Below are 115343 nucleotides of genomic sequence, written 5' to 3'. Positions count from 1 at the left end.
ACAGACGTCGGTGGCCGAAGACATTTCACGCAACCTCACCGAAATCACCGCGATTGCCACCACCAACCAGGAAAACGTCGTGCGCACGGAAGCGGCGAGCGTGAACTTGAGAGGGTTGTCGGGGCAGTTGAGCGATGTGACGCAGCGGTTGAGCGCCTGATCGTTCGAGGCTAACGCCGCTCGCTCTTGATGGTTGTGGGAGCGGCTTTAGCCGCGATGCTTTTTAACCGTAAAGAGCATCGCGGCTAAAGCCGCTCCTACAGAATCTATGTCGCCCTATCCACCGCAATCATTTGCAAATGCCGGGTTTTGACTTGCCAGCAACAGTGGGTCTAAGGTACGCGCCTTGCCTATTCCACAGGCCCATTTTCCCTGCCAAGGAACCGGAATATGTTGCTCCGCCGCTTTCTCATCACCCTCGTGGTGATGGCACTGGTTATTGCCGCGCTCGGCTATGGCTGGTGGACTCACCTGCAAACCCAAATCGCCCAATTCACCGCGCCCAAACCCGCCATCAGCATCTCCGCCGCTCGCAGCGGTGAGCTGCAATGGCAAAGCCGTCTGCCGGCCATCGGCACCCTCACTGCCCTGCAAGGCGTCGACCTGACAGTCGAGTCCAGCGGCACCGTGCGCGACGTGCTGTTCAAGTCCGGGCAGAAGGTCGAGCTGCACCAGCCCATCGTGCAACTCGACAGTGAGGTGGAAACCGCCACCCTGGCCACATCCGAAGCCGAACGCGGTCTGGCTCAGGTTGAATTCGAACGGGCCCGCAGCCTCGTCAGCCGGCAGGCGCTGTCCAAAAGCGAGTACGACCGCCTGGCGGCCGAACTGCAAAAATCCAACACCCGCGTCGCGCAGCTCAAAGCCATTCTGGCGAAGAAACGCATCGTCGCGCCGTTCGCCGGCACCATCGGTATCCGCCAGGTCGACGTGGGCGACTTTGTGTCCAGCGGCACTATCATCGCCACCCTGCAAGACGTCAGCAGCCTGTACGTCGACTTCTTCCTGCCGGAACAGTCGATACCGCAACTCAAGCTCGGCCAGCGCGTGCGTTTCGTGGTGGCGGCCTATCCGAAAGAAAGCTTCGAAGGCGAGATCAACGCCATCAACCCCAAGGTGGATAACCGCACCCGTAACGTGCAAATCCGCGCGGTACTGAGCAACCCGGACAGCAAGCTGCTGCCCGGCATGTTCGCCAACCTTGAAGTGCTGCTGCCCGACCAGGCCCTGCGCGTGGTGGTGCCGGAGACGGCCATCACCTACACGCTGTACGGCAACTCGGTGTACGTGGTGAATGTGAAGAAGGATGAGCAAGGCCAGGACGTGAAAGACGACAAAGGCCAGCCGTTCCTGCAAGTCGAGCGCCGCTTCGTGGAAACCGGCGAGCGCCGCGATGGCCAGGTGGTGATTCTCAAGGGCCTGCAAAAGGACGAACAAGTGGTGACCGCCGGCCAGCTCAAGCTGGATAACGGCGCCCACGTGACCATCGTCGACGACCAGGCACTCCTGAACAGCTCAGCCAGCCGCTAAAGCGCCGCTGGTTAAAGGAAGCACTTCATGGCTTTTACCGATCCCTTTATCCGTCGCCCGGTGCTGGCCACCGTGGTGAGTCTGCTGATCATCCTGCTTGGCTTCCAGGCATTCAGCAAACTGACCATCCGCCAATACCCGAAGATGGAAAACGCCCTGATCCAGGTGACCACCGCCTACCCCGGCGCCAACGCCGAGACGATTCAGGGCTATATCACCCAGCCGTTGCAGCAAGCCCTGGCCAGCGCCGAGGGCATCGATTACATGACCTCGGTGAGCCGCCAGAACTATTCGGTGATCTCGATTTACGCGCGCATCGGCTCCGACAGCGACCGCCTGTTTACCGAGCTGCTGGCCAAAGCCAACGAGGTGAAAAACCAGCTGCCGCAAAACGCCGAAGACCCGGTGTTGAGCAAGGAAGCGGCTGACGCCTCGGCGCTGATGTACGTGAGTTTCTACAGCGATGAGCTGAGCAACCCGCAGATCACCGACTATTTGTCGCGGGTGATTCAGCCCAAGCTCGCCACCTTGCCGGGTATGGCCGAAGCGGAAATTCTCGGCAACCAGGTATTCGCCATGCGTATCTGGCTGGACCCGGTCAAGCTCGCCGCCTACGGCATCACCACCCAGGAAGTGAACGACGCGGTCCGCAAAAATAACTTCCTCTCCGCCGCCGGTGAAACCAAAGGCGAGTACGTGGTCACCAGCGTCAACGCCACCACCGACCTGAAATCCACCGAAGCCTTCGCGGCCATTCCAGTGAAAATCGTCGGCGATAGCCGGGTGCTGTTGAAAGACATCGCCCGCGTCGAAATGGGCGCGGAGAACTACGACTCCATCAGCTCGTTCGATGGCACGCCATCGGTGTATATCGGCATCAAGGCCACGCCCAGCGCCAACCCGCTGGAAGTGATCAAGCACGTGCGCGCCGCCATGCCGGAGCTGGAAGCGCAGCTGCCGCCCAACCTGAAAGTGTCCATCGCCTACGACGCCACGCTGTTTATTCAGGCATCCATCGACGAGGTGGTGAAGACCTTGTTCGAAGCGGTGCTGATTGTGATCGTGGTGGTGTTCCTGTTCCTCGGTGCATTCCGCTCGGTGCTGATCCCGGTGATCACGATTCCGTTGTCGATGATCGGCGTGATGTTCTTTATGCAACTGATGGGTTACTCGATCAACTTGCTGACCCTGCTGGCAATGGTGCTCGCCATCGGCCTGGTGGTGGACGACGCCATCGTGGTGGTGGAGAACATTCACCGGCACATCGAGGACGGCAAAACACCGTTCAACGCGGCCATCGACGGCGCCCGTGAAATCGCCGTGCCGGTGATTTCCATGACCATCACCTTGGCCGCCGTTTACGCCCCCATCGGTTTCCTCGATGGCCTGACGGGCGCGCTGTTTAAAGAGTTCGCCCTGACGCTGGCCGGTGCGGTGATTATCTCCGGCATCGTTGCTCTCACCCTTTCGCCGATGATGTGCTCCAAGCTGCTGCGCCACGAAGAAAATCCAAGCGGCCTGGCGCACAAACTCGACAGCATTTTCGACGGCCTGAAAGTGCGTTATCAGCGCGTGTTGCACGGCACGTTGAACACCCGCCCGGTGGTGATTTTTGTCGCCATCGTGGTGCTGTGCCTGATTCCGATCATGCTGAAAATGATCAAAAGCGAACTGGCGCCGGACGAGGACCAGGGCATCGTGTTCATGATGGCCACGGCGCCGCAGCCGACCAACCTCAACTACCTCAACGCCTACACCCAGCAGTTCCCGAAAATCTTCAAGGAGTTCCCCGAGTACTACTCCTCGTTCCAGATCAACGGAATCAACGGCGTGCAGAGCGGCATCGGCGGCTTCCTGCTCAAACCCTGGAGCGAGCGCTCGCGCACGCAGATGGAGTTGCTGCAAGACGTGCAAGGCAAGCTCGGGGAAATTCCTGGGTTGCAGATCTTCGGCTTCAACCTGCCCTCGTTGCCGGGCACCGGTGAAGGCTTGCCGTTCCAGTTTGTGGTGAACACGCCCAACGACTACGAGTCGCTGTTGCAGGTGACGGAGAAGATCAAAACGCGCGTGCAGGCATCCGGCAAGTTTGCTTTCCTCGACGTCGACCTGGCTTTCGACAAGCCGGAAATCGTGGTGGATATCGACCGTTCCAAGGCGGCGCTGATGGGGGTCGACATGGAAGACCTGGGCGGCACGCTGTCCACGCTGCTGGGCGAAGGGGAAATCAACCGCTTCACCATCGACGGTCGCAGCTACAAAGTGATCGCCCAAGTGGAACGCGCCTACCGCGACAATCCGGGCTGGCTGAACAACTACTACGTGAAGAACGGCAGCGGCCAAATGGTGCCTTTGTCGACCCTGATCACCGTGCACGACCGCGCCCGCCCTACCCAGCTCAACCAGTTCCAGCAGTTGAACTCAGCGATCATCCAGGGCTTCCCGATCGTCAGCATGGGCGAAGCCATCGACACCGTGCGCCAAATTGCCCAGGAAGAAGCGCCACGCGGGTTTGCCTTCGACTTCGCCGGCGCCTCGCGGCAATACGTGCAAGAAGGCAGCGCGTTGTACGTGACCTTCGCCCTGGCGTTGGCGCTGATTTTCCTGGTGCTCGCCGCGCAGTTTGAAAGCTTCCGCGACCCGCTGGTGATAATGGTGACGGTGCCGCTGTCGATTTGCGGCGCGTTGATCCCGCTGTTCCTCGGCTATTCGAGCATGAACATCTACACCCAAGTGGGCTTGGTGACGTTGATTGGCCTGATCACCAAACACGGCATCCTGATCGTCGAATTCGCCAACCAATTGCGTCGTGAACAGGGCTTGTCCCGCCGAGCCGCCATTGAGGAAGCGGCAGCGATTCGCCTGCGTCCGGTGCTGATGACCACGGCAGCGATGGTGTTCGGCATGGTGCCGCTGATTCTCGCCACCGGCGCCGGGGCCGTCAGCCGCTTCGACATCGGCTTGGTGATTGCAACTGGCATGTCGGTGGGCACGCTGTTCACCCTGTTCGTGTTGCCGTGCGTGTACAGCTTGCTGGCCAAGCCGGATGCCGAGTCGGTGGAAGTCGAAGACAATCGAGCAACCCATCCGGTTATTTCTTAACACCCGAAGCCCCGCACCCGCGGGGCTTTTTTTCGGCCGTGTTTACTGCCGCACACGCGTCGATTTAGCCCACCGTCATTCCCACGAAGGCGGCGTCCGACGACTCCAGAATCCAGGGTTTTTCAAGTTACGGTGTTCGACATGCGAGCCTGGATCCCCGCGTTCGCGAGGATGACGGCGGATTTGGTTTGGCCCACCGTCATTCCCGCGAAGGCGACGGTCCGACGACTCGGAATCCAGAGTTTTCAGGTTACGGTGTCCGACATGCGAGCCTGGATCCCCGCGTTCGCGAGGATGACGGCGGATTTGGTTTAGCCCACCGTCACTCCCACGAAGGCGACGGTCCGACGACTCGGAATCCAGCGTTTTTCGGGCTACGGTGCTCGTCATTCTTCCCTGCGTTCTGCGGTTGGGCCACTATCGCCTTCGCGAGCGCGCTCGCTCCTACAGACCAAGAACAACAAAGGAAGCCCCCATGTCCAAAACCGTTTTGATCACCGGCTGCTCCAGCGGCATTGGCCGCGCCCTGGCAGATGCTTTCAAGGCGGCCGGCTTTCGCGTCTGGGCCACGGCGCGCAAGGCCAGCGATCTGGCGGCGTTGAACGCTGCCGGTTTCGATGCGGTGGAACTGGACGTCAACGACAGCGCCGCCGTTGCGCAATTGGCGGCGCGGCTTAGCGATGAAGTGGGCGGCCTGGATGTGCTGATCAATAATGCCGGCTATGGCGCCATGGGGCCGCTGCTGGATGGCGGCCGCGAGGCGTTGCAGCGCCAGTTCGATACCAATGTCTTTGCCCTCATCGACGTGACCCGTGCGCTGTTTCCGCTGTTGCGCCGCAGCCGTGGCGTGGTGGTGAACATCAGCAGCGTGTCAGGCGTTTTGGTGACGCCGTTCGCGGCAGCGTACTGCGCCTCGAAGGCGGCGGTGCATGCGTTGAGCAAAGGCTTGCGCATGGAGTTGGCGCCCTTTGGTGTGCGGGTGTTGGAAGTGCAGCCGGGGGCCATTGCGTCGAGCTTTGGCGCCAATGCCAGCCGCGAAGCTGAGCAGTTGATTGCCGAAGGATCGCCGTGGTGGCCGATTCGCGAGGGCATTCGCGCCCGGGCGCGCGCGTCACAAGACAACCCGACGCCGGCCAGCCACTTTGCCCGCGACGTATTGAGCGCCGTACAGCGCGCGGAACCGCCGCGTTTGTTGCGCTTGGGCAACGGCAGCCGAGCGCTGCCCTTGCTCGCACTGCTATTGCCGCAAGGACTGATGGAGTGGGTGTTGAAGCGCAAGTTTGGCTTGGCGGGCAAGCTGTAGTCCACCGGTGGCCGGGTGTTGGGCTTCGCTTCGCTCAACACCAACCTACAAAGCGACTGGGGCGGTTGCGCCTTGGTACAACTTCACCTGATTGCGCCCGCTGTCTTTGGCTTCGTACATCGCCGCGTCGGCGTTCTTGGTGAGCTGCACCTCGTCCTCGCCATGCTCGGGAAACAGGGCAATGCCGGTGCTGGATGACAGGCTCAACGGTTGCCCACAGCCCAGGTCGAACGGTTGATTGAGGGCTTCGCGAATTTTTTCGGCGACCACTAACGCATCGTTGTCACCGTCGATCACCGGCAGCAGCACCACAAACTCGTCGCCACCCATGCGTCCGACAATGTCCGACTCGCGCACGCAGTGTTGCAGCCGCTGCGCCACCACTTGCAGCAGGGTATCGCCGACATGGTGGCCAAGGGTGTCGTTGATGGGTTTGAAGCGGTCCAGGTCGATAAACATCAGCGCCAGCCGCGTGCTGTTGCGCCGAGCCTGGGCCAAGGCGTGGGTCAGGTGGTCGCTAAACAGCGCGCGGTTGGGCAGGCCGGTTAACGCATCGTGCTCGGCCAGGTGGCGTAAACGGGTTTCGCTGGCGCGCAGTTCGCGGGTCATTTCCCGCGCCAGGGTCTGCGCGCGGGAATGGCCGGTGGTCAACATCCACGTCAGCACGGTTAGCAGCAGGCTCAGGGCCAGACCGGCGCCGGCGATCAGCCCAGAATTGTCTTTGCTGATGGGCCGGTCGCGTTGTTGCTCGCTGAGCATTTCCAGGGTCCAGGTTCGCCCTGCCACTTCCAGGTACTCGACCGCATCGCTGGGGCCGCTGGGGCTGCGCACACTGCCTTCGCTGGAGTCGAACAACAACGACGTCGGCGTGCGCTTCACGCCTTCGTGAATTTTGATGGCGATGGCGCTGGACTGCGGCCCGTACAAGCTGGCCATCAATTTGTTGATGCGCAGCGGCGCGACCACCCAACCGATCAGTGTCGCGCGGCGTTGTGCCTGATTAACGTGGGGTTGGCCTTTGGCGTACACCGGCAGAAACATCAGAAAGCCGGCTTTGCTTTGCGCATCGGCTTCGCTGGGAATCACCAGCTCGACCTTGCCGGTGATTTTCGCGTCGCCGGAATCGCGCGCCTGCTCCATGGCCATGCGGCGTTCGGGGTCGGCGAAGGGGTCGATCCCCAGCACCAGATGGCTGTTGCCCGACAGCATTTCCATCTGCACCACCGGCGCGTAGAACTCACGTTCTCCTTCTGGGCGCACCTGAAAGTCCGGCACGCCGCTGGCCCGCTGTTGGGCAATCAGCGCCGGCAAGGCCTCGCGGCTGCTCCATTGCACGAAACCGATGCCTTCCAGGCCGGCGTAGTCAACGCCCAGCTGCAGCGAGTCGAGGTAGGTTTTGAATTCTTCGCGACGCACCAGATCCGAAGCGGCGAACAGGCCCTGCACGCCGCGCAACACTTGTTCGTAGGCGGCGATGCGTTGGTCGATGGCGCTGGTGGCTTCACGCAGGTTGTAGTCGGCGGTTTCCAGACGGTCGAGCTGGGCGTTGCGTTGCTCGTGGTGCCAGAGCCAATAGGTAACGCCCAACGACACCAGCAGAATCAGCGGCGCCAGTAATTTATAGCGAAGGCCAAGGCGCGACATGCTCAAAAATTAACCAGCGTGTGGGCCAATTCGGCCGGCAAGTATTTGGCAAAGATGCGCTCCACCGTGCCGTCGGCGCGCATGCCATCGACCAGCGCGCGCCACTGCGCCTGTTCCTCGGGTGACAGCGACTTCTTCGACATGATTAACCCGTGGGGCGTGGGTGCATCGCCGGTTTCCACCACGCGCGTCTGTTGGCGGATGTCATCGTTTTGCACCTGTGGGTAATCGAACGGCTCGATGATCATGCCTTGGATTTGATTGGCCATCAGCACTTCATACAACGGTTCCAGGCGGCTGGCGTGGCGCACGCGGCGCTGCGTGGTGAGCTGGTCCACCAAATTATTGGCCTTGGGGCTGTAGCGAAAACTGCGAATGATGCCAAGCTGCAGCGCCGGGTCGGCAGCGAAATCCGCCAGGGTTTGCACGCCGGCGTCCTGGCGAACCAGCAAGTAAAACTGGTCAGAGAAATACCAGGCGAAACTGGCGAAACGGTTTCGCTCCTCGTTGGCGATGCCCGACAGGCTGAAATCCAGCGCGCCTTGCTCGATCAACTGCCAGATGCGCGCGCGCGGCAACAGCGACACGGTGACGGTGCAGCCGCTGCGTTTTATCAACTCGTCGGCGAAGTCTTTATCGATGCCAGCGTCGGTGTCGGCTGAATACAGCAAGCCATGGTCATGCAACGCCAGCGTCATGGTGCGGGTGCAGGCAATCCCTGGCGCAGCCTGCGCCAGCGTTGGAGCCCCGAGAATGAGTGCACTCAGCACACTAATAAGAAACGGCCGCATCACACCCATAACCCCAAAAAACAGACGACACCATGCGTAAGGTTTTTCCTACTTATACGCCTGCCCGACCAAAAGAATAGGTCAGCCCAGGGCAACGCGTATGGCGCGCCGCTAATGGCTGTCCGAAAACGTCGCGAATACACACGAAAACGCCCCGGAATCGGGGCGTTGAATGGCACGTTGCGCCGTTACTGCTGGGCGGTTTCAAGCTCTTTAGGCGGCTGTTTGGGCTTGATCAGGCTGAAGTCGATCAGCGACTTCTTACTGCCATAGGGGTCGCCAATCATGCGCGGGCGTTCTTTGAACTGCGCGCTGACCAGGCTTTTGCTGGCGTCGAACTCATCAAAACTGAGGCCGGCCAGATCCGCCCAGGTGTGAATCAACTGCGAGCTGCTGTACGGCCGCTTGGTGTCGGCGATAAAGCTCCACTCATGCCCTTCGCGCCATTTCGGCGAGGCCCAGACCATAAAGGGAATGGTGTACATCGGCGCGGTCGGTTTCGCCTCGTTGCGCCCCAGCACGTTGCCGGTGGGCGAGTCGAAGACGTCTTCACCATGGTCGGAGAGGTACAGCAGAAAACCGTTGTCGTTTTTCTTGGCGTATTCACCGATCAGGCTCGACACCACGAAATCGTTGTACAGCACGGCATTGTCGTAACTGTTGTAGGTCGGCAGTTGGTCGTCACGCAGGCTGGCTGGCGCGCCCGAGCGGTCGGTGAATTTCTCGAACTCTGGCGGATAGCGGTACTGGTAACTCATGTGCGTGCCCAACAAGTGCACGACGATGAATTTCTTCGGCGCGTCTTCCTGCAACACCTTGGCGAACGGTGCCAACACATCACCGTCGTACTGGCGCGCGTTCTGGTTGCGGTTGTTGTTCAGGTACACCTGCTCGTCGGCCTGCTCGGAAAACGTGGTGAGCATGGTGTTGCGCTTGGTCATGGTCTGCTGGTTGGTAATCCAATAGGTCTTGAAGCCGGCCTGCTTCATGACGCTGACGATGGACGGCGTTTTCAGGTAAAGGTCCGGGCTCTCTTCATCGGCAAAGGTCAGCACCTGTTGTAACGCTTCGATGGTGTACGGGCGCGGGGTGACGACGTCGTCGAACACCAGCATGTCATTGCGCAGTTTGTCGAGATTGGGCGTGGTGTTGCGCGGGTAGCCGTACAGGCTCATACGCTGGCGGTTGGTCGATTCGCCGATCACCAGCACCAGGGTCGCCGGCTCGTTGCCAAGGCTGCTCTTGAGGTGTTTGAGCGGCGGAATCTTTGCCACGTCATTGAGCATGCCCTGCATGTTGCCCAACTGCTCACGGTATTGCCGATAGCCCAACACCAGTTGCCACGGCACCGCCGGTTCCAACTTGGCTTCGACTTTGAGCAAGGCATCGCCCAGGGTTTTCTCCCGCAGGCTTTGGCTGATCAGCGGATAACCAAGCGAACACAACAACATAAACGCAGCCGCAGCAAACGCTGGCTGGCCGGTCATTTCAATCGGCCGCACCCGGCGCCACAACACGTAGGCCACCACGGTGTGCACGACAAAGGCCGGCACCATCCACCAGGCGAAATATTGCGTCAGGTATTCGCTGCTCTCGGCCAGGTTCGACTCGAACATGATGAAAATCACGCTCTGCGAAAACTCCTGCCCGTAGATGAAAAAGTAACCCAGGCTCACCAACGACGCGGCCCACAGCAGCAGCCCGATCACACCGGCGATAACCCGCGTTTTTGCCGGGAACAGCAACACCGGCACCAGCCACAACGCGCTCATCAAGAACGCCTGGCGGAACCCGGTGAAACCGGAGGTACCGGTAATTTGAATAAGCAACTGCGGAACGCAGGAGAAATACCAAAAAAATAGAAATAACCAGCCTATTCCGGCCCAGTCGATACCCCACCCTTTGCTGCTTCGAACTTGCATATGCCGCTGCTCCGCCAAAAACCCGGACATCCGCTGGAAAGAAACAATGCGTAGCGGAACGTAGGGCGAACACCGTACGGCAGGGGGTGTGAAAAAAATGTCAGACGTGGCGGATGGGCAGGCGAGACGCCGGGCGGGGTTTGCAAGAAATCGCGGCTGAAGCCGCTCCTACAAATTTCGCGTTCTGTAGGAGCGGCTTTAGCCGCGATGCTTTTGACCTGGCCAGGTACCGCCAGCGGAGCTGTTTAAACCAGCCAGCCCAACGCCTTGGCCCTGGCGACGGCTTGCGTGCGGCGCTCGACGCCCAATTTGACGTTGATGCGCCGCGCGTGGGTCTTCACGGTGTGCAGCGAAATGTGCAGCCGATCGGCGATCTGCAGGTTGGAATAGCCTTGGGCAATCTGTTCCAAGACCATTTTTTCGCGCGCGCTCAGCGGCGATGTTTCCGCCGCCGCCTCGGCGCCCGCCCCCGCCTGACTCAGCAACAGCCGCAGTTCCAATGGCTCCGCCAACTGCGGCAGCACGCTTTCCAGCCAGGCGCCAAATTGCGCGTGCAGCGCCTGCAGGTCGGGACTCACGCCCTGCTGCTGCGCCGTTTCCAGGGCCAGCCGCAACATGGCCTCGGCGGGTTTTTCCAGGCCGTTCGCCAACAGCGCCTGCACCAGGCTGAATCGGCAGCGGTTGAGCAAGCTGCGGTAACCGCCGCGCTCGCAGTCGTCACTCAGGGCTTGCAGCGCGTCCAATGCTGAACGCACATCACCCAATTGCAGATCGGCCAAGGCCAATTGATAGCGCAAACGTGGAAGCAGGTCGTAGAAGCCAGACGGCGCCAGCAGGTCGCGTTCGAGGTAGCCGTCGAGCGTGGTTTGCAGCACGGCGCGCGCCCGTTGCGCTTCGCCCTGGCGCAACCACAGCGCGCCTTGGGCCAGTTGCAGCACGCCGCGATAGCGCACTTCCGGCACGTGCTGCCATTGCATCAGCCGCTCGGCCTTGCGCAGCAGTTGGAACGCCAGGGTGAAGTCGTTGGCTTGGGCCGCCAATTCGGCGAGGCCGTGGTAGCCAAAAATAACGTAGGCGTCTTCGCAGGCTTCAGCGGCCTGCAAGCCGGCGTTATACGCCGCGTGAGCGGCCTCGGTTTGACCTTGGCTGGCGAACAGGCTAGCGCGCAGGAGCAACAGGCGCCCCATCACCGGACCCTGGCGCCCCGCCGCTTGCAGGTGTTGCAGGCACAGGTCGGCCAGCTCCAGCGCCGCTTGGGTGTCGCCCATGATGGTCAGTTGGTGCACGCGGTCGACGCTTAGCAGCGCTTCGAACAACACGCTGCCGTTCAAGCGCGCCAGCTTTAATCCTTCCTGAATGTACTCGTAGGCCTCATCGAGCAGGTGCTCGGCGAACGCCTGCTGGGCGAGCGCCTGATAGCACAGCGCGCGTTGCGACCACGCTTCGTCCGCCAACACCTCCAGCGCTTGCAACGAATGCTCGCGGGCGCTGCGCTGGCCGCGCTGGCGTTGCAGCACGCCTTGAATGGCTTGGTAATGGGCGAACAGCTGTTGCTGTTGCCGGGCCGTGGGTTGCGGAAAGAAACGGCCCAGGTCTTTAAGGCAATCGTCCACTTCATCCAGACGCGCGCAAATCAGCAGCGCCCAGGCTTGCAGGGTAATCAGCCGGGGGGTGCTGGAATACAAGCTGGCGGGCAACTCGTGCCGCCATTGCAGAAATTGCGCGACGCTTTGACCGACCAGCAACTGTTCCTGGCCGAAGCGCTGCAAGTAGTTGGCCGCCACGTCGGGCTGATTGGCAAACAGCGCGTGCTCGACGGCCGCGCGCACGTCGCCGTGGCTGGCAAACCATTGGCAGGCGCGCACGTGGGCCTGCGTGGGAGCGGGTGCCGAGCTTTGACGCTTGAGCACTGCCGCCAGCGGGCGCGACAGGCGGAACCATTCGCCGCAGCTGTCCATGCCCAGAAAAAACATCTGCCTAGCATGCAGTTCTTCAAACAGCTGCGCGCCGTTTTCATCCAGTACGTGCTCGCACAGCGCGGCGGAAAACCGCGGCATATGGGCAAGCACCGACAGCGCCCGCAGCAAGGTTGGCGACAAGCCGGAAAGCACTTCGCGCACGATGTATTCGTGCAGCAACGGCGTACCGGACGCCAAGCGTTCGGGCAGATTCTCGGCGGTGCCTTTGATCAGCAGCAGGCAAGCGCCGGCCACCCAGCCTTCGCTGTTGTGTAGCAATTGCGCGCGCAGTTCGGCGGGCAGATCGAGGTGGTGTTGCTCCAGCAAACCGTTTAGTTCGGGTTCTTCCAAGGCCAGCGCCGAGGCGTCCAGTTCCAGCAAGTCACCCTGCAGCATCAGGCGCGGCAGGTTCCAGGCTGGGCGCCGGCGCCCGCCGATCCACCAACGCAAGGTGTGCGGCGCCTGTTCAAGCAGACGGTCGAGGCAGTCATCCAGCTCGGCGCAGGCTTCGCGCGGGTAGTCGTCGAGCACGATCCACAGCGGTTGCTCGATGCGGCTGAGCAGGCTGCACAACTCGTCGTAGGTGTCGCCCTCCTCCACGGCGCGACCCAGCGCTTTGGCCAGGCGGGCAAGCAGTTCGATGGGCGTGAGGGCGCGGCCGAGCAGGTCAAGCCACACCACTTGGGTGCCGACCGGCGCCTGGCGCACGCATTCGTTGAGCAACACGCTTTTACCAAAACCGGCCGGTGCGCAAATCAGCGCCAGGCGGCTGTCGCCGGCCAGCAGCGCCTGCACCAGACGCGGACGGGGAAAATGGGCCGCCGGCAAACGCGGCAGCGGACTGTCGGATAAACGCAGGGGGCGCGGTCCAATCGGGTGGACGTTATGCATGGTCGATGCCTCTGCTTTTTTTGTTTTTATTCAAGGTGAAACAAGGCCCGATCTTAACCACGCTTAGCTCGTAACGGGCGGCCAAATAAGAAAAAGGCGACCCGCGGGCCGCCTTATTCATACACCTGAGCAGTGCTCATTAAGCTGTGTGATGGACGCTCGTTGGGCTTCGCGGCGCTAGGCCTAACCTACGTCCAAATTGTTTCGAAGCTTAACGAACGCCAGCGTTACGCAGGGCTGCCGGGGTGTAGTCGGTGGCCGAGGTTTTGATGCCGTATTCAACCGAGTGTTTCTCTTCGTTCATCATGCCGATGGCCAGGTAACGGCCAGCGATGATGTCGTAGAGCGCTTCGAAGGCATAACCCGGGGCCTGCGCCACGAATTGCTGGTACAGGAACGCTTCGCCTACGCGCCACAGTTGGCCACGGCCGTCATACATTTCCGAAGCGGCGATCTGCCAGGAGTCTTCGTCGACGTAGAACTTACGTTTGCCATAGATGTTGCGCTCGCCGCTTTTCAGGGTCGCTTCCACTTCCCATACGCGGTGCAACTCGTAGCGGGCCAGGTCGGAATTGGTGTGGCCAGCTTTGAGGATGTCGGCGTATTTCACGTCCGGCGATTGCAGCTTGAAGTTGTTGTACGGGATGTACATTTCTTTCTTGCCGATCAACTTCCAGTCATAACGGTCAGGAGCACCGTTGAACATGTCGAAGTTGTCCGAGGTACGCAGACCGTCCGAGGCGGTGCCTGGGCCGTCATACGAAACCTGCGGTGCACGACGCACGCGACGCTGACCGGCGTTGTAGATCCACGCCATGCGCGGCTCGGCAACCTGGTCGAGGGAGTCGTGTACCAGCAGCACGTTACCGGCCAGGCGCGCCGGCTCGGTCACTTGCTGTTTGAAGAACAACAGGGCGTTTTCCGCTTTGGCCGGATCCAGGCCAGGCATACCCGCCGGGAACGACACCTCGTCGGTGAAGTGCACCAGGGTGTAGCTGCCGTTGGTTTGCGGCGTGGCCTGCACGATGTTGCGGCGCAAGTTGCCACCGCGATAACGGGTGATGTGGTTCCAGATCACTTCCAGGCCGTTCTGCGGAATCGGGAAGGCGTAGTAGCGGCTGTCGGTGAAGTTTTTCAGGCCGTTACCGCCTTCGAGCAGCACCGTTTTTTCGGCGCTGATCTTGGCTGCTTTGTTGATTTCTTCCGGCACGGCGGTGGTGCGGTGAGTCGGGTAAACCGGCATTTTGTAAGTGTCGGGATAGCGCTTGAACATCGCCAGTTGGCCAGCCGAGAGTTTGGCTTTGTACTGGTCGAGGTTGGCAGCGGTAATCACGAACAGGGGCTTTTCGCTGGCGAACGGATCGCTGACAAAACCACCGCTGTTTACGGCAGCAGCGTTCTTCGCCAGACCGCCGTTCCACTCCGGAATGCTGCCATCGGCGTTACCCGCTTTCTCACCGCCCAGTGGCGTGAGCGTGGCGCCGAGCTTGGCCACTTCGGCGGCCGGTACGGCAGCCAACACGCTGCTGGCAAGCAGCGAAAGAGCCAGGGCACCCAACAGATTTTTCGTTGTTTTCATTGTTCTTGTAGTCCTCTGTTATTTCCGCAAGCAATTCTTAGAAGTTCACGCCAACGCTGAGGGCCAGGAAGTCACGGTCGGTGAGTACGTTGTAATCGCCGCCGAAGAAGTTGGTGTACGAAATACCCGCGGTGTAGGTGTTGCGGTACTCGGCATCCAGACCAATGCTCGCGGCCTTGGCGCCTTCGTTGAAGTTCGGGCCATAACCATCGACATCGTGCGACCACGACAGGTTCGGTTTGAGGTTCACACCGGCGAACACGTCGCTGTAGTCCCAGATGGCGCGAGCGCGATAGCCCCAGGATGTGTTGGTGTAGTAGCCGTGAGGACCGCCTTGGGCGACGTTACCGAAGGTTGAGTCGCGGCCATAACGCAGCTCACTGCTGTGTTCCAGACCACCGATGGAGTTGGCGCCGATTTCACCCACTACCGTTACCCGATCTGCGCCCATGACTTGGTCGAAGAAGTGGGTGAACGTGGTTTGGATTTGGGTGACTTCTTTGCGGTTATAGCCACGGTGATCCTGGTTTGCCGTACCACGCGCGGCGAGAACGCCCGGCAAGCCACGACCTGCCGCTGCGAAAGCACCGGCTGGCTCAGTCGCAGCCAGCGGAGTCATGTCGTTGGTATTGATTTGCAGCGGCATATTCGGCCGATAGCTGATTTCACCGGACCATGCGGTGCCGGTGGGCAGCGTGGTGGAGAAGCTCAGGCCGTAGAGCTGAATATCTTCCGGATATTCAAAGTAGTACTTGCCTGTGCCTAACAGAATGGGCTGAGCCAAAGCACCACCTAAGGTAGTAAATGCGCTTTGAATCTCGTCCGCGCTGGCGTTCTGGATGCCCAGGAACGGTGTGCGCGCGTGGTAGTTCATGAAGTACGCACCGTACTCGGTGTCCTCGCCCTGCCAGCGCAATGCTGCGCCCCACTGACCCGAATCGCTTGGGTCACGGTCACCGGCACGTCGAACCGCCACGCCCTGCGAATTCAGGTCTACACCCGCGCCGGCCAGTGCGTTTCGAAGCACCGGGTTGTTATTCAGGTTGGCAACCGTCGCGCCATCCAAAACGCGGTAGTTGTTGTCGCAGCCTTCTTGCAACACATCGGTGCTGGAGAAGAAGGTGCCGCAGTTATCAACGACCGTCTGGTCCCACTCAAGCTGGTAGAACGCGTCGGCAGACAAATTCTCTGTAATGCTCTGCGAGACGTAGAACATGTTGACCGGAATCAGACCTTCCTTGACCTCCGCACCTGGACGGCGGAAGGCAGATACGTCGACCGGGTTGATCGAGTTGATGCCGTTCTGGATGAACGTGCTTTCACCCCAGCTGACCACTTGCTTACCCAGACGCACGCTGCCTGGCTGATCGGCAATGGCGTAGTTGTGGTAGACGAACGCATCCAGCAGCTGATAGCCCGACGAGCGCGCGCCCATCTTGGCGTGGTCGTCGTCGATGTCCATCAGCTCACGGCTTTCATCTTTAAGCTCGAAGTCGTACCAGTATTTGCCGCGCAGGAAGACACCGGTGTCGCCGTACTTCAGCTCAAGGTCATGGATGCCTTTGAAAATTTTCGAGAACGTTTTGTCTCTTCTGAAATTTAGTCGGCCATCGTCGTTGGTTTGAGTGAAAGCGTTGCCGCCGTTAGCGCTACCGATGTAGTCCTGGTTTGCTTTGGCAGTAGACCAGCTAGCACCAAGCGACAGCGAAGAGTCGAACTGCCCCTCGATCTCCCCAATATTGAAATTCACCGCGTGAGCCTGGGCGCAGGTGCCCAATGCGATCGCGATTGCCAGAGTCTTTGGCTGGAACAGTCCGGGCCTTTTTGTTGTTGTCATGCGGCTCTCCTAGTTGGTGAAACTGTGGTGCACCGTACTCAGCGGATGACACGCGGATAAGCGCACGAAGGTTTGATTCTTCGTGTCGCCCAAAAGGATGAATGCCCGCACCATGCGGTCATCACAGGGCACCAACACTGGAATGAATGGAGGGGCATTCGGCGAGGCGGGAACTTTTGCAGTTTGTAAGAAAACCGGCGCAAAACTTGCCTTCGCCACAGCCCCCGTAGGAGCGGCTTTAGCCGCGATGCTTTTGGCTCAAGCGCATCGCGGCTGAAGCCGCTCCTACAGGTGTGAAATTTGGGCAAAAAAAAACCGGCCCCTCTTAAAGGGGCCGGTTTTTTTAGCGAGCAGTGATTACTTGCCGGCGTGTTTCTGCAGATTCGCCATCATCGCTTGCAAGGCTTGCAGGCTGTCTTCGGGATGGCTGGCGCCTTCGAAGTCGCCGATTTCTTGCCAGTGGGCGGCAACGTCGTCAGCGGTAAAGCCGACTTTCGGATCAAAGCCCGCGCCGTTGCTGCGCTCCCAACGCACTTTACCGATCCAGCCGCCACCTACTTCGTAGAGGCCGGCAGTGTCTTGGCAGTTTTCGCTGCCCAGGTACACCACCAATGGGCTCACCAGTTCAGGCTTCAGTTGTTCGAACACTTGCTGGGGAATCAGCCCTTCGGTCATGCGCGTGCCGCCAGTTGGGGCAATGGCGTTGACGAAAATGTTGTTCTTGCGGCCTTCAATGGCCAGCGTGCGGGTCAGGCCGTACAGGCCGAGCTTGGCCATGCCGTAATTGGACTGGCCGAAGTTGCCGTAAATGCCCGAGGTGGACGAGGTGAAAATCACCCGGCCATAGTTCTGTTCACGCATGTGCGGCCACGCCGCGCGGGTGACCTTATAGGCGCCGGCCACGTGCACTTGGTAAACCAGGTCCCAGTCGGCGTCTTCCATTTTGTGGAAGGTTTTGTCACGCAGGATGCCGGCGTTGTTGACCACAACGTCGATGCGGCCGAAGGCGTCGAGGGCGTTCTGCACAATCTTCTCGCCGTCGGTTACCGAGTCGTGGTTGGCCACGGCGGTGCCGCCGGCTTCAACAATTTCAGCCACTACGCGGTCTGCCGCCGAAGCGTTGGCGCCTTCACCGTGGGTGCTGCCGCCCAGGTCGTTGACCACCACTTTGGCGCCGGCTTTGGCGAATGCCAGGGCGTGCGCGCGGCCAATACCACCGCCAGCGCCGGTGACGATCACAACCTTGTCTTCAAAACGAACGGACTCGCTCATATCAAACTCCTGTGGCAGATAGCAGAACATGCGATGGCGCCGAGTGTCGCGGAGCGCGGCGGCGGCCACAAGAAAAGCGGCCGGGGCTGAATGGCGCGCAATAACGGTAGGGCATGATTCGCGCCGCTCACTGCCGCCCCGGCGCCGGTGCCGGACACGTCGGCGAGACGACGGCGGGCGTCTCCACGCGGGTGTAGCGATAGGTGACATCGCGGTCTGGCGCGCCGCCGGCAATGATCAGGAACATGCCGAAACTGCTGGTGTGCACCGTAGCGGCCAGTTGCTCGGGGGCGCTCAGTGCGAGCGTTACGTCACGGGCGTTATGGCCCCAGGCGATAACCGGAATGCCGTTGAAGTCGCTGTCTGAAAATTGGTACTGAGTGCCGTCAAGGTGCCCGGCAATGCTGAGCTGCCCAACGCAGCGCCCTTCCCGATGCAGGCGCACGGTGAGCTGTTGGTCGGCGTCGATGTGCAATTGAACGAGGCCGGCGGTGGCCGGCGCATCGTTTACCGGAAAATTAGCGCGACTGGCCAACAGCGGCCAAAGCCCCGGCGCGAACTGTGGATTACCCAGCGGCTGCTGGGCATACCAGCCTTCAAACAGCGGCGCCTGCTCAGTGGGCGCGCTGCCTGCGCAGCCGCCCAATAGAAGTGTCGCCGTGAACATCGCTGCCGTGCGCATATCGCCTCCCGCTAAAAGTCAGCGGCTAGGCTACCGCAGCTCCAGCGAGGGCGGCGCGAAATGCTTGGTAATGCTGCAACACTTCCGCAGGCGCCTCGGTTTGCGGGTAATGGCCGATGCCTTCCAGCAGCACGGTGTCCGGTTGCGGGATCAGCTCCCGGTAGCGCGCCACCATGTGGGCGCCTGAGATCGGGTCCACGGCGCCATCGATTACCCGCAGCGGCAAACCGCCTTTTTGCATCGCCGCCACCCAACGGTCGCGCTGTTGCCGGCGCTCGGGAATGTAATGAATCAAACGATGCATCACCGCCGGCCCGTTGTTATGGGCGATCAGGCTGTAGAAGTCGTCCAGTTCCTGCTCGCTGGGCTGGGTGTTTGGCCCGAAAACCTTGGCGAAACTTTCCGCCAACTTTTGCCGACCGAACATCCGGCCGATCAGCGGCCCGAGCGGGCTCAACAGCAGCTTTTGCACCAGCACCGGGCGATGGGTTTCCGGGAACAAGCCGCCGTTTAGGAACACGCACGAGGCCAGGCGAATTCGCCCTTCGTGGTGCCGCGCCACCAGCTCCTGCGCCACGCTGTCGCCGTAATCGTGAGCCAGCACGTGCACTGGCGCGTCGATGTTCAACTGGCGCAGCAGCGCCTGTTGGATATCGGCCTGTTGCACCAATCGGTAATCGTGACCACGAGGTTTGGCCGAATCGCCGAAGCCGAGCATGTCGCAGGCGATCACCTGATAGCGCTGCGCCAAGGTGTTCCACAGGTAATGCCAGTCCCAGCTGGCAGTGGGGAAACCGTGGATCAACAGCAACGGCTCGCCGCGCCCTGCCGTCCAATAGGCAATTCTGTGTCCCTCAAAGGTCAGGCTCTTCGCCTGCGCGCGCCAGTCGCGCAGGGGAATGCCGGCGAGGGCCGGCGTCATCACGCGCTGTAGCCCGGATTTTGTTGATCCAGTTTGCGCAACAGCGCCGGCCACGCCAGCGAACCGCCCATGCCTTGGGAGGTTTTCATCACGCCCTGCACCATGGCTTTGGCGCCGTCGAGAATTTGCTGCGGAATGTGGATCAGCTCGGCGCCGCCGCTTTGCGCCATCACCTGCACTTCGCAAGCGCGCTGCAGGGTGAACATCATCAGGAACGAGTCGGCAATACTGGATGAGCAGGTCATCAGGCCGTGGTTTGGCAGAATCATGAAATTGCTGTCGCCCAGATCGGCTTGCAGACGCGCCTTTTCTTCATGGTTCAGCGCTACGCCTTCGTAGCCGTGATACGACAGGCTCGACAGCACGAACAGCGACTGCTGTGACAGCGGCAGCAACCCTTGTTTCTGCGCCGACACGGCAATGCCGGCGGCGGTATGGGTGTGGATCACGCAGCCGACGTCGTGACGTACTTCGTGCACGGCGCTGTGGATGGTGTAGCCGGCCGGGTTGATTTCGTACGGGCTGTCCATTTTCTTCACGCCGTCGAGATCAACCTTTACCAGGCTGGAGGCGGTGATTTCATGGAACATGAGGCCGAACGGGTTGATGAGGAATTCTTCGGTGCCCGGCACCTTGGCCGAGATGTGGGTGAAGATCAGGTCATCCCAACCGTGCAGGGCGATTAGGCGGTAGCAGGCCGCGAGGTCGACACGGGCCTGCCACTCGGCGGCGGACACCTGGTCTTTGACGTTCGGTACGGATTTGATTTGCGCAGCGGTCACGGCGGTCACCTCGGTTGTTTTTGTTTTCAGTGCCGGTGAGTCTAGCGAGGGATGGCGGGGGCGGTAGTCGCTCTGGCAGCCAGCTTAGTGGCCTTGTGGGTCAGCGCGCGGAGCATGGGATTAAAACCCTCACCCCAACCCTCTCCCGCAAGCGGGCAGAGGGAGCCGACCGTGTATCGCGCGGCAAGCTGCGATTGGCTCCCCTCTCCCGCCTGCGGGAGAGGGGCTGGGGGTGAGGGAGTCTTGCGGGCTCAGGCCTTTAGCGCTTTCACAAACCCGGCCAACCACGGCTCGGCATCCGTCTCCGGCGTCACGCTCTCGCTGGCATCCAGGCGCAGCATGTCTTGCACTTCGCGAAGGCCCAACTCGGCGAACAGCTCACGCACTTGCTCACCGCCGCCACAGAAGGTGTCGCCATAGCTGGCGTCGCCCAAGGCAATCACGGCGCCCGGCAGGCCGCGCCAGTTCGGCAGTTCGTCGCGGATGGCGTAGTACAGCGGTTGCAGGTTGTCGGGCAGCTCGCCCATGCCGGTGGTGGACGTCACGCCCAGAAAGGCGTCGGGGGCAAAGGCTTTGAGGTCATCCAGCGAGGCGCGCGGGTTGTGCCAGGTTTCGAAGCCAGCGGCCTTGAGCAACGTTTCAGCGTGGCGGGCCACTTCTTCAGCGGTGCCAAACACCGAGCCGGACAAGATCGCAACTTTCATTTATTCGCTCCGTTAGCAGGCTAAAAAAAACGCCGGACATTATGCCTGAGCCGTGTCGCGATCGGTCTCGAACGTCGGTAAAAGACTGCGTAACAGACGCCTGCGCGCCGCTTGTCGGAAAGCCTGACGCTTTCACTAATAAAGCCTATACGGCGTTGTCCCACCACCGACGCATCTGGCCCATCTGATTGCCCTTCGTGTAGTACTGGAGCATCTGCCATGCAAGACCCCCGAATTCTTACGCGCGAGGAACTGGAGTTTCTACAGGACCTGCAAGGCGCTGCTCGCCCGAACGGCCCGATGCAAACCCCAAGTTTGCGCGTAGATGGCGGCACGCAGACCAAAGACCTGCTCACCCGCCTGGCGGCCAGCGACCAGTTGACCATCGAAGCCCATTTCAACGGCGAGCGCGTGACCTTTCCGCTGCAACTGGTGGAGGACGAATTCCACAGCATGAGCCTGGAAATTGGCGCACCGCAGGTGATCGAGCAGGGTCCATCCGAGCGGCCGTGGCGCCTGAATATCGAACCTGCTGTCGAGCTGGTCGATGAACAGGGCAACCCAAGCGGCATGTGGCTGCACAGCCTTTCCACCACCGGTTTGCTGATGGAAGTTCGTCATCAAACGGTGCCGAACAGCTTTACGTTGTGGCTGCCGCAAGCCGGCGCTGAACCGCTTCGTTTGCAGGGCATTCTGGCGCGGCGCAGCAATCAGCGCCTGGTGGCGTACCGCCTGAGCGGGCGCAAAACCGAGCACAGCGAGCGGCTGCGTCAGTACATCTATCAACAGCATCGCCTGCTCAACCCGGTCGCCAAGGCGTCTGCCACCTGACGAGCTGCCCGCTCTAGTCCGCATCTTTGCTGGCAAATCACCCGGCAAACCCACTATTCTTCGCGCCATAACGCCCCGCCACCCTGGGGCGCTTTTTTGCCAAGGCTTTACCCAAGCGGCGGCACGGTTTTGAGGAGATACATAATGTCTGCTTCCCCCGTCACATTGATGGTGGCCCGCCGCGTGCCGCGCGAGCGCTACCAAGACTTCATGCTGTGGCTGCGTGAAGGCGAACAACTGGCCACCGACTTCCCCGGTTATCTGGGCTCTGGCGTGCTTGCGCCGCCGCCCGACGATGACGAATTCCAAATCGTATTTCGCTTCGCCGACGCCGAGCTGCTCGCCAGCTGGGAACACTCCGTTTCGCGCCGCGCCTGGCTGCAACGCGGTCAGGGACTGTTCGCACAGCCGCTGGAACACCGAGTACAGGGCATCGACGCCTGGTTCGGCAGCGCCAGTCGAAACGTCCCACGGTGGAAGCAAAGCGTGGCGATCTGGCTGGCGTTTTTTCCGGTGTCGCTGGCGTTCAATCTGATTTTTGGCGGGCTTCTGAGCGAGCTGCCGTTGGCCGTGCGCATTCTGCTCAGCACGCTGGCACTCACGCCGCTGATGACCTACTGGTTCATTCCCCTTTCCACTCGCCTGCTGGCGCCGTGGTTGCACAAGCGCAAGGCGCTGCCGGCGGTGACCTCGCAGGGTTTGGCCAGCGGCGCGAAGTGAGCACCGCGCCGCGTTTTGTGCCGGGAGGCAGACTGGGTTAACGTTGCCGGGCCTGTCTGTCAACGAGTTGCCCATGTCTGTTTCTGCCCCCATTCTGCTGACCGGTGCCGGCCAACGCGTCGGCCTGCATTGCGCCGAACGCCTTCTGGATGACGGCCACCCACTGATCATCACTTACCGCCAGGAACGCCCCAGCGTGCAGCGCTTGCGCGAGCGTGGCGCGGTGGCCATCCAGGCGGATTTCTCTAGCGAAGCTGGCATTCTGGCGTTTGTTGCCGCGCTGAAAAAACACACCACAAGCCTGCGCGCTATCGTGCATAACGCTTCGCAATGGCTGGCGGAAACGCCGGGCGATGAGGCGGCCATTTTTCAGCAGATGTTCAGCGTGCATATGCTCGCGCCGTATCTGATCAACCTGCATTGTGCCGACTTGCTGCGCCAGTCGACCCCGGCCGACATCGTGCACGTCAGCGATGACGTGACGCACAAAGGCAGCGCCAAACACCTGGCCTACTGCGCCAGCAAGGCGGGACTGGAAAGCCTGACGTTGTCGTTCGCCGCTAAGTACGCGCCGGCGATCAAGGTCAACGGCATCGCCCCGGCATTGATTCTGTTCAACGAGGGCGACGACGCCGAGTACCGCGCCAAAACCCTGGCCAAATCGGCGCTGGGTATCGAACCCGGCGCTCAGGTCATCTATCAAAGCCTGCGTTATCTGCTCGACAACCCCTACGTCACCGGCACCACCCTGAGCGTCAACGGCGGCCGGCATTTGAAGTAAGCAACCGATTCGATGGAGTACACCGCTATGCCGCGACTGGAGCCTGGAATGGCGCGCATCAAGGTCAAAGACCTGCGCCTGCGCACCTACATTGGAATCAAGCAGGAAGAAATCGATAACAAGCAGGACGTGTTGATCAACCTGACCATTCTTTACCCCGCAGTGGACGCGGTGCAGGTGAACGACATCGAGCACGCGCTGAACTACCGCACCATCACCAAAGCGATCATCGCCCACGTCGAAAACAACCGCTTCGCCCTGCTCGAGCGCCTGACGCAGGAACTGCTCGACCTGGTGATGGCCCACCCGGCCGTGCGCTACGCCGAAGTGGAAGTCGACAAGCTGCATGCCCTGCGCTTTGCCGAGTCGGTGTCGATCACCCTCGCCGGCCACCGTTAACCCGCGCGCTGTTTATCCGGATGGCCTCGCGCCCGCATTGAAGTGCGGGCGTGGCGCTTCTATCATCGCGCCGTTCCACCCTTCACTCTTTCGCACGTTCTCGGAGTACGTTGCCATGACCGAGCAAGAACAGATCGAACTCGAAGCCGCCGCCTTTCGCCAATTGGTTCAGCACCTGCGCGACCGCACCGATGTGCAAAACATCGAGTTGATGAACCTGGCCGGTTTCTGCCGCAACTGCCTGTCGAAGTGGTACAAGGCCGCCGCCGACGACGTGGGGTTGCCGGTGACCATCGATCAGGCGCGCGAAGAGGTGTACGGCATGCCGTACAGCGAGTGGAAAAGCAAATACCAGAAAGAAGCCAGCGGCGATCAGCAAGCGGCGTTCAACAAGGGTCACAAGTAATGTCACTGTCTGATTTTCGTGCCGCCTTGCGCAGCGACCAGCACCTGTTCGCCAGCACCCTGGCGTTCATCGCCGAGCATTACGACTACCAGCCCAGCGCCTTTGTGAACGGCAACCAGAACAACGCCAGCGGCCAGAACGAAGGCTCGTGCAAAACCCTCGGCCTGGCCTTGCTGGAGGGGTTGAATCTGGAAGAAACCCTGCGCGCTTTCGGTGAGCATTACCGCAGCGTGTTGGCCACGCCTACCGGCAGTGACCACGGCAACATTCGCGCGTTGATGGACACGGGCCTCGGCGGCGTGAATTTCGAGCAGCAACCGCTCAAGCGCAAGGCCTAGCGCGTCGCAAAAAATTCAATTGATGTAGCAAAACTCTTACATACATCACAGAAACATCCGTCTATTCTGCTCGCCGGTTCACCATGGACGGTGCCCTGCGGCAGCACGCCAGCGCCCCACCGTTCATTTCTGGATATGCACGGATGCAGCCTACCTCGATGCAACAAACCCTCGTGTGGAAACCCTGGCTCAACCCCGGCGTGGAAAACCTGCGCCTGCGTCAGGACGAGAACGGCATTCATGCCAGCAGCCACTTGATCCAGAGCGTGCGCGGCAACAGCATCGCTGCCACGTATGTGCTGGCCTTCGACCCAGATTGGCGCTTTCGCCGGCTATGGCTGAAGGTCGACAACCTCGGACAGCGCAGCCTGACCCTTGAGCGCGACGTTCACGGCGGCTGGACGCTCAGCGGCGAACCCCGCGACGACCTCAGCGACTGCCAGCACGTGATGCTCTCCACCACGCCGTTCACCCACACACCGATCTTGCAGCGCTGCGCGTTGGCGGTGGGGCAAAGCGAAGAGGTGCTAGTGGCCTTTGTCGACATGCTCACCTTCACCGTCCAACCGCGCCTGCAGCGCTATCAGTGCTTGCGCCAACAGGACGAGCAAACGCTCTACCGCTACGAAACAGCCGGCAAACAGAGCCGTGAATTGACCATGGACGGCCAGGTGTTTCTTAACAAAGCCAGCGAGCAATACCTGCGGCTGACGTCGAAGCTGGCGCTGGAATTGAATACCTGGGTTTGACGCGCAAAAAGCATCGCGGCTAAAGCCGCTCCTACAGGATTTGTGCGATCTGTAGGAGCGGCCGCGCGGCGATCCGCTTTAGCCGCGATGGGTCCAGCAAGCAATCAAGCCTTGGCCGCAACCCCAACCACGTCGACCGACGACTCTGCCGACCAGCCTTTCAGCCGCTCAACACTCGCCCGATACGGCTTCAAGCCTTTGGCCAACAACGCCACTGAGAACAGCACCGCCACGGTGGTGACGATCAGCAGCGAGTACTTGAGGTCGTTGTCGTTGGCAAATACGTAGTCCGTCACCAGCGCCACCGCCGTTGGCCCCACGCCCAGGCCAATCAAGGTGATCACGAACAGGTAAATGGCTGAAGCCTGGCCGCGCATGGAGTTGGGCATGATGTCTTGAATCGCAGCCGGGGCGACGCCGAAGGGCATGCTGAGGAAGAACACCGCGGGCGCCATCATGATCGAGGCGATGTTGCCGGTGCTGGCCAGCGGGAACGCCAGCACGCAGGGCAATGCGCCGAGTGCGGCAATAAGGCCCACGCGCATGTTGCTGTCGGTACGCCCGCGCTTGCTCATCCAGTCCGCCAGGCGCCCGCCGAAGACGATGCCCAGGCAGCCGAACACCGCCACGATGCTGCCGTACACCACGCCCACATGGCCGGCGTCCCAGCCGTAGGTGCGAATGTAGAACGTTGGAATCCACGCGGCGCTGCCGTAACCGGCAAACGCCAGACCGGCGAAACCGAAGTTGTGGCAAATCACGGTGGTGCGGTTGGCACGGATGTAGCGCCCCACTTCGGCCAGCGGCACGGCCACCCCGGCGCCGACGCCACGACGAGCCGGCTCACGCACGGCGAGCATCAACAAGGTGAACACCACACCGGCTGCGCCCAACAGCAGGAAGATCAGCTGCCACGGCCGTACTTCGCCGATCACCGGCAACACCACATCGCCTTGCGCCGAAGCGAACTTGATAACCAGGCCGCCGAGCAGAAACGCCAGGCCAGAGCCCAGGTAAACGCCCATCGAGTACACGCTGATGGCGGTGGCGCGACGGTCGCTGGGGAAGCTGTCGGCAATCAGCGAATACGCCGCCGGCGACAACGCTGCCTCGCCCACGCCCACGCCGATGCGGCACAGCAGAAACTGCCAATACATACGCGCCATGCCGCAGGCGGCGGTCATTGCGCTCCAGAACAACACGCCAATGGCGATCAGGCCGCGACGACTTTTGGTGTCGGCCAAGCGTCCCAGCGGAATGCCGCAGATGGTGTAGAACAGCGCAAACGACAAGCCCATCAGCAGGCTCATTTGCGTGTCATTGATTTCCAGATCGCGACGGATCGGGCCCACCAGCAGGTTGAGAATCTGCCGGTCGATAAACGACAGAACGTACGCCACCATCAGAATCGTGACGGTGCCCCAAGCGCGGAGGCTGGAGGGATAGCCGGCATTATTGTTGTTATGCACCATGGTCTCCTTCGGCGCTGCCAGTGCAACGCGCGGCCGTTGAAAGTGCTCGCAGAGTAGCCGCAACAGAGGGTGGTTTTGGTCGTTATCAGCCTAGCGAATGGAGCGTAAAGGCGTTGGCGAATGACCTGCCAGTCAGGGCCTTTGGCATTGGTACTTTGGGGTGATTGACCGGGCAAAACGGCCGCTGAAACTCATACTTTTGGGTGCTTTGGAAACGGCTTCCGTGGCAGATATTTGACCTCGCCGCCGACGCCCTCGTCGCAGTGATTCCGAACGACCCACCGCCCGAGCGCCGAGTTTTTCGCATCGGCATAAAAAAGCCCCGCACAAGCGGGGCTTTGAGCAAAACGGCAAAGCGCTGTTACGATTTCAGCGGGTTTCCCAGGCCTGCCGGCGCGTTTTCACACAAGGTGTTCAGCGCTTCAACCCATTGCGGGTGATCGTTGACGCACGGCACCAGCACCAATTCTTCGCCGCCGGCTTCTTTGAATTGCTCTTCGCCACGAATGCCGATTTCTTCGAGGGTTTCGATGCAGTCGGAAACAAAGGCCGGGCACATCACCAGCAGTTTTTTCACGCCCTGCTTGCCCAGTTCGTCGAGGCGCGCTTCGGTGTACGGTTCGATCCATTTGTTGGCGCCCAGGCGCGACTGAAACGACACCGACCACTGCCCCGGTTTCAAGCCCATACGCTCGGCAAACGCTTCGGCGCTGCGCTGGCATTGGCTGCGATAACAGAACGCCATGATCTCGTCGCTCACGCCTTTGCTGTCAGGCGCACGCAAGTCGTGTTTTGGGTTGCGCACCAGTTTGCGGATATGGCTTTCCGGCAAGCCGTGGAAGCTCAGCAGCAGGTGGTCGAACCCTTGCTCCAGATAGGGCTTGGCGCTGGCCACCAGGGCGTCGATGTAAATCGGTTCGGCGTAGAAAGGTCGCAACGTGGCGAATTCCAATGCCAGCTTGTGCTCACTGACTACGCGCTTGGCTTCTTCGATCACGGTGGTCACGGTGCTGTCGGCGAACTGCGGGTACAGCGGCGACAAGGTAACTTTCTTGATGCCCTGCTTGGCCAGGCGCGTCAGCACGTTTTCCAGTGAGGGCTCGCCGTAGCGCATGGCCAGTTCGACCGGGCCGTGTTTCCAGGTATTTTTCATTGCTGCTTGCAGACGTTGGCTCAGCACAATGAGCGGCGAGCCGCCTTCCCACCAGATCGAGCCGTAGGCTTCAGCGGAAGCTTCAGGACGCTTGATCAGAATGAGCGACACCAGCAGTCGACGAATCGGCCATGGCAGGTCGATTACGTACGGGTCCATCAGAAATTGATTGAGGTAGCTGCGTACATCGGCCACCTGCGGCGAGGCCGGTGAGCCAAGGTTGACCAGAAGCAAGGCGTGATCGGTCATGCATATTCCTTAGCAAAGCGGAGCGGTTGTGAAGAAACGGCGCACAGCATCGCGCAAACACATGAAATTGCAAAATCGGTCATGGCTATTGCGCTGATTAATGGCGAATCTGTCGTTTGCCAGGCGACGAACAAAGCAGGCGTCCGCTGTTCAAGCGTTCTATACCTAACACAAGCACACAGGCCGTTCGAACCTGTGGCCAATCCGCGAATCAGAGCGAGGGAAGGAACTCGCAAAAGCAGGCACGATGATTCCAAGCGGGGTCGTCGGCAGCTGCTTTTCCACGCCCATGGCCAAACCAGGAGAGCGTCAGCCCAGTTTGCGAATTTAGAGGTCAGACATGAGTTTCCCCATCGCCATTATTGGCACCGGCATCGCCGGTCTTTCTGCCGCACAAACCCTGCACGAGGCAGGTCTTAGCGTTCAACTGTTCGACAAAAGCCGTGGCAGCGGTGGCCGCATGGCCAGCAAGCGCAGCGACGCCGGCGCACTGGATATGGGCGCGCAGTACTTCACCGCCCGCGACCGCCGCTTCATCGACGCCGTACACCAATGGCAGGCCCGAGGCTGGGTCGCCGAGTGGACGCCCAGCTTGTACACCTTCAGCAACGGCGTGCTGGGCGCCTCGCCCGACGAGCAAGTTCGCTGGGTCGGCACACCGCGCATGAGCGCCATTACCCGAGCAATGCTTGGCGCCCTGCCGGTGAAGTTTTCCTGCCGCATTACCGAAGTATTCCGCGGCCCCGAGCACTGGAGCCTGCAAGATGCCGAAGGCCAGGTACACGGCCCGTTCAGCCAGGTGATCATCGCCACCCCCGCCTCCCAAGCCAGCGGTCTGCTCGCCGCCGCGCCGAAACTGGCCGGCGCTGCTGCCAGCGTGGCCATGGACCCCACCTGGGCGGTCTCCCTCGCCTTCTCCGAACCGCTGGATACCCCGGTCGAAGGCTGCTTCGTGCGCGAAGGCCCGCTCGACTGGCTGGCCCGCAACCGCAGCAAACCCGGCCGCGAGACCGTGATGGATACCTGGGTGCTGCACGCCAGCAGCACCTGGAGCCGACAGCACCTGGATCTCACCAAGGAAGAAGCCATCGAACACCTGCACGGCGCATTTGCCGAGTTGATCGGCTGCGCCGTACCAGCACCGGCATTCACCCTCGCCCACCGCTGGCTGTACGCACGGCCGGCCAGCAGCCATGAATGGGGCTCGCTGATGGATGCGGACCTGGGCTTGTACGTGTGCGGCGACTGGTGCTTGTCCGGCCGCGTAGAAGGCGCCTGGCTGAGTGGCCAACAGGCGGCGCTGCGGTTATTGGATCATTTGCAGTAAGGCGCAGCCGACGCCGCCCAGGACGATTCAACGCCCACAAAAAAGGAGCCTTTCGGCTCCTTTTTCTGACCCATCCCCTACTAGTGCAGGATCTGGCTCAGGAACAGCTTGGTACGGTCGCTTTGCGGGTTGTCGAAGAAGTCGTTTGGCGCGGCTTGTTCAACGATCTCGCCTTTGTCCATGAAGATCACGCGGTTGGCCACGGTGCGGGCGAAGCCCATTTCGTGGGTTACGCAGAGCATGGTCATGCCGTCTTCAGCCAAGCCGATCATGGTGTCGAGCACCTCTTTCACCATCTCGGGGTCGAGGGCGGAAGTGGGTTCGTCGAACAACATGATTTTCGGCTTCATGCACAGGGCACGGGCGATGGCGACGCGCTGTTGCTGACCACCCGAGAGCTGGCCCGGATACTTGTGCGCCTGCTCTGGAATGCGTACGCGCTCCAGGTAATGCATGGCAATTTCTTCAGCCTGACGCTTGGGCATTTTGCGCACCCACATCGGCGCCAACGTGCAGTTCTGCAGAATGGTGAGGTGCGGGAACAGGTTGAAGTGTTGGAACACCATGCCTACTTCACGACGGATCGCTTCGATCTGCTTGAGGTCATTGGTCAGTTCCACGCCGTCAACGACGATGCGGCCCTGTTGGTGTTCTTCCAGACGGTTGAGGCAACGAATGGTGGTCGATTTGCCCGAGCCGGAAGGCCCGCACAGCACGATGCGCTCGCCCTGTTGCACGTTCAGGTTGATGTCTTTGAGTACGTGAAACTGGCCGTACCATTTGTTCACGCCCTGCATTTGGATAATGCCTTCAGGGCTCACAGGCTGTTTGATCGCTTCGCTCATTTAATCGACTCCTAACGCTTGTGGCCTGTGTCCAGCTTGCGCTCCAGGTGCATGGAGTAGCGGGACATACCGAAACAGAAAATCCAGAAGACCAGGGCTGCGAACACGTAGCCCTCGGTGGCCATGCCCAACCACGTGGGGTCGGCGGCCGCTTGTTTGACGCTGTTGAGCAGGTCGAACAGGCCGATGATGATCACCAGGCTGGTGTCTTTGAACAGCGCGATGAAGGTGTTCACGATGCCGGGAATCACCATCTTCAGGGCTTGCGGCAGAATCACCAGGCCCATGCTGCGCCAGTAGCCAAGGCCCATGGCGGCAGCCGCCTCGTACTGACCTTTGGGAATGGCCTGCAAACCACCGCGTACCACTTCGGCCACATAAGCAGACTGAAACAGGATCACGCCGATCAGCGCCCGCAGCAGTTTGTCGAAGCTCATGCCTTCGGGCAGGAACAACGGCAGCATCACCGAAGACATGAACAGCACCGTGATCAGCGGCACGCCGCGCCAGAATTCGATGAAGGTCACGCAGACCACTCGAATTGCCGGCATGTTCGAGCGCCGTCCCAGCGCCAGCACAATACCCAGCGGCAACGCACCGGCAATACCGACGGTGGCGATAACCAGGGTCAGCATCAGGCCGCCCCAGCGGCTGGTGGGCACGTTTTCCAGACCGAAGTAACCGCCGTGCAGCAGCCAGAAGGCCACCAGCGGATACACGATCAGAAAGCCAATGCCGTAGGCAGCTTTGCGCGGAAACTTGTTGATGAACAACGGCGCGACGCCAATGATTGCCAGCCATACGGTGGCGTCTACACGCCAGCGCAATTCGGTGGGGTAGAAGCCGTACATGAACTGACCGAAACGCTGTTGGATAAACACCCAGCACGCGCCTTCCTTGGTGCAGTCAGCGCGGGTGGTGCCAATCCAGTTGGCGTCGAAAATCGTCCAGCTCAGCAGCGGCGGCACGATCAACCAGACCAGGTACACGGCGAACAACGTCAGCAGTGTGTTGAGCCAGTTGGAGAACAGATTGCTCCGCATCCACGCCACTACGCCGACGCTTTTGCGCGGCGGTGGCATGTCGGGTTTGAAAGTATGAGTCGTCATGCGCCTTTCCTCACCGCTCGATCAACGCAATGCGCTTGTTGTACCAGTTCATCAGCAGGGAAATGCTGATGCTGATGGCCAAGTACACGCTCATGGTGATGGCAATTACTTCGATGGCCTGCCCGGTCTGGTTGAGCACGGTGCCGGCAAACAGCGAAACCATGTCGGGGTAGCCGATACCGGCGGCCAACGAGGAGTTCTTCGCCAGGTTCAGGTATTGGCTGGTCAGCGGCGGAATGATCACGCGCATGGCTTGCGGGATGATCACCTTGCGCAGCGTCGGACCGTTGCGCAGGCCCAGGGAATGAGCCGCCTCGGTCTGACCGTGGCTTACCGACTTGATGCCCGAACGCACAATTTCCGCGATAAACGCGGCGGTATAGGCGGTCAGGGCGATGGTCAGCGCCAGCAGCTCGGGGATCATTACCCAGCCACCCACGAAGTTGAAGCCTTTCAGCGCCGGTGCCACCCAGTGCACAGGAGCGCCGAAAATCACCACGCTCAAGGCCGGAATCACCAGCATGATCGCCAGGCCAGCCCAGAACTTGTGAAACGGCACGCCTGTGGCTTCGAAGCGTTTGTTGGCCCAACGCACCATCAGCGCGGTGCCGACGATGGCCAGTAACAGCGCCACGGCAAAGGCCCAGAAGCCATCGGCCATGGTGCCCTCGGGCATGTACAAGCCACGGTTACTGAGGAAGAAACTGTCGGCGATATTCAGGCTGTTGCGCGGCCCCGGCAGAGGCAGCAACACCGCGAAGTACCAGAACAGAATCTGCAGCAGCGGCGGAATATTACGGAAGGTCTCGATATAAACAGTGGCCAGCTTGCTGACCATCCAGTTCGACGACAGCCGCGCCACACCGAGGATAAAGCCCAGAATCGTGGCAAACACGATACCGATAGCCGACACCAGCAAGGTGTTGAGCAGACCGATGACAAACACCCGTGCGTAGGTGTCCGACTCGGTGTAGCTGATCAGGTGCTGGGCGATACCGAAACCGGCACTGTTTTCCAGGAAGCCAAAACCCGAGGTAATGCCCCGGTGTTGCAGGTTGGTTTGCGTGTTATCGAACAGAAACCAGCCCATTGAGACCACCGCCACAATGGTGATGATCTGAAATAGCCAGGCACGAATACGCGGATCGCTTAGCGAAAAGCCCCGCGAGGTGCCGATTTGTTTTTGCATGGAGTGAGTGCCCCAGGAACGTTGAAACGGAAAAGCCCAGTGACCGCAAAGCAATCACTGGGCCGTCCACCTGACCGAGCGCACCCGGTCAGACGGCTGACAGCCTGTTAACGAACCGGAGGTGCGTAATGCAGGCCGCCTTTGTTCCACAACGCGTTCAGGCCGCGTTCGATTTTCAGCTCACTGCCCGCACCGACGTTGCGGTCGAACACTTCGCCGTAGTTACCCACTTGCTTGATGATCTGCACTGCCCAGTCTTTCGGCAGTTTCAGGTCTTTGCCGTATTCGCCGTCAGCACCCAGAAGACGCAGAACGTCCGGGTTCTTCGAGGACTTGGCTTCAGCTTCAACGTTTTTCGACGTCACGCCCGCTTCTTCAGCATTGAGCATGGCGAACAGGGTCCACTTAACGATGCTGAACCACTCTTCGTCGCCTTTACGCACGACTGGGCCCAAAGGCTCTTTGGAAATTACTTCCGGCAGAACCACGTAGTCGTTCGGCTGAGCCAGTTTGATGCGCTGAGCGTAGAGCTGCGATTGGTCGGAGGTCAGCACGTCGCAACGGCTGGCTTCCAGCGACTTGGCGCTTTCGTCAGAGGTGTCGAAGGTGATGGGGGTGTATTTCAGGCCGTTCGAGCGGAAGTAGTCGGACACGTTCAGTTCGGTAGTGGTACCGGCCTGGATGCAGATGGTCGCGCCGTCGAGTTCCTTGGCGCTGGAAACGCCGAGCTTCTTGTTAACCAGGAAGCCGATACCGTCGTAGTAAGTTACGCCGGTGAATACCAGGCCCATGCCCGCGTCGCGGGAGCTGGTCCAGGTGGTGTTACGCGACAGCATGTCGACTTCGCCGGACTGGATTGCGGTGAAGCGTTCCTTGGCGGTCAGCGGGCTGTATTTAACTTTCGATGCATCGCCCAACACGGCAGCAGCAACACCGCGGCAGATATCAACGTCGATACCCTGATAGTTACCCTTGGCATCTGGAACCGAGAAGCCCGGCAGACCGTCACTTACACCGCACTGAACGAAGCCTTGTTTCTTGACCTTATCCAGAGTCGCGCCCGCTTGAGCGAAGCCGCTGGCGCCAAGAATGGTCGCTGCGGTCAGGATAGCCAGGGTGGATTTCACCATCTTCATTAAAACCTCCAGTTGCTGTTGTTGTGTTTGGAGTCTTGGCCCCACCGCCGTACCCTTTTGAGGCACGCTCGTCCATCGGATGACGGTTGAAACGGGGTGCAGACCTGGGAGCGAGTCTAGTTGGCGATGCCCCCATCGGCCAAAACTCACCCCCCGCTTATTCTTCGCATGGGTTTGCTGAAATAAACGGGTTGGGGATTTTCCCGTTCGCTTAGTCACCTTTCCGAAGTGACCCGCGGCGAATCTATTGAGAATTTCCCGTGGCTTTTTTTTAGTGTGTTCCTGCGTAACGCGATTGCCCGTTTACCGTGCCGCTCTACTTTGCATGAGCTGGCCCACGCAAACGGTGGAGTGTTACCCAAATTGGGGCATGCAACCGGTTAATCCGTCTATAGCAAAGCCCGTACCACACGCCCTTGAAAAGACCGAATTAGGCAGGTCAAGAGCAAAACTTGTAGCCTTGCGACATGTTCGTAACGGATACACCAACCCCTCATTCAAGCGACGCCCCGAAGCGGGGCATGCGCACCGAACTGGAGCCTAGCATGCACGAAAATCTGATACTCGAACCCACACTTTCTGCAGACGCGTGCGTTATTTGGCTGCACGGCCTGGGCGCTGATCGCTTCGACTTCCTGCCGGTGGCCGAAGCCTTGCAGCAACAACTGACCAGCACGCGCTTTGTGTTGCCGCAAGCGCCTACCCAGGCGGTGACTATTAATGGTGGCTACGCCATGCCGAGCTGGTACGACATTCTGGCCATGAGCCCGGCGCGGGCAATCAACAACGAACAGCTCGAAGCCTCGGCACAACGGGTGGTCGAGCTGATCGAAGCGCAGCGCGACGGTGGTATCGACCCTTCGCGCATTTTTCTCGCCGGCTTTTCCCAAGGCGGCGCGGTGGTCTATCACGCAGCATTCCTGCGCTGGCAAGGTCCGCTCGGTGGCGTGCTGGCGTTGTCCACCTACTCGCCAACCTTGAGCCCCGACGTGGTGCTGGCGGATACAAAAAAACAACTGCCGGTTTACTGTTTGCATGGCACGTTTGACGACATCGTGCAGCGGGCCATGGGCCGCGCTGCGCATGACTGCCTCGAGGCGCAGGGCGTGCCCGTGACCTGGCAGGAATACCCCATGAGCCATGAAGTGTTGCCGCAGGAAGTGCGCGATATCGGCACTTGGCTGGCAGCGCAGTTGGGCTGAAACCCGCACAGCAGAAAAGGTCCGCACATGAACCAAGCCGTTGTTCATCAACCCGCGCAAGTTCCCGCTATCGCTTCGTTGCGCGACACCCTGGCGATCGAGCAAATAGCCCTGCAAGACCGCGACATGGCGCCCAGCACCTACGCCGTGTTGCAACGCAGTGCAGCGCGCAACCCGAACGCCACGGCACTGACCTTTTTGTTGCAGGGCAACAGTGAAGAACAGCCGTATCGGCTCAGCTACGGCGAGCTGTTCGCCAAGGTCACGCAAACCGCCAACGCCTTGCACCGCTTGGGCGTGCGCGCCGGCAAGGCGGTGTCGTTCTTGCTGCCGAATCTGCCGCATACGCATTTCACCTTGTGGGGCGGTGAAGCAGCGGGCGTGGTCAACGCGATCAACCCGCTGCTCGACAGCGAGCACATCGCTGAGCTGATCCGCGCGTCGGACTCCGAAGTGCTGGTGACCCTGGCGCCCTTCCCCGGCACCGACCTGTGGGACAAAGTCGCCGGCCTGCGTGAGCAGTTGCCGGAGCTCAAGCACATTGTCACCGTGGACATGGCCAACTACCTTCCCGAACCACAGCGCAGCGGCATCAAGGCCCAGCGCGGCGGCTTGCCGGCGGGCGTGCTCGACTTCGACGAACTGATCGCCGACTGCCCCGACGATCACCTGGAAAGCGGCCGCATCATTAGCCCGGACGACATCGCCTCGTACTTCCACACCGGCGGCACCACCGGCACGCCGAAGCTGGCGCCGCACACGCACCGCAACGAAGTGGCCATGGCGATGATTCTTGCCTTCGCCATCGACCTGCATGCCAGTGACGTCACCCTGTGCGGTTTGCCGCTGTTCCATGTGAACGGCGTGATGGTCACCGGACTGGCGCCGTTCTATGTCGGCGCCGAAGTGCTGCTGGCCACGCCGCAGGGCTATCGCAACCCGAGCCTGATTCAGAACTTCTGGAAAATTATCGAGCGCTACCGCGTCAGTTTCTTCAGCGGCGTGCCGACTATTTACGCCGGCCTGTTGCAAGTGCCGAGCGCCGGGCACGACTTGTCTAGCCTGCGCTATGCCTTGTGCGGGGCCGCGCCGATGCCGGTGGAATTGATTCGCCAGTTCGAAAGCAAAACCGGCTTGAAGCTGATCGAGGGTTACGGCCTCACCGAAGGCACCTGCGGCACCTGCGGCAACCCGCCAGCGGGCGAAAGCCGCCCCGGCTCCATCGGCATTCGCATGCCGTATTGCGAGGTGAAAATTGCTGTGCTCGACGAGCAAGGCAACTACCTGCGCGACGCCGCCGAGAATGAAATCGGCAATCTGGTGCTGCGCGGCATCACCGTCTTCAAGGGCTACCTGCAGGCCGACAAGAATTCGGGCATTTGGGTGGATGGCGACTGGTTCAACACAGGCGACCTGGGTCGCATCGATGCGGACGGGTACATCTGGCTCACCGGGCGCAGCAAGGATTTGATCATCCGCGGCGGCCACAACATCGACCCGCAAATGATCGAAGAAGCCTTGCACAAACACCCTGCCGTGGCGCTGGCCGCGGCCGTCGGCAAGCCGTGCGCGAAAGCGGGTGAACTGCCGGTTGTGTACGTGCAGTTAGTTCCAGGCGCGACGGTCAGCGCTGAAGAACTGATGACCCACGCCGCCGCGCACATCCCGGAACGAGCCGCCGTGCCCAAAGATGTGTGGATCATCGACGCCATTCCGCTCACTGCCGTGGGCAAAACCTTTAAACCAACGCTGCGTTACGACGCCATCCGTCGGGTATTTGAAGCCGACCTACGGCATATCGATCCGCAGGTGAAGGTAGAGGTGACGGCTCACGACAGCTACGGCCAGTTGGCACGTGTGTACCTACAAGAGCTAGACGCGACGCGCCGTGCAGCGGTGGACGACTGCCTGGCCGGCTACTCGGTGCGCTACGAGGTAGTGGCCGGCGCCTGAGGCTACCCAAATAAACAGTGAACGGAAAAATCGGTAGCAGACTCAGAATTATTGTCGGGCTGTGAACCGCTGAGCAGCACAGCGCCGCCATGCCAGCTATGGTTCACCTGGGTCTTCACCAACCCGTTGAAACGGCGAAACGCCAGCCGCTGGCGCAGCGAACATGATGATCGCCTGCGCCAACCGGGGCCTCGTCGGGCAGTTCAGCAAATCGGGTTTTCGCACTTACGAAAGGACGCGTCGCGATGCCATTCCCTATTGTTCACACACACGGAACGCTTCAATTGCGATGAAAAACGCGCAGTGGCAGGCCGACCTGCACTCCATCCATGACATGCGTCTGTTCCAGAACGTCGCGGCCCATAACTTGGGGCGCCTGCTGGAAAAGTTTCATGCCTTCGAACTGGACGCTGAGGAAGTGCTCCTCTCTCCGTTCGACCGCAACCAGCACCTTTACGTGTTGCTGGAAGGCGAACTCAAGGTGTTCCTCGGCTCGTTGGACAACCCTGCCGTGACCACCCTTCAGCCCGGCGAGTGCGTGGGGGAAATCAGTTTTATCGACAACGATCACCCGTCTGCCTATGTGGTCGCGGCCGGCCGTTGCCTGGTGCTGCGTCTGCACCGCGAGTCGTTGTTCAGCCTGTTCGCGCAATCGCCGGAGCTGATGCAAAACCTTCTGCAACTGCTCTGCGAGCGTGTGCGTCAGGGTAACCAGATCATTATCGACAGCGAGCAGAACGCCAACGTCGACACCCTGACCGGCGCCTTTAATCGGCGTTGGCTGGAACATATCTTCGAACGGGAGAACACCCGCTGCGCCTTTAACGGTCAGCCGATGTGCCTGTTGATGCTCGATGTCGATCACTTCAAGTCCTACAACGACAACCACGGCCACCTGGCCGGTGACTACGCGTTGTGTCTGGTGGCGCATACCCTGCGTAATCAGTTGCGCCCCAAAGACAGCCTGACGCGCTACGGCGGCGAAGAGTTCGTGATTCTGCTGCCCGAAATGGATGCCAACGAAGCCCGTGCCATTGGCGAACGGCTGCGCGCGGCGCTGGAACAAGTGACTTCGTTTTACTCGCCTGTGGGTGTGCTGCCGGGGGTGACGATGTCGATTGGCTTAGCGGAGATGCGCGCCAATGACACCTTGCAAAGTCTGATCGCGCGAGCGGATAGCGCGCTGTATCAGGCCAAGCAACAGGGGCGAAATTGTTTGTGTGGGTGAGGTGAGGTCGCGATAACGCTTCAAGAGCATCGCGGCTAAAGCCGCTCCCACAGAAGAGCGCGCTGCGCGCACAAAAAAGCCCGGCTAATCAGCCGGGCTTTTTCATTTCAACGCCACGCTTACTGAGACAGTACCTGGCCGATGGTCGGATCTTTGAACGAGCGAGTCAGGGCGTCGCTCAACACGTCGCTGACCAGCTTGGTGTTGGTGTCCTGGTTCGGCGCCATACCGAATTTCTGGTCCAGGGTGGCGCCGTAGCGACCGCTGTAACGGCGAGTGGCATTCTGTACATCGACACGGAACGTGGCGCCAATGTTGGCCTCGGTGACATACATGCCTTCTTTTGGCGATTGGTATTTCAGCTCGGCCAAGGTGAGGGTAATTTGCGGCGCGTTCATTGCACCCGGCGACGGGGTGAAACCGAGCAGGCGAACGGCGGCTTCGGCTTGCTGTTGCAGCTTGGGCACGATATCGGCGCCGGCAACGCTGATGGCGCTGGTCTCCGGGTACAGACCGCCACGGGTGCCGAGAATGGGCGAAGGACGACCGTCAACCACACGCACAATAACCGGCTGGCCTTGGCCAACCGGCGTCAGGTTGCCGTTGAGTTTGGGGGTGGGGCTCAGTTGTTGCGGGCTGTGGGCACAGCCAACCAGCGCCAGGCTGGCTACAGCGATCAGACCTAACAGCAGACGGTGCAGCATGCTCATCTCTCCACAAGGGTTGGAACGCCCGGTTGGGCCGCTTGAAGTGGCCGCAGTATACCCAGCGCAGCGGCGGCCTGACAGCGCTGAAGGTTGAGACAAAAGCGGCTTTGCGAGGTTCCGGAAATGCAGGGTTTCAGGCAGCTCAGCGGCCAATTGCTACCGGTCGGCCCGCGTGCAAACGGCACGCAAGTGTTGGTGGGCTGACCGATGGGTGAATAAAAGTCACGCTAAAAAACCAACTTTTGTCATTTCACCGTTATAATCGCGCCCCGATTATAAGGACGTCTCCTGCTCGGGCCTCGCAGCTACCCTGATGTACTCAGCATCAGCAAGCACCGCCCCAGAGAGTCGCCCACTTCGCGTGACCTTTGCACTATCTCTGCCTTGCTCCAGCACCTTGTCTTCATGGGTGTAAAAGCGCGCAGATCGTAGCCATAAGGCACCTGAACTTTTGAGGTTCACGTTTCCAAAAGAACGTGAAAAAACGGTTTCACAACTTCACAAGAGTGTGGCGAGCAAATGGCGCAAAACGATTACGAGGCTGTCGATGTGCTGCTGGTAGGTGCCGGCATCATGAGCGCGACATTGGCCGTGCTGTTGAAAGAGCTCGACCCCGGCATCAAGCTGGAAGTCGCTGAAATGCAGGCGTCGGGGGCCATCGAAAGCTCTAACCCCTGGAACAACGCCGGTACCGGTCACGCCGGTCTGTGTGAACTGAACTACACCCCCGAAGCCGCCGACGGTTCGGTGGACATCAAAAAAGCCGTGAACATCAATACCCAATTCGAGGTGTCGAAACAGTTCTGGGCTCACCTGATGCAGCAAGGCAACTTCGGTTCGCCAAAAGCCTTCATCAACCCGATTCCGCACCTGAGTTTCGTACAGGGCGACAAGGGCATCCAATTCCTCAAAACCCGCCACGCTGCCATGGTTAAACACCATGCCTTCGATGACATGCAGTACACCGAAGACAAAGGCGTAATGGCCGAGTGGATGCCGCTGATGATGCCCGGCCGTGCTGCCGACGAAGCCGTCGCCGCGACCCGCGTGGAGTCTGGCACCGACGTCAACTTCGGCGCTCTGACCACACAACTACTGAAGTTTCTCGGCGAGCAAAGCGATTGCCGCGTGAGCTACAACCAGAAGGTTGTCGGCCTCAAGCGCACCGATAAAGGCTGGCGCGTCAGCATCAAGAACACCCAGTCTGGCGCCACGCGTGAAGTGGACACCCGCTTCGTATTCCTCGGCGCCGGCGGCGCTGCCCTGCCCTTGCTGCAGATGTCCGGCATTCCGGAAGGCAAAGGTTTCGGCGGCTTCCCGGTCAGCGGCCAGTGGCTGCGTTGCGATGACCCGGAAATCGTTAAACAGCACGAAGCCAAGGTGTACAGCCAGGCAGCGGTCGGTTCGCCGCCCATGTCGGTTCCGCACCTGGACACCCGCGTCGTCGACGGCAAGAAATCTCTGCTGTTCGGGCCATATGCCGGTTTCAGCACCAAGTTCCTCAAGCACGGCTCGTTCCTCGACCTGCCGCTGTCGGTTCGCCCGAGCAACCTCGGCCCGATGCTGGCCGTGGCACGCGACAACTTCGACCTGACCAAGTACCTGATCAGCGAAGTGCTGCAATCGAGCGAGCAACGCATGGAATCGCTCAAGCGTTTCTTCCCGCTGGCCAAGGCCTCGGATTGGCGTTTGGAGATTGCCGGTCAGCGCGTGCAGATCATCAAGAAAGACCCGAAAAAAGGCGGCATCCTGCAGTTCGGTACCGAACTTGTCGCGGCCAAAGACGGCACCATCGCCGCACTGCTGGGCGCCTCGCCTGGTGCTTCGGTCACGGTGTCGATCATGCTGGAACTGATCGAGCGCTGCTTCCCTGAGCAAGTGAACGCGGCCTGGGCTGAGAAGCTGAAAGCGATTTTCCCGGCTCGGGAAAAGGCGCTGGAAACCGACGCCACGCTGTATCGCGAAGTGAACGCCCGCAGCAACGAGCTGCTGGGGTTGACGCCGCGTAAGGTGGAGTCTGCGGCGACAGTTTGATCACTGTCCCGAACGAAAAAACGGCGCCTGATGTGGCGCCGTTTTTTTATCCCCGCAGATAATTGCCTGCGTCCAAAACTTCATCTTTGCAGGCCAGGCCAATCGAGGCTAAAGCCTCTCCCACAGGTGAACGCAATCCAATGTGGGAGAGGCTTCAGCCTCGATGCTGTTGATCTTTTCCATAAAAAAAGCCCCGCCAAAGCGGGGCCTGAAGTGCGGCGCCGCAAGGGCACCGCAAAGGGAAACATCACACCAGGCTGGTCAACGCATCACGGCTGAACGGAAGAATTTCGTCTTCACGGCCGTCGCGTACTTTTACCGCCCAATCCGGGTCAACCAACAGCGCACGGCCGACCGCTACCAGGTCGAACTCCTGCTTGTTCAAACGCTCCAGCAACGCGTCGAGTTTCTCAGGTTGGGCGACCTTGTCGGTCTTGACCATGAACTGCATAAACTCGCCATCCAGGCCCACGCTGCCGACGGTGATGGTTGGCTTGCCCGTGAGTTTGCGGGTCCAGCCGGCCAGGTTGAGGTCGGAACCTTCGAACTCCGGCTCCCAGAAGCGGCGGGTGGAGCAGTGGAAAATATCCACGCCGGCATCCGACAGCGGCTGCAGAAATTCGCCGAGCGCTTCGGGCGTAGTGACCAGGCGTGCGGTGTAGTCCTGCTGCTTCCATTGCGAGAAACGGAAGATGATCGGGAACGTCGGGCTGGTGGCGGCGCGTACGGCCTTGATCAGCTCGATGGCGAAACGCGAACGGTTGGCCAGGCTGCCGCCGTATTCGTCGTCGCGCTGGTTGGAACCTTCCCAGAAGAACTGATCGATCAGGTAGCCGTGGGCGCCGTGGATTTCCACGCCGTCCATGCCGATGGCCTGAGCGTCTTTGGCGGCCTGGGCGAAGGCGGCGATGACGTCGGCGATGTCCTGCTTGGTCATGTCGTGCACAACCTCAACGCCATCTTTGATTTTGCCGGTTGGGCCATAGCCCGGAACGCTGGCGTCCGGCTCGGTGCCGATGCGGCGAACGCTACCTACGTGCCAGAGCTGCGGAACAATTTTGCCGCCTTCAGCGTGTACGGCATCGACCACTTTTTTCCAGCCAGCCAGGGCGTCTTCACCGAAAAAACGCGGCACGTGCGGGTAACCGTTCGAGGCTTGGTGGCCGACGGTGGTGCCCTCGGTCACGATCAGCCCCACACCGCCGGCAGCGCGGCGACGGTAGTACTCAATGACGCCCTCGTTAGGCACGCCGCCCGGCGAAAACGAACGGGTCATTGGCGCCATGACCACACGAGTCGGCAACTCCAGTTCGCCGAGGCGGAACGGTTCGAACAGGGCTTTCACAAGAGCGGTCATGCGGTTCTCCTAACGGGCATCTGGGTTGCGCAGCGTGGCAGCGCAGTGGTTTTTTGAAGAATCAAACGGGCGTCAGCAGACGCTCCAGTTGGTGCAGAAAAACGGACAGCGGCGCGGCATTGGCCCCGGCTTTCATGCGCATCAGCGTGCCTTCCCAGGCATTGGCGATAAATTCAGCCAGCTCCACGCAATCCGTACTGGCGCTCAGTTCACCGGCCTCGCGCGCTTCCAGTAAGCACCCGGCGAGGATGTCCACCGAGCGCTGCAGAATGCTCTCGACCTGCAAGCCAATGGGCTGCGACGGCTCGGCCATTTCAAAACTGAGGCTGCCGATAAAACAGTGGTACTGCGGTTTTTCCTGGCGGCGAAAGTGGTTCAGCAGCTCGCCGTAAAAGCTCAGAATTCGTGCGCGCGGGCTCAGCGCCGCGTTGCTCAGCGCCGTGGCGTAGCGCTGCAAGCGCGGCGCATACAAATGCTCCAGCGCGTGCACGGCGAAGTCTTCTTTGCTGGCGAAGTAGTGATAGAACGAGCCCTTGGGAATACCGGCGGCCTGCACAATTTCTTGTACGCCGGTGCCGTGGTAGCCGCGACGCAGCATCACTTCCGAGCCCTTGGTGAGGATCAGATCGCGCTTGTCGAGACGGATAGTCGAGGTGGCGTTGTTCATGGCGGCGATCATATGACCGGTCGTCTCGTCCCGCCCAGCATCATTGATGTGGGTGATAAAGCCCTACAAATGCTTCGGAAAATCCCGATATATATCGTTGCTCGTAACGGGGCGGTTTCGTCGATACCAGCTATTGAACGGGTCGATTTCAACAAAAGCGGAGTGAGTAATAGTCTGAGCCCACTCTCACTCACCGGGCCGATAGGAGGCTCCAATGAACCGCTTAATGACTATCGCCCTGCTGTTAACCGCCATCGTACTCACCGGCTGTGCTGGCCAAGGTCACTCCATGCTGGAGCTGAAACCTTACACCGCACTGGAACTGCACCAGAAAGCGCTGGAAGACTTGAGTCGTCAGGGTTTGTCGTTCGACGAATACCAGCTCAAACGCGCCCAATTGCAGGGCCAGCCAGTACGTGATTTCGACTTTGATGGAATGGAGGAACTGAACGCCGCCCGTGGCAATGGCAACCGCGAAGCGCATCAGGGGTGAGAGGCCTTCACCAGTCCCTGTAGGAGAGGCTTTAGCCTCGATGCTTTTAAAGCTCAAAAAGCATCGAGGCTAAAGCCTCTCCCACAGACGGCGTGAAATGTTAAGCCAGGGCTTTTTCGATGGCTTGAACGATCGCCGGATCATCCGGCGGCGTACGCGGCGAGAAACGCGCCAGCACGCGGCCATCCTGACCTACCAGAAACTTCTCGAAATTCCAGGTGATGTCGCCAGGAAACTCTGCGCCCTCGCCCGCCAACAAGCGATACAGCGGATGACGGCCAGGGCCGTTCACCTCGAGCTTGCCGCTCAGCGGGAAGCTGACGCCGTAGTTGAGGCTGCAGAATTCTTTGATTTCGTCTTCGCTGCCAGGCTCCTGGCCGGCGAACTGATTGCAAGGCAGACCGAGCACGCTGAAGCCTTGGTCTTTGTATTGCTGATACAAGCTCTCCAGCCCTGCGTACTGAGGGGTTAGCCCGCATTTCGAGGCGACATTGACCACCAGCACAACCTTGCCCTTCAAGGGCGCGAGCGGCAATTCCTGGCCATCCAAGGCGCGTAAATTGATGTCGTGAAAAGCACTCATGACGAACTCCAAATTGTCATCAAACAATGTCCTTACGGACAAAAAAAGGCGCCCTACGAGCGCCTTTTTGGTCATCCAGTTAGCCGCTCAAGCAGCTTAGCTGAATCAATGGTGGTGACCACCTTCGCCATGGATATGACCATGGGCAATTTCTTCTTCGCTGGCTGCACGTACGGCAACCACTTTGATCTGGAAGTTCAACCGTTGGCCGGCCAGCGGGTGGTTGCCGTCGACGGTAACGTCGTCGCCGTCCAGATCGCGGATGGTGACGATCTGCATGCTGCCATCCGGCGCCGAAGCGTGGAACTGCATGCCCACTTCGAGCTCATCAACGCCTTCGAACATGCTGCGGCTCAAGGTGCTAACCAGTTCAGCGCTGTATTCGCCGTAGGCTTCTTCAGGCTCAACGGCCACGTTCAGTTCATCGCCAGCCTGCTTGCCAACCAGGGCTTTTTCCAGACCGACGATAATGTTGCCTGCGCCTTGCAGGTACACCAGCGGAGCGCCGCCGGCAGAGCTGTCGATCACCTCACCAGCATCGTTGGTCAGGGTATAGTCGATGGAGACAGCCGTATTGGCAGCGATCAGCATGGGGCAGAACCTTTGCGAAAGAGTGGAGAACGGGCAAGTTTAACCAAGGGTTCGGCCGAAAGCGAACCGAGCGCAGACGGACGGCCCCACGCCCCGGCGCGCAGCGCAGCGCGTATTACAGGCTTTCGCCAGGACGAAGAAGGGCACTGGGTGGCGATACTTTCCTGCGGCCATACGCAACACCTGCGCCACCAGCCGCCCTGGCAAAACCGCGACTGGGTGCAAGACCCCACGCAACGCGCAGAAAAAATCGGTCAGCCCTTCCCCTGCGGTTGGTGCGCGCAAGGGGTGGAACCGAATGGAGTTGGACAGCAAGGCGAGGAGCAGTGATGCAAGCACGGCATATTCTGGTAATCAATTGCGGCAGTTCATCCATCAAATTCGCCTTGATTCACGAGGCTCACTCACAAACATTTTTGAGCGGTGAAGCGCAAAACCTCGGCACCTACGATGCCGAATTACATTGGCGCCGGGGCGCCGAGTTCGACAGCCTGATGATTCCCAACGCCGACCACCGCGCCGCGCTCTCGCAGCTGCTGCCGGTGGTGCAAAGCGCGTGTGGCGGCAAACTGCATGGCATCGGTCACCGCGTGGTGCATGGTGGCGAACGCTTCAGCGAAGCGCGCCGTATCGACGCCCGCGTGCTGGCCGAAATCAACGCCACGGCCCACCTCGCGCCGCTACACAACCCGGCCAACCTGCTGGGCATCGAAGCCACCCTCAAACTGTTTCCCAACCTGCCGCAAGTGGCGGTGTTCGACACCGCGTTCCACCACAGCCTGCCGGACTACGCGTACCGCTACGCGCTGCCGGAAAACCTCTACCGCGACCACGGCATTCGCCGTTACGGCTTCCATGGCAGCAGCCACCGCTACGTCACCGGCCGCGCCGCCGAAATGACCCACCTGCCGGTAGAAGACAGTTGCTGGCTCTCGGCCCACCTGGGTAACGGCTGCTCAACCTGCGCGGTGGTTAATGGCCAAAGCCGCGACACCAGCATGGGCCTGACGCCGCTCGAAGGCGTGGTGATGGGCACCCGCAGCGGCGACGTCGACCCCAACCTCCACAGCCATCTCGCGCTGAGCCTGGGCTGGGACATCGAGAAAATCGACTACATGCTCAACCACGACGCCGGCCTGCTCGGCTTGTCCGGTTTGTCCAACGACATGCGCACCCTGGAGCAAGCGCACCGAGACGGCCATGAAGGCGCGACGCTGGCCATCGAGGTGTTTTGCTATCGCCTGGCGAAATCGCTGGCGGCCATGAGCTGCGCCTTGCCGCGTCTGGACGGGCTGATTTTCACCGGCGGCATCGGCGAGAATTCCCCGCTCATTCGCAGCAAAACCGTGAGCCATTTGCGCTTGCTGAACGTGCAGCTCGACGACGAAGCGAACGAGCGTTATATCCGTGGCCTTTCCGGTACGATCCACGCCTACGGCCACCCACGCGTCCTGGTGATTGCAACCAACGAAGAACGGCAGATCGCCCTCGATACCTTGCAGCTACTGCACTAACAGCGCTGTCGGACAATGGGCCTTGCCGAGGCGAGGCTTTATAAAAAAGCGCGAACCACGCGCGGTTCAGGAACTTGCATGCAGACTTATTTTCTTGCCCCCAGCGGTTTCGGCGTCGGCCTGACCTCCATCAGCCTTGGCATGGTCGGCGCTCTCGAGCGCGTCGGTTTGCGCGTGGGTTTTTTCAAGCCGGTGGCGCAGCCGCAGCCTGGCGACCAGGGCCCGGAACGCTCCAGCGAATTGGTGGCCCGCACCCACGGTTTGCAGTCGCCGCCGCCGGTTAGCCTCGCCCATGTGGAGCGCATGCTCGGCGAAGGCCAACTCAACGACCTGCTGGAAGAATTCATTCGCCTGTACCAGGACGCCGCCCGCGATAAAGACGTGGTGATCGTCGAAGGCATGGTGCCCACCGCCCATACCAGCTATGCCGCGCGCATTAACCTGCACCTGGCCAAGAGCCTGGACGCCGAGGTCATTCTGGTCACCGCTCCGGATGGCGACAGCGTCAGCGAGCTGTCCGACCGCCTGGAAATCCAGACGCAAATGTTTGGTGGGCCACAAGACAGCTCGGTGCTCGGCGTCATCCTTAATAAAGTGCGCGACGAAGAAAACGCCACCGCCTTTGCTGCCCGCTTGCAAGATCATTCGCCGCTGCTGCGCCGTCACGATTTCCGCTTGCTCGGCTGCATTCCCTGGCTCGACCAATTGAACGCCCCGCGCACCCGCGACATCGCCGACATGCTCGGCGCCCGCGTGATCAACGCCGGTGAATACGAGCAGCGGCGCATGCAGCGCATCGTTTTGTGCGCCCGCGCCGTGGCCAACACCGTGCAGTTGCTCAAGCCAGGCGTGCTGGTTGTGACCCCAGGCGATCGCGACGACATCATTCTCGCCACCTGCCTGGCCGCCACCAATGGCATGCCGCTGGCGGGCTTGCTGCTGTGCAGCGATTTCCCGCCGGACCCACGCATCATGGAACTGTGCCGAGGCGCGCTGCAAAGCGGCTTGCCGGTGCTGTCGGTGACCACCAGTTCCTACGACACCGCCAACAACCTCAATCAGCTCAACAAAGAAATCCCCATCGACGACCGCGAGCGCGCCGAGCGGGTCACCGAATTCGTCGCCAGCCATATCGACCACCACTTTCTCAGCCAGCGCTGCGGCGAGCCGCACGAACACCGCATGTCGCCGCCGGCCTTTCGCTTCCAGCTGGTGCAACGCGCGCAGGCGGCGAACAAACGTATTGTGCTGCCCGAAGGCAGCGAGCCGCGCACCGTACAAGCGGCCGCCATTTGCCAGGCGCGCGGCATTGCCCATTGCGTGCTGCTGGCCAAGCCTGAAGAAGTGCAATTGGTGGCCCAGGCCCATGGCATCGAACTGCCGCCCGGCCTGGAAATACTCGACCCGGATTTGATTCGCAGCCGTTACGTGGCGCCCATGGTCGAGCTGCGCAAAGGCAAAGGCCTGAACGCGCCGATGGCCACCCAGCAGCTCGAAGATCCGGTGATGCTTGGCACCATGATGTTGGCGCTGGACGAAGTGGACGGCCTGGTTTCCGGCGCGATTCACACCACCGCCAACACCATTCGCCCAGCCTTGCAGCTGATCAAAACGGCGCCGGGCTACAAGCTGGTGTCGTCGGTGTTTTTCATGCTGCTGCCCGATCAGGTGGTGGTGTACGGCGACTGCGCAGTAAATCCCGACCCCTCGGCCACGGAGCTGGCAGAAATTGCCGTGCAGAGCGCCGAGTCGGCCGTCGCGTTTGGTATCGAGCCACGGGTGGCGATGATCAGTTACTCCACCGGCGAGTCCGGCACCGGCGTGGATGTCGACAAAGTGCGCGAAGCTACGCGCCTGGCCAAACAGGCGCGGCCTGACCTGCTGCTCGACGGCCCGCTGCAATACGACGCCGCCGCCATCGAAAGCGTAGCCCTGCAAAAAGCGCCGAACAGCGCCGTGGCCGGGCATGCCACCGTGTTTGTATTCCCCGACCTCAACACCGGCAACACCACCTACAAAGCGGTGCAACGCAGCGCCAATTGCGTGAGCGTGGGCCCGATGCTTCAGGGCTTGCGCAAACCGGTGAACGACCTGTCGCGCGGCGCGCTGGTGGACGACATCATCTACACCATCGCCCTCACCGCCATTCAGGCAGCGAATCTTCCGTAACGCCCCGCCGCTTCTTTGTGGGAGCGGCTTCGCTTGAGGCTGCTCGCGAAGAAGCAGAGACGCTTGCAGTTCCCCCGGCAATGGTTAATCTCTGCGCCTAACAACCGCCATCTTCTGCAAAAGAGCGGGAACCACAATTTCTTCACGAGGCATCTGCCCCATGCTGTCTTTCCTGCCTGCGCCGCTTCGCGGTGTGCTCGCCACAATTCTGCTGTTCGCCAACACCCTGATCTGGTGCTGGTTTCTGTTTATTGCCGCGTTGGTGAAGTTGCTGCTGCCGTTCAAGCCGGTGCGCACCGTGTGCAACTGGGTGCTGAACTGGGCGGCCGAAGCCTGGATTGCCTGCAACAGCGGCTGGATGTGGCTGGTGCAAAAAACCGAGTGGAACCTTGGAGGCCGCGAGCAGTTCAAGTACGACGGCTGGTACCTGGTGACGAGTAACCACCAGAGCTGGGTGGACATTCTGGTGCTGCAACACACCCTCAACCGTCGCCTGCCGTTTTTCAAATTCTTCCTCAAGCAGGAGCTGATCTGGGTGCCGGTGATTGGCTTGTGCTGGTGGGCGTTGGATTTCCCGTTTATGAAGCGCTACACCAAGGCCTACCTGGAAAAGCACCCGGAAAAGAAAGGCCAGGACACTGCCGCCACCCGCCGCGCCTGCGAAAAATTCCAGCATGTGCCGGTCGCTGTTTTCAACTTCCTGGAAGGCACGCGCTTTACCCAAGCCAAGCACGACCAGCAAGCCTCACCGTTCCGCTACCTGCTCAAACCCAAAGCCGGCGGCATCGCGTTTGTGCTTGATGCCATGGGCAAGCAGCTGAAATCGATGGTCAACATCACCATCCACTACCCCGAAGGCAACCCGAGCTTCTGGTCATTCCTGTGCGGCGAAGTGCCAAAGGTGGTGGTGCGTTATCACACGCTGGAAATCCCTAAAGAGTTCCTCGGCAAGGATTACAACAGCGACGAAACCTACCGCCTCGGGTTTCAGCAGTGGGTGAATAAGTTGTGGGAAGAGAAGGATGCGGAGTTGGGGCGGCTGCATGAAGAGTTTCCGCCGAAGGGTTAGTGAGCGTGTCTCCCCTTCGCACTCCCAACAGTCAGTCCCCTCTCCCGCTCGCGGGAGAGGGTTAGGGTGAGGGGCCTTTTAAAAACCGAGTAAAACCACGCCCTCACCCCCAACCCCTCTCCCGCATGCGGGAGAGGGGAGCAAAGCGTCACTTCTTGCGATAAACATCCCAATCAATCTGCGCCGGGAAGTGCTCGGTCTCCGAGACCGGCAACCCCTTGGCAACCAGAAAGCCCTGCATGATGTGGCAGCGGTGTTCCAGCAGCCAGTCGCGCTGTTCGATGGTTTCCACCCCTTCGGCGATCACTTCCAAGCCCAGGTGATGCCCCAAGTCGATGATGGTGCTGACCACCGCCGCGTCTTTGGGCGAGCTGAGCATGTTGGAAATAAACAGCCGATCGATCTTCAGCGTATCCAGCTCGAAGTGGCGCAAATAGGCGAGCGATGAGTAACCGGTGCCAAAGTCGTCGATGGCGATTTTCACGCCCAGCGCCCGCAGTTGGCTGAGCTGTTCGCGAGTGGTGTCGAGGTCTTGCATCAGCGCGCTTTCGGTCACTTCCACTTCCAGCTGCGCCGGGCACAAGCCCAACTCCGCCAGCACTCGCCGCAAATCGTCCACCAGTTGCGGCATACCGAACTGCACCGGGCTGACGTTGAGGCTGACCACTACCTGCTCGCCAAACATTGGCCGCCACTCGCAACACTGCTGCACGCCGCGTCGGAAGATCCAGTCGCCGAGGCGGTTGATTAAGCGGGTTTCTTCGAGCAGCGGAATAAACACATTCGGCGCAATCGTGCCCGACACAGGGTGCTCCCAGCGCAGCAGCGCTTCGAAGCCGCGTAGCTTGCCCGTCTCCAGATAGATTTGTGGCTGATACACCAACACAAAATCGTTCTGTTCAATGGCGTTGCGCAGGCTCTCTTCGAGCATCAAGCGTGAACGTGCGCGGCCGTTCATTTCCGGGGAGAAGAAGCGGTATTGCTGACGGCCGGCGCGCTTGGCTTCGTACATCGCCATGTCGGCGGCGCGCATCAGACCATCCACGCTGCGCCCGCATTCAGGGAAACTGGCGATGCCGATGCTGGCGCCGAGTGTTACGTCCATGCCGTCGACACGGTGGCGCACCGACACCAGCTCGATCAGTTTTTCGGCAATACGCGCGGCATCTTCCGGGTGTTCCAAACCGTCGAGCAAGGCGGTGAATTCGTCGCCGCCCATGCGTGCCAGCACGTCATATGGCCGCAGGCTGGAGCGCAGCAAATCGCCGACCTGGCGCAGCACTTGGTCGCCGGCCGCGTGGCCGAGCGAGTCGTTAATGCGTTTGAAGCCGTCGAGGTCCAGATACAAAATCGCCATGCGTTTGCCGCTGCGATCCAGGCGCGCCAGGCTCGATTCCAGCGCCTGGTGAAAACCGCGACGGTTGAGCAAACCGGTCAGCGCATCGGTCGCTGCTTGCGACTCCAACTGCGCGTACAGATTGCGCACCACGGACATATCCAACGCCAGAATCACCATCGAGCGCTGCAAGCGCGGCAGCGGTGAACTGGACAGCGCCACCGGCAGCAACTGCCCGCTGACGGCGCGCAGGCTGGCGTCGTGCAGGCGATAGGCCTCGCCGCGCAACCAATGTTTGTAGAACTCCGAATCTTTCCAGGCGGTGGGCAGGCCGGACGTCACTAGGTAATCGAGCAGCGGCGTGCCCTCGATGCCCGCGACCGTGCCGTTGAGCATGCGCGCCATGGCCGGGTTAACGAAGTTGATATTGCCCTCTTCGTTAACCACAACAATGCCTTCGGCAGCATTCTCCAGCACCGAGGCATTAAAGGCGCGGGCGCTGTCGAGCTGCTTGGACAGCACCTGCAATTCGTGGCGGTTGCGCTCGTGCTCCAGCAGCACATTAATTTTGTGCCGCAGTACTTGCGGGTCGAAGGGTTTGAGAATGAAGTCCACCGCGCCGGTGGCATAGCCACGCAGCACCGAGTCTTCAGTGTGGGCAATGGCCGATAGAAAAATGATGGGGGTGTAGCGGGTGCTGGGGTTGCCGCGCATCAAGCGCGCCACTTCAAAGCCGTCCATGTGCGGCATCTGCACGTCCAGCAGCACCAGCCCCACATCGTTGTCGAGCAGGCATTGCAACGCTGCCTCGCCCGAATTGACCGTGCGGACTTCCCACGGGCTGTCGCCCAGCAAGGCTTCCATGGCCACCAGGTTTTCCTCGCGGTCATCGACCACCAGCAAGATCTGCTCGCTGGACTGCGGTTTAAGCTGCGCCTGAGCCATTACGTCCCTCCGAATTCGCCAACCAGCGTTGCAGCAGGGCCATCAGGTCCTGGCGCGCCACTGGTTTGGCTAGGTAGTCATCCGTGCCCGCGGCTAAACATTTTTCGCGGTCGCCCTTCATCGCATGGGCCGTCAGAGCAATGATCGGCACCGTGCAGCCTTTCTCCTGCTTCAGCAGACGAGTGGCGGTATAGCCATCCATGTTGGGCATCGCCATGTCCATCAGAATCAGGTCAAACGCTTGTTCCGCAAATGCGGCCAGCGCCTCGAAGCCATCTCGGGCCGTACTGACTTCCAACCCCAGCTCATCCAGCAAGGCGCTCATCGCATAAATGTTGCGCACATCATCGTCTACCAACAGCACCCGCTGGCCTTGCAGCGGGTTGATTTCCGGCACCACAACCTCAGGCTGTGGCTCACGCACACTGGACAAAAATCCTTGCACCGCCAGGCTCAGCGCTTGCAGGTCCTGACCGTTTTTTTGCACCACCACCGCCGAATAACGACGCAGGCGTTGCAGGCTTTGCTGGGTCACATCCACGCCGGTGTTCACGACCACCCGTGTATTGCTGAGAGGACGCTGGCGCGACATGAGTTCAATCAAATCAAAACCGTCCTGGTCGGGTAGATCCAGGTCAACCACCACCGCCGCAAACTCGTCTTCCTGATAGGCATCACGCGCCTGCGCCGCGGTCTCCACCGCCGTTACCGAAAAGCCAAGGTGGCTGAGGTGCTCGCGGTAGTACTCGCGTTCCGGCGCGACGTCCTCTACCAACAATAGGCGGTTATGTTCGTCGTGCTCGTGGCGAGCCAAATCTGTGAAGACTTTCTCGAGATCGGCGCGGGCGATCGGCTTGACCAGGTAGCGCGTGCCGGTGTCGTGCCAGTCGTCCGGCTGCGGCACGCAGGAAATAATGTGCACCGGCAAACCACGATGCTGTGGGCTCGCACGCAAGCTGCGGTAAATCTGCCAGCCGCTGATGTCGGGCAACAGGATGTCGAGAATCACAGCGGCAAATTGCTCGCGCTCCAACAGGCCGAGCGCTTGAGCACCGCTGCGGCAATGCACGCAGGCAAATCCATGGGCCTGCGCCTCGTCGGCGATCAGATTGGCGAAATCCTGGTCATCCTCGACCACCAGCAACGTCGGACCTTGCCCCACCCGTGTGGGCGCCACGGCGCTAACTTGCGTTAGCCCGACCGTGCCTTGCACCACAGTGACGGGCAGCTGCACAGTGAACACGGAGCCTTGGCCCGGCGCGCTGTCCAACTGCACGGTGCCTTCCAGCACCTCAACCAGTTGCCGGGTAATCGCCAGGCCCAAACCGGTGCCGCCAAACGCCCGGCTGGTGGAGCCGTCTATTTGCTGGAAGGCTTGGAACACGCGCTGATGCTGGTCGGCCGCAATGCCGATACCGGTGTCGCGCACCACGATCTTGAGCATTTCGCGGCCGTCATCCGCAGGGGCGCAACCGACGCTCACTTGCACCTCGCCGCGCTCGGTAAATTTCAACGCGTTGGAAAGCAGGTTGCGCAAAATTTGTTGCAGGCGACCACGGTCGCTGTACACCACCCGTGGAACCTGGGGGTCGACGCGCGTGATCAGGCGCAAGCCCTTGAGTTCCGCCATGGGGCGCAAGCTGGCGTCTAGCTCCTGCATCAGGTCGTGAACATTCATGTTCTCCATCTTCAACTGCACGCGCCCGGCTTCGATGCGAGCCAGGTCGAGCACGTCGTTAATCAACTGCAACAAGTCGCGGCCGGCGCGGTGAATGATGTCCGAGTGTTTGACCTGCTTGTCGTTGAGGTTACCTCCGCCGTTCTGCTTGAGCTGTTCGCTGAGGATCAGGATGCTGTTGAGCGGCGTACGCAGCTCATGGGACATGTTGGCCAGGAACTCGGACTTATAGCGGTTGGCCAAGGCCAATTGTTCGGCCTGCTCACGCAAGCGCGCCTCGGCGGCTTTGCGTTCGCTGATGTCGATGATTACTGCCTGCACCAGCACGTCTTCGCCGCTGCGCAACGGCGACAGGCCAACTTCCAGCGGAATCAACTCGCCATCCCGATGCCGGCCGAACAGCTCGCGGTTGTTGCCCATTTGCCGAGGCTCGGGTGAACGCAGGTAGCTCTGACGCAAGTTAACGTGCAATTCCTGCAACGACTCGGGCAGCAGCTTTTCCACCGGCTGGCCCAGCAGGTCTGTGCGTGGGTAGCCGAACAGCTGCTCGGTCTGCCGATTGGCCATGGCGATACGCCCTTGGCTGTCGACCAGCACAATGGCGTTGGGCGACGCCTCGACCACCAAACGGAAGCGCTCCTCGGCGGCCTTGCGCGCGCTGATGTCGATGATCACCGCCTGCACCAGCACATCAGCCCCGCTGCGCAGCGGCGAAAGGCCGACCTCTACTGGAATCGAGTGTCCATCTTTGTGCTGGCCAAACAGATCGCGGTTGCCACCCATTTGCCGGGGTTCCGGGGCTTTCTGAAATTCACGGCGCTTTCCAACGTGGGCGTGGCGTAATGATTCGGGCAGCAGCTTTTCTACCGCTGCGCCAACCAGTTCATCGCGCGGATAGCCAAACATCAGCTCGGCCTGCTGGTTGACCATGGCAATGCGGCCGTTGCTGTCGACCAACACAATGGCGTTGGGCGACGCCTCAACCACCAGGCGAAACCGCTCTTCGCGCTCGCGCAACCCGGCGCTCATGACTTCGCTGTTGGCCAGCGCTCGCTCGCGCAGCAACAGGTAGCCGCCCACCATCAGCCCCAGCAGCACCGACGACAACAGCCCAACCCACAGGTTGAATTGCAACCGTGGGTTTTCCATCCGTCGCTCGTACTCAGCGGTGCTACTGACCGTAACCTGCCATTCCCGCCCAAACACCGAGAGGCGTCGGGTCAACTGAAAGGCCGCACTGCCTAGGTAACCGCCCTGAAGCAGCGCGCCGCCGTCATCGGCGTTGTCGGCCAGCTCAATCTGAAAAAGCTCAGCACGACTGCCCAAAATACCCTCAAGCAAGTCATGCATCCGAAACGAGCCCGTGACTGCCCCCAGGAAGGCTTTCTGGCGTTCTTCCGGGCTAGTGACCGGCGCGGTGTTGGCGTACACGGGCATGTACAACACAGCACCGATTTGTGGATCTTGATCGGTTTCGGATTTGAGCCGGAGCGGCGCCGACAGCACCGCTTCGCCCGTGCGACGCGCCTGAAAAACCGCCTTGCGACGCACTTCCTCGGACAATACGTCGAACCCCAGGCCGCGGCGGTTCCGCCAGTCGAGCGGGCTGATGTAGTCAGCAATCAGGTATTCATCACGCTCGCCGGGAGGAAAAATACGGAAGTCTTTTCGTCCATCGTCCCGCTCCCCTTCGATAAACGCCGACAGTTCGGCAGCGGGCACGTAGCGGGCCCAGGCAACGGCTTGAATACCGGGATAACGGTCTTGGAGTTGCAACTGGTCGGTGGCGCGCATCCATTCTTCGGCGCTAACCGCATCGCTGCCAGCCAGTAACCCGGCCATGCCGCGCAGCACCATTTCGTATGCATGCATGCGTTCAAGAATGCTTTGCTGCACATCGTCCACAGCAATGCTGAAGCGCTGTTCCTGCTCGCGTCGGTTGTTGGTCTGCAGCTCTTGCCACTGCCACACAACCAGCGCGCCCAGCCCCGCCATGAGTCCAAGCGCTACCAAAAAAGGCAGCCAGGGGTGGCGCGAATGTAACCCGGGGTTTTCGTCCATGTAAGCTCCTGATCCTTCGCCAGCGTCCCTACCCCTTGGTAAAGCGACCCGGCTACCAATGGCCCAATCGGGCCATTGGGCTGAAGTCTAGTCAGGAATTTCGAGCGCGGCGCTTTGCCACTAAAAGATCAGCGAGCGGATACGAGGCAATCGCAAAGGTAGGTTCGACTACATCTGTATCGGCCATGAAGCTCGGCGCTTTTTGCCTTCGCGTGGACAGCTCAAGCGCGCACAAAAAAAGGCCTCCACGTGGGAGGCCTCGGCTCAGCGCCTAGCGCTTATTGCGGATATTGCTGGTACTGCTGAGGTTGTTGATACGGCTGCTGCTGGTACTGCTGAGGTTGCTGTTGGTATTGCTGAGGCTGCTGCACCGCTTGCGGCAGCGGCTTCAGGTTGACCTCCACGCGGCGGTTCTGGGCGCGGCCATCGGCCGTGTCGTTGGTGGCAATCGGCTGGTCTGGGCCGTTACCGCGAGTGGACAACCGCGAGCCGTCAACACCTTGCGAGGTCAGGTAATTGGCCACGCTGGCCGCCCGACGCTGGGACAAATCCATGTTGTGCTGCCGGCTGCCGGTGCTGTCGGTGTAGCCCACGATTTCAATGGTGTTCTGGTTGTATTGCTTGAAGGAACTGGCGAGGTTGTTCAGCGGCGTATAGAAGTTGCTGGCGATGTCTGACGAGTCGGTGGCGAAGGTGATGTTGCCAGGCATGATCAGCTTGATCTGGTCGCCCTCACGCTGCACCTGCACGCCGGTGCCTTGCATGCTGCGGCGTAGCTCGGCTTCCTGCTTGTCGGCGTAATAGCCATAACCCGCGCCCGCTGCGCCGGCCACGGCGGCGCCGATCAGCGCGCCTTTGCCACGGTTGTCGTGATTGATCAACGCACCAGCAGCGGCACCCGCCAGCGCTCCGATACCGCCATATTTCGCGGTGTTGTTGGAGCTTGGGGGTTGATTGTCATACGGATTTTGCGAGGCACAGCCAGCCAACAGCGCGACGGCAGTAGCGGCAATGATCAGGCGACTGAAGGTAAACATGGGGGGCGTACTCCTAAAACGCGGTCCACCCTGCTGGGCGGACCACCGTTGGAGCATAAAGTTAGCTGAAAATTCCGTGGTGCCGAGGGCCTAAGCGAAGCGGCGTCAGGCGCGAATGTACGGGTTCTCGCGCATCTCATCGCCCAGGCGCGTATCAGGCCCGTGACCGGTCACCACCGTGGCGTCTTCATCCAGCGTATACAGCCGCTGCTTGATCGAGCGCTCAATCGTCGGGTAGTCACCGCCCCACAAATCGGTGCGGCCAATGCCCCGGCGAAACAGCGTGTCGCCGGCAATCAGCAATTTGGCCTGCGGGAACCAGAAACTCATCGAGCCCGGCGTATGGCCTGGCGTATGCAGCGCCACCCCGCAACCGCACGCCAGCTCCTCATCGTCACGCAGCCACTGATCCGGCGCCGGCACCGGCGTATACGGCACGCCAAACATGCGGCACTGCATCTCCAGGTTGCCCCACAGGAAAGCGTCTTCCTCGTGCAAATGCAGCGTGGCGCCGGTTTTCTCCTTCATCTGGCCCGAAGCCAGAAAATGATCGAGATGGGCGTGGGTATGGATGATGCTCACCACCTTCAGCCCATGGGCCTCCAGCCGCGCCATGATCAGATCCGGATTGCCACCCGGGTCGACGACGATGGCTTTCTTGGTCACCGGGTCGCCGATGATCGTGCAGTTGCACTGCAACGGGCCGACGGGGAAGGTTTCGCGGATCAGGGTGGGGTTCATGAAGGCTCCTTCGAATATGGGGTGCCATTCTCGGTTTCGGTTCCGCGCGCTTCAAGAGCTAGTTGAACAACCGACACCCATCGCTCGCGCAGGGCCACGAAGCGCCCAATGAAGGATGAATGCACCAATACCTGCCGTTAGCTCCCGGTTTAGAGCGCTCGCGAAATTTCCTTCAAACAATGCGGCTCCTTCTCGATTCCCCTTTTCGTGGCTTCACGCGTTACTGGCCCGCGGCTTTAAAGGCCTCGGCGACACAGAAACGAGTAGGCGACGGATTATTAACCTACTTGCCAAATAACACCAAGAAGGTTAATTTGAAATGGAGAAACGGACTCCCCATTCTTCGCTCGCTCAGGTGAAGTTGTTGGTTTCGCAAGGCAAGGTTCGCACGACTCAGGCGGCTCGAATTGGCGCCAGCGAATTAGGTTTGGAATTGAGTGATGTGTTGGCGGTGGTGATGGCACTAAAGGCCAATGAATTTCGAAAAAGCATGACGACGCACGCGGACCACCGCATTTGGCAAGACGTTTACTGCCCGAGCACCTGCATGGGTGCTGTGTATTTGAAGCTGACGATTTCCGACGATCTGCTGATCGTCTCGTTCAAGGAGTTATGAACATGAAATGTCCCGTTTGCGGTGCTGCGCAGTTGGTTCACGACACCCGTGACCTGCCGTATACCTACAAAGGCGAAACCACTGTTATTACCGGCGTCACTGGCGACTTTTGTCCGGCGTGCAACGAGTCGGTGCTCGACCTCAACGAGTCGGATCGCGTGATGAGCGCGATGCGTACGTTCTCCAGACAGATCAACGCGACGATCGTCGACCCAACGTTCATCGCCCAAGTCCGGAAAAAACTCGCCCTGGACCAACGCGAAGCCGCAGAGATTTTCGGCGGCGGTGTAAATGCATTCTCCCGCTACGAAACCGGCAAAACCAAACCGCCGCTGGCGCTGGTGAAATTGTTCCGGCTGCTGGACTCGCACCCCGAACTGCTCAACGAAATTCGAACGGCTTAGCCTTCCCCCCGATAATCACTCGGCAATTTCCCCGTCCACTTCTTAAACGCGCGACGAAAATTCGACGCATCGCTAAACCCCAGCAGGTACGCAATTTCATACAGCGGCAACTGCGTGGTGCTGAGGTATTGCAGGGCCAGGCGTTTGCGTACGTCGTCGAGCACTTGCTGATAACTCGTGCCCATCGCCGACAAATGCCGGCGCAAGCTGCGGCCACTGGTGTGCAGGGCTTTGGCGGCGCTGCCGAGGTCGGGAAAGTCGCCCGGACGTGCCAGCAGGAGGCGGCGAACGCGGGTGAGCAAGGCGTCTTGAACATCGAGTGTGGCGAGCAGCGCTTCGCACTGTTGCTCACACATGTGCACAGTCGCCGGGTTGGCCAGGGCCATGGGACGTTGCAGGTAATGTTGCGGGATGCTGATGCGGTGATAGGCCTGGTCGAACTGCACGCGCACGCCAAACACTTCTGAGTAACGCGCGGCATGCTGCGGCGCCGGGTAGGCGAAACCCACCTCGATACCGTGCATTTTTTCCCCAAGCAAAAACTGCGCAATGCTGTGCAAGCTGCATAGCAAACCTTCGGCGGCGAAGCGACTGAGTGCGCCAAGCGGCATTGCCTCGCTGGCGCGCAGTTCCACACGTTCAAACGCTTCTACCCGTTCCAGCTCATAGGCCAGGCCCAGTACGCGGTAGTACTTGAGCGCGAATTGAATGGCTTTATCCAACGTGGCGCTAGACAGCACGGCGTAGCCGAGAATCCCGTGGGTCGACACGTTCAGGCGCTGCCCCAGCAGTAAGCCCAACGCCGGTTCTTTGCATAGCGTGAGCGCAGCGCTGGCGAGCAGGTTGAAGTCGATAAACGATAGGCGCCCGTTAGGCGATTCGAGCAATTGCGGCTTTATTCGGGCGGCGCGCAGCAGGTCATGACCCGGCACGCCCAGCTCGGCACACAGGTCAATCAAAGCGCTGGCGTAGGCGATGGGCACCAGCTCGGCAGCAAAATTCATGGACTGCTTCATCGTGGCTAAACTTCTTCCTTATTGTTCTTTTTTAGCGTCGGGCCGGTGGCCAGAAATGACGCGCAACGCAGGAATACTCAGGCGTACCTAGGTGTCACACCACTCCTAAAGGATTGGAAATCGGCGCCAGCGAGCAAATGCCTAAGCGCGTTTGCTGTTACCCCAGGTACGCCAGGGTGACACACCAACCGGCCATATATGACCGCCACATTGGCAGCTATCAACCTTTGCGAGGTTGTAAGCCGCGGCCATAGTGCCAACCATGGTTAAGCAACGACTCAGGGAGTCAGCAATGGTCAGCACCACGCCCGAAGGCTTGCAAATTCGCCCCCGCCACCTGGATTTCGACCTGCCGAATCCACTGCCTCGGCACTGGCACAGCGGCGATGCATTCAAGACCCACTTGTTCGACGCCATGTCGGTGTTGTTCCCCGACGGCGAGCGCTTCTTTATTGACTCGGTGCGCCAGTTCCGCGACCAAATCACCGACCCGGTATTGAAGGAACAGATTCGAGGCTTTATCGGCCAGGAAGGTCACCACAGCCGCGAGCACTTGGAATACAGCAACCGCCTTCGCGACCTCGGCTACAACATCACGCGAATCGAGAAACGCGCCCAGGCCCGAATCCGCTATACGCAAAAGAAATTCTCACCGCAGCGCCAGCTGGCTGCGACCGCCGCGCTGGAGCACATCACCGCGATCATGGCCGACGGTTTGCTGCGAGAGCCGCGCCATTTGCAAGGCGCGCACCCGGAGCTGATTCGTCTTTGGCGCTGGCACGCGCTGGAAGAAACCGAGCACAAAGCAGTCGCCTTCGATGTCTACAACCAAGTGTGCGGCAGCCGCAAATTGCTGCGGCGGGCGATGATGATGGGCACGTTCTTTTTCGTGTTCGACACGTTCCGAGGCATGACCCACATGCTCAAGCAAGACGGCTTGCTGTGGAACTGGCGTGTGTGGCGCGACGGCATCCAGTGGATGTGGGGCAAAAACGGCGTGTTCCGGCCGTTGATCAAAACCTACCTCGATTTCTTTAAAGATGGCTTCCATCCGTGGCAGCACAACAACATTGATCTGCTGCACAGCACGCGCGATGAGTTTGATGTGCCGGTGGCGCAGACGGCTTGAGTAGTTTGAAGTTGATACCCGAAGGGGCCCTTGCTGGGCCCCTTTATTTTTGGCGGCTTCATGAGCTTGGCGTCGCCTGCTGCCCTCACCCCAACCCTCTCCCGTAAACGGGAGAGGGAGCTTGATCGGTGTTTGTCACCGCAACGAAGTTTGGCTCCCCTCGCCCGTTTACGGGAGAGGGGCTGGGGGTGAGGGCAACCTGCAAACGACGATAGCCCCGCTCACCCCTGCAAAAACCGCAACGCATCCGCCGCGCTCTGCTCCGGAATTTCTTCCATCGGAATATGCCCTACGCCGGGATAGGTTTTCACCTGAATACCCGGCAAATCGCGCTGCCACAGCGGCACGTGTTTCGGCGAAATCCAGCGGTCACGGTCGCCCCACATCAGCAGCGTTGGCGTGGTGATCTGTGCCACGCGCGCCGGAGTGCCGTGCAGTTCTTCGCGGTTCACGTTCAGCAGCACGCGGAAGATATCCATCATTGCCCGACGGTTGCCTGGGCGGCGGCTGAGGTCGTAGTAACGATCGACCACGCCGGGCTTGATGCGCCCAGGTTCCCCGTACACTTCCTTGATGCCCTGGGCAATCAGCGCGCGCGGCATCCACATCGGCATGGCCCAGGTAGCACCGGGCAAAGCGGCGGCGGCGATCATCAGCGGCACTTTGCGCATGTGGTAGCCGGCCGGGTCGATCAGTATCAATTTCTCTACCCGTTGCGGCTGCGCCAGGGCGAAGTTCCAGGCGATGTAGCCGCCCAGTGAGTTGCCAGCGATCACCGCTTTGTTCACGCCCAAGTGGTCGAGCAGCAAACCGAACACCTTCACCATGCGCTCAGCGTTGTACTGGCCGTCACGCGCAGGGCCGGTTAGACCGAAGCCGGGCACGTCAAACCGAATGATGCGGTACTGATCGGCGAAAGCGCTGATCCAACCGTCCCAGGTATGCAGCGACGCAACCACGCCGTGAATCAGCACCAGCGCCGGTTTATCGCGCGTGCCTTCGTCGCGGTAATGCACGTTGAAACCGTCCAGCTCAACAAACCGCGAGCCGCTGTCCGGATGGGCGTAACGCGCTTTGAGACGATCCAGGGGCAACGCCCCAAACCCCAATCGGGCAAAACCCACCGCCAACGGCGGCGAAAGAGTCAGGCTGGAAGCAGACATGCGAAAACCTCGACAATCTTGTTATAGGTCGTCGCATCAAAGCATGGCCGTTTACGCCTGGCGCCCAACCTAGGTTGTGACGGGGCACAGCGCGGCGATCAACAAGTCGCCCAGCACCGTCTTCGCGTGTTCGATTTCTACCCGCGTGGCCGAGCGGCCGAGCAATTCCAAAGAGCTGGTTTCAAGCGCCCAGATCAGGGCGCGGTAGGTCAGCGGGTCGCGACGATTGCCGTCGTGCTCCAGGCGCTCTACCAACAACGCGGTCATTTCCACGTGGGCGCGCTGCCGATGACGGGCCAGAGGCGAGTCTGCTCGCAGCGCCTCTTCCTGCATCAGGCGAATGATCGGCCCCACGGCCGAGTGGTAGTCGAAGAAACAACCGACCATATTGCGCAGCCAATCTTGCGGGCTGCCGGCGCCTTGTTGCATGTCGCGAAAGCGCGCCAACAGCAGCACCACGGCGGTTTGATAAATGCCCTCGAGCACATCCATTTTGTTGTCGAAGTATTTGTAGAAGGTCCGGCGCGACACGTTCGCCGCTGCGAGCAGGTCGTTCACGGTGGTCTCGCTCAAGCCTTTACGCGCGAACACCGGAATGGCCGTGAGCTGGATGTTGATGCGCTGCAAGTGCCCAACCAGCGGCCCGTCTGCCACTTCACCTTGTTGGCGTGCCACAGCGCCGTAGCCGCCGAGGTCTTCGAACACCGCCAACACGGCGCCTTGCACGGCCTTTTCCGCTTCCATCGCACGTTCTCCTAAAACCAACCCTCAGCCCGGTGACGGCGCCAAGCGGGCTGGGTACTCTTGCACCCATTCTTATAAGAACCGCTGCCGGAACGCCCTTGCCATGAAGCTATCACGCCGCCTGTTCTGGCCGCTGGCCATCCTTTTGCTGGTAATCACGCGCACGCTGCCGGCTGCGGAGCTGTTTTATCTCGGCGAAAAAATTCCCGACATCCAGAAACCGTGGAGCAGCCGCGACTATCACCAACTGGTCGAAGCGCTGCAAAAACTCGACAGCAGCCAAGCGAACGCCCTGCCCCGGCGCAGCGGCGAGTTCACCGGGCCGATCTATCAGCGCATGGTCAGCGAAGAAAATTTCCGCTCACAGCTGAACATTTACGCGCCGCTGGAGCTGCGTCAGAACGAGGCGCGCGAGCTGCTGTTCCAGCTAAAAGAATTGATGCGGCTGTACTTTGATTTCCACGCCGTGCAGCAGCCCTACGGCGCCGAGGCGCTGGGTTTGATGACGTATTCGCTGCGCCAGCAAGCGGTGCTGTTTACCTTGACGACCGAGTTCTGGATGACCCTCTCGCAGCCTGAGCAAAGCAACCCGGTGCGCCTGCAAGGGCTGCAAGACACCAAAGAGGCCGCTGCCATGCTCACCTCCAGCGCCCTCGACTATTTGGGTCTGACCAAGCAATTCGGCCGCGAAGATTTGGCCCTGTATGCCGCCGAGATCAGCAAACAACTGCCCGAGCTGTTCGTGCACCTCAACGCCCAGGTGCGACCGCAACTGCTGGCGCGCATTGACGAGTTGGCGCAAAAGCATCCCTACAGCGAAGTGCGCAACAGCATGAACGACCTGCTGCCGGTGCTAGTGGCGATTCAATTGGATGTGGAAAATCAGCTGGCGATGCCGGCGCCGCAGAAGCCGGCGGCGAAGAAGCTCGATCTGACGGCGCCGTGATCATCTGGGTCTAAAAAACTCGAGGCTAAAGCCTCTCCTACAGGTCCGCGCAGGTTGTGGGAGCGGCTTCAGCCGCGAGCTGTTGATCAGGTCGAAGCACTTAGCGCAACACGCCAATCGCCTTGGCCCGCGCCACCGCTTGCGTGCGCCGCTCGACGCCAAGCTTGCTGTTGATATGCCGCGCGTGGGTTTTTACGGTGTGCAGTGAGATAAACAGCTGCTCGCTGATCTCCTGATTGGAGCAACCTTTGGCGATCAGCTTTAGCACCGACAGCTCACGACTGCTCAGCGCTTCGGTCTGCACGCTGTTGTCGATGGCTTCAAACACCTCGCCCTCTTCCAGAACCGGCAACAAACCAAGCAGCCGCTCGCGCAACGGGCAACTGGGACGGGGTAGCAGTTGTTCACGCAGCCACTGGGGGTGTTTGCTGAGCAGTTCGTTAAACGGCAGCAGCCCGCCGCCAATCGCCGACTCCATGCTGCTGAACAGTTGCTGCTGGGCTTCGCGCTCGCGCCCTTGGTCAAGCAACAGCAGCGTCAGTTGAACCTGGGCAAAGCCGCCCATGAGCTGACCGCCCACGCCTTGCGCTCGTGCAATCAACGAGCGCAGCCGCCGCTCGGCATCGGCCGTGCGTCCTTGCAAGCGTTCCAACACCGCCTGCTGCATTTCGATGTGCAGCGGCAGTTGCGGGTTGTATTCCGGCGCAGCGGCGGCCTGTTCGCCGCTGTAGGTCGTCGCCAGGCGATACAACCAGTCGCCGGCCAATTCAGTCTGGCCGCGCATCAGCCACAACTCGCACTTCACCACGGTAATCATGGCGAGGTAGTAGATCGCTGGCACGTCCCAGATATGCATCAAGCGCTCGGCTTCGGCGAGCTGGGCGAACGCTTCGTTCAAGCGGCCGCTGCGGCCCTCGATGGTGGCGAGCACGCAATGACCGATCAGCACGCTCGTGTCGCGGCACGCGCGGGCCTCGCTGAGGCCGGCCAACAACCGCGCGCGCCCGGCTTCAGGGTCGAGGCGCAAGGTGAGCAGGTAACCCTCATACAAGGTCAGGCGCGCGCGTACCGCATACAGACGCTGCGACGAAAGCCCGCGCAAACAATCCAGGCCGTGGCGCACCTCTTCCTGGGCGCGCAACACTTCGCCACGGGCTTGCAGCACACGGGCGCGGTCGTAGTAAGCCAGTGCTTCGAACAGCGGATTGCCGTAGCGCTGCGCCAGCTCTAATGCATCGCGGTTCAAGCCACGGGCGCGCCACAAGTCGTTGCGGGTGATGGCCAAGTTGGCCAGGGTCGACAGGCACATCAGGCGCTGGCCACAGCGTTCCTGCGGCAGCGCCGAGAGCGCTTCGCTGCAATACGCTTCGGCCAGTGCGCTGTCGCCACGACCGCGAGCAATCACGCCGCTAAGCGCCAGCCACTGGCCGATCATGGACCGTTGCGCGCGGGCGTTGGCCGCCGGCAAGAAACGCGACAACTGGCTGGCCAAGTCTTCAGCCGCATCGAGCTGACAGGCCAGCGCCAACGCCCAGGCGTACAGCACAATCAGCCGCGGCGAACTGCCGAGCAGGCTTTCGGGCAAGTCCATTTTCCAGCGCAGCAACATCGCCACGTTCTGTTCACCGAGCAACTGCTCCTCGGACAGATTTTGCACAAGACTGGCGGCCACATCCGGCTGCCCGGCCCGCAGCGCCTGCTCGATGGCTTCGTCCAGCAAGCCTTGCCCGCTGAACCAGCGACACGCGCGCAAGTGCAGCTTCGCTGCTGGCTGGCTCATGGAAACCGGCAAGCGCGCGCGCAATAAATCGGAAAATAAATGGTGATAGCGAAACCAGCGCCCGTGCTCGTCCAGCGGCACCAGGAACACCTGATGCGCTTGCAGGTGTTGAAGAATCGTCGCGCTGTCATGGCTGTCGCGCACGGCGTCGCATAGCTCAACGCAAAAGCGCTCAAGGAACGCGGTTTCGTAGAGAAATTCCTGCACGTCGGCGCCCTGGCTTTCGATCACTTCTTCGAGCAAGTAATCACGAATCAGGCCATCGGCACCGTCCAGCGAGTGGCCCCAATTCTGCGTATCGCCGCCTTCGCTGGCGGCCAACATCCACAAACGCAGCCCCGCCACCCAGCCTTCGCTGCGCTGCAACAGGTTGTCCAAAGCCTCGCCTTGCAGATTCACGCCCTGGCTTTCCAGCAGTTGGCTGGACTCGCCGAGCGTCAGGCGCAGGTCCAGCTCTTGCAGTTCCAGCAATTGGCGCGACAAGCGCAAGCGGGCCAGATGCCAATTCGGACGCTGGCGGCTGGTGACCAACAGCAGCATTCCGGCAGGCAAATGGTTGAGGAAAAATTGCAGGCAACGGTCCAGCACCGGGCCTTGGGCCAGGTGGTAATCGTCGAGTACCAATAAAAGCGGATTGGCCGGGTCGAGGCGCTTGGTCAGGTCGTCGAGCAGGCCGTCGAGCCACTCTTCAAAAGCGAACGGCTGATGGCGCTGGCGCAACTTGAGCAGCCCCAGCGCCTCCTCGCCCAAACCGGGAAAGCAGCGCTGCAGCCCAAGTACCAAGCGCTCCAGAAAGCGGCCGGGGTCGCTGTCCATCTGGCTGAGGCCCAGCCACAAGGTTTGCCATCGGCTGGGCAGACGCTCACAGAACTCAATGGCCAACGAGCTTTTGCCAAACCCTGCTGGGGCCGTAAGCAACAGCAAACGGCCCGACAAACCGCTGATCAGGCGCTCACACAAACGGGGACGGGTGATATAGCCAGCCGGCAGCGGCGGACGAAAGAACCGCCCTTCTCCACTGGCGATGGTAGGAAAAGCCAAACCTTGAGAACTGGAAAGATCGGTCATCGGCGGTTTCTTGTTATGGGCCTGTAGACGTCATGGCGGGCAATGCATCGGCGCTTTGCAGCCTAGCCCCTTGAGGCGGGCTTTTGAAGTATTGCCGGTGAACTTGCACGAAAATGCTAAAAAAGCTGTAGATCAAACGCATCGAGGCTAAAGCCTCTCCTACAAAAACTCGATCCCTGTAGGAGAGGCTTTAGCCTCGATGCTCTCCTACAAAAAACTCGGCCCCTGTGGGAGAGACTTTAGCCTCGATGCTTTTGCTTTTCGACCGCGACGAAAATCGAGATCGAGCGAGCTAAGGTGAGGCAAGGCGCCCCGCAGCTTTAGAGCGGAGCGTACTGCAGTACGTGAGCATCTAAAGCGAGGACGCAACGCAGCATCGCCTTAGCGCAGCCGATCGACAGGCATAAAAAAACCGGCCAGGAGGCCGGTTCTTTTATGGCGCTACGCTTACCGAACGCCGGACTGGCGCAGGGCTGCTGGCGTGTAATCCGACTCAGAGGCTTTGAAGTCGAAGTCGTACGCTTGTTTTTCTTCGTTCTTCATACCCAGAGCGATGTAACGGCCAGACAACAGGTCGTACAGGGTTTCCAGGGTGTACCACGGCACTTGCTTGTCGTAGTAGTACTCGGCATGCGCTTCCGCTACACGCCACAGGGTTCCACGACCGTCGTAGTGGTCGCCTTCGGATACCTGCCAGGTATCTTCGTCGAGGTAGAAGTCACGCTTGGCGTAGATGTGGCGCTCGCCGGCTTTCAGCGTGCCGACTACGTGCCATACGCGGTGCAGCTCGTAACGGGTCAGGTCCTGGTTGATGTGACCGGCCTTGATGATGTCGGCGTACTTCAGGTTCGGCGAATCGAGGCGGTAGTTGTTGTACGGAATGTAGATCTCTTTCTTGCCTTCCAGCTTCCAGTCGTAACGATCTGGCGCGCCGTTGTACATGTCGAAGTTGTCCGAGGTACGCAGGCCGTCAGCGGCGGTACCTGGACCGTCATACGACACTTGCGGAGCGCGGCGAACACGACGCTGACCGGCGTTGTAGATCCACGCCAGGCGCGGCTCTTTAACCTGGTCGAGGGTTTCGTGCACCAGCAATACGTTACCGGCCAGACGCGACGGCGCGGTTACCTGTTGCTTGAAGTAGAACAGGATGTTGCTTGGCTTGCTGGCGTCGTAGTCGGTCAGGTTGGCGCGGAAGGTGAACTGATCCTGGAAGTACACCAGCGAGTAGGATCCGTTGGCCTGAGGCGTGGCCTGGGTTACCAGACGACGCAGGCTACCGCCGCGATAACGGGTGATCTGGTTCCAGATCGCTTCGGCACCGTCTTTTGGAATCGGGAACGGGTACGCAGTGGTGAAGTTCTCCAGGCCGTTGCCACCCTGAACCAGCTTGGTGTTAACGGCGTTTTTCTTCGCCGCTTCTTGCACGTCAGCAGGAACGGTAGCGGTACGGTGCGTGGTGTACACCGGAATCTTGTAGGTTTCCGGGTAGCGTTTGAACATCGCGTACTGGCCAGGGGTGAGCTTGGCTTTGTACTGCTCAACGTTTTGCGCGGTGATGGTGAACAGCGGCTTTTCACTGGCGAACGGGTCGCTGATAAAGCCTTTGGCATCTACGGTGCCGGCATTCTTTGGCAAACCGCCAGTCCAGGCCGGAATAGTGCCGTCAGCGTTGCCAGCCATTTCCGCGCCCAGCGGCGTGAGGGTAGTACCGAGCTTGGCAGCTTCTTCGGCCGAAACAGCGGCCATTACGCTAGTAGCCAACATCGACAGCGCCAGTGCAGCGCCGGTGTTGAGCAGACTCTTTGTTATTTTCATAGTCATCGTCTTCCTCAAAGTTCTTTGTCTGCTTAGAAGTTCACGCCGAAGCTGAGCGCGGCGAAGTCGCGGTCTTCCAGAGTGTTGAAATCGCCACCAAAGAAGTTGGTGTACGACAGGCTGGCGGTGTAGGTGTTTTGATAGTCAGCATCCATACCCAAGCTGACGGCTTTGGCGCCTTCGTTGAAGGAGCTGTTCGGGCCGTAGCCGCTGACGTCATGAGACCAGGCCACGTTTGGCTTCAGGTTGATGCCGGCGAATACGCTGTTGTAGTCCCAGATGGCACGAGCGCGATAACCCCATGCAGTCGAAGTCGTGAAGCCATCGTTGCTGCAATATTTGGAGATGTTCTTGCCGGTTCTGCTGCCCAGAGTGCTTGTGTTCAAGCCTTGGCAAGCGGAATAGGTGCCGCCAATTCCAGGCGTGGTTACGGTGTAGTTGCCTGGCAATTGGCCTGGGCCGTAAATCGGGTCGCGGCCGTAGCGAGCCTCGTCGCGGCTTTCCAAACCACCGGTGTGAACCACACCTACTTCGCCGACGACGGTAAAGCGCTCAGCGCCCATAACCTGATCGAAGAAGTGAGTAAACGTGGTTTGGAACTGGGTGATTTCTTTACGACGATAGCCGTGCAGATCTTGCCCTGCTGCGCCATCAAGCACCGAAATATTCTGGATGCCAGCGCCGTTAAACGCGGTTGCCAATCCGCCGGTGAGCGCCGGGTTACCCAGAGGCTTCAGACCTGCGTACAGAATATCGGTGGAGTTCAATTGCACTGGCGCGTTCGGGCGGTAGCTCAACTCACCGCTCCACGCTGTACCTTCCGGCAGGGTGGTCGAAAAGCTCAGACCATACAGACGGATGTCTTCCGGATATTCCATGAAGTAGTTGGAGTTGCCTGCAACCGGCACAGAAATCAGGTAGGACGGAATCCGGCCAGTACCAACAGCCTGAGCCGCGCGAGTGAAGGCCAGCGGGTCGGCACCATGACCACTGAAGATCGGCGTGCGACTGTGATAGTTCATGAAGTACGCGCCGAACTCAGTGTTAAGCGGATCCGCGAAGTAGCGGAATGCGGTACCCCATTGACCACTGTCGCGTGCATCACGATCACCACCACGCGGCACGATGATGCCTTCGGAGGTTTGGTCAACCTGATATTGCGGCGAGCCAAGCGCACGCATTGCAGCGTTTACCGCGGCCGCAGCGGCCGGGTTGCCGGACAGCGCATTCAAATTGTTGTCGCAACCGTCTGCCACGATGTCTGGCTGAGCGAAGAACGTACCGCAGTTATCGGTAACGGTCTGGTCCCATTCCAACTGGTAGAAGAACTCGGCAGACAGGTTTTCGGTCAGGCTTTGCTGAACGGTGAACATGTTCACCGGAATCAAGCCTTCTTTAATTTCTGCGCCAGGACGGCGGAACGCCGAAACGTCGACAGGGTTGATCGCGTTGATACCGCCCTGGATGAAAGTACTTTCACCCCAGCTCACTACTTGTTTACCGAGACGTACGCTGCCCGGTTGATTAGCGATGGCGTAGTTGTGATAAACGAAGGCGTCCAGAATTTGCGCGCCGGAGGCCTGTGCGCCTTCTTTGCGGTTGTGGTCGGAGATCTGTTTGAACTCGCGATCTTCGTCTTTCAGTTCGAAGTCATACCAATACTTGCCACGAACGAATACGCCGGTATCGCCGTATTTGAGCTCAAGGTCATGGATGCCTTTGAAAATCTTGGAGAAGGTTTCTCCGCTCTTGAAGTTGAGATGCGAATCGTCAGAGGTTTGGGAAAGACCGTTGCCACCGTTGTTCGAACCAATGAAGTCTTTGTCCGGAGAGGTAGTCGACCAGCTCGCGCCTACAGACAGCGACGAGTCGAACGAACCCTCGATTTCGCCAATGTTAAAGGTCACAGCAAAAGCAGGTGTGGCGAGGGTGGTGGCGAGGCTGACGGCCAGTGGCAGTTTTGCCCGGCGCCAGAACGTTCTTGTTGTTGTCATCGACGCTACTCCATGTTTGTTTTTTTGTTATGGATGGCAGCGACTATAGCCACAAGGTCGTACGCAATGATCCATCTAAAGTGTGATTTGAAGGCGCCAAGCACTCTGGAATGCAGGTTTCGGCGGTCTGAGGGGTGTGACTGAGGGCGGGATGTGGCGCAAAGCCAGCGCCGGAGGGGCCAAGCGCTTGCTTGGGAGGCGGGCCGCACGCTGTGTGTGCGGCCCGATACAGTCAAACGGTGGACAAAAATGCGCTGCCGGCTTCCTGCCATTGGGCGATATCCAGGCGGATACGTTTCTTGTCCAGCTTGCCGACGCTGGTTTTGGGAATTTCGGTAACAAGGGCAATTTGCGAGGGAATCGCCCACTTGCTCAAAAGCCCTTGCTCCACGAAAGGCTTGAGGTGTTCCTTCAGGCTTTTCGCGTCCAGCGTATGACCGTCGCGCGCAACTAGCAGCGCAAAAGGGCGCTCGCCCCACTGCGGGTCGGGAATTCCCACCACCGCTACTTCGCGCACGCCGGGGTGACGGCTGACAAGATCTTCCAGCTCCAGCGAAGAAATCCATTCGCCGCCGGTTTTGATTACATCTTTGATACGGTCGCGAATGTCGATAAAGCCCATGTTGTCGAGCGTGGCCACGTCGCCGGTGTGCAGCCAGCCGCCTTCCCACAGTTCTTCACTCTTCTGCGGTTCCAGGTAATAACCCTGGGTTAGCCATGGCGCGCGCAGCACCAGCTCGCCTTGCGACTCGCCGTCGGCGGGCAGGAAGTTGCCGTCGGCGTCGATGACGGCCGCTTCCACCAATGGCACCGGCACGCCGGCTTTGATTTTGTAGGTGGTGCGTTCGTCTTCGCTGCCGGCCAGCAGCTCGTCGTTCATGTGGGCGCAGGAAATCATCGGGCAGGTTTCCGACATACCGTAAGCAGCAGTCAGATGAATGCCTCGAGCCTTCGCCGCTTCATACAGCGAGCGGTTCAGCGAGCTGCCGCCGATGATGATTTTCCAGCCTTTGAAGTCCACGTCTTGCGCGGCTTTGGCGTTCATCACCATTTGCAGAATGGTCGGTACGCAGTGAGAAAAGGTGACCTTCTCTTTTTTCCACAAGCCCACCAACAGTTCGGGATCGTAACGGCCCGGATACACCTGTTTGATGCCGAGCATGGTCGCCACATACGGCACGCCCCAGGCGTGAACGTGGAACATCGGGGTGATTGGCATGTACACGTCATCGTTGGCCATCAGCCGCGGCGTGTGCACGGCGCCCATCATGCTGGCCATGCCCATGGTGTGCAGCACCAGCTGGCGATGGGTGAAGTACACGCCCTTGGGGTTGCCGGTGGTGCCGGTCGTATAAAAGGTGGTGGCGACCGAGTTTTCATCGAAGTCGGGGAAGTCGTACTGCGCGCTGGCGGCTTGCAGCAGCGTTTCGTACTCGCCGACCAGACCGGGCAGGTCGGCCGTTTTGTCAGCGCCGTCGGTGAGCAGGATGGTTTTTTCAACCGTGGTGAGGGCGCCGGCGATGCCTTGGTAGATCGGCAGGAACTCGCTGTTGACCAGCACAAAGCGGTCGTCGGCGTGGTTCATGGTGTAGAGAATCTGCTCGGGAGACAGGCGGATATTGATGGTGTGCAGCACGGCGCCGATCATCGGCACAGCGAACATGCATTCCAGGTAACGGTGGCTGTCCCAGTCCATCACGGCCACGGTGTCACCGGCTTTCACGCCGGCATTGGTGAGCACGTTGGCCAGACGGGCGACGCGCTCGTTAAAGGTGAGGTAGCTGTAACGCACCAGGTCGCGGTAAACGATTTCCCGGGTTTTCTCGTAGCGACTGCCCGACAGCAGCAAGCGTTTAATCAGCAGCGGCGCTTGGTACGCATTGTCGGCGGGTTGGATTACGCGGGTTTGCAGCATGGAAAACACCTATGCACACGGCCTAATGGAGTGAAACACCTGCGCCGGACCTGGCGATATCGCCCCTGGTCTTGGGGCCAGCGGGCACGGTCGCGACGTTTCACGTTTTCTTGTATGGCGCACTCTAGAGCCGCTGCGCTAGGCATAAATCAGTCAAAAGAATGATTTCCACGTGACTCTTTGGCCACTTTTAGTCACGAGGTAGAATCGGCACCATCGGCCAGTCTCCGACGGCCACACCAGACGTTTCACCAGAACAAGAGAGAGCAGTTCACATGTCAGACATCGTTATCGTTAGTGGCGCCCGCACGCCAATGGGTGGTTTCCAGGGCAGCCTGTCCGGCGTTCCGGCCGTCGACCTCGGCGCCGTGGCCATTCGTGAAGCGGTGCAACGCGCTGGCATCGAAGCCGCCGATGTACAGGAAGTGATCATGGGCTGCGTATTGCCCGCCGGCCTCAAGCAAGGCCCGGCGCGCCAAGCCTCGCTGAATGCCGGCCTGCCCGCCGCCACCGGTTGCACCACCATCAATAAGCTCTGTGGCTCCGGCATGAAAGCCGTGATGCTCGCTCATGACCTGCTCAAAGCCGGCACCAACACCGTGATGGTGGCGGGCGGCATGGAAAGCATGTCGAACGCGCCCTACATCTTGGAAAAAGCCCGCTCCGGCCTGCGCATGGGCCATGGTGAGGTGAAAGACCACATGTTTCTCGACGGCCTGGAAGACGCCCGCACTGGTCGCTTGATGGGCTCGTTCGCTCAGGAAACCGCAGACAAATACGGCATCGGTCGCGAAGAGATGGACGCCTACGCCATCGAGTCGCTCAAGCGCGCGCAGAAGGCGATTGCCGACGGCTCGCTGGCCGCCGAAATCGTGCCGGTCACTGTCACCAGCCGCAAAGGCGAGGTCGTGGTGAAAGACGACGAGCAGCCGCTGAATGCCAACCTGGAAAAAATTCCCGGCCTGAAACCGGCGTTCCGCAAAGACGGCACCATCACCGCCGCCAACGCCAGCTCGATTTCCGACGGCGCCAGCGCGCTGGTGCTGATGACTGCCGAAGAAGCTGCGCGTCGTGGTTTGAAGCCGCTGGCAAAAATCGTCGGTCACGCCACCCAGAGCCAAGACCCCAGCGAATTCACCATCGCGCCCATCGGCGCCATGAGCAATCTGTTCGCCAAAACCGGCTGGAACAAAGACGACGTCGACCTGTTTGAAATCAACGAGGCCTTCGCCATGGTCACCATGCTCGCCATGCGTGAACACGGTCTGGACCACGCCAAGGTCAACGTCTACGGCGGCGCCTGCGCCCAGGGCCACCCTGTCGGCTCGACGGGCTCGCGCATCATCCTCACCTTGATCAACGCCCTGAAAAACACCGGCGGCAAACGTGGTATGGCGTCGTTGTGCATCGGCGGTGGAGAAGCGACGGCAGTGGCGGTTGAGTTGGTTTAAGCAATTGCCAGAAACGCAAAAGCCCGGCTCTGATGCCGGGCTTTTTTTTCACTGTAGGAGCGAGCTTGCTCGCGAACCCTGCAAACGGCATTCGCGAGCAAGCTCGCTCCTACATGTGCAACGCGTGCTTACGGCATCCGCGCCAGCGCCACCTTCACCCCCAACCCCACCAACACCACACCCATCGCCCGATCAAACCAATGTCCCATGCGCGAAAAACCAGCGCGCACACGCTCCTGGCTAAACAACCACGCCACCATGCAAAACCACGTAGCCGTCGCGGCGGCCAGGTACACACCGTAGCCCGCCTGCACCGGCAACGGCGTATGCGGATTGATGACGACGGTGAACAGCGAGAGGAAAAACAGCGTGGCTTTGGGGTTCAAGCCGTTAGTGACAAAGCCGCTGACAAACGCACTGCGGGCGCTGCGCTGTACCGGCTCCACCTTCAACTGTTGCTCATCGCCGGCAGTCGCCGGTTGCGCGCGAAGGGCCTTGATGCCGATGTAAATCAGGTACGCCGCAGCCAGCCATTTCAGCGCACTGAACAGCACAATCGATTGCGACACGATCAGCCCGATGCCCAGCAGCGAATACGTAACGTGCAGGAAAATGGCGCAGCCCACACCGAGTGCGGTCCAGGTGCCGGCGCGTCGCCCATTGGCCACGCTTTCGCGCACCACCACGGCGAAATCCGGGCCGGGGCTGGCCACTGCCAACAGGTGAATCAGGGCAACGGTTAGAAACTCCGTCCAGTACATAAGTGGCGCTCCGCAGTCTGTTAGGCTGGCCACGATACGCCCTCCCCCGACCGCAAAAAAGGTACAGCTGATGACCAGCCGCAGCCGCGCCGTGTTTCTCGATCACGACTCCCTCGACCTCGGCGACCTCGACTTCGCTCCCCTGCGCGCCGCCTTCGGCGAGCTGACGCTGCATGCCAGCAGCACGCCTGAGCAAGTGGCCGAACGCGTGCAAAACGCCGAGGTGGTGATCACCAACAAAGCCCCTCTCACCGCTGAAACGTTCGCCGCTTGCCCGGCGCTGAAACTGGTGTTGGTGGCCGCCACCGGCACCAACAATGTCGACCTCGCTGCCGCCCGTGAACATGGCGTGGTGGTGTGCAACTGCCAGGGTTACGGCACGCCTTCAGTGGCGCAACACACCTTGATGTTGCTGCTGGCCTTGGCGACCCGTTTGCCCGATTACCAACAGGCGATTCGAGAAGGCAAATGGCAGCAGGCCAAGCAGTTTTGTTTGCTGGATTTCCCCATCGTCGAACTGGAAGGTAAAACCCTCGGCCTGCTTGGTCATGGCGAATTGGGCAGCGCGGTGGCGAAGCTGGCCGAGGCGTTTGGCATGCGCGTGTTGCTGGGGCAATTGCCGGGACGGCCGCCCCGTGAAAATCGCCTGCCGCTGGAGCAATTGCTGCCGCAAGTCGACGCATTGACCCTGCACTGCCCGCTCAACGAACACACCCGCAACCTGATAGACGCACCGCAGCTGGCGCTGATGAAACCCAGCGCATTTTTGCTGAACACCGCCCGTGGTGGCCTGGTCAATGAACAAGCATTGGCTGATGCATTGCGCCGGGGTCATCTCGGCGGCGCGGCCACGGATGTGCTGAGCCAGGAACCGCCGAGCGCTGGCAATCCGTTGCTGGCGAACGACATTCCACGGCTGATCGTCACGCCCCACAGCGCGTGGGGAAGCCGCGAAGCGCGCCAGCGCATCGTTGGCCAACTGAGCGAAAACGCCGAGGCATTTTTCCTCGGTGCGCCGAAACGACAGGTCGGCTAAGCTGCCCCGCTTTTTGCCGCCCCCATCCAAGGAGACGCCCATGGACCCGCGAAGCGAAGTGCTGCTGCGTCAGCCCGAACTGTTCACCGGTAACGTGCTGTTGGCGGGTTTGCCGGCTGACGGTTTGCTCGGCGAACTGCCTGCTGCACATGGCTGGAGCTGGCATGCCGGCGACCACAACAACCTGAGCGAGCGCTTCGCCCAGCGCTGCCATTTCGGCGTGGCGCCGAGCGATCAGCCCTTTGATGCCGCCGTGGTGTTTCTGCCCAAGTCTCGCGAACTGACCGATTACCTGCTGACGGTGTTGGCGTCGCGCCTGGCCGGTCGCCAGTTGTTTTTGGTGGGTGAAAAACGCGCTGGGATCGAGCGTGCGGCCAAGCAACTGCAACCCTTCGGCAGCCCACGCAAACTCGACAGCGCGCGGCACTGTCAGCTGTGGCAAGTGACGGTGGAAAACGCACCGGCCGCACCGGATTTGAATGCCCTGGCGCAGCGCTACGAGCTGGAGCTGGATGACGGCCCGCTGACCATCCTCAGCTTGCCGGGCGTATTCAGTCACGGCCGTTTGGATCGCGGCACCGCACTGTTTCTGCAGCACGTAGACAAGCTGCCGAGCGGGCACATGCTCGACTTCGGTTGCGGCGCTGGCGTGGTGGGCGCGGTGCTGAAACGGCGTTATCCAGAGAGTTCGGTCACGCTGCTGGATGTCGATGCATTCGCGGCAGCAAGCAGCCGGTTAACGCTGGCTGCCAACGGCCTTGAAGCGGATGTGATCACCGGCGATGGCATTGATGCCGCGCCGAAAAACCTGATGGCCATTCTGACCAACCCCCCTTTCCACGAAGGCGTGCATACCCATTACCGCGCCACGGAAGAGCTGTTGCGCAAGGCGGTAAAACACCTGGAGCACAAAGGTGAACTGCGCCTGGTGGCCAACAGTTTTCTGAAATATCCGCCGCTCATCGAACAGCATCTGGGCCCGTGCGCCACGCTGGGGGAAGGTCAGGGTTTTCGCGTTTACCGAGCCAAACGGCATTAACTTTGGCTTGCCGCTTACAGCTTCCTCGGGCAGAATCCGCTCCGTCCTAGGGGAGTAGTCTCCCGCAAGCACTGCAATTGCCAGCGCTTCGCCCGGCACGCGTCAACATACTTGCTCCTCAGAGCATGGCGCGTGCGACCCAAGGTCCGCCTAGACGGACCCAGGGGTTTGACAAGACCTATGACACGTAACTCCTTACCCGGGGCGGGAAGAAGTACGTGTCATAGCCGTGTCTACCCGCCCCTGAGGAAGCCTGATGCTTGATTCCCTTCTCGTTCCAACCGGTATTGTCGCCTTGGCTGAAATTGGCGACAAAACCCAGCTGCTCGCCTTGATTTTGGCGGCGCGGTTCCGTAAACCCTGGCCGATCATTGCCGGCATTGTTGTGGCTACCCTCGCCAACCATGCGGCCGCCGGCGCGGTGGGCGCTTGGGTCAGCGGATTTTTCTCCGATGTGGTGTTGCACTGGATTCTGGCGGTGAGCTTTGCCGCGACCGCGTTGTGGACCTTGGTGCCGGACAAAATCGATGACGACGAAACGACTACGGCCCGTAGCTTTGGCCCATTCCTCACGACTCTGATTGCGTTCTTTCTCGCTGAAATCGGCGATAAAACGCAGATCGCCACCGTCATGCTCGCCGCGCAATATCCCGAGCTGTGGTTGGTGATCATTGGCACAACCGTGGGCATGTTGCTGGCGAACGTGCCGGTGGTATTGGCCGGCAATTTCGCTGCCGACAAACTTCCACTCACCTTGATTCGACGCCTGGCCGCTGGCGCGTTTTTCATCCTCGCAGGCATCGCGATTTACCGAGCACTGCAAGCGAGCGGCATGGCTTAACCCGCACCACTATCTGACGCCAGGTTACTGGCGTTTCGGCCAATGCCGATTCACAGCGGCGCCAGGCAGAGTCCGCTAGGCTTGCTTCTGGTTAAAGGAAGCCCTTCTAGCCCAACTCTGCCGAGCGCCGCTATGTCATTGGATGATATGAAAAGGCTGGTCCGCCACCACATCGACCTGTCATGGAATAAAGGTCGAATCGCCCTCGCTGAACAACTGCACAGCAAAAGCTTTATCTACAAAAGTTCGTTCGTTGGCCGCCCGCTCGACAGCGAAGCCTTTGGGCAGATGGTTGTCGACATCCGCAGCGCCATGCCCGACTTGGTTGTAGTGGTCGAAGAAATGCTGGCAGAAGGCAACAAGGTGTTCACCTGGAGCACCCTGATCGGCACGCTGGAAAAACCCACCCTCGGTTATCCCGCCAGTGACAAAGTGCTGAGCATTTCGGCCATGGCCTGCTGGACGCTGACCTGCGGCGGTGAAATCGAAGAGTTGTGCACCATCTTCGACATGGAAAGCTTCCGCTCCCAGCTCGGCCTGGTAACCCGGCCGTTCGCCGAAGTAGCGTTGCCCTGAACCAATACAAAAAACCTGTGGGAGCGGCTTTAGCCGCGATAGGTCAGTCGCCGTTTCTAAGCCTGACCAAGCGCGGCTAACCAATACCGCCAGCCGCTCCCAAGGATTTTATTACTTCGGTTTGGCCTGCTGATACAACGGCTCAACTTTCGGAATCGCCGCCTGCAACGAGGCGATGCGGCTGCTGCTGGCCGGGTGCGTGCTCATGAATTCAGGTGGTGAACCTTCGCTGGCCTGGCTCATTTTCTGCCACAGGGTTACCGCTGCATTGGGGTTGTAACCGGCGCGGGCGGACAGTTCGAGGCCGATAAGGTCAGCTTCGTTTTCGTTCTCGCGGCTGTTGGGCAGCGTCAGGCTGTACTCCACAACCGTGTCGGCCAAGGCCATCGAATCTTCGCCCAGCCCCAGCAATGCGCCGGCCCCTTGCTTGGCGATTTCCATGCCGTAGGCCTTGGACATGGCCTCGCGGCCGTGCTCGCGCAGGGCGTGGGCAATTTCGTGGCCCATGACCGCGGCCAGCTCGTCATCGGTGAGTTTCAGTTGGTCGATCAGGCCGCTGTACACAATGATCTTGCCGCCAGGGCCGCAGTTGGCATTGAGCTCTTCGCTGTCGACCAGGTTCACTTCCCACGCCCACTGCGCCGAATCCGGACGCAGCTTTGGCGCTTGGGCAATCAGCCGTTTGGCCACTGCGTCAACGCGTTTGGCGTTGGCGCTGGTCTTGTCCAGCTGGCCTTTGCCTTTGGCCTCGCTAAGGGTTTGTTGGTACGACTGCGCATACATCTGGTTGACCTCTTGGGTCGACAGCATGCTGAACATGTATTGCTTGCGTCCCACTCCAACAGAGTCGCCGCTGGTGGTGTTGACCGCCTGACAGGCGCTCAGTAGCAGGCCTGCGGCCACTACCGTCAAACGAAAAGAGTGCTTCATACCGGTCCTCCATAAACGGGTTCGTATGCTAGTGCGCCCACCTTTGCAGAACAACCACACTTGCGCTCTGGCAATCGGCCATCTTTGCTACACATGTCCGCCGCTCATGCTTTCGCAGCAGGCGGCCGATACGCCAGGGACAGGTTGCCAACAAAGTCCGATGTGGGGGTGTTCATGCGTTTGAAATCCATCCAGTTCTCCGTAGCCTTGTTGGCCGGTGCCAGCGTGTTGGCTGTTGTGGCCGCGCTGGTGCTGTATTCGCTATTCGCCGGTGCGCGCACCCAGGACATGGTGAAAACCAGCACCCAGTCGCTGCTTGAAGAAATGATTCACCAGCGTCTGACCACACTGGCCCAGGCGCAGGTCAGTCAAATTTTGCGTGAGCTGGAATATCCCTTGGTCATCGCCGCCGGCGTCGCGCAAACCAATGCTCTGGTTGGCGAAACCGACAGCAGCGGCGCGCCGGCGGTGAGCCTGTCGCGGGAAGAATTACTCAACCTGCTGCACGACGCCCTGCAAAAGAATCCGAAACTGGTCGATGCCTATATCGGCTGGGAGCCTGGCGCGTTTGACGGCAATGACGCCGCCTACGCCGGGCAGACCGCCAAGGGCGCCAGCGACATCGGGCGTTTTATTCCGTGGTGGTACCGCAAAGAGGACGGCAGCCTGACCCTCGACACCCTCGGCCCGGATATCGAAAGCAGCAAGCTGCTGCCCACCGGCGTGCGTGCCGGCGAATATTACCTGTGCCCGCGCGAAACCAAGCGCACCTGCCTGATCGATCCGGCTCCCTACGAAATGGGCGGCAAGATGGTCATGCTCGCCTCGTTCAACGTGCCGATTCTGGCCAAGGGCGAATTCAAAGGCATCGTCGGTGCCGACCTCACCGTCGACTTCATTCAGGAACTGCTTAAAACCGAAGACGCCAAGCTTTACGACGGCGCCGGTGAGCTGGGCCTGATTTCCAACAACGGCCGCATCGTTGCCTACACCAAAGACCCCAGCAAACTCGGCGCGCCAAGCACCGAAGTGCTGCCGGGCATTGGCGATGTGAAATCGCTGCCGCTGGGCCAGGCGACCTTCAGCACCAACAAAGACACCGGCGAGCTGCAATTGCTGATGCCATTCAACATCGCCGAAACCGGCAGCCGCTGGACCCTCGTGCTGCAAGTACCGGAAAAAGCCGTGTATGCCGAACTCAACGCCCTGCACCAGAAACTCAACGACCAACGCCAAACCGACACCCTCGGCATGACCCTAGTGGGCTTGGTGATTGCCGGCATCGGCCTGTTGGTGATCTGGTTCGTCGGCTACGGCATTGCCCGTCCGCTGAAACAGATGGTGGTGATGCTGGACGACATCGCCAAAGGCGACGGCGACCTGACCAAGCGCCTGCACGTGGACCGCGCCGACGAGCTGGGGCAAATCGCCAACGGCTTCAACACGTTCCTCAACAAGCTGCAAAACATGATTCGCGATGTGGTGGGCTCGGTGCAGAAAGTCAGCGACTCTTCGGAAAACACCGCTGACATCGCCATCCGCACCAACCAGGGCGTGCAGCGGCAGATGACCGAGATCGACCAAGTGGCCACCGCCGTGCACGAGATGACCGCCACTGCCCAGGACGTAGCGCGTAACGCCACCCTGGCAGCCGAGTCTGCCAACGCCGCCGACCGCTCGGCCAACGAAGGCAAACGCATCGTCAACAACACCTCGCAAGCCATCGCCTCGCTCGCCACTGAAATCGGTCGCGCCGTGGCGGTGGTGCAGAACCTGGCCAAAGACAGCGAAAACATCAACGCCATCCTCACCGCCATTCGCGGCATTGCCGAGCAGACCAACCTGCTCGCCTTGAACGCGGCCATCGAAGCAGCGCGGGCCGGCGAACAGGGCCGCGGTTTTGCCGTGGTAGCGGACGAAGTGCGCAACCTGGCGCAGAAAACCCAGCAGGCCACCGAAGAAATTCAGGCCATGATCCAGCAACTGCAGCACGGCACCCGTGAGGTGGTGAAGGTCATGGAAGACAGCCAGGGCAAAACCGACGAGAGCGTTAAGCACGCCGCCCAAGCCGCCGGCGCGCTGGATGCGATCACCGAAGCGGTGTCGGTGATCAACGACATGAACACCCAGATCGCCAGCGCCGCCGAAGAGCAAAGCGCGGTGGCCGAGGACATCAACCGCAACGTCACCAACATCGGCCAGGTGGCGGCCGAGGTGGCCGGTGGCGCGGATGAGGCCAGCAAGGCGAGCGCGGAATTGACCAAATTGGCCGAGCAGCAGCGGCGGCTGATTAATCAGTTTCGGGTGTAAGTTTCGCGGTCGCCGTTTGCAGGAATCGAGGCTGAAGCCTCTCCTACACTCCAACGGATTTTGTAGGAGAGGCTTTAGCCTCGATGCTCTTGATTTTAAAAACAAAAAGCCCGGCATCCGCCGGGCTTTGTTTTTTTACTGCGTCAGTTGTTAGCTGATACGACCAGCACCTACACGATCAGCGCCACCTTCAGCTACGCGGTTAGCGCCGGTACGGTCTGCACCGCCTTCAGCTACACGGTTAGCGCCGGTACGGTCAGCACCGCCTTCAGCTACACGGTTTGCGCCAGTACGATCAGCACCACCTTCAGCTACACGGTTAGCGCCAGTACGGTCAGCGCCGCCTTCAGCTACACGGTTAGCGCCAATACGGTCAGCGCCGCCTTCAGCTACACGGTTAGCGCCAGTACGGTCAGCACCACCTTCAGCTACGCGGTTGGCGCCGGTACGGTCGGCACCGCCTTCGGCTACACGGTTAGCGCCAGTGCGGTCAGCACCACCTTCGGCTACGCGGTTAGCGCCAGTGCGGTCGGCACCACCTTCGGCTACGCGGTTGGCGCCGGTACGGTCGGCACCACTTTCAGCGACTGCTTGGGAATTCAATTGTTGGTACAGGTCGGTGGCGTGAACAGTCACAGCGCTGGCGGCCAGTACGGACAGAGTCAAGCTGAGGATCAATTTGTTGGTTTTCATGATGTTCGCTCCAGAAGTTTTGTTTGCTTGGGTGTGAAGCTAGTATTGATCGATTTATTTACTGTGAAAAGCGCAAATATCCGCCTAAACATATCCACTTATTAGATATATAAGCCTATGCACAGGCGGATAGCGCCGGTCGCAACTGAGTGTGGGAGGGTTAGTACGGGCTTGCGGTCGGTCGCACGATCAGCTCGCTGACGTCGACATCTGCTGGTTGCTCAACGGCGTAGGCGATGGCGCGAGCGATGGCCGATGCCGGAATGGCAATCTTGCGGAACTCACGCATCTCAGCGCGCCCGCCTTCGTCGGAGATGCTTTCGGCCAGCTCGGATTCGGTAACGCCCGGCGCGATGACGGTGACGCGAATGTCGCCGCCTACTTCCTGACGCAATCCTTCGGAAATCGCCCGCACCGCGTACTTGGTGGCGCAATACACAGCGGCAGTCGGGCTGACGGCGTAGGCGCCGATCGAGGCGATGTTGATGATCTGCCCGGCACGTTGTTTCTGCATCAGCGGCAACGTGGCGGCGATTCCGTGCAGCACGCCGCGAATGTTCACGTCGATCATCTGATTCCACTCATTGATTTTAAGCGCTTCGAGTTTGGACAGCGGCATGACACCGGCATTGTTGACCAGCACATCAACGCGACCATGCAGCTCGACGGCAAAGTCGATAAACGCCTGCACGTCTTCCATATTGGTAACGTCCAGCGCCCGCACATCGGCGATGCCACCGGCTTCGCGAATTTCGGCGGCCAAGGTTTCCAGGCGGTCAGTGCGACGGGCGCCGAGCACGACCTTGGCGCCCTGGCTGGCCAGAAGGCGTGCGGTGGCTTCGCCGATACCGCTGCTGGCGCCGGTGATGGCGATGACTTTCTGAACTGTTTGCATGGCGTATCTCCTGATCCGTTTTTTTAGAGGTCCTGCCTGAGCAGGTCTGGGATCAAGAATAAGAACGCCGGGCAAGTGAGGGTTATTCGATTACTGCGGCGTGTTTGCACATTCCTGCAAGCGTGAATTGGCAGCGACAAAGCCATCGCCACCACGCGCCCAATCGCCTAGGGTGTGGTTATCGCTATCCCATGTCAGGAGAAACCATGGACGCCTTTATGCAAGCGGCAATCGAAGAAGCACAGTTGGGACTGGCCGAAGGCGGCATTCCGATTGGCTCGGTGTTAGTGCATGACGGTCGCATCATCGGGCGCGGCCACAACCGTCGCGTGCAAGAGGGCAGCGTGATCAAACATGGCGAAATGGATGCGCTGGAAAACGCCGGTCGCCAACCCGCCAGCCTGTACCGCGACGCGGTGCTCTACACCACGTTGTCGCCCTGCCCCATGTGCAGTGGCGCAATTTTGCTCTACGGCATTCGCCGGGTAATCGTCGGTGAAAACCAGACATTTATGGGCGACGAGGCGTTGCTGCGAAGCCGTGGCGTGCAAGTCGATGTGCTGAACAACCACACCTGCGTGTCGCTGATGGAACAGTTCATTGCCGAGCAGCCGCAGCTGTGGAATGAAGACATCGGCGAGTAAACCCTCGTCAACCCGCGCACTACCGGACGGGGCAGCCGCCCCGTTCTCCCCGCCTGACTCCCGCACTTTTCCGCGCGTGCACGCGAGAAAGACTTCCCGCCGCACCAGCCCCTAGATTCGAGCCCCTGCCCGCTTTACGTAATTGCGCCCCGGCCACGCCGTGGTTCGGCAAACCCACAACGAATCGATGCAAGGCATAACTCTAATTACCTGCTCGGTTCTTCGGAGTAAGCATGATGAAAGGCTCGTTCGGCAAAACCACCCTGGGCTGCGCCATGGGGTTGGTCATGGGATTCTCACTGCACGCCAGTGCCGCCCAGCAGGAAATTCACTTCGCCAACTGGGGCGATTATGTCGGCCCCACCACCTTCGCCGATTTTGAAAAGGAAACGGGCATCAAGGTGGTGCTGGAGCCTTACGACTCCAACGAAATTCTCGAGACCAAACTGCTCACCGGTAACTCCGGCTACGACGTGGTCGTGACCTCCGCTGAGTTTCTCGCCCGCCAGATCAAGGCAGGCATTTACAGCCCGCTCGACCGCACCCAGTTGCCCAACGCCAAAAACCTTAACCCCGAGCTGATGAAAAGCCTCGAGGTGTCGGATCCCGGCAATACCTTCTCCGTGCCGTACCTGTGGGGCACCATCGGCATTGGTTACAACACCGCCAAAATAAAAGCCGCCCTGGGCGATAACGCGCCAGTGAACAGCTGGGATTTGGTGTTCAAGCCCGAGAATCTGGCCAAATTGAAAGGCTGCGGCGTGGCCATGCTCGATGCGCCGACCAAGATTATTCCGCTGGCGCTGTTCTACCTGGGCAAAGACCCGAACAGCGAGAAACCCGAGGAGATCGCCGCCGCCACCAAATTGCTGCAAACGCTCAAGCCATCCATCACCTATTTCAGCTCCACCAAATACATCGCCGACCTCGCCAACGGCGACATTTGCGTGGCCGTGGGCTTTTCCGGCGACGTGCTGCAAGCGCGGCAAAGCGCCATCGACGCGGGCAAGAAAAATGACGTGGCCTATAGCGTGCCGGATCAGGGAAGCAACATCTGGTTCGACAACCTGGCGATTCCCAAAACAGCCAAGAACGCTGCCGGCGCCCACGCGTTTATCAACTACCTGATGCGCCCGGAGGTTATCGCCGGCATCAGCAACTACCTGCGTTACGCCAACCCCAACACCGCCTCGCAGCCGCTGCAGGACCAAGCGGTGCGTGAGAACACGGCCATTTACCCAGACGAAAAACTGATCGCGAAAATGTTTGTCAGCCTGCCACCGTCGCAAGCTGCACTGCGGGTGATTACGCGGAGTTGGAGCACGATCAAGTCGGGTATTTGACCCGGAGCGCGTCAAAAAAAGCGCCCGGTGTCTGCCGGGCGTTTTTCTTTAATCTTGCAGAGCTTCGAGGCTAAAGCCTCTCCCACAGGGATCGCATTTCTGATGTAGGAGAGGCTTCAGCCTCGATTGTTGCAACAGGCGATTCGGCAGTAATCACTGCGCTTCAATCTTGAAACCAAACCGCGGGAAGTGCACATGCACCACCCCGCCGCGTGGGTCTTCGCGACGCAGAATCAACTCTTCGCGCCCAGCGAACAGCAGCTCACCCGCCACCGGATCGACGCCGTAGTCCGTCGCGGCGATGGTCACCTGTTGTCCCGCCTTGAAACCGTTCGGGTCTTCCAATGCCTCTTCGGGCAACGGCGCAGGCGTGGCGGAACGAGCGACTTCCAGCGCCTCTTCTGCCGTCATCGGCGTGGAGGAGCCGTGGCCAAAACCCAGCACGCGCCCAAGCCAGGCAGACACCAACGGATAGTCATCCACCAACGGCGCGGTTACCGGCGTGGCCTTGAGGAACCACAACTGGTGAGCCAGGGCGAAGTCGGCATGGCTGGCATCGCCGAACAGGAAGTCGCTGCTGCTGGCCGCGAGCTGTTGCTCTAGACGGGCCATGAATTGCGGCCAATGGTGTTGCGCTTGCGCCAACGGCACACGACTGGCGCTGCCGCCGCTGAACAGGCCGGCGCGGTCAGCGATAAACGCTTTCACCGCCTCAGGCGGCAATTTGCCAAAACGCACGGCAACCGAATCCGGTTGAAACACCAGAGCCACCGCGTGTTGGAACAGTACGGAATCGATCCAGTTGGTAAAGCCGGTGATGGCGAACAGTTGCTCAGCCGGGAACAGCGCGGGCGTGGCTTTTTCTGCTTCCAGGCGGCGGGCAATCAAGGCGGTATCGCAGTAAATATCGGCGCCTACTTGCAGCACCGGGGTCTTACGGTAGCCGCCGGTCAAGGCGACCAGATCGGGTTTGGGCATTACCGGCGAGATCATGACCGAGCGCCAAGACAACTGCTTGAATCCCAGCATCAACCGCGTTTTTTCAGCAAAGGGCGATGTGGGGTAATGGTGCAGAATCAACTCAGACATAACGGCTCCGGGGCGCTAGATGAACGCTGAAGCTTACGCGGCAAAGTGGCCCCGGCCCACCCAATCAAGCTGATGGCGCGTTATCACCCGATTGAATCACCGTGCCGCTTGCCGCAAGCACTTCTTTGGCTTTCTTGCTCAGCCGTTTGATCGCGCGTTCACGTCGCAGCGCATCGCCCTTGTTTTCGCACTGCTCCACATACACCAGCGCCACCGCCGGACTGGAATAAAAGAAACGCGCGCCTTTTCCGCTCTGATGCACCGCGAAGCGTCGATGCGCGTCATCGCTGATGCCGCAGTACAAGGCGCCATTGGCCGCGCGGACCAAGTAGACGAACCAGGGCTTGCCGCTTGGCTTGCACACGGGGGGCGGCTCGCAAACGGATGGGGATTCGCCATCACTGGGGGAAGCGGACAACTGCAACCTGAGTACCTTGTAGAAATCACCGCTGCGCCGGGCGGCGCGGGGTTGGGCATGGTAACCGAGGCACGGCTGCACACAGATGGGCTATTCACAGCATTTTTCCTAGCGCATCGCCAGACGCCCCAGGCCTCGCTCAAGGATCTTTCGAGCTGTCGCCACTGGGCAAGTTGAATACAGTAGGACCTCCCGTATACTGGAGCGACACTATGTTAAGGCTGTATACAAATGAGGTCCCTGTGATGGCATCGCCTGTCTTGTCATTTCGCGTTGAAGACGATCTGGTTGAACGCTTGGACGAGCTCGCCCAAGCGACAGATCGTGATCGCCAATACCACCTCAAGCGCGCACTGGCGCGCTATGTGGAAGCCGAGTCTTGGCAGCTTCAAGCCACCATCCAAGGAATTGAGGATGCCGACGCCGGCAACCTCACGGATATCGACGCAGTGAAAGCGAAGTGGGTGAACCGTGCGAAAACTCGTACTGACCAATAAAGCCGAAAGCGATCTGGAGGCGATCCACGACCACTATGAAGCCTTAGTGGGGGCGGCCCATGCGGACGCCCTCGTGGTACGCCTGCTTGATTCGCTGCATTGTTTGCAGCGGTTCAACGGGCTGGGCCGGCCCTCACAGGCTCCCGGCATCCGGGAGCTGGTGTTAAACGAGTTGCCCTTTATCGCGCCCTATCGATTTGTCAAAAACGAGATTCAGGTGCTGCGGCTGTTGCACCAGCGCGCCGAGCGGCCGGAAAGCGGGTAACGGGCCGTCTCACCGCCCAGCACGAAACGCCGCCAAGCCCTTGCTCGCTTGTTTACGAATTGCGCCCTGCACCAACGGCGTCCAGCCCAGCAACGTGCCTTTGGTTCCGAGTGCCTGTGCGGACCATTTCCACAAGTCAAAACGATCGTGGTGCTCAACGATCTTGCCGTCGCGAAAAACGAAGCTTGCCTGAATGCGATTAACCACCGTGCGCCCGGTGCCGCTGAATAAATAAGTAGCGACCCAGTGCGCACTGCCACTTTGCTCATCGGCTTGCACGTTTGAATAATCGAGGGAAAAGTTCTGCGCACGGCTGGTGAGCATGCGCCACATATCAGCGGCTTCGCTGCCCTTGAGCGCGGGAAACACCGGATCACTGAAGGCCACGTCATCGGCATAGCACGCGGCCATGGCTTCAGCGTCTTTGCGCTGGAAGGCTTGGTAGAAACGAGTGATCAGTTCGGCGTTGGGGTGGCTCATGGCGGCTCCGGCTGGCGGTGGAAGTGGCGGCATTATCGAGCCACTGACAAAAATCCACGATTGGCTAAATAGACAAATCTGTGTTCAAAATAGCCACCCTCTCGTTTTTTGGTTGGCGCTTCATGCTGCGCATCGCCCTTTATATTTGCCCGCAAACGGTGTGCTCGAGCCTAAGCATGGCGATGGACGCATTTCAGTTGGCCAACCAACTGGCCGGGGAGCGCGTGTTCAACTTGCAGCGCTTCAGCCTGGACGGCCGCGCCGTGCAATTGCAGTTCGCGAGCATCAGCGTAGACGCAGACATGAGCCTCGCCGAGAACGCCGACTTGATCCTGCTGCCAGCGACCGGCAGTGCCATCGATACCACCTTGAGCGTGAACGCAGCCTTGTTGCCCTGGCTCGCGAAACAGGCGCCGCACCGTTTGCTCGCCAGTTTGTGCAGCAGCGCCTTTCTGCTGGGCGCCGCCGGGGTTCTTGATGGCCGAACTGCCACAACGCACTGGAGCCTCGCACCGCAGTTTCGTCAGCGTTTTCCGCTCGTGAACCTGCAAGCCGAACACCTGCTCACCCACGATGACCGCTTGTTTTGCTCGGGCGGCGCTCATGCCGGGCTCGACCTATGCCTGTACCTGATCGGCTGGCATGCCGGTGCCGACCTCGCGCAAAAAGTGGCCGCCGCGCTGGTATTCGACCAGGGCCGTGGCGAGCAAACCCGCTTTGCACCACTGGTGCCAGACACCCCGCGCACTGACCCGCTGCATCCGCTGCTGGCCTGGATGCGCAAACACCACGCCGAGCCGCTGGACTTACCGCGCCTGGCCCAGCAGGCCAATTGCTCACCGCGCACCTTGCTTCGGCGTTTTCGCGCCAGCACCGGCATCACGCCCAACGAGTATTTGCAGCGGCTACGCATTAGCGCGGCCCAGGCGGCGCTGCGTCAGCCGGCGCGCTCGTTGGAACAGGTGGCCGCCGACGTCGGCTTCGGTGACCGTGCGGCTTTTGCCAAACTGTTCAAGCATTTATCCGGCGAAACGCCGGGTGCCTTTCGCCAACGCTTGCGCGGTTAACAGCCGCCAGACAAAACGGCCGTCACCGCATAGAATCGCCGCAGCCTTTAGGAGACGCCTGCCATGCTGATGGTGATTTCACCCGCCAAGACCCTCGATTACGACACCCCGCCTGTTACCAGCCGCCATACCCAACCGCAACACATCGACCACGCCCAGGAACTGATCGCCCAACTGCGCGACTTCACCCCGGCGCAAGTGGCGGAGCTGATGCATTTGTCGGACAAGCTCGCTGCCCTGAACGTGGCGCGCTTCGGTAGCTGGTCGCCAAAATTCACCAAAAAGAACGCCAAGCAAGCACTGCTGGCGTTTAAAGGTGACGTGTACACCGGCATGCATGCCGACGACTTCAGCGAAGACGATTTCGACTTCGCGCAAAAGCATTTGCGCATGCTTTCCGGCCTATACGGCGTGCTGCGCCCGCTGGACTTGATGCAGCCGTACCGCCTGGAGATGGGCACCAAACTCGCCAACGCGCGCGGCAAGGATTTGTACGCATTCTGGGGCGACAGCATCAGCGGCTGGCTGAACCAGGCGCTCAAAGCGCAAGGCGATGACGTGCTGCTGAACCTGGCCTCCAACGAATACTTTGGCGCGGTAAAACGTCAGGCCTTGAAAGCGCGAATCATCAACACCGACTTCAAAGACCTGAAAAACGGCCAGTACAAAATCATCAGCTTCTACGCCAAAAAAGCGCGGGGAATGATGGCGCGGTACGTCATCAAAGAACGCCTCACCGACCCCGCCGGCTTGAAGGACTTCAACTACCAGGGTTACCGGTTCGACGCGGCGCAGTCCAAGCCGGACCACCTGGTTTTTCTGCGCGACGCTGCAGAGGAATAACGGCATCGCGGCTAAAGCGGATCGCCGCCCGGCCGCTCCTACAGAACTGTTCAGCCGTTGCCACAGAACTTCGCGCCCCTGTGGGAGCGGCTTTAGCCGCGATGCCTTTGGGCCAAACGAACTTCGTCATCCTGCCAAACCCAATCGCGGCTGAAGCCGCTCCCACAGATTGATGCGATCCCTGTGGGGGCGGCTTTAGCCGCGATGCTTATATCTGCGCAACGGCGCCGCAAACAGCTGCTGCCATTCAAAGTTCCCCACCTTTACCCCAACTTTAAGCGGGCATTTACAACACTATCGTCCTAACTCTAACTGGTGGCACTTTAACTATCCTAAAGTAGTGGCCAAAAGTTATTGAACCGCGCCGCGCCCTATATCCGGAGGCATACAGCGCCACTGCCACTATATTGAAATCACCTTAAACAGACGGCTTATTGCAAAGTATTGCGAAACCCTGACGAACGGTAGGAACTATCATTTCCCCAGCGGGCTCATAAACCCCGTAACGACTTTACAGGTCGACTTTCTTAGTGCTGCCCGCACTAGCCGACCCAACTTGCGCAATAAGCCGTGGTTGTTTATTCGCTATAAGTCGCTACAAGCAAAGCGCTACAGATCCGATGTAAACGAAGCAGCAAACGATGGAGAAGCAGTACCTAAAAGACCTACTGCACAGCCTCACCAAAGGCTCTACGACCAGTGTTGGCGCGTAGGCCTGCTAGCCGGGCGCATCCCTCTTACAACATACCCAAACACGCATTCACGCAGTTGGATGTGACGAACTTTTTATGCCTGCGCTTTTGCGACTTATATAAGCGAAGCGCTTTACATGGGCGGTGGTTAGTTAATCACCCACGGTTTAACGGCGTAACTCAAGGTAATAAGGTGAATACAATGCGTATTAGCATTTTTGGTTTAGGTTATGTCGGCGCAGTATGTGCCGGCTGCCTGTCTGCACGTGGTCACGAAGTTGTAGGTGTGGATATATCCGAAGACAAGATCAACTTGATCAACAGCGGTAAATCGCCAATTGTCGAACCCGGCCTCGAAGCCTTGTTACAGCAGGGTATTGAGACCGGGCGCCTGCGAGGCACCACCGATGTTGCCGCTGCAATACGCGACACCGAACTTTCGATGCTGTGCGTCGGCACCCCAAGCAAGAAAAACGGCGACCTGGAACTCGATTACATCGAGTCGGTGTGCCGCGAAATCGGTTTTGTACTGCGTGATAAAACCACCCGCCACACCGTGGTAGTGCGCAGTACCGTGCTGCCCGGCACGGTGAAAAATGTGGTGATTCCCCTGCTCGAAGATTGCTCGGGCAAAAAGGCCGGTGTGGATTTTGGCGTAGCGGTGAACCCGGAATTCCTGCGTGAAAGCACGGCGATCAAAGACTACGACCAGCCGCCGATGACCGTCATCGGCGAGTTAGACAAACAATCGGGCGACGCCCTGGAATCGCTGTACAGCGAGCTGGACGCGCCGATCATCCGCAAAGACATCGAAGTCGCCGAGATGATCAAGTACACCTGCAATGTCTGGCACGCCGCCAAGGTCACCTTCGCCAACGAAATCGGCAACATCGCCAAAGCCGTGGGCGTCGATGGCCGCGAGGTGATGGACGTGGTCTGCCAGGACAAAACCCTCAACCTGTCGCAGTACTACATGCGCCCCGGCTTTGCCTTTGGCGGTTCGTGCCTGCCCAAAGACGTACGCGCCCTCACCTACCGCGCCAGCCAGCTGGACGTCGAACACCCGATGCTGGGCGCCATCATGCGCAGCAACGTGGCCCAGGTGCAGAACGCCTTCGACATCATTGCCAGCCACGACAAACGCAAAGTCGCCCTGCTTGGCCTGAGCTTTAAAGCCGGCACCGATGACCTGCGCGAAAGCCCGCTGGTGGAGCTCGCCGAGATGCTGATCGGTAAAGGCTTCGACCTGAGCATCTACGACAGCAACGTCGAATATGCGCGGGTGCACGGGGCGAACAAGGACTACATCGAGTCGAAGATTCCCCACGTTTCATCCTTGCTCAACAGCGACTTCAACGAGGTGGTGGATAACTCCGACATCATCGTTCTGGGCAACCGCGACGAGCGTTTCCGGCCACTGGCGCAGCATGCCCCCGAGGGCAAGCAAGTGGTCGACCTGGTGGGCTTTATGAAGCACACCAGCAACGGCACTACCGAAGGCATCTGCTGGTAGCCGTAAGTCCGAAATTACTGTCGGCCCCACGCAAGCGGCGGTTCGACGATTCGGACTCCAGTTCTCCTGATGCAATTGCATTTGTCCCTGGGCCCCCGCCTTCGCGGGGGTGACGGCTAGTTTATAAACGGACAGGACACACAAATGGATAGGCTCAAGCAGGGTTTAACAGAAGGCGCGGGGTGGCTGCTCTACCTCAGCCTTTTGTGCGCACTCGCCCTCGCGCTACCCCGATCAGTGTTCGACCCCGAGTCCAAACACTTCATTCTGCTCATCGGTGTGGTGGGCATCTGGCGCTACTCCATGGGCGCTCTGCATTTTTTACGCGGCGTGCTGTTTTTGTACGTGGTGTTTCCCCATTACCGGCGCAAGGCGCAGAAGCTTGGCGAGGCGGCAGACCCGTCCCACGTGTTTCTGATGGTCACCAGTTTTCGTATCGATGCACTGACCACGGCGCAGGTGTACCAGTCGGTAATTCGCGAGGCGATTGAATGCGGCTACCCCACCACCGTGGTGTGCTCCATCGTCGAACTCTCCGACGAATTCCTGGTGAAAAGCCTGTGGGAAAAATACAACCCGCCGGAGCGCGTCACCCTCGACTTCGTGCGTATCGCCGGCACCGGCAAACGCGATGGCTTGGCCCACGGCTTCCGCGCCATTTCCCGGCACCTGCCCGACCGCGATGCCGTGGTGGCGGTGATCGATGGCGACAGCGTGCTCGAGCCTGGCGTGGTGCGCCGCACCGTGCCGTATTTCAAGCTGTTCCCCAATGTCGGCGGCCTCACCACCAACGAATTCTGCGAGGTACGCGGCAGCTACATCATGAGCGAGTGGCACAAGCTGCGCTTCGCTCAGCGGCACATCAACATGTGCTCGATGGGCCTGTCCAAACGCGTGCTAACGCTAACCGGGCGGATGTCGATGTTCCGCGCCCCGGTGATCAGCAATCCTGAATTTATCGCCGACGTGGAAAGCGACTCGCTCGACCACTGGCGCCTGGGCCGCTTCAGGTTTCTGACCGGCGACGACAAGTCCAGCTGGTACAGCCTGATGCGCCTGGGCTACGACACGTTCTATGTGCCCGACGCTGCGATCAACACCGTCGAGCACCCGCCGGAAAAGAGTTTTATCAAGGCCAGCCGCAAGCTGATGTTTCGCTGGTACGGCAACAACCTGCGGCAGAACTCGCGGGCCATGAAATTGGGCGTCAAGCGCCTTGGCTTGTTCACCAGCGTGGTGCTGTTCGACCAGCGCGTGTCGATGTGGACCTGCCTGCTGGGCCTCACCGTGGCGATCATCGCCAGCCTCAAATACAGCATCGCGTTCTTTCTCGTGTACCTGCTGTGGATCGGCTTTACCCGCCTGGTGCTGACCCTGCTGCTCGCAGTCAGCGGCCACCACATCGGCCCCGCTTACCCGGTGATTCTTTATTACAACCAGATCGTCGGCGCGATGGTGAAGATCTACGTGTTCTTCCGCCTTGACCAGCAATCCTGGACCCGCCAGCCGACCAAGCTCAACCGCGACCTCGCCAGCTTTCAGCAATGGTTCAACACCTGGTCGTCGCGAACCATGACCTTCTCTGCCACCAGTGTGTTTGTCGCCACGCTGCTGCTGGTGGTGTGAGCGCGACTCCAATGGATCAACGACTCTCGAGTAGGAACAAGCCCATGAATACAGCCGTCAACGTCAATGTGGTGCACGAATCCGAAGCCCAGCGTCAGTTCGCCCGGGTGCGCCTGCCGGCTAAAATCCGCTTCAGCGGCAAGAACCGCGAGGTGGTCGAACAGACCGTTACCGACATGTCCGCCGGCGGCTTCAGCTACGCGGCGGCCACTAGCAACGTGCAGGTGGGCGACTTTCACAAAGGCAAAATGCTCTTCGTGATCGACAACATCACCCTGGCCATCGACACCGAATTTCAGGTGCGCTCGGTAGACGCCGACACCCAGCGCGTCGGTTGCCAATTCAGCAACATGCGCCCCCGGGAAATCGCCACGCTGCGCCATTTGATTACCGCCCACTTGAGCGGCGAATTGGTCAGCGTCGGTGAATTACTCACCACCTTGCAGCGCGAAAACTTCACCAAAGCGCGTAAGCAAAAAACCGGCGCCGACATGAGCGCGTTTGCCCGCATGCGCGCGGTCACCTTTAGTGTTGGCGTGTTCCTGGTCGGCCTGCTGGCGTTCGGTTTTCTGTTCAAATCCATCTACAGCCTGTACTTCGTCACCCACGCGCAATCGGCGCTGGTCAACGTGCCGGGTATGCAGGTGACGATGCCGCGCGAAGGCACGGTGCAAAGCCTGATCGGCGCCGATGGCCTGGTGAAGAAAGGCGCGCCTATTGCGACCTTCAGCGCCTCGATGCTGGAAATGCTCAAGGGCCATCTGGACGACAAACAACTGAGCCCGTCCAACGTCGCCACGCTGTTCAGCAAGCAAATGAAAGGCACCCTGACCAGCCCATGCGACTGCGTGCTGGCCAAGCAATACGTGGCCGACGGCCAATACGCGAGCAAGGGCGATGTGATTTTCGACTTGGTTTCTCGTGAGGCCAAAGCGCAAATCGAAGCGCGTTTTCCCTACAGCAAATTCAACGAAATCAAACCCGGCGCTCGGGTGAATTTCCAAGTCGCGGGCGTGGACGACGTGCGCAGCGGCAAGGTGCTCAGCAGCAGCCTGAATGACACCGGTAATTTGTCGTCGGACATTCGCGTGGTGATCCAGCCCGACGAGCCGCTGGACAACGCCCTGGCCGGTCGCCCGGTGGAAGTGAGCAGCGACAACGGTCCGTCCTTCGGCTGGTTCGCCGACAAGGCGCTGGCGGCAGGGCTTTAACCCATGGCCGCTCCTACTCTCCACTCGTTTGCACGCACGCCGTGGCTGGCCGTCACGCCATGGCTGCTCGCCCTGGCCATGGCCGGCTGCGCGGGCTTGCCCGATCAACGCCTGGCCAACGAGGCGCTGAAAAACGGCGACACCGCCACCGCTCAGGCGAACTACAAAGCCTTGGCCGACATGGGCTACGCCGACGCCTCGGTGGGGCTCGCCGATATCCAGCTGCAAAGCGGCGACCCGGCGCAACTGGCTGCCGCCGAGGACACGTTCCGGCAAGCGGCGGACAACTCGCCGCGTGCGGCGTCGCGCCTGGGCCGGCTGCTGGCAACCAAACCCAACGCCACCGAGGCCGAGCACAAAGAAGCCGAGCAGCGCCTCAAGCAGGCGTTTGCCAACGGCGAAGAAGGCGCTGTGCTGCCACTGGCGATGCTGTATCTGCAATATCCGCAGACTTTTCCCGACGTGAATGCCCAGGAAAAAATCAGCCAGTGGCGTGAGCAGGGCCACCCGCAAGCGGAACTCGCGCAGGTGCTGCTGTACCGCACGCAAGGCACGTATGACGCGCATCTGGCCGACGTGGAAAAAATCTGCCAACAGGCCCTGGCCACTGCCGACGTCTGCTACGTCGAACTCGCCACCGTGTACCAAAAGCGCGGCGAAGCAGAGAAGCAAAAAGCCTTGGTCGAGCAACTGCGCAGTGCCTATGGCCGTGGCGTGGTGCCGGCCGCGCGTATGGAAGGTGTGGCCTTGGTGTTGGCCGATCAGGAGCTGGTCGCCGCCTCGGCCGACAGCGAAAACGGCGGCAAAACCGACCCGGCCACGGCGCAGGAATTGCTCGAGCAGATTGCCCCCACCTACCCCGCCGCGTGGGTCAGCCTCGCGCAACTGCTGTACGACTACCCGGAACAAGGCGACATCGACAAGATGCTCGGCTATCTGAAAAACGGCCGCGACGCCGCACAACCGCGCGCCGAACTGCTGCTCGGCAAACTCTATTACGAAGGCAAGCTGCTGCCGGCCGACCCGCAAAAAGCTGAGCAGCACCTGCTCAAAGCGGCGCCGACCGAAACCAGCGCCAATTACTACCTGGGCCAGATGTACCGCCGTGGCTATCTGGGCAAGGTGCAGCCGCAACAGGCGCTGGACCACCTGCTGGCCGCCGCCCGCGCCGGGCAGAACAGCGCCGACTTCGCCCTGGCGCAAATGTTTTCCCAGGGCCGTGGCATTCAGCCCGACCCGGTGAACGCCTTCGTGTTCAGCCAGATCGCCGTGCAGAAAGGCACCCCGCAAGCGCCCGAACTCGCCGCGCAAATCGAACAGCAACTGCCCTCCGGTTCCCGTGCGCAAGCCGAGCGCCTGCTGCAACAGGAACAAGCCTTGCGCGGCGCCGTTCTACAACAGACGACACAGATGCAAGCCATGCAACCTCAGGACGGGCAGGAGCCGCTATGAGCCACGCAAAACGCAAAACCACCAAGGCATGGATGAGCGCCGGTTTCGGCCTGAGCGCTACGTTGATCACCGCCCACTCCGCCTGGGCGGTGCAAATGACCGACAGCAGCAGCTGGGGCCTGGACGTGAAGATTACCGCCCAGTCCGAAGACGACCGCGACCTCGGCACCCGCAGCGGCGGCGACGTCAGCGGTGCGGGTATCGACCTGCGCCCTTGGGTGTACGGCAAGCGCGGCAACTGGAGCGGCTACGCCATGGGCCAGGCGGTGAGCGCCACCGACATCATCGAAACCGACACCCTGCAGCAACCTGAAGACGGCGAAAACGCCGAGAGCAGCAACAGCAGCGACGACAGCCGCCAGCCCGACAAAAGTTACCTGGCGCTACGCGAGTTCTGGGTCGGCTACTCCGGCCTCACGCCCTACCCCGGCGAAGAACTGCGCCTGGGCCGCCAGCGCCTGCGCAACGACGACGGCATGTGGCGCGACACCAATATCGAAGCGCTGAACTGGACTTTCGACACCACCTTGCTGCGCGCCCACCTCGGTGCCGCCGAACGCTTCAGCGAATACCGCACCGACCTCGACGAACTGGCGCCCAAAGACAAAGACCGGCTGCATCTTTACGGCGACGTGGAAACGCAGTGGACGCCCGGCCAGTGGGTCGGCCTCAACGTGCAACACGCCCGCGATGACGGCGACCTCAATCGCCCTGGCGAAACCGTCGATGAGCTGGACAAAACCAGCACCGGCGACCTCACCTGGCTCGGCATCCAGGCCAACAGCGACGCCTACAACCATCGCAACGAAAACCGCCTCAACTACTGGGCCAGCGCCACCTGGCTGACCGGCGACCGCGACCGCTTGAACACCACCACGGTGGGCGGCGAGCAAGTCGCTACCGGCAAACAAAGCGGCGACGTCAACGCCTGGGGCACCGACTTGGGCCTGCGTTTTAATCTGGATGAAAACTGGAAAGTCGGCGCCGCCTATGCCCGTGGCAGCGGCGGCGGTGGCGACAGCGGTGAAGACAACTTCGAGCAGACCGGCCTGCAAAGCAACCGCTCCACCTACACCGGCACGCGCTCGCGGGTGCACCGCTTCGGCGAGGCGTTTCGTGGCGAGTTGAGTAACCTGCAAGCGGCCACCCTGTTCGGTTCCTGGCAACTGCGCGAGGACTACGACGCGAGCCTGGTGTACCACAAGTTCTGGCGCGTCGATGACGAGCAACCGATCGGCACCAGCGGCATCAACGCGGCCATGCAAGACGGTGAAAAAGACATCGGCCAGGAAGTGGATGTGGTGCTCACCAAGTACTTCAAACAGGGCCTGCTGCCCGCTGCCGTCAGCGAAAGCATCGACGAGCCATCGGCGTTGGTGCGCTTTCGCGGCGGCGTGTTCAAGCCCGGCGACGCCTATGGCCCAGACGCCGACTCGTACATGCACCGCGCGTTCGTCGACGTGATCTGGCGCTACTGATGACCGCGCCCAGGAGAACCTTTGCGATGACTGCACACACCTTGCCGCTTAACCCGCTGCTGCTGGCTGGCACGCTGCTGCTGATGGGTGCGCTTAGCGGTTCGGCCCTGGCAGTGGAGGCGCCGCCCGCCGCCGATAACCAACAAGACGCGGCGCGCGCCAGTGATGCGCCGCTGCCTGGCACCGACGGCAAGCCGCAGGCCACCAAGGAATTGCGCCAGGCCAAAAGCTACACCGTGACCACCGCGCCCACCGAGGCGCTGGAATTGGCCGCACCGAAATTGCCCGACCTCAGCGGCTACACCGCCGAGGCGGTAAACGCCAAGATCGACCGCCGTAAAAAAGGCAGCGTCACCGTGCGGCGCATGGTGCAGCAAGATGCCCTGAAGGAATTTATCGGCGGTAACAACCGCATGGCCGAATGGGTGACGCGTCAACGCGGCATGCCACAGGCGATCTTTATCGAAGGCGGTTACGTCAGCCTTGGCGAGGTGGTGAAAAAGCTGCCCAAGCAGTACTTCACCGCCGATGCCAATGGCGTGTTCACCCTGCGCTTGCCGCTGGTGGTGGCCAAAGACGCGACGTTGCAGATCGACAAAGACGTGAAGCAACTGCGCCTTTCGCAAGACCGCGGCGCGTTTATCGTCAACGACGGCAAGCTGTTTATCACCGACACCCAACTCACCGGCTGGAACGAGGCGAAGAAGGCGCCGGCTACCTTCAAGAAGCCCGAAGAATTTCGCCCGTTCCTGCTCTCTTGGGGTGGCACCGAGACGTACATCGTCAACAGCAAAATCGCCAGTTTCGGGTACAGCACCAGCAAGTCGTACGGCGTGAGTATTTCCCAGTACACGCCAAACATGAGCAAGCAGATGGGCCGGCCAATGCCCACCGGCTGGATCATCGGTTCCGAGTTCTCGGACATGTGGTACGGCTTCTATTGCTACGAAACCCAGGACTTCGTCATCAAAGACAACGTCTACCGCGACAACATCATCTACGGCATCGACCCCCACGACCGCTCGCGCCGCCTGGTGATTTCCGGCAACACCGTGTACGGCACGCACAAGAAGCACGGCATCATCATTTCCCGCGAGGTGGATGACAGCTGGATCATCAATAACAAGGTGTACGACAACGCCTTGTCCGGCATCGTCATCGACCGTAACAGCGTGAACAACCTCGTCGCCTACAACGAGGTTTACCGCAATAAATCCGACGGCATCACCCTGTACGAAAGCTCCAACAATCTGATCTGGGGCAACCAGGTGATGAGCAATGCGCGCCACGGCATTCGCCTGCGCAACAGCGTAAACATTCGCCTGTACGAGAACCTGGCGGCCGACAACCACCTGGTCGGCGTGTACGGCCACATCAAAGACCTGAGCGACACCGACCGCGACATCGATCTGGACCCGTTCGACACCAAGGTGTCGATGATCGTGGTCGGCGGCGAGCTGATCAGCAACGGCTCGGGGCCGCTGTCCATCGACTCGCCATTGAGTGTGGAGCTGTACCGAGTGGCCATGCTGGCGCCGACCAAATCGTCGGGCATCAGCTTCTCCGGAATTCTCGGCGACAAGCAAAACGAAATTCTGGACCTGATGGTTCGCCAGGATAAGGCAGTGCTGATCGACCCCGTTGAAAGCCAGGCCGAACTTCAGGACTGAGGAGCATGCATTTCATGTACGTAGACAAGCCCCTGCACACCGCCAAGCGCTCAGCCAAAAGGCTCGCCCCGTCTGCACTGGCGCTCGCCCTGCTCGCCGCCGCTGCCGCCCCTATGACGGAGGGCGCCGAGGGCGCCGAAACCGGCGTACCGCAATACAGCGTGCGCGGTAATCCGCCGCTGTGCCCGGCGGCAGCGAACAACAATTTGTACAACACCAAGTACCTTGGCTTCTTTACCCACTTGGTGCAGGCCCAGGACGACTGGCTGTTCCGTACCACCTACGACCTGCGCACCGACTTCGGCACCACGCCAGAGGGCTACGCCAAACTCAAAGCGTTGCGCGATGCCCTGAAGAAAAAAGGCATTGAATTGGTGGTGGTGTATCAACCGACACGCGGCCTTATCAACCGGGAAAAACTCACCGATGACGAGCGCAAGGCGTTCAACTACGACCTGGCGAAAAAGAACTACCTCGCCACCGTGGAAAAGCTGCGCCAAACCGGCATGTGGGTGCCGGACTTCAGCCCCTTGTTCGATGAAAACGAGCAGCACGCCTACTACTTCAAAGGCGACCACCACTGGACGCCTTACGGTGCCGAGCGCACCGCGAAAATCACCGCCGCCACGCTGAAAGAAATCCCAGGCTTCGACGACATTCCCAAGCAGCAGTACGAAAGCAAGCGCGTGGGCCTGTTGTCGAAACTCGGCACCTTTCACAAAGCCGCCGCGCAGTTGTGCGGCAACAGCTACGCCACTCAGTACGTCGACCGTTTCGAAACCGCCGTGGCCGACAGCGGCGGCGGTGAAGGCGGCGGCGGTGATGACTTGTTTGGCGATGAATCGCAGCCGCAAGTGGCGCTGGTGGGCACCAGTAACAGTGGGCCGGCGTACAACTTCGCCGGTTTTCTGGAGCAATACAGCGGTGCCGAAATCCTCAACAACGCCATCTCTGGCGGCGGCTTCGACAGCTCGCTGCTGCAATACCTGAGCAGCCAGGAGTTCCACGAACACCCGCCGAAAATCATCGTCTGGGAATTCGCCACGCACTACGACATGGCGCAGAAAAGCTTCTACCGCCAAGCCATGCCGCTGGTGGACAACGGCTGTGACGGTCAAAAAGCGCTGCTGAAGAACGACGTGAAACTGCGCAACGGCAGCACCGAGATTCTGGTCAACGGCAAGAACCAATTGCTCGACCTGCAAGGCGGGCAACACCAGATCGACCTGACCTTCAGCGACCCTTCGGTGAAAACCCTGCAAGCGACCATCTGGTACCTCAACGGCCGCCGCGAAAACCTCAAACTGGAACAAAGCGCCGCCGCCGATACTGGTGGCCGTTATGTGTTCCAACTGCGTAACGACCCTGGCTGGGCAGAGTTGAACATGCTCGCCATGGAAATTCACAGCCCCGAGCAAATGCCCGACGGCCTCAGCGTAAAAGCCACGCTGTGCAAACGTCCGGCAGGCGGGGCCGGCACCCTAACGGCAAAAGCCGCAGGAGGCACGAACCTATGAACATCCCTCACACCTTGCTGCGTAGTGCAGCGTTGAGCACCTTGTTGGTGGCCGGCAGCGCCAGTGCGGCCCTGGTTCCGCCCCAGGGCTATTACGCGCCGATTGAAAGCAAGAAAACCAAACCGCCGGAAGAACAATGCGGCGCGCCGCCCAAGCCTTACACCGACAAGCTGGTGTTTCGCAGCAAATACGAAGGCTCGGATAAAGCCCGCGCCACGCTGAACAAGGAATCGGAAAAAGCCTTCCGCGACTCCACCGCCAGCATCACCACGCTGGAACGCGGCGTGAGCAAGCAGGTGATGGGCTATATGCGTGACGGTCGCCAGGAACAGCTCGACTGCACCCTGAGCTGGCTGACCACCTGGGCACAGGCCGACGCGTTGCTGAGCACCGACTTCAACCACACCGGCAAGTCGATGCGCAAATGGGCGCTGGGCAGTGTGGCGTCGGCGTATCTGCGCTTGAAGTTTTCCGAATCGAAACCGCTGGCGGCCTACCCGCAACAGGCGCAATTGATCGAGCGCTGGTTTAGCAAGTTGGGCGATCAGGTGGTGAAAGACTGGAGCTACCTGCCGCTGAAAAAAGTGAATAACCACTCGTACTGGGCGGCGTGGTCGGTGATGGCCACGGCGGTGGCGACCGACCGGCAAGACTTGTTCGACTGGGCCATTGAGCAATACCGCGTCGGCGCCAATCAAGTCGACGACGAAGGCTTTTTGCCCAACGAACTGAAACGTAAACAGCGCGCCCTCGCCTACCACAACTACGCCCTGCCGCCGCTGGCCATGATCGCCAGCTTCGCCGAAGCCAACAACGTTGACCTGCGCACGGAAAACCGCGACGCCCTCAGCCGCCTGGCCAAACGCGTGATGGAAGGCGTGAACAACCCTGACGAATTCGCCAGCAAAGCCGGCGAAAAACAGGACATGGAAGACCTGAAAATCGACAGCAAATTCGCCTGGCTGGAACCTTACTGCCAGCTCTACCAATGCGCCGGCGATACGTTGAAGTGGAAGCAGTCGATGCAGCCGTTCAAGACCTTTCGCCTGGGTGGCGATTTGACCCGCGTGTTTGATCCGCAGGCGGAGAAGGGCAAGAAGGATTCCTGAGTTTTAAGCGGATGGTGTTTGCCCAGGCAACACCATTCAGCCCCCTCGCCCCAGCGGGGAGAGGGCTGGGGGCGGCCGGCTAGGAGAGGGGGTTGGATTTCAGCCCGAGCAATTGAGTAAAGGCGGCAAGTTTGCCCTCACCCTAACCCTCTCCCGCAAGCGGGAGAGGGGACTGACCGAGCTAGACGCAGTATCGCGATTCGGCCCCCTCGCCCCAGCGGGGAGAGGGCTGGGGTGAGGGGGGTTGGATTTCAGCCCGAGCAATTGAGTAAAGGCGGCAAGTTTGCCCTCACCCTAACCCTCTCCCGCAAGCGGGAGAGGGGACTGACCGAGCTAGACGCAGTATCGCGATTCGGCCCCCTCGCCCCAGCGGGGAGAGGGCTGGGGGCGGCCGGCTAGGAGAGGGGGTTGGATTTCAGCCCCAACAATTGAGTAAGGGCAGCAAGTTTGCCCTCACCCTACCCCTCTCCCGCAAGCGGGAGAGGGGACTGACCGAGTAGCTCGAAATAACACAATCCACCCGGAAATCCCGGGGGGGTTTGGGGGGGATGTGGCGCTAGCCACGTCCTCTGAACCGAAGGTGAAGATGGAGAGAGTCGGATGGTTTTTTCATCCAATGTGTTCCTGTTCTTGTTCCTGCCGATTTTCCTCGGCTTGTATTACTTGAGCGGGCAACGCTATCGCAATCTGCTGCTGCTGATTGCCAGCTACGTGTTCTACGCCTGGTGGCGGGTGGATTTTCTGGCGCTGTTTGCCGGCGTTACGCTGTGGAATTACTGGATCGGCCTCAAGGTCGGCGCCGCCGGGGTGCGGACCAAGCCGGCGCAGCGCTGGTTGCTGCTCGGCGTGGGTGTAGACCTGTGCATTCTCGGCTATTTCAAATACGCCAATTTCGGCGTCGACAGCCTTAACGCCATCATCAGCTCGTTCGGCCTGGAGCCGTTCATTCTGACCCACGTGTTGCTGCCCATCGGCATCTCGTTCTACATCTTCGAGTCGATCAGCTACATCATCGACGTGTACCGGGGCGACACGCCGGCCACGCGCAATCTCATCGACTTCGCCGCCTTTGTGGCGATCTTCCCGCACCTGATTGCCGGCCCTGTGTTGCGCTTTCGCGACTTGGCCGACCAGTTCAACAACCGCACCCACACCCTGGATAAATTCTCCGAAGGCGCCACGCGCTTTATGCAGGGTTTCATCAAAAAGGTGTTTATCGCCGACACCCTGGCGATTGTCGCGGACCACTGCTTCGCTCTGGAAAATCCCACCACTGGCGATGCCTGGCTCGGTGCGCTGGCCTACACGGCGCAGCTGTATTTCGACTTCTCCGGCTACAGCGACATGGCCATCGGCCTGGGCTTGATGATGGGCTTTCGCTTTATGGAGAACTTCAAGCAGCCGTACATCAGCCAGTCGATCACCGAGTTCTGGCGGCGCTGGCATATCAGCCTGTCCACCTGGCTGCGCGATTACCTGTACATCACCCTGGGCGGCAATCGCGGCGGCAAGGTGGCGACGTACCGCAATCTGTTCCTGACCATGCTGCTGGGCGGGCTGTGGCACGGCGCCAACATCACCTACATCGTGTGGGGCGCCTGGCATGGCGTGTGGCTGGCGATTGAAAAAGCCATCGGCATCAACACCGCACCGCGCAGTTTCAACGTGCTGCGCTGGGCCTTCACCTTCTCGCTGGTGATCATGGGCTGGGTGATTTTCCGCGCGGAAAACCTGCACGTGGCCGGCCGCATGTACGGCGCCATGTTTGGCTTTGGCGACTGGAACCTGTCGGAACTCAACCGCGCCAACCTCACCGGCTTGCAGGTGGCGACGCTGGTAGTGGCCTACGCCACCCTCGCCTTCTTCGGGCTGCGGGATTTCTACGCCAACCCGCCCAGCGACAAAGGCAAAACCACCGAAGCCGACGGCCCTGCCACCGCGCAACCAGGCACCGTTAAAGCAGTGCCGGGCGAGCAGCCGAACATTCATGTGCCCGGCTTCACCGTGGGCACCGATGCACAGGTGCAAGCCGCGTACTGGACCGCCGACTGGCCGCGCTACGCCATGCGAGCGCTGGTGTTGCTGCTGTTCGTGGCCTCGATTCTCAAGCTCTCGGCGCAGAGCTACTCGCCCTTCCTTTACTTCCAGTTCTGAGCGAGCCCAGCCATGACCCGATCATTACGCATTCTGTATATCGCCGTGTTCCTCGGCCTGCTGCTGGGCCTGGGCCTCTGGTCGCTGCGCGCCTTCATGGGCTTTAGCACCACGCCGGCCGACACCGTGCTCAACGGCAAATGGGCCAAGGCCACCGAAACCCAGTACGACAAGCAATTTCCCCTAAAACGTCTGGGCACCAACCTGTGGGCGGCACTGGACTACAAGCTGTTCAACGAAGGCCGTCCCGGTGTGGTGCTGGGGCGTGATCAATGGCTGTTCAGCGATGAAGAATTCAAACCCATCGCCAAGGGCGAGCAGTACCAGGAAGAAAACCTGGCGCTGATTCAAGGCGCGCGGGAGCAGTTGGAGAAACGGGGCGTGAAGGTGGTGCTGGCCATTCTGCCGGCCAAGGCGCGGCTGTATCCCGAGCACCTGGGCGATGAAACCCCGGCCTCGTTGCACAGCGACTTGTACCAACGCTTCCACGCCAGCGCCGAACGGGCCGGCATTCTCGCCCCGGATCTGCTCATGCCGCTGCAACACGCCAAGCTACAAGGCCAGGTGTTCCTGCGTACCGACACCCACTGGACGCCCATGGGCGCCGACGTGGTCGCACAGAACCTCAGCGCCACCGTGGCGAAACAGGCGCCGATCAATGCCGCGCCGCAGCAGTTCATCACCGAATCGAAACAGCCCGAGCCGTATAAGGGAGACCTCACCTCGTTCCTGCCGCTGGACCCGCTGTTCAGCGACCTGCTGCCCAAGCCGGACCAGTTGCAACAGCGCACCACTCGCGCCGCTGACGAGCCGGGCGCAGAAGGCGATGACGCCCTGTTCGCTGATGCGCAAGTGCCCGTGGCACTGGTGGGCACCAGCTACAGCGCCAACCCGAACTGGAATTTCGTCGGCGCGCTGCAACAAGCGCTGAAAAGCGACGTGGTCAGCTACGCCGAACAGGGCCACGGGCCGATCGAACCGATGCTCAAGTATTTGCAAAGCGATGAATTGAAAAACGCGCCGCCCCAGCTGGTGATCTGGGAATTCCCCGAGCGCTATTTGCCGATGAAAACCAACCTGAGCGACTTCGATCCCAAGTGGGTCGCTCAACTCAAGGCCGCCGGTGCGGCTACTGACGTGGCCGCATCCGGCCGCCAATCCTCCTTGCCAATCCAGGCAAACCGCTAGACCGGTGCCCTGCTCGCGCCTTTCCGGGCGGGCATCACCTCATCATGGAGAACGACACAATGAAGCCATCCATCACCCATGCAATCGTTAACAACCGCCTCGGTAAAGCCTGCGCGTTCGTGGTAGTTGGCCTGCTCGCCGCCCAGGTACACGCCGACGAAGCCGCGCTCTACGGCCCCACCGCGCCGAAGGGTTCGGCATTCGTGCGGGTGTACAACGCCGGCAGCCAGGAAATCAACGCCACGGTCGGCAGCGCCAAGCTCGACGACGTGGGCCCACTGGGCAGCAGCGACTTTGGCTTTCTGCCGGGCGGCGACTACAGCGCCCAGGTCGGCTCGCAAACCGTGCCGGTCAAGCTGGCCGCCGATAAGTACTACACCATCGTCGCCCTGCCCGGCGGCCAACCGAAACTGGTGGAAGAACCGCCGTTCAAGAACAAACAGAAAGCCCTGGTGCGCGTGCAAAACCTCAGCGACACCAAAGTCACCCTGAAAACCGCCGACGGTAAAACCGCCGTCGTCGAAGACGTCGCCCCCGCCGCCCGAGGCGACCGCGAAATCAACCCGGTGAACGTCAAGCTCGCGCTGTTCAACGGCTCGCAGAAGATCAGCGACCTGAAGCCGGTCTCGCTCGCCCGGGGTGAAGCGGTTGCGCTGTACGTCACCGGCTCCGGCAGCAAGCTTTCGCCAGTGTGGGTCAAGCGCCCGACTGCTACTGAATAAACCAGCTTTTGGCTTTTCGCTTCGTGAATATCGATCGCGCGAGCTAGAGCGTGCCAAGGCAAAACCAGACCAGGAAGCGCAGTTGGCTGTAGCCAATGAGCAGTCCTGGGCTGGTTTTAACGCAGGCAGGCCGACGCGCAGCAGATCGCACGGACTCACATGTAAAGGAGATTCCCATGATTCCAATCATCCTGTCGGGCGGCAGCGGATCGCGGCTGTGGCCGCTATCGCGCAAACAGTTTCCCAAGCAATTCCTCGCACTCACCGGCGAGCACACCATGTTCCAGCAAACCCTCGAACGCCTGGTGTTCGAAGGCATGCAGCCGCCGGTAATCGTGTGCAACAAAGACCACCGTTTTATCGTGCAGGAGCAGCTGTCAGCGCTGAACCTGGCGAGCCAGGCGGTGCTGATGGAACCCTTCGGCCGCAACACCGCCCCGGCCGTGGCGATTGCCGCCATGAAGCTGCTCAATGAAGGCCGCGACGAGTTGCTGCTGGTAATGCCGGCGGACCACGTCATCGATGACCAGAAAGCCTTCCAGCGTGCCCTGGCCATCGCCACCATCGCCGCCGAGGCGGGCGAGTTGGTGCTGTTCGGCGTACCGGCAACCAAACCGGAAACTGGCTATGGCTATATCAAAGCCGGCCAGGACGGCGCGCTGCCCGAAGGCGTCAGCCGCGTCGAGCAGTTCGTGGAGAAACCCAATGCCCAGCGCGCTGCCGAGTTTGTTAAATCCGGCAGCTATTTCTGGAACAGCGGCATGTTTCTGTTCCGCGCCAGCCGCTTCCTCGACGAACTGAAACGCCACGACCCGGACATCTACGACACCTGCCTGCTGGCCCTGGAACGCAGCACCTTCGATGGCGAAAACATCGACATCGACGCCGCCACCTTCGAGTGCTGCCCCGACAACTCCATCGACTACGCCGTAATGGAAAAAACCGACCGCGCCTGCGTGGTGCCGCTGACCGCAGGCTGGAGCGACGTGGGTTGCTGGAGTTCGTTGTGGGATGTGCATGAAAAAGACGACGCCGGCAACGTCACCAAAGGCGACGTGGTCGTGCGCGACAGCCACAACTGCCTGGTGCACGGCAACGGCAAGCTGGTGTCGGTGATCGGCCTGGAAAACATCGTGGTGGTGGAAACCAAGGACGCCATGATGATCGCCAGCAAAGACCGCGTGCAGGAGGTCAAGCAGCTGGTCAACACGCTGAAAGAAGCCGGCCGCAGCGAAACCGAAAACCACTGCGAGGTGTATCGGCCGTGGGGCTCGTACGACTCGGTGGACATGGGCGGGCGCTTTCAGGTCAAGCACATCACCGTGAAGCCAGGCGCGCAGTTGTCCCTGCAAATGCACCACCACCGGGCCGAGCACTGGATTGTGGTGTCGGGCACCGCCGAGGTGACGTGCGATGAAAACGTGTTCCTGCTGACGGAGAACCAGTCGACCTATATTCCGATTGCCTCGGTTCACCGGCTGGCCAACCCGGGGAAAATTCCGCTGGAGATTATTGAGGTGCAGTCGGGCAGTTATCTGGGTGAGGACGACATTGAGCGCTATGAGGATATTTATGGGCGCGATGAGGGCAGTGGGGTGCAGGTGAAGACGGTGGTGCGGTAGTTTTTTGAAGAGCAAAGGCCCCTCACCCCAGCCCTCTCCCGCCGGCGGGAGAGGGAGCCGATCACCGCTCGCCCGCAAAACGTCACCCCTCGCCCGCAGGCGGGAGAGGGAGCCGATCACCGTTCTCCCGCAGAACGTCACCCCTCGCCCGCTCGCGGGAGAGGGGCCGGGGGTGAGGGGCTGTTGATTTAAAAGCCAAAAAAAAACCGGACCCCAAGGCCCGGTTTTTTCCCTCCTATCCAACCCTCACATATTCGCTTCCGCATACTCGGCCAGCACCGACCGTGGCACGCCTTGCAGGGTGATATGCACCCCATGTGGAAAATCTTTAAAGCGCTCCGTCAGGTAGGTCAGCCCCGAGCTGGGTGCTGACAGATACGGCGTATCGATCTGCGCCAGGTTACCCAGGCACACCACTTTGGAACCGGTACCGGCACGCGTGATGATGGTTTTCATCTGGTGCGGCGTCAGGTTCTGGCATTCGTCGATCAAAATCAGGCTTTGCTGGAAGCTACGACCGCGAATGTAGTTCAGCGATTTGAATTGCAGCGGCACTTTGCCAAGGATGTAGTCGACGCTGCCGTGGGTGTTCTCGTCGTCCATGTGCAGGGCTTCGAGGTTGTCGGTGATGGCGCCCAGCCACGGCTCCATTTTTTCCGCTTCGGTGCCGGGCAGGAAACCGATTTCCTGGTCCAGCCCCTGCACGCTACGGGTAGCGATGATGCGCCGGTAACGCTTGGTGACCATGGTCTGTTCGATGGCGGCCGCCAAGGCCAGGATGGTTTTGCCCGAGCCGGCCGCGCCGGACAGGTTGACCAGGTGAATATCCGGATCGAGCAAGGCGAACAGCGCCAGGCTCTGGTAGATGTCGCGCGGGCGCAGGCCCCACGCTTCTTGATGCAGCAAGGGTTCCTGGTGCAGGTCGAGCAGCAGCAGCTCATCGGCTTTGATGCCTTTGACCCAGCCGACAAAACCCTGCTCGTCGATGATGAATTCGTTGATGTGCACGGCCGGCAAGTTGTCGGTCATCTGCACGCGGTGCCAGGTACGGCCATGGTCCTGGCGGGTGTCGACCTTGTTGACGCGATCCCAGAACGAGCCGCTGAGGGTGTGATACCCGCGCGGCAACAGCGAGATGTCGTCGACCAGTTGGTCGGTGTGGTAGTCCTCAGATTCAATGCCACAGGCGCGCGCCTTGAGGCGCATGTTGATGTCTTTGGTAACCAGCACCACAGAGAGGCCCGGCTTGCGGGCTTGCAAGTCGACCAGTTGGTTGATGATTTTGTTGTCGTTGAGGTCTTCGGGCAGCCAGGTGATGGGCTCGGCGCGACGACTCATGAGGATGGAGAGATAACCGCAGGGACCGCTTTTATCGCGTTGAATCGGTACACCGTGTTCGACTTCTTCGGGAGAGGCACCGCCGAGGATCTTGTCGATCAGGCGGATGGCTTGCCTGCATTCTGCTGCGACGCCTTGCTTGCCAGTTTTGAGTTTGTCCAGCTCCTCGAGCACGGTCATGGGGATGGCGACGTGGTGTTCCTGGAAATTCAGGAGGGCGTTGGGGTCGTGGATCAGAACGTTGGTATCGAGGGCGTAGAGGATTGGAGCAGTAGGGCTGGAGCGTCCGTGGTCATCCATACTCGGTCACCTTCTTATAGGAGCCAAGCGACGGAATGCCAGGTCAGCGCTCCGCCGCACCAGACCGCCGTTTCATTCCCTGGCCGCAGCGGGGGAATTGCACCAGCAGAGAAGAGGCTGCTGCGTGCCAGTTACGACGGTCTGCCTTTTAGATACTCCAAAAAACGTGACAGGAAAAAGTAATTTTTGCGTTTGCCAGGTTTATTTTTCGGTGCGACGAAAAGCCCTTGGCGTCCCTGCAGCACCTCGTTAAAGTCGGAAGTCCTACCAGCGCTTAACAGCCTTTTCCTACATACATTGTGCGTATGCAGGATCGTTCGCCCCGCCCTCCTCCTGTTCTCTTTTTTCCATCACCGTTTGCTGCCGTACCGGCCTGCGCCCGATGCAAGGCACAAGTGCGCCCTTGCGAACTGGTATGATGCGCCGCTTTTTTCGCCGCACCCGACTCCTCGGAACCGAGCCACAGAGCGCCAGCCAGGCGTCTGTGCTTTGCTTCGATGAGCAACAAGACGGCCACTGATCACATCCGCGGAGCCCGCCCATGCTGGAAAGACTGTTCCAACTCACTGCACACAACACCACGGTGCGCACCGAGGTCCTTGCCGGGATCACGACTTTCCTGACCATGGCTTACATCCTGTTCGTTAACCCGAGCATCCTCGGCGAGACCGGCATGGATAAAGGTGCCGTGTTCGTGGCGACCTGCCTGGCCGCCGCCATCGGTTCGGCGATCATGGGCTTTATCGCCAACTACCCCATCGCCCTCGCGCCGGGCATGGGCTTGAACGCGTTCTTCACCTACACCGTCGTGTTGCACATGGGCCACACCTGGCAAGTGGCGCTGGGTGCGGTGTTCCTGTCGGCGTGTATGTTTTTTGTGCTGTCGATCTTTCGCATCCGTGAATGGATCATCAACAGCATTCCTCTGGAGCTGCGCTCGGCCATTGCCGCCGGCATCGGTTTGTTCCTGGCCCTGATCGCGCTGAAAGAAGCGGGCATCGTCGTCGCCAACCCGGCCACGCTGGTGGGCATGGGCGACCTCAGCCAACCGGCGCCGCTGCTGGCGATTCTCGGCTTCTTTATCATCGTTGCGCTGGAAGCTCGCAAAATCACCGGCGCCGTGTTGATCGGCATTCTGGTGACCACCGCAGCGGGCATCGCCCTGGGCGTTTCGCAGTTCGGCGGCGTGTTCTCAATGCCGCCGTCCTTGGCCCCAACCTTTATGCAGTTGGACATTAAAGGCGCGTTGAACATCGGCCTGGTGACCGTGGTGTTTGCCTTCCTGTTTGTGGATATTTTCGACAACTCCGGCACCCTGATCGCCGTGGCTAAAAAGGCCGGTCTGATGCGCGCCGATGGCCATATGCCGAAGATGGGCCGCGCCCTGATCGCCGACAGTAGCGCGGCCATGGTCGGTTCGGTGCTCGGCACCTCGACCACCACCAGCTACATCGAATCGGCAGCGGGCGTGAGCGCCGGTGGCCGCACCGGGCTGACCGCCGTGGTGGTGGCCATTCTGTTTCTGCTGTCGCTATTCCTCGCGCCACTGGCCGGCAGCGTGCCGGCTTTCGCCACCGCGCCGGCGTTGCTGTTCGTGGCCGTGCTGATGACCGCTGGCCTGGCAGAAATTGACTGGAGCGACATCACCGTCGCCGCCCCGGTGGTGATTACCGCCCTGGCCATGCCACTGACCTTCTCGATTGCCAACGGCATCGCCTTTGGCTTTATCGCCTGGGCGGTGATCAAGCTGCTCGCCGGCCGCTGGCGCGAACTGAACCCGGCCATCGTGATTCTGGCCGTGCTGTTCGTGGTGAAACTGGGGTGGTTCAACGCATGAGCGCGCCCCAATTCGACCCCAGCACCTACGACGCCCAACTGGCGGAAAAGAAGCAGCGCCTGCAAGATTTGCTCGCGCCGTTTGATGCGCCCGCACCGCAAGTATTCGAGTCGCCGCGCGAGTTTTATCGCCTGCGTGCCGAGTTCCGCTTGTGGCGCGAAGGCGAAGAACGCTTCTACGCCATGTTCGCCGCCGGCGATAAACACACGCCAATCCTGCTCGAAGACTTCCCCATCGCCAGCCAGCGCATTAACGCGCTGATGCCGTTGCTCAAAGCCGCCTGGCAGGGCAGCAAGGCGCTGGGCTTCAAACTGTTTCAGGTGGAATTTCTGACCACACTGGCCGGCGACGGGCTGATTACCCTGTGCTACCACCGCCCGTTAAATGAGGAATGGCAAGCTGCCGCCGAGCAGTTGGCAGCGGACCTGGGCGTGAGCATCGTCGGCCGCTCCCGTGGGCAACGGCTGGTAGTGGGCCGCGATTACGTCGTGGAAAAACTCGATGTCGCCGGCCGCACCTTCAGCTACCGGCAACCGGAAGGCGCCTTCACCCAACCCAACGGCACCGTGAACCAGCACATGCTCAATTGGGCGTACGAAGCGCTCGGTCAACGCAGCGACGATTTGCTCGAGCTGTATTGCGGCAACGGCAATTTCACCCTGCCGCTGGCCACCCGTGTGCGCAACGTGCTGGCCACGGAAATCAGCAAAACCTCGGTGAACGCGGCGCTGGCCAATCTGCATGACAACGGCGTGAGCAACGTGACGTTGGTGCGTTTGTCGGCCGAAGAACTGACCGAAGCGCTCAACGACGTGCGGCCGTTCCGTCGCCTGCAAGGCATCGACCTCAAGGCTTACGAATTCGGCAGCGTATTCGTCGACCCGCCTCGCGCCGGCATGGACCCCGACACCTGCGAGCTGACACGACGTTTCGACAACATCCTGTACATCTCCTGCAACCCGGAAACCCTCGCGGCGAACATCGCCCAACTAAACGACACGCATCGCATCGAGCGCTGCGCGCTGTTTGACCAGTTCCCGTACACCCATCACATGGAATCGGGCGTTCTGCTGACGCGCCGTTAATCGCCGCGCCTGCTCCCCTGCGGAAATACTTGTACAAGGCGCTTGCACTTGTACAAGTACATCACTAGTCTCTCGCCTAAAGCTGTACAAGATCTTTCTCTTGTACAAGTAAGCCGTAGGGGCAGACATGGGTCAGAGCAAACCGAAAATAGCCGTCAGCGCCTGCTTAATGGGCGATGAGGTGCGCTACAACGGCGGGCACAAGCGTTCAACGCTGTGCACCGAGCAACTGACTGAGCACGTGGATCTGGTGGGCGTTTGCCCGGAAGTGGCAATCGGCATGGGCACGCCGCGCGAGCCGATCCGCCTGGTGGGCGATATCGCTGCACCGCGTGCGGTGGGCACCGTGAGCCCTGAGCTGGAAGTGACTGACGCACTCACCGCCTACGGCGAGAAGATGGCCACGCAGCTCACCGGCATCAGCGGCTACATCTTTATGCAGAAGTCGCCCTCGTGCGGGCTGTACCGGGTCAAGGTGTATCAGGCCAATGGCTTGCCGGCGCCGGGCGGGGGTCGTGGTCTGTACGCCGCTGCGTTCTGTGCGGCTTTGCCGGATTTGCCGGTGGAAGAAGAAGGCCGGCTGAACGACCCGGTGCTGCGGGAAAATTTCCTCACCCGCGTTTACGCCTATGCCGACTGGCAGGAGCTGCTGCAAACCGGCCTGACCCGCCAGCGCCTCACGCACTTTCATGCCCGCTACAAATACCTGTTGCTGGCGACCAACCCTGAGCAGTACCGCGCCCTGGGCCAATTGCTTGGCGACATGGTGCTGCACGATTTGAAAGACCTCGCCCCACGCTATTTCAGTGCATTGATGGAGGCGCTGCGCAAATGCGCCACGCGCGGCACCCATAGCAACGTGTTGCAGCACCTCAGCGGCCACTTGAAGCAAACGCTGAGCACCAAAGAAAAAGCCGAAATGCAGCAGCTGATCGAGCAATATCGCCGCGGTTACGTACCGTTGGTGGTGCCGCTCACGCTGCTTAAACACCATTTCCTCTTGCACCCTGATCACTACGTTGCGCAACAGGTTTATCTGCAGCCGCACCCGGCCACGCTGAGCCTGCGCAACGCGCTCTGAATTGGAACAGACACATGAATAAACACGCCCCCCAGCACGATGAACCCGAAGACAGCACCGATGCCGAGCTGCAAGCGGCACTGGCCAATAACTTGCTGCCGATCCGCGACGTGTCGCGCATTACGGGCGTCAACCCGGTCACCCTGCGCGCCTGGGAGCGTCGCTACGGGTTGATCGTGCCGCAGCGCACGGCCAAAGGGCATCGCCTGTACACGCAAGATCACATCGCCCGTATTCAGGCGATTCTCACCTGGCTCAATCGCGGCGTAGCGGTCAGCCAGGTCAAGGCGCTGCTGAAAACCGCCGCGCTGCCCAATGCCCATGTCGACAGCAATGGCTGGGAAGAAGCCCGCGTGGCGCTGCTCAATGCCATTAGCGAACAAGCTGAGCGCCGGTTGGACGATGCCTTCAAGCGCGTCGAGCTGCTGTACCCACCGAAACTGCTCTGCGAACAACTGCTGCTGCCGCTGCTTGCCGAGCTGGAACAGCGTTGGCAAGGCCAGTTCGGCGCGCAGTTGGAAAAGGTGTTTTTCTTCTCCTGGCTGCGCAGCAAATTGGGTTCGCGCATTTATCAAAACAACCGTCAGCAGAGCGGCGCGCCGTTGCTGCTGGTGAATCTGTCGGACCTGCCGATGGAGCCGGCGCTGTGGCTGTCGGCCTGGCTGCTGAGCAGCGCCGATTGTGCCGTCGAGGTGTTCGACTGGCCGTTGCCGCCGCTGGAGTTGGCGCTGGCTATCGAGCACATCAAGCCGCGCGCCACGCTGTTGTATTCCGGCCAGGCGCTGGCCAGCGCGCAGTTGCCCAAGCTGCTCGCCGACAGCAGCTGCCCGCGCTTGCTGGTGGGCCCGACCGTGCGCATTCACCACGCCGATTTGCTCGCGCTGCAAACCCAGCTCAACGGCCTGCACCTGGCCGATGATCCCTTGCTGGCCCTGGAAACGTTGCAGCAGCTCGACTTGCTCGGCGCCAAAAAGGCCAACGCGTGATGCGCCAGCTGATGTGGTTTCGCACCGACCTGCGCGTGCAGGACAACAGCGCCCTAACCGCCGCCATGCAGGCGGGGCCGACGCTCGCGGTGTTTCTACTCAGCCCCTCGCAATGGCAACAACACGACGACGCCCCGTGCAAAGTCGACTTCTGGCTGCGCAACCTCGCGCCCTTGCGCGACGCGCTGGGAAAGCTGGGCGTGCCGCTGCTGATCCGCAAGGCCGACACCTGGGCCGACGCGCCACAGGTGATTGCCGAGCTGTGCAACGAGCATGAAATTGGCTGCGTGCAGGTTAATGAAGAGTACGGAATCAACGAAACCAAGCGCGACCATGCCGTGGCCGACCGCCTGGGCGAGCAAGGCGTGCTTTGGCACAGCCACCTCGATCAGTTGCTGTTCCAGCCGGGCAGCATTCTGACCAAAGCGGGCAATTATTTTCAGGTGTTCAGCCAGTTCCGCAAGGTCTGCTACAGCCGCCTGCACACGGCGTTGCCGCCGCTCGTGCCGTTGCCGAAAAAGCAGGCTGCGCTGGGCATTGCCGGCGATGCTCTGCCCTCCTCCGTGCCCGGTTTCGCCACGCCACCTGCCAGCCTGCAAGCCCTGTGGCCGGCGGGCGAGGCTGAGGCCCATGAGCGCCTGGACACCTTTGCTGACGAGCGCATCGGCGAGTACCACGACAGCCGCGACCTGCCGGCCAAACCGGGCACCAGCCAACTGTCGACGTACTTGGCGGCGGGTGTGGTGTCGCCGCGCCAATGCCTGCACCGCGCCCTGATGAGCAACCACGGTGAGTTCGAAAGCGGCAACACCGGCATCATCACCTGGATTAACGAGCTGCTCTGGCGCGAGTTCTACAAGCACATTCTCGCCGGCTACCCCCGTGTGTCGCGGCACCGCGCGTTTCGCCAGGAAACCGAGGCGCTGGCCTGGCGCAACGCGCCCAAAGACCTCGCTGCCTGGCAGGAAGGTCGTACCGGCATTCCGCTGATTGATGCGGCCATGGCGCAGCTGCTGGCGACCGGCTGGATGCACAACCGCCTGCGCATGGTGGTGGCGATGTTTCTGACCAAAAACCTGCTGATCGACTGGCGCGAAGGCGAGCGGTTTTTTATGCGCCATTTGATTGATGGCGACCTGGCGGCGAACAACGGCGGCTGGCAGTGGAGCGCGTCCACCGGCACCGACTCGGTGCCCTACTTCCGCATTTTCAACCCGGTCAGCCAGTCGCAGCGCTTCGATACCCAAGGCCGTTTTATTCGCCACTGGCTGCCGCAGTTGAACGACCTCAGCGACAAAGACGTGCACAACCCGCACCTGCGCAAAGGCGCCGACCTGTTTGGCGGCGTGGACTACCCCGCGCCGATTGTCGATTTAAGCAGTAGCCGTGCCCGCGCCATCAGCGCGTTCAAGAGCCTGGGCGATGCCCAACTTCCGCCGTTGTTTGGCGACGACAGCGATGTGCCCTGGAGAAACTGAGCCATGCCCCTTGAACGAGCATCAGCGCCCGGCGACGAGCCGCAGCGTGACAGTGAACAGCGCGACTTCCTCCGGCGCTTCGCTAACGGCTTTGCCGCCTTGAACGCGGACAATCTGGACGCACTCGGCCAGCTCTACAGCGACAACGTGCGCTTCCAGGATCCACTGCATGAGATTCACGGCCTGCCGGCCATGCGTGCGTACTTCGAGCAGCTGTACGCCAACGTTCAAGACCTGCACTTTCAATTCCACGGGTTCGATGAACTCATGCCGGGCGCCGGCTACCTGCGCTGGACCATGACCTACCGCCATCCCCGTTTGAATGGCGGCAAAGCCATCGCGGTACAAGGCTGTTCGCACCTGCTGTGGCACGACAAGGTGTACGCACACCACGACTACTTCGATGCCGGCGCCCTGCTGTACGAACACCTGCCCGTGATGGGCCGGGTTATTCACTGGCTGAAGGGGCGCCTGGCATGAGCAGCAGCAGACGTATCTGGCTGACCGGCGCCAGCAGCGGCATTGGCG

Annotated in this window: 97 protein-coding genes, 1 pseudogene and 1 riboswitch (2 of these 99 running past the window's edge); of the genes and pseudogenes, 57 read left to right on the top strand and 41 right to left on the bottom strand. The window is 60.4% G+C overall.

Annotated features, from left to right (window positions below):
• The 4 genes from ACZZZU_RS19690 to ACZZZU_RS19675 form a co-directional block, all read left to right on the top strand.
• On the top strand, positions 1-160 hold the final stretch of the coding sequence (locus tag ACZZZU_RS19690) for a methyl-accepting chemotaxis protein (protein WP_463552163.1). 929 nt of this gene lie to the left of the window's left edge; the window shows 160 of its 1089 coding nt (coding positions 930-1089); its start codon lies off the left edge, out of view; the stop codon is at positions 158-160.
• Positions 161-390: 230 nt separating this feature from the next.
• Entirely contained in the window at positions 391-1530 is a 1140-nt protein-coding gene (locus tag ACZZZU_RS19685) for an efflux RND transporter periplasmic adaptor subunit (protein WP_122492800.1), read from the top strand.
• A gap of 27 nt (positions 1531-1557) precedes the next feature.
• Positions 1558-4629 carry a multidrug efflux RND transporter permease subunit gene (locus ACZZZU_RS19680; protein WP_463551577.1) on the top strand — a complete coding sequence of 1024 codons (3072 nt, stop codon included), beginning with the start codon at positions 1558-1560 and terminating at the stop codon, positions 4627-4629.
• 475 nt (positions 4630-5104) lie between these two features.
• Positions 5105-5932, top strand: coding sequence for an SDR family oxidoreductase (locus ACZZZU_RS19675; RefSeq protein WP_122492802.1), 828 nt, complete (start codon positions 5105-5107; stop codon positions 5930-5932).
• Positions 5933-5977: 45 nt separating this feature from the next.
• On the opposite strand, the gene ACZZZU_RS19670 is transcribed toward ACZZZU_RS19675, so the two are convergent.
• The 11 genes from ACZZZU_RS19670 to ACZZZU_RS19620 form a co-directional block, all read right to left on the bottom strand.
• On the bottom strand, positions 5978-7576 hold the full coding sequence (locus ACZZZU_RS19670) for a CHASE domain-containing protein (protein ID WP_463551576.1): 1599 nt from the start codon (positions 7574-7576) through the stop codon (positions 5978-5980).
• A 2-nt stretch (positions 7577-7578) separates the two neighbouring features.
• Positions 7579-8367, bottom strand: a complete 789-nt coding sequence (locus ACZZZU_RS19665; RefSeq protein WP_463381860.1) for a substrate-binding periplasmic protein — start codon at positions 8365-8367, stop codon at positions 7579-7581.
• 188 nt (positions 8368-8555) lie between these two features.
• Entirely contained in the window at positions 8556-10289 is a 1734-nt protein-coding gene (gene cptA, locus ACZZZU_RS19660) for a phosphoethanolamine transferase CptA (RefSeq protein ID WP_463551575.1), read from the bottom strand.
• A 245-nt stretch (positions 10290-10534) separates the two neighbouring features.
• Positions 10535-13138 carry a LuxR C-terminal-related transcriptional regulator gene (locus tag ACZZZU_RS19655; RefSeq protein ID WP_463551574.1) on the bottom strand — a complete coding sequence of 868 codons (2604 nt, stop codon included), beginning with the start codon at positions 13136-13138 and terminating at the stop codon, positions 10535-10537.
• A 211-nt stretch (positions 13139-13349) separates the two neighbouring features.
• Positions 13350-14717: a DUF1329 domain-containing protein gene (locus ACZZZU_RS19650; protein ID WP_463551573.1), complete on the bottom strand. Its 1368-nt coding sequence runs from the start codon at positions 14715-14717 to the stop codon at positions 13350-13352.
• Positions 14718-14754: 37 nt separating this feature from the next.
• The gene (locus ACZZZU_RS19645; protein ID WP_463551572.1) at positions 14755-16554 is read right to left on the bottom strand and encodes a DUF1302 domain-containing protein; all 1800 of its coding nucleotides are present in this window, start codon (positions 16552-16554) and stop codon (positions 14755-14757) included.
• A 357-nt stretch (positions 16555-16911) separates the two neighbouring features.
• Positions 16912-17826: an SDR family oxidoreductase gene (locus ACZZZU_RS19640; protein ID WP_122492808.1), complete on the bottom strand. Its 915-nt coding sequence runs from the start codon at positions 17824-17826 to the stop codon at positions 16912-16914.
• A gap of 127 nt (positions 17827-17953) precedes the next feature.
• Complete coding sequence (locus ACZZZU_RS19635; RefSeq protein WP_463551571.1) at positions 17954-18508, bottom strand: hypothetical protein; 555 nt, start codon at positions 18506-18508, stop codon at positions 17954-17956.
• Between the two features lie 25 nt (positions 18509-18533).
• On the bottom strand, positions 18534-19430 hold the full coding sequence (locus tag ACZZZU_RS19630) for an alpha/beta fold hydrolase (RefSeq protein WP_463551570.1): 897 nt from the start codon (positions 19428-19430) through the stop codon (positions 18534-18536).
• Positions 19430-20197: a class II aldolase/adducin family protein gene (locus ACZZZU_RS19625; RefSeq protein ID WP_463552162.1), complete on the bottom strand. Its 768-nt coding sequence runs from the start codon at positions 20195-20197 to the stop codon at positions 19430-19432. Before ACZZZU_RS19625 ends, ACZZZU_RS19630 begins: the two co-directional genes overlap by 1 nt.
• A 266-nt stretch (positions 20198-20463) precedes the next feature.
• A complete protein-coding gene (locus ACZZZU_RS19620; RefSeq protein ID WP_463551569.1) occupies positions 20464-20916 on the bottom strand; it encodes a flavodoxin in 453 nt (150 codons plus the stop codon).
• Between the two features lie 219 nt (positions 20917-21135).
• Here ACZZZU_RS19620 and ACZZZU_RS19615 point away from each other — a divergent pair, with 219 nt between their 5' ends.
• The 7 genes from ACZZZU_RS19615 (at position 21136) to ACZZZU_RS19585 (ending at position 25140) form a co-directional block, all read left to right on the top strand.
• Complete coding sequence (locus ACZZZU_RS19615; protein WP_463381853.1) at positions 21136-21747, top strand: hypothetical protein; 612 nt, start codon at positions 21136-21138, stop codon at positions 21745-21747.
• A gap of 144 nt (positions 21748-21891) precedes the next feature.
• On the top strand, positions 21892-22467 hold the full coding sequence (locus ACZZZU_RS19610; RefSeq protein ID WP_463536281.1) for an antibiotic biosynthesis monooxygenase: 576 nt from the start codon (positions 21892-21894) through the stop codon (positions 22465-22467).
• Between the two features lie 73 nt (positions 22468-22540).
• Complete coding sequence (gene folM, locus ACZZZU_RS19605) at positions 22541-23248, top strand: dihydromonapterin reductase (RefSeq protein ID WP_463381851.1); 708 nt, start codon at positions 22541-22543, stop codon at positions 23246-23248.
• Between the two features lie 27 nt (positions 23249-23275).
• The gene (gene folX, locus ACZZZU_RS19600; protein ID WP_122452064.1) at positions 23276-23647 is read left to right on the top strand and encodes a dihydroneopterin triphosphate 2'-epimerase; all 372 of its coding nucleotides are present in this window, start codon (positions 23276-23278) and stop codon (positions 23645-23647) included.
• A gap of 115 nt (positions 23648-23762) precedes the next feature.
• A complete protein-coding gene (locus tag ACZZZU_RS19595) occupies positions 23763-24053 on the top strand; it encodes a DUF1244 domain-containing protein (protein WP_122492816.1) in 291 nt (96 codons plus the stop codon).
• Complete coding sequence (locus tag ACZZZU_RS19590) at positions 24053-24391, top strand: HopJ type III effector protein (RefSeq protein ID WP_463541261.1); 339 nt, start codon at positions 24053-24055, stop codon at positions 24389-24391. The genes ACZZZU_RS19595 and ACZZZU_RS19590 overlap by 1 nt, the downstream gene beginning before the upstream one ends.
• Positions 24392-24549: 158 nt before the next feature.
• A complete protein-coding gene (locus ACZZZU_RS19585; RefSeq protein ID WP_463381849.1) occupies positions 24550-25140 on the top strand; it encodes a putative glycolipid-binding domain-containing protein in 591 nt (196 codons plus the stop codon).
• Between the two features lie 104 nt (positions 25141-25244).
• Here ACZZZU_RS19585 and ACZZZU_RS19580 read toward each other — a convergent pair whose 3' ends face one another.
• A complete protein-coding gene (locus ACZZZU_RS19580; RefSeq protein WP_463551568.1) occupies positions 25245-26609 on the bottom strand; it encodes a spinster family MFS transporter in 1365 nt (454 codons plus the stop codon).
• 364 nt (positions 26610-26973) lie between these two features.
• Positions 26974-28014 (bottom strand): ferrochelatase, encoded by a 1041-nt coding sequence (gene hemH, locus ACZZZU_RS19575; RefSeq protein ID WP_463551567.1) that lies wholly within the window; start codon positions 28012-28014, stop codon positions 26974-26976.
• Between the two features lie 340 nt (positions 28015-28354).
• Between hemH and ACZZZU_RS19570 the strand changes: the two genes are divergently transcribed.
• Positions 28355-29341, top strand: a complete 987-nt coding sequence (locus tag ACZZZU_RS19570) for an NAD(P)/FAD-dependent oxidoreductase (RefSeq protein WP_463551566.1) — start codon at positions 28355-28357, stop codon at positions 29339-29341.
• Positions 29342-29421: 80 nt separating this feature from the next.
• Here the strand turns inward: ACZZZU_RS19570 and ACZZZU_RS19565 are convergent, their stop codons facing one another.
• The 4 genes from ACZZZU_RS19565 to ACZZZU_RS19550 form a co-directional block, all read right to left on the bottom strand.
• Positions 29422-30186, bottom strand: a complete 765-nt coding sequence (locus ACZZZU_RS19565; RefSeq protein WP_122452069.1) for an amino acid ABC transporter ATP-binding protein — start codon at positions 30184-30186, stop codon at positions 29422-29424.
• A gap of 11 nt (positions 30187-30197) precedes the next feature.
• A complete protein-coding gene (locus ACZZZU_RS19560) occupies positions 30198-31295 on the bottom strand; it encodes an amino acid ABC transporter permease (protein ID WP_463381846.1) in 1098 nt (365 codons plus the stop codon).
• 10 nt (positions 31296-31305) lie between these two features.
• Entirely contained in the window at positions 31306-32484 is a 1179-nt protein-coding gene (locus ACZZZU_RS19555) for an amino acid ABC transporter permease (RefSeq protein WP_463551565.1), read from the bottom strand.
• A 107-nt stretch (positions 32485-32591) separates the two neighbouring features.
• A complete protein-coding gene (locus tag ACZZZU_RS19550) occupies positions 32592-33620 on the bottom strand; it encodes an amino acid ABC transporter substrate-binding protein (protein WP_463551564.1) in 1029 nt (342 codons plus the stop codon).
• 545 nt (positions 33621-34165) lie between these two features.
• Between ACZZZU_RS19550 and ACZZZU_RS19545 the strand changes: the two genes are divergently transcribed.
• The 3 genes from ACZZZU_RS19545 to ACZZZU_RS19535 all read left to right on the top strand — a co-directional run bounded on the left by ACZZZU_RS19545 (position 34166) and on the right by ACZZZU_RS19535 (position 38003).
• Complete coding sequence (locus ACZZZU_RS19545) at positions 34166-34822, top strand: alpha/beta hydrolase (protein WP_463551563.1); 657 nt, start codon at positions 34166-34168, stop codon at positions 34820-34822.
• Positions 34823-34849: 27 nt separating this feature from the next.
• The gene (locus ACZZZU_RS19540; protein WP_463551562.1) at positions 34850-36775 is read left to right on the top strand and encodes an acyl-CoA synthetase; all 1926 of its coding nucleotides are present in this window, start codon (positions 34850-34852) and stop codon (positions 36773-36775) included.
• A 289-nt stretch (positions 36776-37064) separates the two neighbouring features.
• Positions 37065-38003 carry a GGDEF domain-containing protein gene (locus tag ACZZZU_RS19535; protein WP_122492825.1) on the top strand — a complete coding sequence of 313 codons (939 nt, stop codon included), beginning with the start codon at positions 37065-37067 and terminating at the stop codon, positions 38001-38003.
• Between the two features lie 119 nt (positions 38004-38122).
• Here ACZZZU_RS19535 and ACZZZU_RS19530 read toward each other — a convergent pair whose 3' ends face one another.
• A complete protein-coding gene (locus ACZZZU_RS19530) occupies positions 38123-38707 on the bottom strand; it encodes a YajG family lipoprotein (RefSeq protein ID WP_463551561.1) in 585 nt (194 codons plus the stop codon).
• Between the two features lie 522 nt (positions 38708-39229).
• Here ACZZZU_RS19530 and mqo point away from each other — a divergent pair.
• Positions 39230-40744, top strand: a complete 1515-nt coding sequence (gene mqo, locus ACZZZU_RS19525; RefSeq protein WP_122492827.1) for a malate dehydrogenase (quinone) — start codon at positions 39230-39232, stop codon at positions 40742-40744.
• A gap of 247 nt (positions 40745-40991) precedes the next feature.
• Here the strand turns inward: mqo and ACZZZU_RS19520 are convergent, their stop codons facing one another.
• Together ACZZZU_RS19520 and ACZZZU_RS19515 are read right to left on the bottom strand one after the other, a co-directional pair.
• The gene (locus tag ACZZZU_RS19520) at positions 40992-42101 is read right to left on the bottom strand and encodes an NADH:flavin oxidoreductase (RefSeq protein ID WP_463551560.1); all 1110 of its coding nucleotides are present in this window, start codon (positions 42099-42101) and stop codon (positions 40992-40994) included.
• Between the two features lie 61 nt (positions 42102-42162).
• Entirely contained in the window at positions 42163-42768 is a 606-nt protein-coding gene (locus tag ACZZZU_RS19515) for a TetR/AcrR family transcriptional regulator (protein WP_463551559.1), read from the bottom strand.
• Between the two features lie 214 nt (positions 42769-42982).
• On the opposite strand from ACZZZU_RS19515, the gene ACZZZU_RS19510 reads away from it, so the two are divergent.
• Positions 42983-43261 (top strand): hypothetical protein, encoded by a 279-nt coding sequence (locus tag ACZZZU_RS19510; RefSeq protein WP_122492830.1) that lies wholly within the window; start codon positions 42983-42985, stop codon positions 43259-43261.
• Between the two features lie 100 nt (positions 43262-43361).
• Here the strand turns inward: ACZZZU_RS19510 and ACZZZU_RS19505 are convergent, their stop codons facing one another.
• Positions 43362-43844: a glutathione peroxidase gene (locus tag ACZZZU_RS19505; protein WP_463551558.1), complete on the bottom strand. Its 483-nt coding sequence runs from the start codon at positions 43842-43844 to the stop codon at positions 43362-43364.
• Positions 43845-43949: 105 nt separating this feature from the next.
• Positions 43950-44435, bottom strand: a complete 486-nt coding sequence (locus tag ACZZZU_RS19500) for an FKBP-type peptidyl-prolyl cis-trans isomerase (protein ID WP_108096087.1) — start codon at positions 44433-44435, stop codon at positions 43950-43952.
• Positions 44436-44585: 150 nt separating this feature from the next.
• Here ACZZZU_RS19500 and ACZZZU_RS19495 point away from each other — a divergent pair, with 150 nt between their 5' ends.
• The 4 genes from ACZZZU_RS19495 (at position 44586) to ACZZZU_RS19480 (ending at position 49187) form a co-directional block, all read left to right on the top strand.
• Positions 44586-44765, top strand: coding sequence for a DUF3565 domain-containing protein (locus ACZZZU_RS19495; RefSeq protein WP_463551557.1), 180 nt, complete (start codon positions 44586-44588; stop codon positions 44763-44765).
• Positions 44765-45949 (top strand): acetate kinase, encoded by a 1185-nt coding sequence (locus ACZZZU_RS19490; RefSeq protein ID WP_463541249.1) that lies wholly within the window; start codon positions 44765-44767, stop codon positions 45947-45949. The genes ACZZZU_RS19495 and ACZZZU_RS19490 overlap by 1 nt, the downstream gene beginning before the upstream one ends.
• A gap of 78 nt (positions 45950-46027) precedes the next feature.
• Positions 46028-48118, top strand: coding sequence for a phosphate acetyltransferase (gene pta / locus ACZZZU_RS19485; RefSeq protein ID WP_463551556.1), 2091 nt, complete (start codon positions 46028-46030; stop codon positions 48116-48118).
• A 160-nt stretch (positions 48119-48278) separates the two neighbouring features.
• Entirely contained in the window at positions 48279-49187 is a 909-nt protein-coding gene (locus ACZZZU_RS19480) for an acyltransferase (RefSeq protein ID WP_463551555.1), read from the top strand.
• A gap of 148 nt (positions 49188-49335) precedes the next feature.
• Here the strand turns inward: ACZZZU_RS19480 and ACZZZU_RS19475 are convergent, their stop codons facing one another.
• The 4 genes from ACZZZU_RS19475 to ACZZZU_RS19460 form a co-directional block, all read right to left on the bottom strand.
• Entirely contained in the window at positions 49336-51468 is a 2133-nt protein-coding gene (locus tag ACZZZU_RS19475) for a putative bifunctional diguanylate cyclase/phosphodiesterase (RefSeq protein ID WP_463551554.1), read from the bottom strand.
• Positions 51449-55207, bottom strand: coding sequence for a PAS domain S-box protein (locus tag ACZZZU_RS19470; RefSeq protein WP_463551553.1), 3759 nt, complete (start codon positions 55205-55207; stop codon positions 51449-51451). The genes ACZZZU_RS19475 and ACZZZU_RS19470 overlap by 20 nt, the downstream gene beginning before the upstream one ends.
• Positions 55208-55485: 278 nt before the next feature.
• Positions 55486-56244 carry a YiaD family glycine zipper/OmpA-like lipoprotein gene (locus ACZZZU_RS19465; RefSeq protein WP_122492837.1) on the bottom strand — a complete coding sequence of 253 codons (759 nt, stop codon included), beginning with the start codon at positions 56242-56244 and terminating at the stop codon, positions 55486-55488.
• Positions 56245-56349: 105 nt separating this feature from the next.
• Entirely contained in the window at positions 56350-56985 is a 636-nt protein-coding gene (locus ACZZZU_RS19460) for an MBL fold metallo-hydrolase (protein ID WP_463551552.1), read from the bottom strand.
• Positions 56986-57304: 319 nt separating this feature from the next.
• Here ACZZZU_RS19460 and ACZZZU_RS19455 point away from each other — a divergent pair, with 319 nt between their 5' ends.
• Complete coding sequence (locus tag ACZZZU_RS19455; protein ID WP_463381834.1) at positions 57305-57601, top strand: type II toxin-antitoxin system MqsR family toxin; 297 nt, start codon at positions 57305-57307, stop codon at positions 57599-57601.
• A 2-nt stretch (positions 57602-57603) separates the two neighbouring features.
• Positions 57604-58005 (top strand): type II toxin-antitoxin system MqsA family antitoxin, encoded by a 402-nt coding sequence (locus ACZZZU_RS19450; RefSeq protein ID WP_463551551.1) that lies wholly within the window; start codon positions 57604-57606, stop codon positions 58003-58005.
• Here ACZZZU_RS19450 and ACZZZU_RS19445 read toward each other — a convergent pair.
• Positions 58002-59021, bottom strand: a complete 1020-nt coding sequence (locus ACZZZU_RS19445) for an AraC family transcriptional regulator (RefSeq protein ID WP_463551550.1) — start codon at positions 59019-59021, stop codon at positions 58002-58004. The two genes, ACZZZU_RS19450 and ACZZZU_RS19445, sit on opposite strands and share 4 nt — an antisense overlap.
• A 292-nt stretch (positions 59022-59313) precedes the next feature.
• On the opposite strand from ACZZZU_RS19445, the gene ACZZZU_RS19440 reads away from it, so the two are divergent.
• Positions 59314-60150 carry a metal-dependent hydrolase gene (locus tag ACZZZU_RS19440; RefSeq protein ID WP_463551549.1) on the top strand — a complete coding sequence of 279 codons (837 nt, stop codon included), beginning with the start codon at positions 59314-59316 and terminating at the stop codon, positions 60148-60150.
• A gap of 221 nt (positions 60151-60371) precedes the next feature.
• On the opposite strand, the gene ACZZZU_RS19435 is transcribed toward ACZZZU_RS19440, so the two are convergent.
• Both ACZZZU_RS19435 and ACZZZU_RS19430 read right to left on the bottom strand, forming a co-directional pair.
• A complete protein-coding gene (locus tag ACZZZU_RS19435) occupies positions 60372-61313 on the bottom strand; it encodes an alpha/beta fold hydrolase (RefSeq protein WP_463551548.1) in 942 nt (313 codons plus the stop codon).
• A 69-nt stretch (positions 61314-61382) separates the two neighbouring features.
• Positions 61383-62057, bottom strand: a complete 675-nt coding sequence (locus tag ACZZZU_RS19430) for a TetR/AcrR family transcriptional regulator (RefSeq protein WP_463551547.1) — start codon at positions 62055-62057, stop codon at positions 61383-61385.
• A 103-nt stretch (positions 62058-62160) separates the two neighbouring features.
• Here ACZZZU_RS19430 and ACZZZU_RS19425 point away from each other — a divergent pair, with 103 nt between their 5' ends.
• Positions 62161-63003 carry a hypothetical protein gene (locus tag ACZZZU_RS19425; RefSeq protein ID WP_463551546.1) on the top strand — a complete coding sequence of 281 codons (843 nt, stop codon included), beginning with the start codon at positions 62161-62163 and terminating at the stop codon, positions 63001-63003.
• 100 nt (positions 63004-63103) lie between these two features.
• On the opposite strand, the gene ACZZZU_RS19420 is transcribed toward ACZZZU_RS19425, so the two are convergent.
• The 4 genes from ACZZZU_RS19420 to ACZZZU_RS19405 form a co-directional block, all read right to left on the bottom strand.
• Positions 63104-65851, bottom strand: a complete 2748-nt coding sequence (locus ACZZZU_RS19420; RefSeq protein ID WP_463551545.1) for a LuxR C-terminal-related transcriptional regulator — start codon at positions 65849-65851, stop codon at positions 63104-63106.
• Positions 65852-66298: 447 nt separating this feature from the next.
• The gene (locus tag ACZZZU_RS19415) at positions 66299-67669 is read right to left on the bottom strand and encodes a DUF1329 domain-containing protein (RefSeq protein ID WP_463551544.1); all 1371 of its coding nucleotides are present in this window, start codon (positions 67667-67669) and stop codon (positions 66299-66301) included.
• 32 nt (positions 67670-67701) lie between these two features.
• Complete coding sequence (locus ACZZZU_RS19410; RefSeq protein WP_463551543.1) at positions 67702-69663, bottom strand: DUF1302 domain-containing protein; 1962 nt, start codon at positions 69661-69663, stop codon at positions 67702-67704.
• 232 nt (positions 69664-69895) lie between these two features.
• A complete protein-coding gene (locus ACZZZU_RS19405) occupies positions 69896-71578 on the bottom strand; it encodes a fatty acid--CoA ligase (protein ID WP_463551542.1) in 1683 nt (560 codons plus the stop codon).
• A gap of 275 nt (positions 71579-71853) precedes the next feature.
• Between ACZZZU_RS19405 and ACZZZU_RS19400 the strand changes: the two genes are divergently transcribed.
• A complete protein-coding gene (locus tag ACZZZU_RS19400) occupies positions 71854-73029 on the top strand; it encodes a thiolase family protein (RefSeq protein WP_463551541.1) in 1176 nt (391 codons plus the stop codon).
• Positions 73030-73157: 128 nt separating this feature from the next.
• Here ACZZZU_RS19400 and ACZZZU_RS19395 read toward each other — a convergent pair whose 3' ends face one another.
• Positions 73158-73790, bottom strand: a complete 633-nt coding sequence (locus tag ACZZZU_RS19395) for a LysE family translocator (RefSeq protein WP_463551540.1) — start codon at positions 73788-73790, stop codon at positions 73158-73160.
• 70 nt (positions 73791-73860) lie between these two features.
• Here ACZZZU_RS19395 and ACZZZU_RS19390 point away from each other — a divergent pair, with 70 nt between their 5' ends.
• The 4 genes from ACZZZU_RS19390 (at position 73861) to ACZZZU_RS19375 (ending at position 77282) form a co-directional block, all read left to right on the top strand.
• On the top strand, positions 73861-74826 hold the full coding sequence (locus ACZZZU_RS19390) for a 2-hydroxyacid dehydrogenase (RefSeq protein WP_463551539.1): 966 nt from the start codon (positions 73861-73863) through the stop codon (positions 74824-74826).
• 40 nt (positions 74827-74866) lie between these two features.
• Positions 74867-75865, top strand: coding sequence for a methyltransferase (locus tag ACZZZU_RS19385; RefSeq protein WP_463551538.1), 999 nt, complete (start codon positions 74867-74869; stop codon positions 75863-75865).
• Positions 75866-75901: 36 nt separating this feature from the next.
• Positions 75902-76035, top strand: a riboswitch (yybP-ykoY riboswitch).
• Between the two features lie 86 nt (positions 76036-76121).
• A complete protein-coding gene (locus ACZZZU_RS19380) occupies positions 76122-76706 on the top strand; it encodes a TMEM165/GDT1 family protein (protein WP_463381820.1) in 585 nt (194 codons plus the stop codon).
• A 132-nt stretch (positions 76707-76838) separates the two neighbouring features.
• On the top strand, positions 76839-77282 hold the full coding sequence (locus tag ACZZZU_RS19375) for a ketosteroid isomerase-related protein (RefSeq protein WP_122492855.1): 444 nt from the start codon (positions 76839-76841) through the stop codon (positions 77280-77282).
• Positions 77283-77393: 111 nt separating this feature from the next.
• Here ACZZZU_RS19375 and ACZZZU_RS19370 read toward each other — a convergent pair whose 3' ends face one another.
• Complete coding sequence (locus ACZZZU_RS19370; protein ID WP_122492856.1) at positions 77394-78212, bottom strand: M48 family metallopeptidase; 819 nt, start codon at positions 78210-78212, stop codon at positions 77394-77396.
• Between the two features lie 93 nt (positions 78213-78305).
• On the opposite strand from ACZZZU_RS19370, the pseudogene ACZZZU_RS19365 reads away from it, so the two are divergent.
• Together ACZZZU_RS19365 and ACZZZU_RS19360 are read left to right on the top strand one after the other, a co-directional pair.
• Positions 78306-79664, top strand: a pseudogene (locus ACZZZU_RS19365) (methyl-accepting chemotaxis protein); the annotation flags it as partial.
• A 15-nt stretch (positions 79665-79679) separates the two neighbouring features.
• Positions 79680-80522, top strand: coding sequence for a methyl-accepting chemotaxis protein (locus ACZZZU_RS19360; RefSeq protein WP_463384642.1), 843 nt, complete (start codon positions 79680-79682; stop codon positions 80520-80522).
• Between the two features lie 150 nt (positions 80523-80672).
• On the opposite strand, the gene ACZZZU_RS19355 is transcribed toward ACZZZU_RS19360, so the two are convergent.
• A complete protein-coding gene (locus tag ACZZZU_RS19355) occupies positions 80673-81215 on the bottom strand; it encodes a phage infection protein (RefSeq protein WP_463551537.1) in 543 nt (180 codons plus the stop codon).
• 160 nt (positions 81216-81375) lie between these two features.
• Entirely contained in the window at positions 81376-82110 is a 735-nt protein-coding gene (locus tag ACZZZU_RS19350; protein ID WP_122492859.1) for an SDR family oxidoreductase, read from the bottom strand.
• Between the two features lie 206 nt (positions 82111-82316).
• Here ACZZZU_RS19350 and ACZZZU_RS19345 point away from each other — a divergent pair, with 206 nt between their 5' ends.
• Both ACZZZU_RS19345 and ACZZZU_RS19340 read left to right on the top strand, forming a co-directional pair.
• Positions 82317-82754, top strand: coding sequence for a nucleoside deaminase (locus tag ACZZZU_RS19345; protein WP_463551536.1), 438 nt, complete (start codon positions 82317-82319; stop codon positions 82752-82754).
• 233 nt (positions 82755-82987) lie between these two features.
• Entirely contained in the window at positions 82988-84097 is a 1110-nt protein-coding gene (locus ACZZZU_RS19340) for a polyamine ABC transporter substrate-binding protein (protein WP_463551535.1), read from the top strand.
• A 153-nt stretch (positions 84098-84250) separates the two neighbouring features.
• Here the strand turns inward: ACZZZU_RS19340 and ACZZZU_RS19335 are convergent, their stop codons facing one another.
• Positions 84251-85186 (bottom strand): glutathione S-transferase family protein, encoded by a 936-nt coding sequence (locus ACZZZU_RS19335; RefSeq protein WP_463551534.1) that lies wholly within the window; start codon positions 85184-85186, stop codon positions 84251-84253.
• 64 nt (positions 85187-85250) lie between these two features.
• Entirely contained in the window at positions 85251-85550 is a 300-nt protein-coding gene (locus ACZZZU_RS19330) for a GIY-YIG nuclease family protein (protein ID WP_463552161.1), read from the bottom strand.
• A gap of 299 nt (positions 85551-85849) precedes the next feature.
• Between ACZZZU_RS19330 and ACZZZU_RS19325 the strand changes: the two genes are divergently transcribed.
• Both ACZZZU_RS19325 and ACZZZU_RS19320 read left to right on the top strand, forming a co-directional pair.
• A complete protein-coding gene (locus ACZZZU_RS19325) occupies positions 85850-86101 on the top strand; it encodes a ribbon-helix-helix protein, CopG family (protein WP_122492864.1) in 252 nt (83 codons plus the stop codon).
• Positions 86076-86366, top strand: a complete 291-nt coding sequence (locus tag ACZZZU_RS19320; protein WP_463551533.1) for a type II toxin-antitoxin system RelE/ParE family toxin — start codon at positions 86076-86078, stop codon at positions 86364-86366. The genes ACZZZU_RS19325 and ACZZZU_RS19320 overlap by 26 nt, the downstream gene beginning before the upstream one ends.
• A 9-nt stretch (positions 86367-86375) precedes the next feature.
• Here ACZZZU_RS19320 and ACZZZU_RS19315 read toward each other — a convergent pair whose 3' ends face one another.
• Positions 86376-86846 carry a nuclear transport factor 2 family protein gene (locus ACZZZU_RS19315; protein WP_463551532.1) on the bottom strand — a complete coding sequence of 157 codons (471 nt, stop codon included), beginning with the start codon at positions 86844-86846 and terminating at the stop codon, positions 86376-86378.
• A gap of 122 nt (positions 86847-86968) precedes the next feature.
• On the opposite strand from ACZZZU_RS19315, the gene ACZZZU_RS19310 reads away from it, so the two are divergent.
• The 14 genes from ACZZZU_RS19310 (at position 86969) to ACZZZU_RS19245 (ending at position 106710) form a co-directional block, all read left to right on the top strand.
• Positions 86969-87913, top strand: coding sequence for a GlxA family transcriptional regulator (locus ACZZZU_RS19310; RefSeq protein WP_463381812.1), 945 nt, complete (start codon positions 86969-86971; stop codon positions 87911-87913).
• Positions 87914-87976: 63 nt separating this feature from the next.
• Positions 87977-88756, top strand: coding sequence for a peroxide stress protein YaaA (gene yaaA, locus ACZZZU_RS19305; RefSeq protein ID WP_463551531.1), 780 nt, complete (start codon positions 87977-87979; stop codon positions 88754-88756).
• 894 nt (positions 88757-89650) lie between these two features.
• Positions 89651-90961 carry a GDP-mannose 6-dehydrogenase gene (algD, locus tag ACZZZU_RS19300; protein WP_122492868.1) on the top strand — a complete coding sequence of 437 codons (1311 nt, stop codon included), beginning with the start codon at positions 89651-89653 and terminating at the stop codon, positions 90959-90961.
• A gap of 144 nt (positions 90962-91105) precedes the next feature.
• Entirely contained in the window at positions 91106-92587 is a 1482-nt protein-coding gene (alg8, locus tag ACZZZU_RS19295) for a mannuronan synthase (RefSeq protein ID WP_463381810.1), read from the top strand.
• Positions 92588-92631: 44 nt separating this feature from the next.
• Positions 92632-93798 (top strand): PilZ domain-containing protein, encoded by a 1167-nt coding sequence (locus ACZZZU_RS19290; protein ID WP_463551530.1) that lies wholly within the window; start codon positions 92632-92634, stop codon positions 93796-93798.
• A 3-nt stretch (positions 93799-93801) separates the two neighbouring features.
• Complete coding sequence (gene algK / locus ACZZZU_RS19285) at positions 93802-95250, top strand: alginate biosynthesis TPR repeat lipoprotein AlgK (RefSeq protein ID WP_463551529.1); 1449 nt, start codon at positions 93802-93804, stop codon at positions 95248-95250.
• Positions 95247-96728, top strand: a complete 1482-nt coding sequence (locus tag ACZZZU_RS19280; protein WP_463551528.1) for an alginate export family protein — start codon at positions 95247-95249, stop codon at positions 96726-96728. Before algK ends, ACZZZU_RS19280 begins: the two co-directional genes overlap by 4 nt.
• Before the next feature lie 26 nt (positions 96729-96754).
• Positions 96755-98398 carry a mannuronan 5-epimerase AlgG gene (gene algG / locus ACZZZU_RS19275; RefSeq protein WP_463551527.1) on the top strand — a complete coding sequence of 548 codons (1644 nt, stop codon included), beginning with the start codon at positions 96755-96757 and terminating at the stop codon, positions 98396-98398.
• A 14-nt stretch (positions 98399-98412) separates the two neighbouring features.
• Entirely contained in the window at positions 98413-99915 is a 1503-nt protein-coding gene (locus tag ACZZZU_RS19270; protein ID WP_463552160.1) for an alginate O-acetyltransferase, read from the top strand.
• Positions 99912-101024, top strand: a complete 1113-nt coding sequence (locus tag ACZZZU_RS19265; RefSeq protein WP_463551526.1) for a mannuronate-specific alginate lyase — start codon at positions 99912-99914, stop codon at positions 101022-101024. Before ACZZZU_RS19270 ends, ACZZZU_RS19265 begins: the two co-directional genes overlap by 4 nt.
• 600 nt (positions 101025-101624) lie before the next feature.
• Complete coding sequence (locus tag ACZZZU_RS19260) at positions 101625-103178, top strand: MBOAT family O-acyltransferase (protein ID WP_463551525.1); 1554 nt, start codon at positions 101625-101627, stop codon at positions 103176-103178.
• A gap of 12 nt (positions 103179-103190) precedes the next feature.
• Positions 103191-104366: an alginate O-acetyltransferase gene (locus tag ACZZZU_RS19255; protein WP_463551524.1), complete on the top strand. Its 1176-nt coding sequence runs from the start codon at positions 103191-103193 to the stop codon at positions 104364-104366.
• Positions 104367-104437: 71 nt separating this feature from the next.
• Entirely contained in the window at positions 104438-105088 is a 651-nt protein-coding gene (locus ACZZZU_RS19250) for an alginate O-acetyltransferase AlgF (RefSeq protein WP_463552159.1), read from the top strand.
• A 176-nt stretch (positions 105089-105264) separates the two neighbouring features.
• On the top strand, positions 105265-106710 hold the full coding sequence (locus ACZZZU_RS19245) for a mannose-1-phosphate guanylyltransferase/mannose-6-phosphate isomerase (protein ID WP_463551523.1): 1446 nt from the start codon (positions 105265-105267) through the stop codon (positions 106708-106710).
• A 246-nt stretch (positions 106711-106956) separates the two neighbouring features.
• Here ACZZZU_RS19245 and ACZZZU_RS19240 read toward each other — a convergent pair whose 3' ends face one another.
• The gene (locus ACZZZU_RS19240; protein ID WP_122452130.1) at positions 106957-108348 is read right to left on the bottom strand and encodes a PhoH family protein; all 1392 of its coding nucleotides are present in this window, start codon (positions 108346-108348) and stop codon (positions 106957-106959) included.
• A 541-nt stretch (positions 108349-108889) separates the two neighbouring features.
• Between ACZZZU_RS19240 and ACZZZU_RS19235 the strand changes: the two genes are divergently transcribed.
• The 7 genes from ACZZZU_RS19235 to ACZZZU_RS19205 all read left to right on the top strand — a co-directional run.
• Positions 108890-110185 carry an NCS2 family permease gene (locus tag ACZZZU_RS19235; protein WP_463551522.1) on the top strand — a complete coding sequence of 432 codons (1296 nt, stop codon included), beginning with the start codon at positions 108890-108892 and terminating at the stop codon, positions 110183-110185.
• Complete coding sequence (trmA, locus tag ACZZZU_RS19230) at positions 110182-111270, top strand: tRNA (uridine(54)-C5)-methyltransferase TrmA (RefSeq protein ID WP_463551521.1); 1089 nt, start codon at positions 110182-110184, stop codon at positions 111268-111270. Before ACZZZU_RS19235 ends, trmA begins: the two co-directional genes overlap by 4 nt.
• A gap of 127 nt (positions 111271-111397) precedes the next feature.
• Positions 111398-112351 carry a DUF523 and DUF1722 domain-containing protein gene (locus ACZZZU_RS19225; RefSeq protein ID WP_122492881.1) on the top strand — a complete coding sequence of 318 codons (954 nt, stop codon included), beginning with the start codon at positions 111398-111400 and terminating at the stop codon, positions 112349-112351.
• Between the two features lie 14 nt (positions 112352-112365).
• A complete protein-coding gene (locus tag ACZZZU_RS19220; protein WP_463551520.1) occupies positions 112366-113337 on the top strand; it encodes a MerR family transcriptional regulator in 972 nt (323 codons plus the stop codon).
• Positions 113337-114815 carry a deoxyribodipyrimidine photo-lyase gene (gene phrB / locus ACZZZU_RS19215; RefSeq protein ID WP_463551519.1) on the top strand — a complete coding sequence of 493 codons (1479 nt, stop codon included), beginning with the start codon at positions 113337-113339 and terminating at the stop codon, positions 114813-114815. The genes ACZZZU_RS19220 and phrB overlap by 1 nt, the downstream gene beginning before the upstream one ends.
• A gap of 3 nt (positions 114816-114818) precedes the next feature.
• A complete protein-coding gene (locus ACZZZU_RS19210) occupies positions 114819-115295 on the top strand; it encodes a nuclear transport factor 2 family protein (RefSeq protein WP_463551518.1) in 477 nt (158 codons plus the stop codon).
• Positions 115292-115343 carry the 5' end (the start) of an SDR family NAD(P)-dependent oxidoreductase gene (locus ACZZZU_RS19205; RefSeq protein ID WP_463551517.1) on the top strand. It continues 737 nt past the right edge of the window, so only the first 52 of its 789 coding nucleotides appear in the window; it begins with the start codon at positions 115292-115294; its stop codon lies beyond the right edge, outside the window. Before ACZZZU_RS19210 ends, ACZZZU_RS19205 begins: the two co-directional genes overlap by 4 nt.

It is taken from the genome of Pseudomonas sp. AC136, from assembly GCF_979258585.1.
The sequence above is the reverse complement of the archived record's forward strand: the minus strand, read 5'-3'. Positions and strand labels throughout refer to the sequence as shown.

Excerpts from the sequence above, each read along its gene's own strand:
- ACZZZU_RS19615 (WP_463381853.1), top strand. The coding sequence starts at position 21,136 with ATGCAAGACCCCCGAATTCTTACGCGCGAGGAACTGGAGTTTCTACAG.
- ACZZZU_RS19225 (WP_122492881.1), top strand. The coding sequence starts at position 111,398 with ATGGGTCAGAGCAAACCGAAAATAGCCGTCAGCGCCTGCTTAATGGGC.
- ACZZZU_RS19675 (WP_122492802.1), top strand. The coding sequence starts at position 5,105 with ATGTCCAAAACCGTTTTGATCACCGGCTGCTCCAGCGGCATTGGCCGC.
- ACZZZU_RS19635 (WP_463551571.1), bottom strand. The coding sequence starts at position 18,508 with ATGCGCACGGCAGCGATGTTCACGGCGACACTTCTATTGGGCGGCTGC.
- ACZZZU_RS19425 (WP_463551546.1), top strand. The coding sequence starts at position 62,161 with ATGAAGCTATCACGCCGCCTGTTCTGGCCGCTGGCCATCCTTTTGCTG.
- ACZZZU_RS19515 (WP_463551559.1), bottom strand. The coding sequence starts at position 42,768 with ATGAACAACGCCACCTCGACTATCCGTCTCGACAAGCGCGATCTGATC.
- ACZZZU_RS19420 (WP_463551545.1), bottom strand. The coding sequence starts at position 65,851 with ATGACCGATCTTTCCAGTTCTCAAGGTTTGGCTTTTCCTACCATCGCC.
- ACZZZU_RS19430 (WP_463551547.1), bottom strand. The coding sequence starts at position 62,057 with ATGGAAGCGGAAAAGGCCGTGCAAGGCGCCGTGTTGGCGGTGTTCGAA.
- ACZZZU_RS19555 (WP_463551565.1), bottom strand. The coding sequence starts at position 32,484 with ATGCAAAAACAAATCGGCACCTCGCGGGGCTTTTCGCTAAGCGATCCG.
- ACZZZU_RS19545 (WP_463551563.1), top strand. The coding sequence starts at position 34,166 with ATGCACGAAAATCTGATACTCGAACCCACACTTTCTGCAGACGCGTGC.
- ACZZZU_RS19530 (WP_463551561.1), bottom strand. The coding sequence starts at position 38,707 with ATGCTGCACCGTCTGCTGTTAGGTCTGATCGCTGTAGCCAGCCTGGCG.
- ACZZZU_RS19345 (WP_463551536.1), top strand. The coding sequence starts at position 82,317 with ATGGACGCCTTTATGCAAGCGGCAATCGAAGAAGCACAGTTGGGACTG.
- algK (WP_463551529.1), top strand. The coding sequence starts at position 93,802 with ATGGCCGCTCCTACTCTCCACTCGTTTGCACGCACGCCGTGGCTGGCC.
- ACZZZU_RS19560 (WP_463381846.1), bottom strand. The coding sequence starts at position 31,295 with ATGACGACTCATACTTTCAAACCCGACATGCCACCGCCGCGCAAAAGC.
- ACZZZU_RS19210 (WP_463551518.1), top strand. The coding sequence starts at position 114,819 with ATGCCCCTTGAACGAGCATCAGCGCCCGGCGACGAGCCGCAGCGTGAC.
- ACZZZU_RS19270 (WP_463552160.1), top strand. The coding sequence starts at position 98,413 with ATGTACGTAGACAAGCCCCTGCACACCGCCAAGCGCTCAGCCAAAAGG.
- ACZZZU_RS19535 (WP_122492825.1), top strand. The coding sequence starts at position 37,065 with ATGAAAAACGCGCAGTGGCAGGCCGACCTGCACTCCATCCATGACATG.
- ACZZZU_RS19395 (WP_463551540.1), bottom strand. The coding sequence starts at position 73,790 with ATGTACTGGACGGAGTTTCTAACCGTTGCCCTGATTCACCTGTTGGCA.
- ACZZZU_RS19565 (WP_122452069.1), bottom strand. The coding sequence starts at position 30,186 with ATGAGCGAAGCGATCAAACAGCCTGTGAGCCCTGAAGGCATTATCCAA.
- ACZZZU_RS19490 (WP_463541249.1), top strand. The coding sequence starts at position 44,765 with ATGCAAGCACGGCATATTCTGGTAATCAATTGCGGCAGTTCATCCATC.
- ACZZZU_RS19650 (WP_463551573.1), bottom strand. The coding sequence starts at position 14,717 with ATGAAAACAACGAAAAATCTGTTGGGTGCCCTGGCTCTTTCGCTGCTT.
- ACZZZU_RS19375 (WP_122492855.1), top strand. The coding sequence starts at position 76,839 with ATGTCATTGGATGATATGAAAAGGCTGGTCCGCCACCACATCGACCTG.
- ACZZZU_RS19335 (WP_463551534.1), bottom strand. The coding sequence starts at position 85,186 with ATGTCTGAGTTGATTCTGCACCATTACCCCACATCGCCCTTTGCTGAA.
- ACZZZU_RS19550 (WP_463551564.1), bottom strand. The coding sequence starts at position 33,620 with ATGAAGATGGTGAAATCCACCCTGGCTATCCTGACCGCAGCGACCATT.
- ACZZZU_RS19440 (WP_463551549.1), top strand. The coding sequence starts at position 59,314 with ATGGTCAGCACCACGCCCGAAGGCTTGCAAATTCGCCCCCGCCACCTG.
- ACZZZU_RS19415 (WP_463551544.1), bottom strand. The coding sequence starts at position 67,669 with ATGAAAATAACAAAGAGTCTGCTCAACACCGGCGCTGCACTGGCGCTG.
- ACZZZU_RS19585 (WP_463381849.1), top strand. The coding sequence starts at position 24,550 with ATGCAACAAACCCTCGTGTGGAAACCCTGGCTCAACCCCGGCGTGGAA.
- ACZZZU_RS19340 (WP_463551535.1), top strand. The coding sequence starts at position 82,988 with ATGATGAAAGGCTCGTTCGGCAAAACCACCCTGGGCTGCGCCATGGGG.
- alg8 (WP_463381810.1), top strand. The coding sequence starts at position 91,106 with ATGGATAGGCTCAAGCAGGGTTTAACAGAAGGCGCGGGGTGGCTGCTC.
- ACZZZU_RS19645 (WP_463551572.1), bottom strand. The coding sequence starts at position 16,554 with ATGACAACAACAAAAAGGCCCGGACTGTTCCAGCCAAAGACTCTGGCA.
- ACZZZU_RS19570 (WP_463551566.1), top strand. The coding sequence starts at position 28,355 with ATGAGTTTCCCCATCGCCATTATTGGCACCGGCATCGCCGGTCTTTCT.
- ACZZZU_RS19265 (WP_463551526.1), top strand. The coding sequence starts at position 99,912 with ATGAACATCCCTCACACCTTGCTGCGTAGTGCAGCGTTGAGCACCTTG.
- ACZZZU_RS19390 (WP_463551539.1), top strand. The coding sequence starts at position 73,861 with ATGACCAGCCGCAGCCGCGCCGTGTTTCTCGATCACGACTCCCTCGAC.
- ACZZZU_RS19520 (WP_463551560.1), bottom strand. The coding sequence starts at position 42,101 with ATGACCGCTCTTGTGAAAGCCCTGTTCGAACCGTTCCGCCTCGGCGAA.
- ACZZZU_RS19360 (WP_463384642.1), top strand. The coding sequence starts at position 79,680 with ATGATTCGCGATGTGGTGGGCTCGGTGCAGAAAGTCAGCGACTCTTCG.
- ACZZZU_RS19470 (WP_463551553.1), bottom strand. The coding sequence starts at position 55,207 with ATGGACGAAAACCCCGGGTTACATTCGCGCCACCCCTGGCTGCCTTTT.
- ACZZZU_RS19665 (WP_463381860.1), bottom strand. The coding sequence starts at position 8,367 with ATGCGGCCGTTTCTTATTAGTGTGCTGAGTGCACTCATTCTCGGGGCT.
- phrB (WP_463551519.1), top strand. The coding sequence starts at position 113,337 with ATGCGCCAGCTGATGTGGTTTCGCACCGACCTGCGCGTGCAGGACAAC.
- ACZZZU_RS19280 (WP_463551528.1), top strand. The coding sequence starts at position 95,247 with ATGAGCCACGCAAAACGCAAAACCACCAAGGCATGGATGAGCGCCGGT.
- ACZZZU_RS19385 (WP_463551538.1), top strand. The coding sequence starts at position 74,867 with ATGGACCCGCGAAGCGAAGTGCTGCTGCGTCAGCCCGAACTGTTCACC.
- ACZZZU_RS19655 (WP_463551574.1), bottom strand. The coding sequence starts at position 13,138 with ATGCATAACGTCCACCCGATTGGACCGCGCCCCCTGCGTTTATCCGAC.
- folM (WP_463381851.1), top strand. The coding sequence starts at position 22,541 with ATGTCTGTTTCTGCCCCCATTCTGCTGACCGGTGCCGGCCAACGCGTC.
- mqo (WP_122492827.1), top strand. The coding sequence starts at position 39,230 with ATGGCGCAAAACGATTACGAGGCTGTCGATGTGCTGCTGGTAGGTGCC.
- ACZZZU_RS19640 (WP_122492808.1), bottom strand. The coding sequence starts at position 17,826 with ATGAGCGAGTCCGTTCGTTTTGAAGACAAGGTTGTGATCGTCACCGGC.
- cptA (WP_463551575.1), bottom strand. The coding sequence starts at position 10,289 with ATGCAAGTTCGAAGCAGCAAAGGGTGGGGTATCGACTGGGCCGGAATA.
- pta (WP_463551556.1), top strand. The coding sequence starts at position 46,028 with ATGCAGACTTATTTTCTTGCCCCCAGCGGTTTCGGCGTCGGCCTGACC.
- ACZZZU_RS19245 (WP_463551523.1), top strand. The coding sequence starts at position 105,265 with ATGATTCCAATCATCCTGTCGGGCGGCAGCGGATCGCGGCTGTGGCCG.
- ACZZZU_RS19310 (WP_463381812.1), top strand. The coding sequence starts at position 86,969 with ATGCTGCGCATCGCCCTTTATATTTGCCCGCAAACGGTGTGCTCGAGC.
- hemH (WP_463551567.1), bottom strand. The coding sequence starts at position 28,014 with ATGACCGATCACGCCTTGCTTCTGGTCAACCTTGGCTCACCGGCCTCG.
- ACZZZU_RS19370 (WP_122492856.1), bottom strand. The coding sequence starts at position 78,212 with ATGAAGCACTCTTTTCGTTTGACGGTAGTGGCCGCAGGCCTGCTACTG.
- trmA (WP_463551521.1), top strand. The coding sequence starts at position 110,182 with ATGAGCGCGCCCCAATTCGACCCCAGCACCTACGACGCCCAACTGGCG.
- ACZZZU_RS19405 (WP_463551542.1), bottom strand. The coding sequence starts at position 71,578 with ATGCTGCAAACCCGCGTAATCCAACCCGCCGACAATGCGTACCAAGCG.
- ACZZZU_RS19590 (WP_463541261.1), top strand. The coding sequence starts at position 24,053 with ATGTCACTGTCTGATTTTCGTGCCGCCTTGCGCAGCGACCAGCACCTG.
- ACZZZU_RS19595 (WP_122492816.1), top strand. The coding sequence starts at position 23,763 with ATGACCGAGCAAGAACAGATCGAACTCGAAGCCGCCGCCTTTCGCCAA.
- ACZZZU_RS19220 (WP_463551520.1), top strand. The coding sequence starts at position 112,366 with ATGAATAAACACGCCCCCCAGCACGATGAACCCGAAGACAGCACCGAT.
- ACZZZU_RS19450 (WP_463551551.1), top strand. The coding sequence starts at position 57,604 with ATGAAATGTCCCGTTTGCGGTGCTGCGCAGTTGGTTCACGACACCCGT.
- ACZZZU_RS19685 (WP_122492800.1), top strand. The coding sequence starts at position 391 with ATGTTGCTCCGCCGCTTTCTCATCACCCTCGTGGTGATGGCACTGGTT.
- ACZZZU_RS19480 (WP_463551555.1), top strand. The coding sequence starts at position 48,279 with ATGCTGTCTTTCCTGCCTGCGCCGCTTCGCGGTGTGCTCGCCACAATT.
- ACZZZU_RS19500 (WP_108096087.1), bottom strand. The coding sequence starts at position 44,435 with ATGCTGATCGCTGCCAATACGGCTGTCTCCATCGACTATACCCTGACC.
- ACZZZU_RS19630 (WP_463551570.1), bottom strand. The coding sequence starts at position 19,430 with ATGACGCCGGCCCTCGCCGGCATTCCCCTGCGCGACTGGCGCGCGCAG.
- ACZZZU_RS19445 (WP_463551550.1), bottom strand. The coding sequence starts at position 59,021 with ATGAAGCAGTCCATGAATTTTGCTGCCGAGCTGGTGCCCATCGCCTAC.
- ACZZZU_RS19670 (WP_463551576.1), bottom strand. The coding sequence starts at position 7,576 with ATGTCGCGCCTTGGCCTTCGCTATAAATTACTGGCGCCGCTGATTCTG.
- ACZZZU_RS19325 (WP_122492864.1), top strand. The coding sequence starts at position 85,850 with ATGGCATCGCCTGTCTTGTCATTTCGCGTTGAAGACGATCTGGTTGAA.
- ACZZZU_RS19460 (WP_463551552.1), bottom strand. The coding sequence starts at position 56,985 with ATGAACCCCACCCTGATCCGCGAAACCTTCCCCGTCGGCCCGTTGCAG.
- ACZZZU_RS19610 (WP_463536281.1), top strand. The coding sequence starts at position 21,892 with ATGTCTGCTTCCCCCGTCACATTGATGGTGGCCCGCCGCGTGCCGCGC.
- ACZZZU_RS19240 (WP_122452130.1), bottom strand. The coding sequence starts at position 108,348 with ATGGATGACCACGGACGCTCCAGCCCTACTGCTCCAATCCTCTACGCC.
- ACZZZU_RS19620 (WP_463551569.1), bottom strand. The coding sequence starts at position 20,916 with ATGAAAGTTGCGATCTTGTCCGGCTCGGTGTTTGGCACCGCTGAAGAA.
- ACZZZU_RS19355 (WP_463551537.1), bottom strand. The coding sequence starts at position 81,215 with ATGAAAACCAACAAATTGATCCTCAGCTTGACTCTGTCCGTACTGGCC.
- ACZZZU_RS19680 (WP_463551577.1), top strand. The coding sequence starts at position 1,558 with ATGGCTTTTACCGATCCCTTTATCCGTCGCCCGGTGCTGGCCACCGTG.
- ACZZZU_RS19260 (WP_463551525.1), top strand. The coding sequence starts at position 101,625 with ATGGTTTTTTCATCCAATGTGTTCCTGTTCTTGTTCCTGCCGATTTTC.
- ACZZZU_RS19505 (WP_463551558.1), bottom strand. The coding sequence starts at position 43,844 with ATGAGTGCTTTTCACGACATCAATTTACGCGCCTTGGATGGCCAGGAA.
- ACZZZU_RS19540 (WP_463551562.1), top strand. The coding sequence starts at position 34,850 with ATGAACCAAGCCGTTGTTCATCAACCCGCGCAAGTTCCCGCTATCGCT.
- ACZZZU_RS19315 (WP_463551532.1), bottom strand. The coding sequence starts at position 86,846 with ATGAGCCACCCCAACGCCGAACTGATCACTCGTTTCTACCAAGCCTTC.
- algD (WP_122492868.1), top strand. The coding sequence starts at position 89,651 with ATGCGTATTAGCATTTTTGGTTTAGGTTATGTCGGCGCAGTATGTGCC.
- yaaA (WP_463551531.1), top strand. The coding sequence starts at position 87,977 with ATGCTGATGGTGATTTCACCCGCCAAGACCCTCGATTACGACACCCCG.
- ACZZZU_RS19455 (WP_463381834.1), top strand. The coding sequence starts at position 57,305 with ATGGAGAAACGGACTCCCCATTCTTCGCTCGCTCAGGTGAAGTTGTTG.
- ACZZZU_RS19255 (WP_463551524.1), top strand. The coding sequence starts at position 103,191 with ATGACCCGATCATTACGCATTCTGTATATCGCCGTGTTCCTCGGCCTG.
- algG (WP_463551527.1), top strand. The coding sequence starts at position 96,755 with ATGACTGCACACACCTTGCCGCTTAACCCGCTGCTGCTGGCTGGCACG.
- ACZZZU_RS19465 (WP_122492837.1), bottom strand. The coding sequence starts at position 56,244 with ATGTTTACCTTCAGTCGCCTGATCATTGCCGCTACTGCCGTCGCGCTG.
- ACZZZU_RS19435 (WP_463551548.1), bottom strand. The coding sequence starts at position 61,313 with ATGTCTGCTTCCAGCCTGACTCTTTCGCCGCCGTTGGCGGTGGGTTTT.
- ACZZZU_RS19235 (WP_463551522.1), top strand. The coding sequence starts at position 108,890 with ATGCTGGAAAGACTGTTCCAACTCACTGCACACAACACCACGGTGCGC.
- ACZZZU_RS19475 (WP_463551554.1), bottom strand. The coding sequence starts at position 51,468 with ATGGCTCAGGCGCAGCTTAAACCGCAGTCCAGCGAGCAGATCTTGCTG.
- ACZZZU_RS19400 (WP_463551541.1), top strand. The coding sequence starts at position 71,854 with ATGTCAGACATCGTTATCGTTAGTGGCGCCCGCACGCCAATGGGTGGT.
- ACZZZU_RS19380 (WP_463381820.1), top strand. The coding sequence starts at position 76,122 with ATGCTTGATTCCCTTCTCGTTCCAACCGGTATTGTCGCCTTGGCTGAA.
- ACZZZU_RS19510 (WP_122492830.1), top strand. The coding sequence starts at position 42,983 with ATGAACCGCTTAATGACTATCGCCCTGCTGTTAACCGCCATCGTACTC.
- ACZZZU_RS19350 (WP_122492859.1), bottom strand. The coding sequence starts at position 82,110 with ATGCAAACAGTTCAGAAAGTCATCGCCATCACCGGCGCCAGCAGCGGT.
- ACZZZU_RS19290 (WP_463551530.1), top strand. The coding sequence starts at position 92,632 with ATGAATACAGCCGTCAACGTCAATGTGGTGCACGAATCCGAAGCCCAG.
- ACZZZU_RS19410 (WP_463551543.1), bottom strand. The coding sequence starts at position 69,663 with ATGACAACAACAAGAACGTTCTGGCGCCGGGCAAAACTGCCACTGGCC.
- folX (WP_122452064.1), top strand. The coding sequence starts at position 23,276 with ATGCCGCGACTGGAGCCTGGAATGGCGCGCATCAAGGTCAAAGACCTG.